This is a genomic window from Chryseobacterium proteolyticum (assembly GCF_046591535.1).
Classification (GTDB): Bacteria; Bacteroidota; Bacteroidia; order Flavobacteriales; family Weeksellaceae; genus Chryseobacterium; species Chryseobacterium proteolyticum.
This window is the reverse complement of the sequence record NZ_JBJLWK010000002.1, coordinates 115,184-230,526: the sequence shown is the minus strand read 5'-3', so window position 1 is coordinate 230,526 and position 115,343 is coordinate 115,184. Positions and strand designations below refer to the sequence as shown.

The window sequence follows — 115,343 nt, the reverse complement described above, 5'->3', positions numbered from 1 at the left end:
TGGCGCATCGGTATATTAAAATTGTTATGAAATAATAAACTAATTATTAAAAAGTTATATGCGAATTAAATTATTGTCAAATATCTCTAAATTTTATATTATGTGTATTAAAAAATGTTAAATTAGCGCGATTTTTATAATGTGAATTACTAGTAACTTTAAATTAAAAAATAAGTGAAAAAACTCTACTTCAGTGTACTTTCTATGTGCATTATTTCCGGGCTATCGGCCCAGGAAGTGGTTTGGCAAAAAGATATCAAATCTTCTACCCAGGATTTCCTAAGCCAGGTAACCACAACAATTGACCAGCAGTATTTGATAACAGGAAGTGCCATACAGGCTGGAAACCAAAAGAAAGATGCAGGAAGCACCCAGCAAAATAATGGTTACGACTTTCATTTGGTGAAGCTGAACCAGCAAGGAGATCAGGTTTGGGAGAAATATTTCGCAGGAGGCAATCATGATTATTTGTCTTCAACTGTAGCTACCCAGGAGGGAGGCTTTTTAATTTCAGGAACCTCATATTCCGGAAAGGGAATAGATAAAAAAGATGACTCCAAAGGAGGATCAGATATCTGGCTCATTAGAATTAATGAATTTGGAGATGAATTGTGGCAAAAGACCTTGGGAACAAGTGCTGATGAAGAAGCCAGATCGGTTATCCAAACCACAGATTTAGGATTTGTTGTAGCCGGAAATGTGCAGAATGCATCCAAAGGTTATGGTTCAAAAGATATCCTGGTTATCAGACTTGATAAAAACGGAAAAGAACTCTCACAACTTATTTTAGGAGGAAGAGGATTAGACGAAGTGGAAAAGATGATCCCCACAAGAGATGGAGGAGCACTTCTGGGAATCTATTCAAGAAGCTCCGAGTTTCGTGTTTCCGATTCCGGGAATCAAAACTCAGCCACAGGAACCTCAGATTCCGTATCCCGTTACGCAAAAAACACCACCAACGAAGGAGAGGGTGACTACTGGATTGTAAAACTAAACAAAGAAGGAAAGGTAGAATGGGAAAAGAACCTGGGAGGAAAAGGAGATGATCATCTAAGAACACTGGCTTTAACGTCAAACGGTTATATCATCGGAGGAGAATCCAGAAGTGAAAGATCAGGTAATAAAACAGTAGGAATAGAAGAAGGAACAGATTTGTGGTTGGTTTCTTTAAATGAAAGAGGAGATGAGCAGTGGCAGAAATCCTACAACTTCAAAAACAGAGATGTTTTGATGGGTATGACTGCCCTAAATCAGCTATCAACTGACAACTCTCAACCCTCAACTAAAGGAATTTTATTGGGTGGCTATACTCAGGCAGAAGGAAGAATAGAAACAGATGATGAAACATTCTGGATGCTGTATCTGGACCCTAATGGAAATGAACAGTGGAGAAAGCATGTGAAGGGAGAATCCAGAAAGAGAGAGGAGAGATTATCGGATATTAAGCTGAACAGAGATGGTTCCATCATTTTAGCGGGAACCAGTGCAGAGGAATTAGGAAAGGAGAACTGGAAGATCGTGAAGCTGGGAGATAAACAACTGGATCAGTTGATCGAAAAACAGGATATCAAGATCTACCCGAATCCGGTATCAGATTATGCTTATGTGGAAATAGGCTTTGATTTCAGGGCAGCAGATATTACTTTGTATGACATGGGAGGAAGGCAGCTTCAGAATCTAAAAACCAAGAATAAGGTAACAAAGATTAATACACAGCCGTTGATACAAGGTGCTTACCTGGTGGTTATCAAGACGGATACGAATAAAACGGCTAATGCCAAGCTGATTAAAAAAATAAACTGATATTTCATGAGAAAAAATACTTCAGCCGTTATACTTTTAGCGGCGTTATGGGGAAATATGCTTATTGCCCAGGTTTCACCATCGACACCAAGAAGTTTTGTTGGAAACATTAACGAAATGTTTGCTCCGGCACCGACAGCAAACAATCTGATGAAGTTTGAGGAAGTACCGGTGAGCTATTATACAGGAATCCCTGATATTAGTATCCCATTGGTGAGCATTCCAACAAACAGTCCAAATGTTAAGGTGAATCTTCAACTTAAATACCATCCACTAAATGCAAAACCTGAAGACAGAGCAGGGGAAACAGGTTTAGGGTGGAGTCTTATAGCTGGGGGTACAATATCAAGAACTGTAAGAGGAGGGAACCCGGATGAAAAAGATAGGAGTGTCTTATTTTCCACTCCCCCAAAGACGAAATATGGAATCTATAATGGAGTTTACAATTCCACTGCAAAAATGATAAAGGATCAGTCTCTTAATCTGGATGAATATCGGTTTGAAGCAGCTATGGGAAGATTCGATACAGAATATGATCTTTATCAGTACAACTTTTCAGGACATTCAGGGAGATTTTATGTGATTAAGGATGACGCTGGAAATTATCAGGTTGAAAAACTAGATAAAAATAATCTTCAGATCATCACAAGTAAAGATGCACAAGGAATCATTAATTCATTTACAATAGTAGATGATAAAGGAATCAGATATACTTTTGATGCAATGGAAAAATCTCAAAGATCTATCACCGCAGTGAAAATTGGTCTTATTGAAGGTATTGGAGATATTAGCCCTAATGTTGATGTAGGAGATTACTGGACTTCTTTTCACTTGGCTAAAATACAAGACCAGAATAGTCAGATTTTGGTATCTTTTAATTATTCACTTACTTCACAAGTGAAATTTGAAGAAGCCCCTACAACAACAAAGAGGCTTGCAAAAAATATATACTATTATAATAATTCCCAGACAGAAACAGGAACTCAACAAAGTCCAGACCCAAGTATGCCCGGGGCTATTGAAACTCAAATTGTTTATAGTGATAACCAGACAAAACTTCTTACTAGTATTGACGTTAGAGGTAGAGGGACAGTAATTCTGACCTATGAAAAAGGAAGGCAAGATTCTAATTATACTCAGCCTTCGGAACTTTACAAACTAAAATCGGTACAAAGTAATTATCTTGGTCAGAGTATAACACAGTTCACAGAAAAATATGTTTTTGATTATGGATATACAAATACATATTATCAAACTCCTTCCGGTCAACAGAAAAATCTAAAAAAATTGATGTTGACAAAAGTTACCAAAACACCGAATACACAAGATGTTCAGAACCAAGAATATGTATTAACTTATAATGCAACTAGTGGAATTCTTGAAAAAGATAAATGGGGTTATTACAAAGGTAATCTTGGAGGATTCAAAACAGATGTTCTTAATTCAATAACTTATCCAACAAAAGGAAAGAGTGTTTTTGATTTTGGTCCTAATGACTATAGTAATTATTATAGTGGAACAGGAAATGATCCAGTGACGGGACATTGGACAACAAATATCAATACTTGGAGCATTAATTTTGGTCAATTAAATAATAATTTTAAGCAACAATTTTTTACTGTTGTGACACCGCAGGATGTTAATTTGCATCATATGTTGGGCTCTTTAATTAATTTCAACTGGAATTTTAAGATATTTAAGAAAAATACAGACGGTACTTTCCCATCTTTACCTATATATCAAATAAGTCCTGGAAACCAAACCTGTAATAAACCTCAACCTCCTGCCTGTTCTATATCATGGATAGGAAATGAAGGAGAGATCGTATCAGATATGTATGCCACTATACATTTGGAAGCCGGCGAATATTGGGCATCTTTGGGTGGGTCTTATTTTCCTTCCAACATTACTGATACTGGAGATACATTTGAAGCTACTACGAAAGAGCAGGTGTTTGTTAATGAAAAGATTCGTTATGGAGGTGGTTTAAGGATTAATAATATAATTTATTATGCTAATCCTTCTTCAACTGTTCCTTCTAAGATGTTCAACTATGATTATAAGAATATTAGTGATTCTACTCTAAGTAGTGGGACATTGGTATATCCTGAACCAGTAATGAATTTTACTGATTCTTATGCATATAAGAACAAAACGAACCCCAGTATTATATATAGTGCTGATTTTGACGTTACTACGGATTATAATATTATTCCTACTGAAAAAACACAAGGGTCAGACGTTGGATATCAGTATGTTACTGTTAAACAGCTTGATAAAAATGGAAATAGTAAAGGAAAGACGGTGTATACATTCCGCTCACCATTAGATTATCCTAATGAAGGAGGGCTTGTCCCGATTATGCCAGTAGTACCGATTCCTAATCTGGATTATAAAAGAGGTCAGCCTTTGTCAGAGAAGGTTTATAATGAATTAGGACAGATTCTTTCAGAAACCAATAATGAGTATGTGACAACCGAGTTTCAAAAAAATGATGGCATCAAAATTATAGGCAACTATGATAAAAATATGGTTGCTGAATACTTCTCTTATGATAATTATCAAGCCTTGGCCAACCACTATCCTGGAATTATTTTGACAATACCCTATAAAAGTTTTGAAAAGTTTGGAATTACATTAGCTTCCAAAAAGAAAGAAACTTCTTATTTTTATAAAAACGGAGTACAAAGCTCTGTAATGACTACCACAGACTATATTTATAATTCTGAAGATTATCCATTATCTGTTACTAAAAGCATAACTGGTGGAGATACATACGTTAGCTCTTATAAATATGCTAAAGAAAAAAGTAATCAAAGATTGATTACTGCCAATATGCTTGGTATTCCTTTAGAAACCGAAACCAAAAAAAAATGGGCAGACAAAAGAGAAAACTGAAACACTATATGCAGATCTTTCAAATCTTTTTCCAAGTTCAATCGAATCTTATAACCTTCAAAGTGGTACGTCAACTACAGAATTAACCTATGAGAAATATGATTCATTTGGAAATCTTCAGCAATACAGAACTAAAGATGGTATTCCAGTGTCTATTATCTGGGGATATAACAGTACCCAACCCATTGCTAAGATAGAAGGGATAACCTATGATCAGGTTAGTCAGATTGCTGGTTCGCAGCTTACCGCATTTATTTCAGCCTCCAATACAGATGCTTCAGCTTTTCCTGGAGATGCTGAAACAGCATTACTATCTGCAATGGAAACTTTCAGAGCAGCGGTTGGTGTTCAAAGTAGTGGGATTACCACCTATACTTATGACGCTTTGGTAGGTGTAAGGAGTATTACATCTCCTTTAGGAGTAAGAGAACTTTATTATTATGATTCTGCCAATAGACTTAAGGAAATTAAACAGGTTCAGACAGATACATCTGGAGTAACTTCTCTTAAGATGGTAAAAGAATTCAAATACAACTATAAAAACTAATGATTGTGAGAAAAATAATAATATTAGGTGTTCTATTGTTATCTGGTGTAAACATCATACATGCGCAAACTGATACGGTAAATTATGTACAGACCAAAACTTACCTTGATTACCCTGTGGGGCAAACTGCAAAAATGGCTGTAGAAGTACAGTATTTTGACGGATTGGGAAGAGCTAAACAAACCGTTAAGGTAAAAGCTACCCCTTTAGGAAAAGATGTTGTATCCCATGTAGAATATGATGCTTTTGGAAGGCAGGCCAACGAATACCTTCCGGTTCCTCAAACTACTACTCAAAATGGGAATATATATGGGACTCCATTAAGTAACGCATCTAATCCCATGATCTATGGTACTGAGAAGATTTATGGAGAAAAGATACTTGAAAGTTCTCCCTTAGATAGAGTTCTTCAACAAAAGCAGCCTGGGACAGCCTGGAATACCAAACCCTCTACATTTGAATATGGAAGTAATTCAGCCACTGAGGTTAAAAAATATATGGTGACCAATACAAACTGGGTCAGCGGGGCAGCTGTTTCTACCATAACACTTTCTGGAAATTATGCAGCAGGGGTTTTGTATAAAACCGTTGTAACAGATGAAGATGGTAATGCTACGACCGAGTACAAGAATATTCAGGGGCAGCTTATTTTGGCTAGAAAAGCAGTAAATGCTTCATTAAATGCAGATACTTACTATGTGTATAATCAATTTGATCAATTGGTTCTTGTTGTTCCACCAAATGCTGTAGTAGCTTCTACTATTGCTTCTGTATTGGATACGCTTTGTTATCAGTACCAATATGATGGAAGGAATCGGCTTGTAGCTAAGAAACTTCCCGGAAAAGGTTGGGAATATATGGTATATGATAAACAGGACCGATTGGTAATGACTCAGGACGCAAATATGGGAGCGAGTAAACAATGGCTGTTTAGTAAATATGATGAATTGGGAAGAGTAGTTTATACAGGTATTTATACCAGTACAGCTGCTTATGGGCTGGCAGGAAGATTAGCCGAGCAAACAAATGTGGAGGCAAAAGGAAGTAATAATGAACTTAGAGGAAGTTCTACTATTCCCGATAGTGGAGCTGATGCGCTTAATTATTCCAATACTGCTTATCCTACTTCTTCTATAAAAATCATGATGATCAATTATTATGATGCTTTCCCGCGGGATTCATGGTTTCCCAATGATCTTCCTGATATAATATTGAACCAGAAAGTTATTCTTAACACTCAGAATGGTTTTGCTAAGGGATTATTATTAGCCTCTTATATCAGGAATATTGAAAATGAAGCTTGGACAAGAGACTTTATGTTGTATGACACTAAAGGGCGTCTTATCTCAAACCGTTCATACAATCATTTGGGAGGTTATACAAAAACAGAATCCGAACTCAATTTTTCAGGTTTACCAAATCAGACTATAACCAAACATAAAAGGCTTTCTACCGATAATGAAAGGATGATTACTGAGACATTTATTTATGATGATCAAAATCGATTGAAGATTCATAAACATAAAGTTGATAGTGGAGTAGAGGAAATCCTAGTTCAGAATGATTACAATGAGCTTTCTCAGCTAAGAAATAAAAAAGTAGGTGGAACAAGTATAGCTTCACCTCTTCAAAGTATTGATTATACTTACAATATCCAAGGTTGGATGACTAAAATTAATGATCCCTCCAATTTGAACGGAAAACTATTTGGTTATGAAATCCGATATAATAACCCTGTTTATTCAAGCACTACTGTAGGTAAGTTCAATGGAAATATTGCAGAGATTGACTGGAAAAATTCTTCAGAAGATATTCTAAAAAGATATAATTATGCTTATGATGGAGTTAACAGATTAACAGATGGTTTTTATGCAGAACCAGAAGCAATAATTCCTCATAATAGTAATTTTGATGAGTATCTTACGTATGATTTGAATGGTAATATTCAAACCCTTAAAAGGAAGGCGTTGCCTCTTGGTGGAACTACTTCAACTATCATTGACAATTTGGAATACCAATATACTGGAAATCGATTAGATAAGGTTATTGAAAATCAATTGAATAGTACAGGTTATGAGGGTGGAAATAACTCAATTGATTATGATCTTAACGGAAATATGATCAATATGAAAGATAAGGGGATTAATGCAATCAGTTACAATTACCTGAGCTTACCTGATTCTTATTCAATTACTCAAAGCGATCCATTTGGGGGAGTTAGCAGTTTTGGATTGGATTATTTATATAGAGCAGATGGTGTAAAAGTGCGTAAAACCAATACCAGTGGAGGGAATAGAGGGAATCCTACCATAACAAAAAATATAATTGATTATTTAGATGGCTTTCAATATAAATATTCAGAAATTACTCAATGTACATGGTGTCGTACAAGTGTGGCATTTGAGCAGGAAGCTTTTAAGGATGGAGGTCTTGATGCTACAAAGCCGATAACTCCACAGTGGATACTAGACTTTGTTTCAACAGCAGAGGGCTTTTACAGTTTTACAGAAAATCGTTATATTTACCAGTATAGAGACCACTTAGGAAATGCAAGAGTTAGTTATGCAAAAAATAATGCTGGTGCTTTGGAAACAATCGATACGAATAATTATTATCCATTTGGGATGAACCATATAGGAGGGCTTAAAGGTTTGTTAGGAGGATATTTAAATTATAAGTATAATGGTAAGGAGTTGCAAGAGACAGGTATGTATGATTATGGAGCAAGGATGTATATGCCTGATTTAGGAAGATGGGGTGTTATAGATCCTTTAGCAGAAAAATATATTAGTCAATCATTATATCATTTTTCAGGCAATAATCCTATATTATTTGTAGACTCTAATGGAATGAATTATGACGACTACGGAATAGATCAAAATGGAAGTATAAGCCTGATTGAAAAAACGAATGATAGTTTTGATAGGCTCTATGTTGCTAAGAGTGATTCTAAAGGAAATGCTATAAAGGACTCTAATGGATTGGCTCAAAAAGCAATAAAAGGAGAAGGAAAAGAAGGTCAGGATTTTGTTAAAGTAAATAAAAACAACTCTTCTGCCGGAACAATTATTAGTGATTTATCAAAAAATAGAAGTAAAGAATTTGGATTTAGTGAATCTGATCTTCGTATTGCAGTGACTACTAACAGAAAAGATGCATTGGACGTATTTCAGTTTTCTGCTCTTCATAGTACAAACGAGTGGTCAATTGCCAGTAATACTATTAATGGAAAAAATGAATATGCATTAGGAACCCAGCTAAATCCTACATTGTCACCTAATTATTTAAGTTTTGATAAGTTAGGGTATTCTTCGAGTACGTTAAATTGGGATATGCATTCACATGGAAGCAAATGGGGAACGAATGGACCATCATCTGGTGATTTAGAACATGCCTTATCTAAGAAAGTTATAAGGTTTTTGTTTAGAACTAATGGCAATGAAATGGGTAAAGTCTATCCTTATGGAAAACCCTTTGATAACAGTTCATTATTTAAACAAAGAAATTTTGGAGATATGAATAATAAATTTTCAAATAATAGTGACTTTAAATAAAATGAAAACAGTTTATTTTATATTAATTCTAATATGTACAGGAATTAATGCACAGAATAAAGATGCAAGCGATTTTTTTAAAAGCCGTTCTGTGTATAGAAAAGTAAATAATGTATTGACATTTACTAATAAATCTAGTACAATTGTTTTAAATGATTATGAGAAATCTACTATTTATGCTTTGGTAACACCGATTCATGAAAGATATTTCACTGTCAGTTTAAAGAACCAATTACCAAACTCTAGCATAGATCAAAATCAATGTAAATGCTTTAAAGTTACGGATAACAGGTTTATCGTATTTTTTGATAGATCTGATGAAAATTTTGGAAAAACAGAACAATACAAAAATAATTTTGAAATTAATTCGAAAGAGGAAACTCCTTGTAATGACTTATTTAAGCAATTGAAAAATAATAAACAGCCTGCAATACCTGTGAATGTTTTTGCGTACTCAATTTTTGAAGAAACATTTGTCTATCTGGAAGATTTGGCAACCTTTGATGCGCTTCAATACTTAGAAATTGAGTATGACCTGAATAAGCAATCGAAATAGCTAAAAAAGAAAATCCACTATAGATATTGAAATAGGGTATATTTGGTCTTAATAAATATCAATCCAGGAAAGCAATTCCTGGATTTTTGCTTTTATATTTCTTTACAATACCAATTTCAAATAATTTTATATAAAAAGAAAACCTCCCTTTCGGGAGTCAAAAAACACAAATGATGAAAAAAAAAAATTATCTACTTTAGAGTGAATTTCACTTTAGTTTTAATGGCATCTGAAGAATTTCCAATCAAGGCTTCAAAATCTCCCGGTTCAGCTACCCAGTCATGTTTATCGGCATCGAAATAGCTTAGTGCTGTTTTGTCAATGCTAATGCTTACTTCTTTCTGCTCTCCGGGATTTAAAAATACTTTTTCAAAACCTTTGAGTTCTTTTGCCGGACGGGGAACAGAGGATTTAAGGTCACTGATGTACAATTGAACGACCTCAGCACCTGCTTTCTTTCCTGTATTTTTTACCGGTACGGTAAATGTAATTTTATCATCCTGGGATATCGTTGTTTTATCCGCCTTAGCTTTTCCAAACTCGAAAGTCGTGTAGCTTAGTCCGTGTCCGAAGCTGAATAAAGGTTTGATGTTTTTTGTATCATGCCAACGGTATCCTACGAAAATTCCTTCATTGTAAGTAATGTTGATCGGATTTTTTTGATCTTTTCCTTTTCCTGCTGCCAGTTGATCTTTTTGGCCCGGGTATTCCCCTAATTGGTGCGCGGAATTGTCTTCCAGCTTAACCGGAAAAGTAAATGGCAATTTTCCTGAAGGGTTTGCGTCGCCTGCTAAGATAGAAGCAATCGAATTTCCTGCTTCAGAACCCAGATACCAGGATTGAACAATGGTAGGTACTTCTTTAATCCAAGGCATTGCTACTGCATTTCCGGAAACTAAAACAACAGCAAGATTTTTATTGGCTTTTGCCAACGCAGAGATCAGATGATCCTGGTTGTATGGAAGTCCATAGCTTTTACGGTCATTTCCTTCGCTGTCCTGGAAATCGCTTTTATTTAATCCTCCAATGAAAATAACAACATCAGATTTTTTAGCCAGCTCTACAGCTTCATTGATTAGTTCGGTTTCAGAGCGTGTATCTTTCAGGTCCTGTCCGGATTTTACCCCGTTGTATTCTCCGCCGATATCTCCAACATATCCTCTTGCATACTGCACATCAACCTGCTTTCCGAATCTTTTTTTTGATTCCGTCTAAGGGTAATGTTTCATATTTTACTTTTAATGATGAAGAACCACCACCAACAGTCATGATCTTAATCGCATTTTCGCCGATCACTGCTATTTTTTTTAGTTTTGGTGAGATCGATTGGTAATACGTTCCCCTGGTTTTTTAATAAAACAATTCCTTCTTCACCGATTTCCTTGGCTACAGCCTGATGTTCAGCGGAAGCAATATTTCCGAAAGGTTTGTTTCGGTTCATTGTTGTTTTATAAGCCAGGTTTAAAAGTCTGCTCACTTTGTCATCCAGTTCTTTAGTTCCTACTTTTCCGGATTTAATAAGGTCCAGATAAGGTTTTGCTAAATAATAGTTATCGTATGCATTTTTTGTTCCTGCCGATAAACCGTTGGTCCAGCTTCCGAATTCAAGATCCAGTCCGTTATGAATAGCCTGTTCAGTATTGTTTACCGCACCCCAGTCTGAAACGACCACTCCTTTATACTTCCATTCTCCTTTCAGGATATCATTTAAAAGGTATTGGTTCTGGCTGGCATACTGGTTTTTATACATATCATAAGCGCCCATGATCGTCCATGAATCCCCTTCGGTTACTGCTGCTTTAAAAGCCGGTAAATAAATTTCATACAGGGCTCTGTCGTCCACGCTAACATTGCTGGTATGGCGGAACATTTCCTGGTTATTTAAGGCAAAATGTTTTACACTCGTTGCCACTCCGTTCGATTGCACTCCCTGGATATAAGGAACTACCATCTTGGAAGTCAGGTAAGGGTCTTCCCCCATGTATTCAAAGTTTCTTCCGTTGAGTGGAGTTCTGTAAATATTAACTCCGGGTCCGAGAAGGATATCTTTTTTTCTGTATCGGGCTTCTTCTCCTAATGCTTTACCGTAGTTCCATGACATTTTTTTTATTCCATGTAGCGGATAAAGCAGTTAATGCCGGATAAGCAATAATTGAATCATTGGTCCAGCCTGCCTGATTCCATTCATCCCACATAACTTCCGGACGTACCCCATGAGGTCCGTCTGTTGTCCAGAATTCAGGAATTCCCAATCTTGGAACACCTGGTGAACTGAATTTTGATTGTGCGTGAAGCATGGCTACTTTTTCCTCCAGTGTCATTCTGGAAAGAGCATCCTTAACACGTTGTTCAACCGGTTTCGATTCATCTAAATAGATCGGGAGGGTAGTATTCTGAGCCATTGAAGAAATTGAAATAAGAGTGAATAAACTTACTATGGCAGTTTTCTTAAACATAAAACCTTTTTTTGATTCGTAACAAAAATAGGAAATTTATTTATTATCTCAAATTGAGATAATGAAAATTTTTAAGAAATAATCAATTATATCAGGTTCTTATCCAAACGAACAAATCACAAAGGTCCCTGTTGTAAGGGTTTTTGCTACTGAAAAAAAATGCATGATTTTTTTTCACCCGGAAAGGATAAAAGCTAAAAATTGTAATGCCATAGTAGCAATTGAAAAATTAGGATGTTATATCATCGTTGCATTGTTCAATTGCTATACTATTAAATCAAAATTACCATCCTTTCACAGCACCCCCTTTAAAGATCTCTGCTGCTTTTTTCACCACTTCATCAGACTGGTAAGCTTTTAAAAAGTTTTTTACCTTTTCCTCATCTTTATTGTCATGTCTTGCAACCACTACATTTACATAAGGTGAATCTTTATCTTCTTTAAAAATCCCGGATTTTGTTTCGTCCAATCCTGCCTGTGCCGCAAAATTATTGTTGATGATTGCGATCACCACTTCTTTATCATCCAGCACTCTTGGTAATTGTGGTGCTTCAATTTCCAGGATTTTCAGCTGCTTTGGATTTTCTGTAATATCAGTGACTTTAGGAAGAAGTCCCACCCCTTCTTTTAGTTTTAATAAACCATTTTTCTGTAGTAACAGCAATGAACGCCCTCCGTTCGTCGGGTCATTGGGAATTACAACAGTACTTCCATTCTGTAGCTGACTGATATTTCTAATCTTTTTTGAATAGGCAACTATAGGATAGACAAATGTATTTCCTACAACGGCCAGTTTATAGCCTCTTTGTTTGGACTGTTCATTCAGGTATGGAACATGCTGAAAGGCATTGGCATCAATATCACCATTGTTCAAAGCTTCATTTGGAACTACATAGTCATTAAAAGCAACCAGCTCAACTTCAAGGTTGTATTTTTCTTTAGCTACTTTTTTCGCTGTTTCAGCGATCAGTTGCTCTGGTCCTGAGGTAATTCCTACTTTGATGTAATTAGGATCATCTTTTTTAGCTGAATTACATGCATTAAATACCAGCAAACCTGCTGTAAGAAGTCCTAAGATTTTTAATTTCTTCATTATATACTATTTTTTATTTAAAGGCAGAATCGCGAATTGCGGAACTGCAAAATTGTTTAATTGTGGGAGTGGAGTTGTTGATCGCATTGAATTCCAACACAAACACGCTCCAACTCTTTACCGGTTATCAAATCTCTTTGCCAGCTTATCTCCAGAAAACTGAATGATAAAAACCAAAGTGACCAAAAGCCCCAAAACAAGGTTCATGATCACAGCATCATAGCCGATGTATCCATACTGATAACCAATTTGTCCCAATCCACCGGCACCAACAGCTCCTCCCATGGCAGAATAGCCTACTAAAGTGATCAGCGTGATGGTTGCATTGTTGATCAGTGAAGGAAGCGCTTCCGGCAGCAGTACTTTTTTGATGATCTGAAGTGGAGTAGCTCCTAAAGCTCTTGCGGTTTCAATAAGTCCGTAAGGGATTTCGAGAAGACTGTTTTCAACCAATCTGGCAATAAACGGTGCCGCTCCTATGCTCAACGGAACCAAGGCAGCATTAACTCCAATAGAGGTTCCCACCAAAGCTCTTGTGAAAGGAATCATCCATACGATCAAAATTATGAATGGAATGGATCTGAAAATATTGACCAAGATGGATAAAATTCTATTATAGATCTTATTTTCAAGGAGCTGTCCTTTCCTCGTAAGAAACAAAAGAATCCCTACCGGAAGACCTAAAACAAAACCAAAAAAACCGGAAACAAATGTCATATATACTGTTTCCCAAATGCCCTTTGATAAAAGGGAAATTACCGAATCACTAAGCATAGCCCTTTACTGTATTTTGAATTTTATTTTGATTAAAATAATAGATCGCCTTTTGATTTTCTTCGGATTCTCCCTGAAGCTGCAGAAGAAGCTTCCCAAAATTGGAATCTCCCAAATATTCTACATCAGCCTTTAGCAGCTTATAAGGAATTTTATATTCGTCATAGATCTTTGAAAGTAGTTTTTCTACTGTAATATGTTCATTAAGCTCTATTTCCACAAGCGGAAACAGACCGTCTTTTGGCTCTTTTTGCAGCTTTTTGTTAAGCTCCTGAGGTATAGTCATGATGCCTGGGTTTATAAATTGTTTAATAACCGGATGTTCTTTATCCGAAATAATTTCCTGCAGGGTTCCTTTGGTAAGGAGTTTTCCTTTATCAATAACAGCGACGTGGTTACAAATCGACTTGATTACATCCATTTCGTGAGTGATCAATAAAATAGTAATTCCTAATCGTTGATTGATATCGCGTAATAATTGTAAGATCGACTGGGTTGTAGCGGGATCTAATGCACTTGTTGCCTCATCACAAAGCAGAAGGTACGGATCATTAGCTAATGCCCTCGCAATGGCTACTCTTTGTTTTTGTCCTCCGGAAAGACTTTTAGGATACTCACTGGCTTTTTCTTCAAGCCCTACAATTTTCAAAAGTTCGTTGACCTTACTTTGAATTTCTGACCGGTTCACATGATCCAGTTCCAGTGGCAATGCTACATTTTCAAAAACAGTCCTTGAAGAAAGCAGATTGAAATGCTGAAATATCATTCCTATTTTCTTCCGCTCTTTAGCCAGTTCTTTAGATTTTAGCTGAACGAAATCTTTTCCATTGATAATAATCTGTCCCTGGTCGGGCCTTTCCAACAGATTAACAGTTCGTATTAATGTACTTTTTCCGGCTCCTGAAAATCCGATGATTCCGACAATGTCCCCCTGCTCAATACTGAGACTGACATCATCGAGTGCCTTAAAGGCCTGTTTCTTCTTGTGAAAGGTTTTTGAAATGTTCTTGATCTCTATCATTATAGTTTAATTACGTTGAAATTTTATATGGGCTGATAAGGCCTGTTGTTCCTTTTTGTAAACCGTAACACCTTTCTGATCTTTACTTTTGATCGTTTTGAAAGCTTGAAATACTTGGTGATATTGGTAAGTAGGACGCCGGCTAATATAATGGTCAGTCCAAACAACTGGTTTCCATTGATGGTCTGATTAGCGATAATCCATCCGGCCAATACCGTTACAATTGGGTTAATATAAGTATGCGTACTTACCAGAGCCGCAGGTTTTACGGATAATAACCAGATATACGAAAGATAAGCGATGATTGATCCGAAGAAAATCAGAAATAAAACTCCCAACCAAGCTGATAACGGAATTGTTGTTAAGGAAAAATTATTCCATTCATTTCTGAAAAATGCAATAACAAAAGAAGCCACTCCTGCAATAATAAGCTGCTGGGCAATATTCATAAAAGTAGACTGACTGGCAGGATTCTTTTTTGAATATAACGATCCTAGAACCCATGCAACCGAACTTAATGCAAGTACAACAAATGCCGTAACCCGAACAGAATCACTGACGGCAGCATGATGAACATTAGCGCTAACGCTTCCTTTTAAAAATAAAATCAATCCTATGAAGCCTATAATAAGTCCAATAGGTATAAACTTATCTGAGAAATAATATTTCCAGTTCTTTTTATCAATAGCAATAAACCAAAACGGTCCCGTTGCTATCGTGATGGCTGCTTCAGAAGCCGTCACATATTGTTCGCCCCAGGCCACAAGCCCTGTTCCACCGGTAAGGATGAGAATTCCGGTAATACCGTTTTTTTTTCCAGTTACCCAAAGAATTGGCTTTTTCTCCTTTGGCCGACAAATAGCCCAGCATAAGTATTCCGGCAACCAAAAATCTGAAACCTGAAAGGATAAAGGGAGGAAACCCCTGTAATCCGAAAGAAATAGCCAAAAATGTAATCCCCCAGATTACATAAATATTGGTAAATGCTATTGGGATCAACCAATTATTTTTAGAGCTAGTTGTACTCATTGTATGTTTTTTTAATGTTGTTCATGTAAATAAAAAAGGCCTTACAATGTGGTAAGGCCTTATAAAATATGTCATAATAAAAGTAAGGTCAACCACGGCAATGTCGGAACATAGGCATACTGCACTGCATCATCATAGAAGTGATGGCTTGTTTATTTAGCGAATAGGTATGTTTAAATTCCGGTTTCATTTTTTTTATTTCCTGAATACGTTTGCAAATATAGAACATAAATTTTTAAAAGTCTACTAAAAAAGTAGACTTTTTGTGAAATTAATTTATCTTGATGTATATGTGTTTGGTTTTTAATTGTTTATATGTGTATTTTAAATCGGGTATACCTGAAATTATTGTAAAACTACCTCAAATCACTTACGAATAGTTAAACAAAATTTTAATACGTCGAGTTTTGGCGTCCTCGGTGAATAGCTTTGCTTTAGAATCAAAGAATAATAAAAATTAAAAGCTATTATTGATTTTTAATGAAAACTTTTAAGAATAAAAAATAATAAAAAACACGTCAGTTTTTGTCGTTACAGCCTGATAGATTTGTAAAAGTTTAAACATTATAAAATCAATAATCAATTGCTGATTGAAATTGATCTGCAGATCTTTTATTCACCTTCAACAAAGCAATACATCCACTAATCACTAAAATTATTATTAATCATGAATACTCTAATGACTTTCCATATTTTTTTGCCCTCATCTTAGAACTGAATAATTGACCGGCTTATAGATCACTTCATTGTAAATGGCGCCTTACAATAAGGATTTAACGGTATTTAGCGTTCAATGAATTCTTGTGATTCAACTTTTGAGAAGTTGTTTCAAACTTAACCTATAAAATAATATCTAATTAAAAACTTATAATATGCCATCATTAGCCTATTTTACATCCCCAGCTCCTGTCCAGACACCTGGACAGTCGTATGGTGCCTCTGGTCCGGATAAGTTTAAAGTCAGCAGTCCCTTTACAGCTACCGGAGATCAGAATGTGTATGCCGTATTGAAGGGAACGATTTTATTACAACAACAAACCGATATCAATAAGGTTAACCTTATATTGCGTCCCCACGATCAAAAAGATACCAAGCTGCCTGTTAAATATATTATTTACAGGGGTTTAAAAACTTCAGAATTTTTAGACAGTACAAATATTTCTGATACTGCTAATAAAGTAAAAACATCTGGTAGTGAATTGCTAACAAAAATGCAGGCCATCCAGGCTCAAAGAGCTGCAGGCACCGCAATCCCGGTAGAAGCATTATTTGGAAATGAGCTCGCTCCAGCATCGACAAAGAATATTGATGAATTCTTCTTTAAAAATCTGGCCCCTTCTTCTCAGCTTTTTACTATTGATTGCGGAACAGACCTCGGTAAATTTACAGACAACGTGAGTATAGAAATTGTTCTTGAGAATCCTGAATTTTTTGTAACAGTAGAACTTGCAAAAAGAGGAAATCACGAATTAGACGTAACCTCTATTTCTGATCCGGTACAAAAAAAATGGATCAAGGATCTGGCGAGGCATTTTGTTGATCCTGCCGCTTTTTACGGATTCCATCACAATATTGATGGCGGAATAGAATATAGATCAAATACTAATGCAAAGTTAGTAGCCAATACGCCAGCTTTAGTTTTTCAAAATATTGTACAGAAATTCTCTACTAAAAATAAAGTATATCTCGATATAAGAAATGAAAACGGATATTCTTATAATTACTACAATAATTATAAAGGAACTGGAACCGATGTTTTTAAGAATATTAAGATTGGACAGTCTGCTGCTTCCATGACCAATAAGGAATATTATACGGATGGTTGGGCGGTCCATATGGTAGCTGTCACTCCCGGAACAACAGCTGAAAATGATGTTTTTCTGGCTTTAAGAGTTAATGATAATGAAAAACCGTTGCTTGCGGGTTGGAATATTCCTCTTACTCCTAATGTGGTAGTAAACCCACCTTTAGGTAATACGACTACTAATAGGGTTTATTTTGCGGACGAAACCAACTTACTGGCTGCTTCTGCTTCCGAATTTACCAATACTGTGTCTTTTAAGATCCCTAATGTGCCTGGTTCTACCGCTGAGCAGATGGCAACGATCATAAAACTAGACTACATTAAACAGATAAGGATAAACGACGGAGTGGATGCTTTTCCTCAACAAAATTCCACCGATTATTTGTTTGGTCCTATCAATATAAGTATTCCCTGGAATAGCCAGGATGGGGTACAATGGATAGGAAGCGATCACTATAAGTATTTTGATGGGTTGAACCAAGGGTTTGTTTCTGGAACAATGGAAGAGGCAATCAGTAACCTCGACAATTCCCAGAAGACAATCACTATCAACAAAAAAATAGATGCTCAGATTACCAATAAAGTAAAGATTGTAAATACTGCCAATACGCAGAATGTTGGTGAATATAATGTTTCTAAGGTAGAGAATCCAACTTCTACAAGTACTAAGATCACAGTTCTTGAAAATTTCCCATCATCTCTGCAAGCTGGAGATACATTAGCATTGACTATTGAAGCCGCAGTAACTTTTGATTATCAAAATAAGAAAGTTATTGCAAAAAATATAGACCTTTCTAATGTCGCCGCTTTTGGAGTCGGAAAAAAAGTGAAATTGATTGTTAAAAAATCAGCAGAAACAATCCAAACTGTTGTAAGCTCTTCTTTAATTAGCGGAAATACAGAAATTGTATTAAATACTATCGATAAAAATGGTTTTGGGGGTATTATGCTGACAGGCATGGTTGCAGAAACCGATCTTGCTACGGGACCTAATCCTCCAGATAATGATAATGTATTGTTTTATGCAGTTCCGCAATATTATTTTAAAAATATGGGGGGCAAAAATAATAATGCATTCAATTTCAAGGGGGCAACCAGCAAAAATGAATCTTTTATTAAAAGTATTCAGAAGTTTTCTGCGGACTTTCAGATTGAAAAATATAGCCTGCAACCAACTGCTGGAAATTTTATTGCGACTTTGGCTTACAATCCAGTAAAAAATGTGCAGGAGAATATTCTCATTTTGGGTCTGAAAAAATCAGAATTTGAAGATCTGAAAACTGCGGCAGCTACACAATTATCTCCCTACCATATTCAGACTTTAAAATTGAAACCTCAGGGAAACCGGCTGAGAGATCAGGATTATGAAGCTTATTATAAATATAATGTTGTAGTAGCGGGTCTTAATAATGCTGGAAGTTATACTGAAACTACAGTATATAAAGAAATCTATTCAAGGGATGGTATGATTTTTACTTCTCCGGGATATGCTGGTAATACAGTAATTGAATTAGGTTCAAAGTTGAATGAAGAGGAGATATTTCATTTAAATTCTGTAACGGATTCTCCACCAGGCGAATGGAATAAAAAGCAAAATGGATCAGATCCAAATTCAACCTTCAGTTATTTGTATGAGACTATGGGCTCTTCTTTGAAAACAATTGTAGATCAATTTAAAACGGACTTAGATGCACTGACGACCGCAAATTTTAAAGTTCAGATAGAAAATAAGATTAAGCAAAGAGGAAAGGAGTTACTGGATACTGCTCGTTCTCAAATTAGAACTGTAACAAGTGGAATGTACAATAAAGATGGAGCATTATATCTTGCGAGATTAAAAATGCGGAAAATCATTAAGCAGCATCCATTGGTCTTATCATCTTTCATTTCATACAATGATGCAGAAAAATATCTGGATCTATTAGAAAGAATATCAAGAGGAGTACACGATTCAAATTTACCAAATTTCTCTACACATCCGGGGCATATTCCAATTCTCATTTCAGGGTATGATCCTTTCCGCGCAGCATTTCCGGGTGGTTATTCCGGTCTGGATAATGATTTTAATCTTTCCAATCCGTCTGGTAATATTGCCTTAGCTTTAAACGATGAGGTTATTATTAATGGTAGTAAGAAAGCAATTATAAAATCAGCTATCTTTCCGGTAAGATTTAAGGAATTCAATGAAGGTTGGATTGAAGACTTTTTTAGTCAATATATAAATCCTGGTCACAGTAGCTATAAACCGGTTAAAATGGTTATCACGTTTAGTTATGGAGGTGCCAATTATTTTAATATTGATGGTTTTTCTTCAAGATTCAGAGAACCTGGAAATCCTGATAATAACAAAAAGAATGGTGGAGTGTCAGGTTATTTACTGCAAAGTGATAAGGATAATTATGAATTTATAAGTACTACTTTACCTTTCCAAAGTTTTAAAAATGCGAATCCAAGTAAAATCGCCTTACATCAAAAAGCGGTAGTAAAATATTATAAAAATGGAAATTTTCTTAGCAGTCAGGAATTATTTGATAATTTAAATTTAAATTCGTTAGTTCCTTTTCCTGATATTACTAATTATCCATTTGGTACCGCAGATCAACTTAAAGCACTGGAAGGTACGGGAGGAGATTATTTATCTAATGAAATTTATTATAGAGTAGCCTATTTAAGAACAAAGTATAATCCAAGTCTTAAAACAGGGCATATTCATGTTGGTTTTAATAAGACTGACGTAAGCAGAAGTGAAAGGAATCAAATGACCATTATATTAAAAGATGTTTTAAAACAGGTAATTACAAATTTATAAGACTATGAAAAACTACATTACAGCATTAGTACTTTTTATAACAAGTTGCATTCATGCACAATTTGTACCTCAAAGATTTGCGATAAAAATTTCTGATTTGAGTTCGGATTTATCGTCTGTTATTCAAGACTACTCATTTTATTCTTATTCGCATAAATATTCGGATGATATGAAAACGAAGCAGGCAGTTAATAATTATAAAAATCATAATTCAGGCGAGACAGAATATATTTATATTCCTTTATATCCTAATTATAATAATCTTAATGATGTAAGTATTTTAAAAATAGTCTATAATGAAAAATTAATGACCATTTATTTTTCTTTTAAACGGAATTTATCTGAAGGAGAAGTTGTTTATCTGGATCATTTTCATTTTGTACCCGGTACTTATTTTCTCAGCGTGGAAGAAAAGCCTGATTATTTAGATAAAGAGATGGGAAAAAAGGTGGTAACGCTTCAATTTTCAAATGCGAAAAAAATTACCCAAAAAAAAGTAGAGGAAATTTTCCGGAGGCTCAATTAATAATATGGTAGTTCTTATATGGATTATTGAAGTTGTGATATAGTTTCAAAAATTCAAATACTTTATCGTAGTATAGAATAACACCTGTTTATTTTATTTCTCTAGCTATAGGACTAAAGAACATTCATAGGACCTCTATGAACAATATTATAATGTCATCAAATAAGAAAAAACAGAGAAATTTCAATATAGCAAACATCTTTTATCAGAGAAGGTTCTAATCACTTTTACTTTCCAAGATCCCTGTTCATCTTTCTGAAATTCGAAATGCTATTACTGATTCATTTCAGTAGTACATTATTCTCAGTGCCTTATTTCTCAGGCAAAAACCAATTACCTATTTAAATGTTTCATTCAATAACAAACAAAAAAAACAATGCAATAGTTCTAACAGAGTTCATCAAAAACTAAGTAACAAACTAATAAAATAAGCATGTCGCTTAAACTTACAAATACCAAAACACCATGGCAACAAAATCCTTTTACCCCAATATAGGTACATTGGTTACGATTGACAATTTTCCGGAAGAACTACAATTTCTGGAAAACGGACTACAAAATGTATTAGACAAAATTTATTACAAAGAACTGCAATATGTTCAAAGCAATGACGCTTCCCAGGGCTATTATAACATTGTCCTGGTTACCGGAGAGCAATTGAAATTAGATCTTTTCGGATCAGGTTTTTCTATTGTGATCAATCCCGGAAGCGCAGGTGAAACCCTGATTCCGCTTACTTTAAATTATAACTGGCCTGTATTGGCTTTGATCAGTAACTTTAATCTCGAAACTTTTTCCTATGTACCGGCCGAATTACAAAATATCCTTAATCAAACCCTGAATCTGAGTGATTCTGATTTAGTGCAGACTGCAGTAGGAGTTTTTGAAGGAAATCAGGATCTTCAGGCTTATAAAAATCTTGTTGATAAAATCAACCTGCATTATGGACTTTCAGGAAGTAATTTAATTCCTTATCCCGTTGAAGATGATTCTTTAAACATGGCTGAGGATATACGCTTGGCAGTAGAGGCTAATGTTTCCATTACAGATGATATTCAGGAGGTGATCAATCAGGCTTATATCTTATCCGGTAATAACTCCACCTACACTGATAACTTAAATACCCTGGCTCAGAGCGTAACAGGAGAAAGTATTCAGGATTACATCAAAAAAATTATTGTTCCAAAAATTGAAGCCTCTTTAGGTTTATCAGTTGGTCTTGCTTTCCCGAGAAATATCTTACTTCCTGTGGATAATTCCGGAAATGCTATCCCAGAACCGGAACAAAGTATTTTGGTATTTGATGTAGGAAACCTGGATTTTAGTACTCAGGGAGGAATTAATTTTCAGGAAGAAATGGCTGTTAGCTTAAATCATCCCTCACAGATAGGAAGCACAGGATTGGGAATAGATATCGTTAAAGCAAAGCTGGATCTGAGTAAAAATAAAAATATTCTGGAAGCGGATTTAGATGGAAGACCTCAGAATTTCATGGGAGTTTATGCACAGTATGCAGCCATCACACTTCCTTCTAAGTGGTTTAATAATGTTAATAATACAACATTACGTATTGCAGGATATAATATGCTGGTTGGAACAGGAGGTATTTCCGGGACAATTGGCCTGGAAGCTGTAAACGGTACTCCTACTACAAGTGATGATTATCTGTATGCAGATATGGGAAGCTGGAGAATTGGTTTTAATTCTTTTGATATTACTTTCAAACAAAATGATGTGATTTCTTCCAATATCAGGGCCCAACTGGATATTCCAAGATTCACGGATTCTAATGGGAATGGGGCTAAAATAGATGTTCTGGGGCATATTGATGCAAACGGAGACTTTCTTTTAACTGCTGCGGCAGTACCACCATTTGATCCTACTTTAACTTTACCCAATGTTTTCAAACTTCACTTAAAATCTGTAGAACTTGGTAAAGAAGATGGGAAACTTTTCATTGGCGCTTCTGCAGATGTGGAGTTTTTAGGTTTCCTTGGTGACTTATTAAAAGGTCAAACCCTAAGTATATCTACCCTAAGAATCTATAGTGATGGTCATATTGATTTCCGTGTAAATGGTGGAAATCTGACATTACCTAAACCTATTAAGATCCCGATTGGTCCTGTTGATGTATCTGTTACGGCGATTCACTTTGGGTCGCATGAAAGAGAGAAAGAGGGAGTGATCCGTAAATATAACTATTTTGGCTTCGATGGCGGCGTAAGTATAGGTATAGCCGGTGTTGATGCCCGTGGAGATGGGATTAAGTATTATTATACAATAGATGATGGTCCGGGAAAATCGCATGATGCTTATCTTCATATTCAGACGATCTACGTGGATATGGTTATTCCTGCAAATTCCAGTGATCCGAATGTAGCCATTAAAGGCTGGTTATCTATTCCTGAACCGGGAGAGTTCCAGGAATATAAAGGGGGAGTGAGCTTAAAAGTGAAAAATCCACGTATTGCCGGAGGGGTAGATATGCGGTTAGCTCCTAAATATCCTGGATTTCTTATTGATGCTAATATTGAACTTCCTAATCCGATTCCATTGGGTCCCGTTTCTATTTTCGGATTCAGAGGGTTATTAGGATACCGTTATGTAGCTGAAAAAGAAGCAATAGGAATGACTTCTCAAAATACCTGGTATCAATATTATACGGCACCACAAAGAGGTGTAAACGTAAATAAATTCAGCAGACCTGACCAGACGGAACATTACAGTTTTCCGTTTTCTCTTGGAGTTGGCGCATTACTGGGAGATACCGTAGCGAACGGAAGTATTATTTCAGCAAATGCTATGCTTTTATTATCCTTACCTTCCATGGTGATGGTAGATGCAAGAATGAAGCTTTTATCAAAAAGGGTAACCTTCACAGATGATCCACCGTTCTTTGCCTTCTTTATTTTTGGGGATAATTCTTTGGAATTCGGTTTTGGGGCTGATTATAAGTTCCCGGAAAGTTCAGGAGATATCATTAAAATCTACGCGGAGATTCAAGCTGGTTTCTTCTTTAACAATCCTTCTGCATGGTATATTAATTTTGGAACACAACAGGCACCGATTTCTGCGAAATTATTAAAAGATCTGTTTACATTGAAAGCGTTTTTGATGATTTCGGGAAAAGGAATCCAGGCCGGAGCAAGAGGAGAGTTCAGGTTTGACAGAAAGTTCGGACCTGTAAGTATTTTCGTATTGGCTTACCTTGAACTGGGAGGAAAGATCAGTTTCCAAAAGCCTCAAATGGGAGCTTATTTTGAAGCAGGACTGGCCATTGATATCAATGTGAAGATCATTCGTATTTACGCAGCAGTAACTATCTTGCTCGCTGTAGAGTCTCCACGGCCATTTATGATTTATGGTGCATTTACAGTAGAATTTAAAGTGAAGATTTTATTCTTTAAACTTAAATTCAAAGCTAAGATCGAGTTAAAATGGGAATTTAATAAGGATGTAGACAGAACGCCTGTCAATCCATTTACGGAAGTACCAGAACAGGTGGAAGGACTTGTAAAAGGAATCAGTATGCTAACAAATGAAACTTTTGATTTGTTGCAAGTGAATGCCGCCAGTGCAGATAATCTTAATCCTAATACGATTCATAATGTAGTTCCGCTGGATACCTACATTGATATCAAAACCACAAAAGGCTTATTGCCGGCTGCGGCTACAAATGCAGTGATTGGTGGATTTACAAACCCTGCAGACTATTATGTAGATCTTGTTCCACCCGATAAGGTAATGAAGGGGCTGGAATTAAGACAGGTAAAACATCAGTATACTCTGGAAAATATTGAAATAAAAGCCCATAACGGATCCGGATGGATCAACTATAATCCTTTCAAGGCAATAGAACCTGCTAACTCTCTTTTGGATAATCTTAAAGCCGGACAGTGGCAGAAAAAAGATAATCAATATAATGCAATCAGATTGTTGGCAACCACTCCTTTCACTTATACGGAGCAAGGAAATCCTGGATGGTTTATACCTGAGCAATACGGAGTAAATGCATCTACGTTATTCTGCGAGGGACAGCATGTAGAAAACTCTGTTTCAGATTTTTTAGATCAACCATTGAATACCCTGTATTATGCATCTACAAATAATTTCTTTCAAAGTAAAGGAGCATCATATCAGATTTCAGGAGATGTACAGTACACGGTAAATCCTGATGGGAGTATTACGATGCAGGGAGATTCTGCAAAAGTATCTGATGCTATCAATAGTTATGGTTTCATACAATCACTAGAGTTTAAAAACCATTCTAAGCTGACAATCATGTTGCCGGCACCTTCTACTGATATTGAACTTAAATTAAGTACGTACAGCTCCGGAGTAACTGTTGCATTCTATAGTCCGATAATCGATGATAGCCAGTCCTTTGTACAATATGATATTACAGAAAAATATTATTACAGAGATGAACTTATCAATCCTGTAACAGCACCGGGTGGTTTACAAAACGGGATTACTAAAATTGTAATTACTCCTGATGTAGCAGATAGTGTTGCAATTAATCTGATATTAGAACAGATGGCACAGCTTATGGATCAGGGATATCAGGATGCCTTAGCTCACGGAGGGATTATTGATGATGTGAAACCGAGTAACCCGGATTTATATAATGAGTTGGTGAAACAGCTTCAGGAATTACAATCTCAGGGATGTGGTGGTAAAAGCAGACAAGAAAAATATGAAATTGTGTGTAAAATATTTCCTGATCTGGTAAGGTATTACAATAACAATTTCTTCCTGCCTTTCAATACCAAAGGGGTATCGCCGGGAGTAGAACAATACAATTATGTACAGCTTATCAGGGAAAATATAGAAGCGGGAATTTTTGAAGAGGTTTTCAACATTCTGGCATCAGCAGGTATTCCGTCAAGTTTATTTGAACTTTATGTAAAGCAGTATTACGACTATTTAAAGAATTTAAAGGAGTATCTTGATCAGAATCCTGATAATTTAGAAGAGATTGTTGGACGTTTTAATAATTTGAGAACGAAATTCAAACAGATTAATAACCTGTTGAAAAATATGAATCCTTGTGAAGATGGAAAGCTTTGTAATTTAAGTGATTCCCTTTCCTATCAGGAATTTGGAGAGTTCAGTCCAAAACCTCCAGTAAGCCGTTCTCCACTATTAGAGACTTTATACAAGTTTATAGAGGAAAATCCTGAGTATAACTATTTATATGAAATTTTACATAGGCAGATAGCTACTCTTGAAACTATTATCAAAGAAGGCTGGGGTACTTATAATCACTTTAAAGTAATTTTCGATAATGCTTGTAAAGAAATTATTTCAACTCTTGCGGATCTCGGAAACTGTTCCGCAAATAAAAGCTGTTTTACCTTATTTCATGAAATAAAATGGTTATCTGTAGAAGATTATGCTTATAATATCAGTATCCCTTCACAAGGAGCTATCACACAGGATACCCAAGCGGCAGTTGATGCGATTACCAAATCGATTCAGCCTATCTGGAGGCCCGATACATCTTATTTTGTAAGATTTAAACTAAAAGATACAGTAGATAACGGGCAAGGACAGCAGACTTTTGATTATGCTTATGCATTCCGTACAGGAGGTCCACTTGGATTTTTCCATTTGGATAAAGATTCTACCTATGGAGATATTCCGGTAGCCAACTCTAGTCATATTCTTGAAGATACCGTAGGGATCATTCGAGACACTAACGGCAATGTCGTTCAAAACGATCTTACACCACACCCTGATTTATATCCGCATACGTCATTGAGGGCTTATATTGATTATCAGCGATCGTATCCTAACGCGGATGGAAATATTGTGAATGCCAAACCATTGTTTTACGACGATGTAACGACTAAAATTTCTATGTATTTTACTTCCAGCTATGTATCTAAGTTACTTGACGGTTGGGAAGATTATCAGGGATTAGGAAAGCTTGGAGGAACCATGAAGATTATCATTAAAGATCCTGTAGAAGGGGTGTCTATTGTTAATCCGCCTAGATTAGATACAACAGAACAAAATATTCAGCTTTCGCAGGTAGATATACCACAAACTATCGAAGAATGGTCACAAGATGATAATCCGGCCATACCACCGGTATTGAATCAGTATTTTAATATGCTGAATAGTGGAGAGAATTGTACAGGAATTGTAACATTGGTAAAGCCAAAGTCTTTCTATCGTATAGTAACTCCTAAGAGACTTAAGCCTCAGAAATTATATACTGCACAGGTACTCAATTTCTATTGGGGGAAAGATCAACAGGTAAATATTTCTCAAATTACGGAAGATCTTAAGCTTAGATATGCTAAAGAAGTTCACAAGTTTGTATTCCAGACTTCCCGTTACAAAGATTTTAATGAGCAGGTACAAAGCTGCTTTATACCATATTTTGATGAAAATGGAGATGAGGCAACCAAACAGGCAGTTTATAAAATCGAAAAATCGATTACAGCAGACGAACTTGAAGCAGCATGGAATGTTATTCAGGGAGTTTCTAATCCTTTGAGTGAGGCTATTGCTCTTCAATACCAGCATCCTTTTGACAGGATACTTCAGGGATTATTTGGAATTTCCCCATTAGAAGATGCTCCTACTACGGAATTTAATAAAATTGTGGATCCTGTTACAGGCAATGTAGTTGCTCTACTGATCAGAAATCCTGAACCGTTTAATCATCCTAAAATTCCTTTAGAATATATCAATAGGAGTATAAATAATAAATATGGGATGATAGATGTAATGAAAATTGCAGCAGGAGGAGGAAAACCAGCTGTAGATCAAAATTATAAGGTGATCTATTCCAAAGATTATGCCCAGGCAATAGTTATGAATGCAGGTAAATCAATTACTGCAGAAGAATTGAACTTCCAATTTGTTTACAGGGTGTGGAACGGAACCATCTATGAAATATCGGATTCAAGAATAGTATATAATATCAAAATAAATTAATAATGTCATCAACTAAAAATAATACAAGCATGATTGCTGCATCTCCTATCAATGATTCATTTTTACAATCAGATTGTCTTTATATTCAGTCTGCAGGTTCTTTAGGAAATGACAGTACAGCAGGAATTCACCTCAGATGGGCCTTAAAAGGCCCAGCTGCTGAACACCTTCCAAAAGGAGATCATTTTCAAAATGCTCCTGAAGGTTTTAATAAACCAGACGATTTTATCTCCATTTTCAGAGCACCATATTATCCGGTAGTAACATCTCTTTTTCTGAAAGAACAGCCCAATACGGTAATTGACAATGAGGCCTTATGGTTATATGGAAATAAAGAAGGAAGAAAGTTTTATGTATATTTCAGAAACACCAGCAAGTATCAACAAGTACGCGCTAATATTGATCCTTTTTCAGATCCTGCTGCTTTTTTCGAGTACTACGGTAGTAATGTTATAGAGGTTGAATGTAAAGAAATGTTGTTTTTTGCATCACAGTTATATCCATCTTCCAATGGTTCTTCAAAAACAGAAGTTCTTTCTGTAGAAACCAATAAACTGAATCTTCCTAAGAATGTAACATTCAGAAAAAACATTGTTGATTTTTCAGAAAAAATATTTGCTGAAAATGGACGTAGTATCCGTTTCGTACCTGCCAATTGTATAATAGAACGAATTGATTTTGAATTTTATGATCAGGTTTCCCTGAGAACAAAATGGGAGGAAATAGGAAAGTACAGTCTTTCGTTGGATGATAGTGAGGTAATAGACCGAAGGCTGGAGCCGGATCCTGGCAACCGTCCTGTCCATGCAACATGGTCCAGGTATAATGACGGCGAGTATGTGAACATAAGAAACTATCATGAGAAGTGGAGTAATTTACCCGATCCTAGGAATACAATCAAAGATTCTGTAAAACAATATTTACAATTAAGTGATGATCCTGCAAACCCTCAGGCACTGGAGTCCTATTATCTGAATGATGATTCAAGCGACCCAAACACCCCTTTGGAGGTTTCACATTTAGCCATTCTACAGATGGCGTCATTGGATTATCATGTGGCAAGGATGTTGGGATTGGGCTGTCTCGATCTTAATGATCAGGTGTATAAAGGAGAGAAATTCATATATGCTGCTCAATATACTACTATTGCAGATCTTAAGGACGGACAAGGCATAAAAGAAGTACATCATGCCTATATCACATTACCAACTTCCATTGAGGATGAACGACCTAGCTTACCAGTTGATCTAAAGGAACCTGTTCCTGGGATTTTTTCTGCAGATCCTACAGTAGGAGGTTCAGCTTCAGGTATTATTGATGCTGAAGGCTATACTCATGATGGTACAGGAAGGTATATTAGCTTATTAGCTGAAGAACTCAATCCTGATGAGCCGGAAGACAGTCCGTTTTATTTTTCGAATGCAGAATTTGATATGTCTAAATTTACGTATCCGGTATATGTGGGTATTGAATACAGGGATAGTGACGAAAGCCAATGGAGAGTTCCTGAACTTCCTCATGACCCTGGATTCGTTAATGTAGACAATAATGGAAACGATTCTAAAAATGAAACGGTTGCTATCGGTATTCCTGACTTTGGTGTGCCTGCCTATTTGCACAAAGAAACAAAATCAGGAAAACATGTATATGGGTCCTATGGAGTCAATTGGTTCTCCAGATCTCAAGTTTCATCCATAACCTGGGAAATAGAATCAGATATTAAGCCTGCTAATACACTTTTGCCTCCTTCAAGTGTTAATGCATTCCTTATTCAGAAAGAACAACCTTTGTTACTGACCTCTCAGAATGAGCAGGAATTGCTTGCCCAGATCACAGGAAACGATAAAACCCTTGTACGACTGACTTTTGAATATGATGCTGCCCAGGATATGGTCTCTTATCAAAAAGCAATCAATGGTGAGCAGCTGGTTGATTTTAATCCGCTTCCTGATAACGAGGAATTATTTGCAGATGAAGTAGAAGTTTTCTTCAGGCCAGAAATGCCGAAACAGGTGTTCGGGATGATTGATACGATCTCAGATCTGTCCGGAAACCCTTTGGTTTCGGTTATTCAATCAAAAGATCTTCCCCTAACCAGTGCTAATCAGTCCCTTTCCCCGACCATTCCTCCCGGGCAATTTCAGAATTACATAGGAGGAGTATTTAAAGTAGGAAATGATGAATATTTTATTCATGATATTGTTTCAGGATCCAATCCTACTTATCCTGTGTTTCATATTCTGAAAAAGCAGGTAGGAAATGCTTTTGGTCAGAGCGCAACAGCTCCTTTTGATCCTTTGAATTTTGTAACCCCATCTGTAGATGAAGCTTTTATGATTGTAGAAAACATGCAAAATACAAGTACATGGGGATCTGTTAATCCACATCAGGTGAAAGTGAAAATAGGAAATAACTGGCCTATTTATACAGAAGAAATAAACATTACTTCGGGGCAAGTTCCGGATATAACTGAAAATACATATTTCAGAAAATTCAGAGGCATCAACAGAAGCGCATCTGTTAAGCAATATACGGATCAATTTACACCATCTTTTTCTGGAGTGTATGAGATTACATTTCCTGGATTCACATTAAATAATCACTTGCAGTACTCCAATGTTCCAGGTGCTGATAGTATACAATGGTATAGAGGAAGTGTTCGTATTGCTAGAGATAATGATCCGGGAGGGGAAAGAAAGACGCTGAAGGTTCTTAGGATTGATAATATTGGAACGGGAGAATTAAAAGTATATGCACAGGATGAAACTTTTGCAACAGATCCGTTGCAGGCTTTAGTGAGCAGAACTGTAGATGTTAATTTTTATCCGGGTTACAGAGCTTACCTGTACTATAATGCTCCGTGCCGACTTACTGAGGGTCATCTTCTTCCACAAGATGCGGATACGCTTGAAAAATATTCCATTTTTGGATTGCGAAGCTCTGATCTGCAATATGCCTATCAGTCAAGGATATCCACACCGTCATTGTTATTTGGAAGAAAAATAGAAGCCCCAATGGTTCCTCAGTTGCCACTAGGTGCCCAATATGCAACAAGGCCGGATTATTTTGGAAGATCAAGCTATGCATTTACTACAGAATATGCCCATAGGCCGTTCAGTGTAACATTTTTAAGAAGTAATGATGATATTCTGTTAACATCTTTATATAAAAATACTGAAGATTATGGGGTAGTACCTGAGCTTAACTCTGTAGAAGATATCAGGATGAAGAACGGAGATGAATTTTTTAATTCAAGATTATCGGATTTAGCCAATGCGACAATAGATTTAGGAACTGGTCAGTTTAAAACGTATAATGGATACAGTTTGCCAATACCTAATAATCCGAGGCTTTTTGATGGAATCAATGAGTTTATCAGCCAACATAATCAGCATTATCAGGAAAACTTACCAGATGTTTCTTCTTCACAGGTCAATTCTATGGATCATATTATTATTCCAGCCGATCCTAATGGAAGATATGGTCAGCTGAAATTCTATGATTTCGTAAAGCAGACCATTCAGAATACTTACGTTCCATTAACGGAAATACCTGTTATTTACCAACATATCAAAGGTGGAAGCTATCAGCCGATTCCTAAAGCACAAGTCATTAGAGACAGAAATGGTACGCTACTGAACCCTACATCTCCAGAGTTTGATATGGCACCAATGATGAAAGTATTAACAACAACTCCTAGTCATAAGACTCTTTTTGTGGATTATACCCTGGATGGAGCTTCGACAAGTGTTTATTTTTATTCGGTAAGAGAAACCAATGCACAAATGGTTCAGAGTGAGCCGAGTCCGGCAATCGGACCGATAAAGATGGTAAAGTCATTCCCACTAAGAACTCCGGAAATTAAAAGTGTTATTCCGGTGCTGGAAAACGCTATTTTAAGCAGTTCAGCGAAAATGCAGGTGAATATTAATTCGTATGACAAAATTCATAATGTTAAGAAAGCAAAACTTTATCGTGCTCTTAATATGGCCGATGCAACCTCCATACGTACGATGACTCTTGTAAAGGAACTTGATCTTGAAGCTGAGGGAGTATTAAATAGCGAAATCTGGACAATGGAAGATGACTTTTCCGATCTGCAGGAGGTACCTTTTGGTGATCCGTTATATTATAAAGTTACTGTGGAAGCTGAAGTAGAGTATGCTAATGCAAATTACGATGGATCTGCTGATGTGATTGTGACGGAATATGCGCCTTCGGAAGCATCTAAGCTTATGATAACAACAATAACTGAAAATATACTGCCTTCATCTCCTGAGTTAAAATTCGAGTCTGATGCGGTAACCGGGAATGAGGTTACTTCTGCAATACTTAACTGGAAAGAGCAATGTTATAAAGGAAAATACCATCTTTATAAATTAAATAATCAAGGGAATTGGAAAGAAATTGCCAGAATGAATATTCTTTCGGATAATGTTTCTAAAGTTCAGCTTTATCTTTTTGAAAATGATCCTGTCACCAACACACCAATGTGGATACCTAAAGAAGTTTTTGATGTTAATGATCATACTTTATTCCTAAGATTAGAAAAACTTGGTCTAGATCCTCTTTCAATTGCTGATCCGGATGGAAATCCAATTTATCATCATTTTAAAATGATCACTGAAAATACGGCAGGTATGTTAAGTAAGGAAGACAAGGTTTTAACTGTTTATGATGCTGGAAGTTGGACGGATATTGGAGGGATTTCTTCAGATGGAACAGATGGAATGATCATAGAGCAAACTTTTATCGTTAGTCCAAATTAACCCTTAATTATAATTAATAAAAATGAATCAGTTCCTCCCTACTTTTTGGGAGGAGGAACTGATCATGAAAAAATAAAAATTATGATAAAAAAAAACAATAGCAGCTTTAAAAGAATATTTTAAAGCTGGAAAGCGGTCGACAGAAAGCCAGCTTGGAGATTTCAAATTACTTCAGAAAATAGAAAAATTAACATTATACATCATTTCTCTAAAAAAAAGAAATTGGTGTTTTACAACGAAACTAATTATGGCAAAAAGAGATATACAAGAGTTAAAGGATTATTTTAAAACGGGCAAGAGGCCAACTGAAAGTCAATTTAGTGATTTCATTGATAGTTATTTACATTTGGACGATCCGAGATTATCTTCTGAAAGTTACAAATACAAGGATTTCTTCATTTTTTTTTCCTCATCAGCAGAATGACCTTGCCGTTGATATCTTACTGGGAAATGGTTATGTCAATGGTGAATTTGAAGTTCAGATTGTAGGCTCGTACAGTAATGAAAATACGATTGGAATAATCCGAAAACAGATTATTTTCGGGGGAAATCCTGATAACAATATTTGGTATCCATCGGTTTCCAGGGTTATGGAAGCTTCAGGACCCATTGTTGACAATATTTATATAGGAGATATTATCTGGGATGCTACCTTAAATCAATATAAATTAAGTATCTATCATACTAGAGCGACAGGGAATCCTTACAGTATCAGGATCGTGCAGCAATCCCAAGGAACAGCAGTTGTAGATAATGCAAAAGTTTCAGGAATATATGCCAATCCTGTTGCAGGTCAGAACAAACACTATGTTTATTATAGCAATAATTTTGGAATAGGAACCGCGAATCCTCAATCCAGATTACAGGTTATCAGTTCCTTTAGTGAACCGCAAGATCCAGGCGCAGTTATCATTGGAGATACCGCATTACCTAACTTAAGAATGGGATATAATACACAGAACACTTGGATTCAGAGTCATGCCGGATCTCCATTGCATATTAATCCCTTAGGAAATACCTTAGTGCTAAACAGAGATGCGGGTAATGTGGGAATTGGAACCCAAAATCCGGATCAAAAGCTAACTGTAAAAGGAAAAATACATGCAGAAGATGTAATTGTAGATACCAATGTTCCTGCCGACTATGTATTTCAAAAGTATTTTGATAATACTTCTTCCATCAGACCTGATTATCAATTACCAACTATCAGTGAACTGGAATCTTTTGTGAGAGAAAATAAACATCTTCCTGAAATTCCTTCAGCAAAAGAAATGACTGAAAATGGTATTGGTATGGGAGATTTTCAAATGAAACTACTTCAGAAAATAGAAGAACTTACCCTTTATCTGATTGATCAGAATAAAGAAATCAAACAATTAAAAACCTTAATCAATTAATCATCATGGCAAAAAGAATAATAACAGAATTAAAAGAATTCTTCAAAGCAGGGAGGAGGCCTACACAAGATCAGTTTGGAGATTTATTAGACAGTTATGTACACTTGGACAATCCAGAATTTACAAAACCAGAAGATGTGGGAAGTACGAGAGAGGGAATCGCTAAATTTTTCACAAGCTCAGCGGGTACTGATATTTTTCATTTAAAGCTACCTTATAAAGTAGATACAAATAGTGCAATGTTCCATATCAAAGCATTAGGATATGCTTATCATTCGGGTGACCTTATTGATATTACCTGGGTGGGATATTGTTATAAAGCATCAACATCACTAATCAACTATAAAACATTTGTTAATGGTTCTACTTCAATAACAGCAGGGCAATATGTAGGAACAGATAAGCATATTTATTTATGGTTTAAATTATCAAGTATCTATTTTTCCTCTTTTAAATTAGACTCAATGAGAGTAGGTAATGGAACTTTATTAAAACAAGGAGATGTGGAGATCATTTTAAGTCCACAATCGCAACTATAACTCTTATTTAGTTCTATTAGAAGATAAACCCAATCCCTTTTAAACTTCGGTTTAAAGGGATTTTGGTTTTGTAAATCTATTTGGAATACAATAAATATAAAATACAGAGAAGTTATCATAGGATATGACGTAGTACAAACAATCATTCTATCTTTACTTTATTAAATAGTAAAACAGATAAAAAATATAGAAATGGAAAGAACAGAAGTAATTATTAATACACACAACAGGGGAGAAGTTCAGTTATTTTCTGATGATCAGAAGATAGGAAAAATGGATATCTCAGTTATAGGACAAAAATTAACCGTTTATCATACAGAGGTAGATCCTGAACATGAAGGAAAAGGTTTTGCTAAAATACTATTGGAGAAACTTGTTTCTTATGCCAGGGAAAATAATTTGAAAATAGTTCCTCTTTGCCCTTATGTTTTTGCGCAGTTCAAAAGACATCCGGAAGAATATAATGATGTCTGGTTGAAAGAATAAATATAATAATTGATTAAGCTTCCTGTGGGAGCTTTTTTTGTACTTTATAATGATCAGTTACCAATGTTTAATCTTTTCCCGGTATTGATTAGCTATAAGTTTTTTAAAGTCAAAAAAAATCCCGATTTTTGCAACCCTTTCAATAATCCCGAACATTCATGAAACTTTGTATTGCCGAGAAACCCAGTGTTGCCAGAGATATCGCCAAAGTTTTAGGTGCTACTACACCTAAACAGGGCTATATGGAAGGAAACGGCTATTGTGTAACCTGGACATTCGGACATTTATGTACGCTGAAAGAACCGCATGATTATGGTCCGCAGTACAAATCCTGGAATCTATTTTTATTACCGATCATTCCCAATAATTTTGGAATAAAACTGATTCCGAATAAAGGAGTTGAAAATCAGTTTAAAGTAATTGAAAAACTGGTGGAAGAATGTGATGAGGTCATTAACTGCGGGGATGCCGGGCAGGAGGGAGAATTGATCCAGCGTTGGGTATTGCAGAAGGCAAAGTGCAATAAGCCGATTCAAAGATTATGGATTTCTTCCCTAACCGAAGATGCGATTAAAGAAGGATTTGCTAACCTCAAACCTGCAGAAGATTACAAAAATCTGTACCTGGCTGGAAATGCCAGAGCTATCGGAGACTGGTTGCTTGGTATTAATGCAACACGCTTATTTACGAAAAAATTCGGAGGGAATAAAGCCGTTCTTTCTATCGGCCGGGTACAAACTCCAACCCTGGCAATGTTGGTTCAGCGTCAGAAAGAAATTGACGCTTTTACCACAGAAGAGTATTGGGAACTTAAAACGAAATACCGCGATGTTATTTTCAATGCTGCGATTGATCGCTTAAAGACACTGGAGCGAGCTGAAAAAGGATTGGAATATCTTAAAGTAAATCCCTTTGAAATCGTTTCATTTGAGATCAAAGAAGGAAAAGAAAAGAACCTGAGGCTTTTTGACCTTACGGGACTTCAGGTGGAAGCGAATAAAAAATACGGATATTCAGCAGAAAATACGCTTAATTATATTCAAAGCCTTTATGAAAAAAAGCACGTGACTTATCCGCGTGTGGATACTACGTATCTATCTGAAAATTTATATCCTAAAATAGAAGGAATCCTTCGGAAAATGTACTTTTATCAGGATTTAATTGCTCCACTATTAGAAGCTCCTATACCGAAATCCAAAGCTGTTTTTGATGATTCGAAGGTAACGGATCACCATGCAATTATTCCCACTGAAGTTCCACCATCCCAGAACCTGAGCAGGGAGGAAAAGCTTATTTATGATCTGATCGCCAAGCGTTTCATTTCTGTTTTTTATCCCGAATGTAAAATTTCCAATACATTGGTAGAAGGAAAAGTGGGAACTATTCCTTTTAAAACAAGTGGAAGACAGGTTTTAGAGCCGGGATGGAGAGCTGTATATGCCAAAGAACCGAAAGAAGAGTCTTCAGATAAGGATAAAGAAAAAGAAGAAGAGCAAACCATTCCTGAATTTACAGTAGGAGAAACGGGGCCGCATGATCCAATGATCCATCAGGGAAAGACATCCCCTCCAAAACCATATACCGAAGCAACGTTGTTAAGGGCAATGGAAACTGCCGGAAAGCAGGTTGATGATGAAGAGCTGCGTGAAATGTTGAAAAACAACGGGATCGGAAGACCTTCTACCCGGGCCAATATCATAGAAACTCTTTTCAAACGAAAATATATTGAGAAGAAAAGAAAAAATCTTATTGCGACGCACACCGGAATTCAACTGATCGATACTATTGAAGATGAATTGTTGAAAAGCCCTGAACTTACGGGAGAGTGGGAGTTAAAGCTTAGGAAAATAGAAAGTGGTGAATATGAAGCCAATCAGTTTAAAGAAGAACTGATCCAGATGGTCTCTGAACTTACAAGAAAAGTAGTGGACGGAAAAGGAAAAGTGATCACTTTACAGGAAGAAGAGAAAGTGGTTGAAAAGAAAAAACGAGAACCTGCTCCTAAAAAGGAACTTCAGTCTTTTGAGGAAACAAAATGTCCGAAATGCAAAGAACACAATCTGATTAAGGGGAAAACCGCAGTTGGATGTTCAGATTTTAAAAATTGTGGTTTTAAAATACCGTTTGAGCTCTTTGGAAAAAAGTTATCAGAAAAACAACTTCTGGATCTTATTCTTAAAGCAAAAACATCTAAATTAAAAGGTTTCAGTACGCATCCGGATGCCCTTACGGAAGGTGTCTTGTCATTATCTGATGATTTTACGGTGCAACTAGGTTAACTCACATTATCATTGTGAACTGAAGTTTTTTTGATTAATCACAAGAGGACAAGATCTTTCTGATCTTTGATTTTTGTGATTTGATATTTTATATGCGTTTACCTTAAAAAGTGCTGCTGGGATTTTCAATCCTTTTATTACATTTGTAAGAATCATATTTCAATCCATGACACCTGAGAAAAAACAACTAATCATAGACAGTTTCAACCGCTCCGAAACCTTAAAATTCTACAAAGCTGAGCTTCTTGAAGTAGAAACCGATTTCATATCCATTAAAATCCCAAAGATGGAAATGATGACCCGTAAGGCAGGAATGTTTAACGGGGCAATGATCGCTTCTTTGGTTGATGTTTCTTCGGGATATGCTGCGGTAAGCAATTATAAAGATGATTGTTACGTAGTGACCATAGAACTTAAGGTTAATTATTTAAGGCCTGCAATGGGAGATGCTTTGATTTCAAAATCATACGTAGTAAAAGGAGGCGGAAAGATCAGCGTGATCAGAACTGAAATTTATACAGTGGATGAAAACGGATCATCCGAAACTCATGTTGCCACATCATTGGTGACGATGATGAGACTTAAATAAGATTTAAAAAGAATAAGCCTGAACAGAAAACTGCAGGTAAGCATTATTTCCTACAGGATTAAACATTCCCCAGATTCCAACCGGAAGCTGATAACCCGCAATGGAAAATGTTTTGGTAATGATCAGACTTATCTCATTAAAACCTGCTTCTTGAGCAAAAAAGTTTCCTTTTTCACCTGTGGGATTATGTAAGGCAAATGCATATCCGATCCTCCCTCGTACCGAGAGGTTTTCTTTTGTATAGAAAGGATATTCTGTTGAAACAAAAGAAGAATATTTATTGTGTGTATTGTCCCTATCCCGGTCCCGGCCAAAGACTACCGTATTCCAGCTTAAGACTAAGGGAAGTTTCTCACTTATTGTATAATATGACCTGAAATCCCAGAAGCGCCCTGTTTCACTTGCGTTGTAATTAAAAAATTCTTTGTTGTTATAAGTGGCACCAGGCGAAAAATTATAAATATCCCAGAGTTCCACCGTAAGGTGCTTATTTTTGTATCCAATATAATTGTCAAACTCTTTATAGGAGCCATCTGCATTTCCTCCGGCCCAGAATCCTCCGTAAAAATTCTTACCATCTAAATGAACATCACCGGTATAGATGAAACCTGAGGAAACTTCCTGACCTCGCCACAAATGACTATTTCTGAGCTGCAATGCAGAATGCAGTTTCTGACCATAAACCCATGAATTTCCAATGATGATGGAAGTAATCATCAACTTTTTAATTTTAATCATAATGCTGAGTGTCTTTTTAATTACAACATTCCCTGTCCGGTAAATGAATACCGGAAAAAAGGAATGTATAAAAGAAATGAATGGTTAGTTAATAATATCTTTCTCCCGGATCTTAGATCCGAAGAGTGCATAAGAAAGCATAAGCAGTTCACAGATGACCGTTAATATCCAGGTCCATCTCCATGAGCCGAAAAGATCAGCCATTCCTCCTTGAAGTAAAGTAAATACCGCACCGCCAAATACAGCAGAAATGAATACACCGGATGCTTTTGAGGTATATTTATTCAGACCCTTTATAGAAAGTGTATAAATGCAGCTCCACATAGAAGAGTGTAAAAGCCCGATGGCAACGAGGAACCAAAGGTTCTGGGTGATCATTGAAGTAATCGCCAGGATGGTAGCAAGAACTGTTGTCGTTGCAAGCTGTGTTCTCGCTGAGATCTTACTGAAAAAACTGGAAATAGATCTTCCAACAAGGAAACCTCCCCAATATAAAGTAGATAATAATGCATGAATTCCAAGGTCCATTCCGCCGATAATAATATCCGTTTTTCCGAAGAAAGTGATCGGCTTTCCCGATTCCATAAGCTCAAAAGCATTCAGGTTGATATTGGCTCCGATGGCAACTTCGGTTCCTACATAAAAGAAAATGGCAACCACACCCAAAGCAAAATGGCGGAATGACCAGATGCTTCTTTCCAGTTTTTCTCCTGCAACGGCTCTCGTATTTTCAATATCAGGAAGATGCAGTCTCTTGGTGATAGCCATCACCGTAACAATACAGATGATCAGTACAGAAAGAGGTAGTAGCAGCTGTTTTATTTCAATATTTTCAATGGAGATACCACTGAACATCACGATGGTCACAAAGAAAGGTGCTGAGGTCGTACCAATAGAATTGATGGCTGTTAAAATATTCAGTCGTTGTACGGGCTGTGTTCCCTTTAAAGGATAAGAGGCAGCATAAGGATTTACCACCACCTGAATAATTGCTGCAGAAGTTCCCATTAAATAAGATCCGGCTACAAAAATGATAAACCCAAAGGGAATAACGGCATCACCGATGCTGAAATCCACCGAAGGAAACTGATAACCCACCCACGAAGAACATAAATACATCATCAATCCGGAGATCATAAAAAACAAACCTCTTAGGATCGTATTTTTATATCCAAAGGCATTGACCCATTTGCTTCCTAAAGTGCCGTTTAACAAATATCCTAAAAAGAAAAAGAAAGAGATGAGCGTGGTGAAGGTATTTTTCAGACCTCCCGCATGAGCCAGAAAAGTAAATTTTAAAGGAGCCTGCAACTGTTCATTGACAGTTGTCAGAAAACCAACAATAAAATAAATGAAAGTAATAATAGCAAAAGGAAGGATACTGCTGTCAGACTTTATTTTCAAAGCTTTTATTTCGGAATTTGTTTGCATAATACTTTAGTTTATAATAGTTTCTAAAACAGGTGCGATCCCCTGATTTTTAATATCATCAACAAACTGTAAGTACAGACCGGTAAATGCATTTACCTCTCTCAAATCGATGCTTTTAAAGGCAGAAAGATTTAAAAAATCAATGGGGTTATCACTTTGGATTAAAATTTCATCTTCCGAAGTCAGCCATGGCTCGCCAATTTCATATGTAAAACCTTTATCGTCTGTTTTGTATTTCAAATAATGCCTGTAAGAAGCTATAAGAAATGCCGGACGCATAAGATCTTTTCCATCACTGATTATTTTTGCAAGATTGGGCATAATATATACCGGAAATTTAGAAACACCGTCAAAGCATAATCTGCTCACCTGGTCACTTACGCTATGATTGGAAAACCTTTCTATCAGTGTACGTTTGTAAAGATCTAAATCAGTATCGGCAGGTGCCGGAACATAAGGTGTAATATCTATATTCATAAAATCCCTGATTAGCTTTACAATACTTTGATCCTGCATGGCCTCATCTACCTTGCGGTAGCCTTTTAAGAAAGAAGGGTAGGATAATAGGGTGTGCGAAGCATTCAGGAGACTGAGTTTCATGTTTTCAAAAGCAGTGACGTCATTCGTGAATTCTACGCCGGCTTTTTCCCATTCGGGTCTTTCTGCGATAAATTGATCTTCTATCACCCATTGGATGAAATCTTCACAATAAACGGGGGCTTTATCATTCCAGCCGCTTTTTTCATTAAGCCTTTCAATATCTTTGGCTGTGGTAGCAGGTGTAATTCTGTCCACCATACTGTTCGGAAATGTAACGTGGGATTTGATCCAGTTTCCAAGATCTTTATCCTGAGCTTCTATAAAACTGGTGAATGCCCTTTTAGCGGTATTGCCATTATGCTGAAGATTATCACAAGAAAGGATCGTGATACTTCCGGCTCCATTTTTTTTTACGCAATCGCAGACCTTCTGCTATAAATCCAAAAACCGTTTCAGGAGTACCCGGATTCAGTAAATCGTTTTGTACGTGGCTGTCATTCAGATTAAACTCATTCGTTTCTTTATTGAGATTATATCCTCCTTCCGTAATGGTAAGACTGATGATCTTTATCGCCGGATCAGCGATTTTAGCAATTACTGCCTGGGGATCTTCCACTCCCCATATCAACTCTGTGAGTGAACCTATGGTATAGATTTCATCTTTTCCATCCCTTCCACAAACCGTAAGGGTATAGTCCAGATTTTGGGATCTTAAATCACGTACTATTTTTTCATCAGAAGGAAGTAAGGCAATCCCGCAGATTCCCCATTGCTGTTGACTTTTGTCTCCCAGCAGAAGGTGGGTGTAATACTGCTGATGAGCCCTGTGGAAATTTCCAACACCAATATGTACAATGCCAGTTTTAATATTTTCACGGTTATAGGGATAAGAATTGGGAGTCATATATTATAGTTTTTAATTGAATGTTAATCGTTTGCTAAACTTATATTAATAAATCTATTGCCCGGTATTTTTTGTTATGAAATTGATAATGGGAACGTTCCCAGAATTTGGGAACGTTCCCATTTGCTTATTTTTTTGTTATTTTTGATAAAAAAGAGTCCCTGATGAAGCGTGTAACCATTAAAGATTTGTCGAAATTTTTGTCATTATCTACCTCTACCATCTCAAGAGCACTGCTTAATGATAAAAATATCAACCCGGAAACTAAGAAGAGGGTATTGGAAGCAGCAACGAAATTGGGCTATAAACCCAATGCAACAGCTTTGAATTTAAAGTATGGGAAATCCAAAAATATTGGATTGGTGGTACCGGAAATGATCACACCATTTTCTTCAAAAGTTCTGAAGGGGATTCAGAATATTTTGGATCCGTTAGGGTATCGTGTTATCATAACACAATCGGATGAAAATCCATTGATAGAAAGAGAGAATCTTAAGCTTTTAGAAGAATTTAATGTGGACGGGATCATTATTAATCTTTGTCATGAAAGTCTTAATGAAGAAGTTTACAAAAAGCTGATCAATAATGATATTCCCATGGTATTTTTTGACAGGATACCCGGGAAATCACTACAGGCTTCGCGGGTGATCGTAGATGACCAGATCAAAGCATCATTAGTGGTGGAGCATCTGATTAATACGGGGCGAAAAAGGATCGCACACATTATGGGGCCTTTAACGATAAGGAACGTAACTGAAAGAGTGAACGGATACAAGCGTATTATGGAGAAATATAGTCTTACTGATCCTGATCTGATTGTTTCTACAGAGGGAATGACTTTTGAAGACGGCAGAAAGTCAGTACAGGAACTATTAAACAGAAACATCCATTTCGACAGTATTTTTGCCTTTTCCGATACATTAGCTATTGGTGCAATGAATTATCTTCATGAGCAGAATATAAAAATTCCTGAAGAGATAGCGATTGCAAGTTTTTCAGGAACAGAACTCGCAACTATTGTGCATCCGCAGCTGACAACTGTACAGCAGCCATTAGAAAAAATGGGAGAAACCGCTGCCCGTCTCGTGCTGGAAAAAATACAAAATCCCTCATCACCTGATCAGACGGTTATTATGGAAACCGAATTGATTTACAGGGCATCCACCGTTATTTAAATCTACTCGCTTTGGTCAAGCACAAGGATAAGAGATAAAATAAAAACCACGGAAAGAGCACTAATGACCAACAGATTGACCTGCACTATCATTGATATGATTAATAGTAGGATAGAAGCAAGCATAATATATCTGAAATAATGGGTGTATTCTTTTTTCATATAAGATTATTAGCTGTTATAAAATTAAAAAAAAAGACACGTAACTTTTACTTCAGCCGTCTTACTTGCCAAAAAAACAAATGCCTAAGGATACCTTAGGCATTTGTCCATTTAAAAAATTGATTAATCATAATTCTCTTCAATCCATCTAAGGCATTCCTGGTAATAGCGGTTTTGCTCATCAGATTGTAGATAAGGTGCATTAATAAATGCGTTGTCTGCAATTTTTTGCATAATTTTTTCAAGGCTCCGTCCATTAAAGTCCACTCTTGTTTTTTGAATATTGGAATACTTCAGGTGATCCTTGTGAATGTGCCAGGATGAATCTTTTCCTGCATCAACTCTGGTGAGATTGGTTGTGTGTGTTGCGTCCATGATCATAATTTTTAAGGGGTTTGCAGACTTAAAATTCAGGAATAAAAAGATCATAACGCAAAGGGAAAATACCCATTTTTGAAAAATCAGTGTTTTCCCTTATTGTATTGAAAATATAAACTTTAGCAATTCATGATGGATAAAGACTTTTATTAATCATTCAAACCGAGATCCGATGGAATGAGTTTTGATACTTGTATACAAACTATTAAAAATATTAACATATGAACTTAATTATCCGTTTACTGATTACTGCGCTTGTTGCGTTTCTTTTAACGAAAATTTTACCGGGAGTACATTTTGAAGGCTTTTCATCTGCGATTATTTTCGCGATTGTTTTGGGCCTTTTGAATTTAATTGTAAAACCTGTTTTAAGTCTTTTGGGACTTCCTTTAACGATCATCACCCTGGGATTATTTGCTTTAGTCATTAATGCATTGATCATCCTTTTGGCAGATTATTTCATAGACAGTATGGTTGTAGATGGATTCTGGTGGGCATTCATTTTTAGTATCGCCTTATCATTGATCACTTCACTGGCCAATTCTATGTTCTCAGATGGGGACTAAGCTTACAGAAGTATAGCATAACAATATAAATCCGTCAGTTGAGCTGGCGGATTTTTTATTTGGTCCATCAAAAAGGATATAAATAACATAAATAGCAACTGTACAAGCGTCTTATCATCAAATGTATCCCAGGTAAATCAATTCATCACTTTAACAAAAAACAAGATAATTGTTAATTCCTTCGCATATTTTTATTTTAAGTACTAAATTTGGCAATCTTTGAATTAAAAAGCAATTTATGAAACTTAAGTACAGCCTGCTGGCTTTAGCAGCCCCACTTTTAATGAATGCACAACAGTTAATGACGCCTGAAATTCTTTGGACTTTGAAAAAAGTGGGAGTACAGGCAGTTTCACCTGATCAGTCTTCACTTATTTATAAAGTAGGACAAGTAGATCTGAAAACAGAGAAAACAAAAAACGAAAACTATTTCCTTAATGTTATCAATAATCAGTCTTCGAAATTAGACTTGGGTAAAAAAGCTCTTATTCAGTGGGATAAGAATGGAATTTACGCACAGGAAGGAGATAAGATATTCCTTTCTAAAGATAACGGGAAAACCTGGACCGAGTTTTATACCATCGGTGAGGTTGATAATATTGTAATTTCCCCTGATGGAAAGAAAATTGCTTTCAGCAAGCAGGTTTTAGTGGAGAAAGTAATGGGGAAAGATAAATACAGCGATACTCCTAAAACAACAGCACAGGTGTATACTGACTTGAACCACAGACACTGGGATTATTTCAATGAAGGAAAATACAATCATGTTTTTGTAGTAAATACTTCAGATAAAGTGGAATCATCAAAAGACTTACTGGAAGGAAAGACATGGGATTCTCCGCAGAGGCCGTTCGGTGGAGCTGAGGATTTCATCTGGAGTCCTGATTCTTCTCAGCTTTTGTATGTTACCAAGCCTAAAAGCGGGAAAGAGTATGCTACAAGTACAAATACTGATATTTTCGCTTATGATCTGGCTTCCGGGGCTACAAAAAACCTTACAGAATCAAATAAAGGCTACGATGTCAATCCAAAATTCAGTCCGGATGGAAAATCACTGGTATGGCAGAGCATGGAAAGAGATGGCTATGAAGCGGATAAAAATGATGTGAAAATCATGGACTGGAAGTCCGGGAAAACAGAGAACCTTACAAAAGGCTGGGATGAAAGTGTTTCCGGTGATGTTTTCTGGAGTGGTGATTCCAAAACCATCTATTTTACGGCAGCATTCAGGGGAACAAAACAATTGTTTTCCTTAGATCCTAAAAATGCAAAGGTTCAACAGATCACAAAAGGAAATTTTGATGTTAATGAAATCTTTGCTGATAATAAAAACACCTTATTGGTAGGCAGAACCGATGTCAATCATGCTACAGATTTATTTTCTGTAAACATTAAAAACGGTGAAATGAAACAGGTTACGGAAGCCAATAAAGATACTTATTCTAAACTGGCTCAAGGGAAATCTGAACTAAAAATGGTGAAAACATCGGATGGAAAAGAAATGGGAGTATGGTTCCATTATCCGCCGAATTTTGATCCGAATAAAAAATATCCTACTTTGGTATATTGCCAGGGTGGTCCTCAATCTGCATTGACTCAGTTTTTCAGTGTACGATGGAATTTTGCTCTTATGACGGCTAACGGATACATTGTAGTTGCGCCGAACCGTAGAGGAATGCCGGGCTGGGGAACAAAGTGGAATGAAGAAATCTCTAAAGACTGGGGTGGACAACCTATGAGGGATTATCTTGCCGCTACAGATTATGCTAAGACATTACCTTATGTGGACGGACAAAGAGTAGCTGCAGTAGGAGCAAGTTATGGAGGATACAGTGTATTTATGCTTGCGGGGATTCACGATAACAGATTCAAGACCTTTATTGCTCACGACGGGCTATTTGATATGAAATCATGGTATCTGACCACTGAAGAGCTTTGGTTTGCCAACTGGGACTTAGGGTCTCCATGGGAGAAGCCGCTTCCAAAAGCTTATACAGAATTTAACCCTAGCAATTTTATTGAAAAATGGAATAAGCCGATCATGATTTTCCAGGGAGGAATAGATTACCGTGTGCCTTATGAGCAGGGACAGGAAGCTTTCCAGGCAGCAAAATTAAGAGGCCTTAAAACAAAATTAGTGTATTTCCCGAACGAAAACCACTGGGTGCTTCACCCGCAAAATGGTTTGGTATGGCAAAGAGAATTCTTTGACTGGTTAAAAGAAACTTTATAACAAACAATAAAAACGAAAACGGGCTTTTGGCCCGTTTTTTTATATTTGAATTATGCAAAACCGTATTTCTTCATTTCCACCCATTATTGATGTCCATTCCAGAATTTTAATTTTAGGTTCCATTCCCGGGGTTAAATCATTGGAAAAACAACAATATTATGCACATCCGCAAAATAAATTCTGGAAGATTATTTTTGAGCTGCTTCATGAAAAATTTACGGAAGATTATGCAGTAAGGATTGAAACATTGAAGAAACATCACATCGCACTTTGGGATGTGATTGATTCCTGTGAGCGAAAAGGAAGTCTTGATTCGGAGATCAGAAATGAAGAAGCCAATCAGATTGAAGAGCTTTTAGAACAATATCCGAATATCACTGCCATATTTTGTAATGGAGGAAAATCTTATAAAAACCTACAGAAAGTTTTAGGAAAAAATTATCGGCTTCCTGTGATTCTGCTGCCTTCGACAAGCCCGCTGCATACCATTTCGTTGGAAAAGAAATTAGAAGGATGGTCAAAGATCATGGAATTTCTAAAATAACCTCCTTCCTTATTTCCTATATACTCCAACAACATCATCATAAAATGGACACTTTAATCCACCTTTAAATAACTGCGTAAACCCCTGAGAAGCTCAAGCTGGTTCTTCGTACGGTCGAGATTATGCTCCGGATAGGTTGTAGAATAATAAGTGCTTCCATTTAAATAATCTGTAAGAAAACGAAGCCCCTGAATGTAGATAGCCACCTGTGCGGAATAATCAAGATTTTCAAACTCGTCAGGAGTCAATAGATCCTTAAGATGAAATAGAAAGCCCTCTTTTACCGATTCGAAAATTTCTGAATTGAAATTATTTTGAGCTGTTCCATCATCTTCATTAGTGGTATTGGTGTATGATTGGATCATGGTTCCAAAATCATAGAGAATAGTAGAAGTCATGATTGTGTCCAGGTCAATTATAGCCATTGGGTCATGGTTCTGATCAAAAAGAATATTACTGATTTTCGCATCTGCATGAACAATTCTTTTGGGGAGTTGGCCATTATTTTGCATTTTGATCCATTGATCAGGTAACCACAACAATTGGTTCATCATTTCTATTTCAGCTTTTGCATTTTCTTTTAAAGAAGATGATCCGCTTTCTAATGAAATTTTATAGTCGGTAAGTCTCTTTTCAAAATTGAGAAAATCGGGTAATGGATCTTCAATGATGGGAAGACTTTGCGTATTAATGATGCTAAGAAAATAACCCACAGCTCTTGCTGCCTTGGAAGCTGTTTCTGCTGAAGGAACAGTAAGAAAGGTAATGCTGTTATCAATGAAGCTGGTCATTCGCCATGAATCTCCATTTCCATCCCTGATTAAAAACTCCTCTGAAGACGAAGCAATCGGTTGTGTCATTTTGAAATGATATTGACCCTCTTTAAGAATCTTATTTATTTTCAAATGATTGTTGATAACCTGCTCCGGCCTTTTAAAGACTTGTGTATTAATCTTCTGTAAAATATACTTTTCCCGGTTTTGATTATTTTCTACACAATAGGTAGTATTGATCAAACCGTTATTGATCTGAGTAACTGTACAGTTGTCAGTGCCTATAAATTTTGAGATAATATTCTTCAGCTCCATAGATCTTCAGGGTATCGCTGGTTTTGGATTTCTTTTTCAAGGTAACTTTTTAGAATAATTTTATCATCGGGATAGGTCATTCCCAACCAATGAGATGGCGAGGTTCTGACTGCAATTTTGATTGTGTTCTCCTCGTTCATTTTCTGCAGAGCAGTAGGAATATAAAATTCTTCTTTGGGTTGTGGATTGGATGTAATAAAATCCTTAAAATAGATTTCTAATGAATCGAATATAATGGGATGGAAAATAAAATAATTCATAGAAACCAAAGTATCTGGTGCTACTTCTATGTCTTTCCCGTTTTCATCGGTATAGACAATAGTATTATTTTCTTTTCGGATGGAAGTCTGCTCTTCTACTTTTAGCAAAAAATGATCATCATCCACCGTGCAAATACCTCTGGCTACCGTACCATTGTTACTTAACGTGGTAGAAAGCGGATAGGCAATGAGTTCAAATTGGGAATCAGAAACATTTTGATTGTCGATTTCACTCGATGCTAACTGATAAACTTCTTTACCGTAAAAATCGTCTGCATTGATCATTACAAAAGGTTCACTAATATATTCTTTTGCACAAAGTACGGCATGGCCTGTTCCCCAAGGTTTTTCCCGGGACGAATAATCATACCCTGAAGGAATGTATTTATCCATATCCTGATAGACCCATTGCAACTCAAAGTTGTTGGTTTTGGAAATGTTTTCCAGCCTTTCTATATAGCTTTCAGGGATGAAACGATTAATAATAATCACAATTTTATTGAAGCCGACCATTAGAGCATCATAAATAGAATATTCCAGAATAGGAGAGCCATTGCCCAATATTCCATCTACTTGTTTAAGGCCTTTATAGCGGGTGCCTAAGCCTCCGGCTACTATGAGAAGTGTTTTTTTAGAATTCATCTGTCATTCCGAATATAGGTTTACGATTTTTCCATTGTCCTTTTGTGAAATCAGGGATCTCAACAACCTGTCCTCCTTTAGCAATTGATTTTTCGCTGAGCGGTGTGATTGCATACCAGGTGGCAAGATCATATACATCCATAGGGAATTCTATATTACGTTTTATACATTCAATAAAGGTGTTCATAACGAAAAAGTCCATTCCACCATGTCCTGCGCCAGTTGCTTTGCTTTCAAATTTCTTCCACATCGGATGGTCGTAATCTTTGATCCATTTCTCGGTATTATCCCATTTATGGGTGTGATTCATTATCTTTTCAAAATAAATATGTCCCTGATCTGCGCCTCCTGATCCGAAGTCCTGCCAGATTCCGTCAGTTCCCTGCACTCTGAATCCAAGATCATAAGGTCTCTGTAAGCTGGTATCGTGTGTCAGAAGAATAGTTTCTCCGTTAGCACAAGCTATTTGTGTCGTAACGATATCACCCTGGTTAAACTTCACTTTGGCATTAGGATGGTTGGCTCCACCTTTCGGATGTTCCACAATATACTGATGCAAGCCGAGGGATTTTGAAGAAAATGAAGATAAGCGTGTTAATCGGTTTCCACGATTAATATCCATCATAACGGAAACCGGACCAAGGCCGTGGGTAGGATAAAGTTCTCCATTTCTTTTTACATAATGTTCCGTTCTCCATTTTGCTTCGCTAAAACCCTTTTCCCCGAATTCGGCTCCGGAATTGTAAGGCGTAACACCGTCATTAAATAAAACCCCGCGAAGATCATGCTGATAACCTCCTCTTCCGTGGACCAATTCTCCAAACATTCCTTTACGGACCATATTCAGGATAGCCATGATATCTCTACGGTAACATACGTTCTCCATCATAAAAATGGGAACTTTTGTTTCCTCATAAGTTTTTACGAATTCCCAGCAGTCATCCAGTTTAATGGCACCGGATACTTCCATTCCAACAATTTTCTTAGCCTTCATCGCTTCAACTCCCTGTGTAAGGTGCCATTCCCACGGAGTAGCGATAACAACCGCATCGATGTTGCCAAGTTTCAGGAGATTTCTGTAATCATATTCTCCATTTGAAAATTCACGGGCTTCCGGTTTACCATTGCTTTTTAAGATTTTCTGGCTGGCAGATAACATAATTGGACTAGGGTCTGCAAAAGCAACGATCTCAACATCGTCCCTTTTAGCCAATAGCTTTACATGTTCCTGTCCCCGTAATCCGACTCCTATAAAACCAACTCTTACTTTTTTATCAGATACAAAACCTTTTGAATAGGCAAATAAAGAATGAGGTAAAACAAGTGCTCCGAATGAAGCTAATGCAGTTGTTTTGATGAAGTCTCTACGTGAATTATCCATAAATGATATTTTTGATTAAATATGTTATTTAAATTTAAAGATATTAAAATATCAATAACCAGTGAATCATTTTACTCTTAAAATTGATTTTATTTTTATTTATTGTCCGTAATATGCACTTATTAGCCTCTCTCTCATTTTGTTGAGGTAGTTGATGTTTTTGGTATTGGACAGAATAATCACCGTCAGGTTTTTTTCAGGTAAATGCACCCAGTTCGCACTATGTCCGTAACCTTCACCCTGACGTTCTACAAATAGGGTAGTCATATTTCCGAATTTTTTAGGATAAACCCAAAAGCTAAAAGCAGTATCCCCAAGCTCCTTATAAGGAGTAAGCATGGTGTCTACAGTTGATTTTTTTAATAAAACATGATTGAAAACGGCCTGGTCAAAGGTTAAAAGATCTTTGGGAGTGGAGTATATGCCCCCGGCCGTATAAAAATTGTCGATATAGGTGTTGGTTGGGATATGAAGAGCAAATGGGTCCGAATCTGTTTCCGAATATCCGTCATCTATATTCTGGATAATATCATTGTGGTGCAAAAGACCTGTATTATTCATTTTAAGAGGAACCAGGATCTGCTCTTTCAGAACTTCTTCAAAAGATTTACCATATATATTTTCAATAATTTTTCCAAGCAGGATATAATCACCATTGTTATAGCTGAATTTTGTTCCGGGTTTATCGATCAGTTTTTCAGAGAGAAAGGTTTTGATAAAATCATCCAGGTTCCAAATTGTATTGTCATATGCCTCGTGAATGAGTTCCGGAGAACTTATGTCCTTATTAAATCTCCCGCTGCTATAGGTTAGAAGGTTTCTTACGCTTGCTTTTTTAGCGGCTTCCCCTTTGTAATCCGGAAGATAAGTTGCAATGGGAGCGTCCAGGTTGATTTTACCTCTTTCATATAGCTGCATGATCAGGACTGCAGTAAATGACTTGGTGAGAGAAAATATATGAAATCTGGTTTCGTCTGAAAAGCTGATGTTATAATGTCTGTTGGATAATCCTTTATACGAAAGTAATTCGGTCCTGCCATTCTGGGCAATCAGAACTGCTCCGTTGAAATTATCATTTTTCACACTGGAATCAATTACTTTTTCCACATTTGAAATTTGAGAATAGACCACATTTATTGCTAATAAAAGAAATGTGGTAAAGGTTTTTTTCATAGTAAACAGTTTTAATAAAGAACAATTTTTGAAACTCAATATTTTTAATCCATGAGGAAAAGTATTTTCGGTGAGCTACCTACATATAACTTATTGGCCGATCCAGGCTTTTCTCAATGCGATTTGCTTCGGATCAGGATAAGCTAAGGCGGTAACCTTTCCCGTAGTGTCATCATAGGTAAAACCGGCTTTGGCAAGGTATTCTTTTAAAGGAAGCGGTTTTGTTCCTTCTACATAATCCCTGAAAAAATCCCGGATTTCCGGAAAAGTCATTTTTGTAATTTCATCAAATAAATCATTGTCATTGAAATAGCGATCCTCTCCATATTTTTGCATAAGGCGTTGCATCAGATCCTGGGTTCCCGTTTTTCCACCCGAAAGCTCACGCAATCTGATGTCCAGGCATAACCCGATTAATGGCCCTTTCTGATAAACGTTCATGTACTGGTCCTGTTTTTCCATAGCGTTTTTACTCAGATCGGTAAAGGACAAATGAGGATCAAACTCCTTCATACCGGCTATCTTTTCTTCCAGCTTTTTTTCGAATTCAGGAATACCCATCATCTTTTGCTTTATGGGCATGTGTATCGTTGCGTATTCCGTCATACCTTCATACAGCCAGAGATGTTTCGACATCGAAGGATTTAAGAAATCATAATGCTGGATTTCCCCTGAATGAATATGAAGCGGAGTGATAATGTGGAAAAACTCATGGGAGGCAACCCTGTCCAATGCATCCGGCAGATAGCCGATATTCCCGGAAAGATAAAGACATACGGTCGACCTGGAGTGTTCGAGGCCATCTCCCATAAACCCTTTTTTATCTGAAGATTCGTAATAAATCAGAAAAGCATACTTTTCGACAGGCAATTTTCCACCCAGGTAGGCCTGTTGATTTTCTAAAATCGTCTTTATATGATCTGCTATTTTTTTGGAATAATGCCGTTCCTTTTTATTGTAAAATGATACAAGCACCTCAGTGGTACCTATTTTTAACCAGGTCGTATCAGGAACGCAATACAGTACAGGAGAATCTACCAGGTTTCTGTAATCTTTTGCCCGGACGATGTCCGTACTGTCATTTTTTCTTTTGTAATCCAATGCAGAAGAAGCATAAAAATCTTTATTTTTCTTAATGCTGATTTCGTATGGTTTATCCTTTATTTCCTCAAAGTAACCTACCAATGAATTATAATTGATCACAAAAACACTGTCTTTTTTAAAAGTACTTCCTGCTGACTTTGCTCCTTCTGTATGCTCATTTAGGGAATCCCATCCATCGGCAACACGATAGGATATCTTTTTTACATGCCTGAGATCATGGATTAACCAGCTGTTGGTATCTAAGCGTTCCGTAACCACTTTTTTCCCTTTTTTATTGATTGCTGTAACATCGGAAACATATTGCCCGAAATTCAGGGGCTGATAAAATCCGGGAACGAGTTTGGGTATAATAAACTTACCTTTTTCCAGCTTATTTTTAGGTGGAGTAAAAGAAACCGTCACCTGGTCATTATCCGTATGAATAAGATCGATATTGTATTGATAGTTTTTCTTTGACGATTGGGCAGTTGCCAAATTGGGAAAAAGAATCAGTGCAAAAAATATTTTTAAAAGATTTTTCATTTTATTTTCGGCGTTAAAGCTTAATAAAAATATGAAGTTAATTTTGTTTATAGCCCATTATAGACATTATTATTTTTCTATTGCATATACTTCTTCATAGGGCTGGATTAGAACCCATCCGTTTCCTGAAAACTTCATCTGAAATTCTTCACCACTTCCTCTACCCATCAGGCTTTTAAAAGAAACATTCGTTTTAAGTTCAGGAGTTAAATTCCCGGACCATGCAACTGTGGCATTAGGATCTGTGAAAACAGGGTTTTCAGGAGTTACCATAAGCGTTAAAGGTTCTCCGTGGGTTGTAATAGCCACATGTCCCGTTCCGGAAAGTTTTACCTGAAATAATCCGCCCGACAGCATTCCTGCAATACTTTTAAGCATGGTAATATCACTTTTTATACTTTGTTCATGGGCCAGGACATCGTTGCCGTTCACACACAATGCTTCATTATTCAGATAAAGGATACGTACTTTTTTTCCTGAATCAGCTACATACAGTTTTCCTGTGCCTTCTGCCTTCATTAATCTCGTACCTTCACCACTGATTGCTTTTTTCAGAAGATTTCCGATACCTCCTGCAAGCATGCCTTGCCTTTCAAAATTTATATTTCCGATGTAGCCCACCATACTTCCCCTTTTAGTCCAAACCGATTGATTGGTAAGGTTTATCTCTAATAGCTGAGGTTTTTCAAGTTCAAAATAGTCCCGCTCTTCAGGATTTTCTTTGGTTTCTTTAATGAATGATTCTAACGAATATTTGCTCATAATTAATCAATTTTGTGCGACCAAATTACATCTTTTTCAGACCAAAATATATAGTAATTATTAACCATTTGACAGCTTTATCAAATAAAGCTTGACAAAGGGGTGTTCAATGTCGTATATTTGCACACCGAAAATTACACCAGTAATTTCAATAATTTTTAAACCGTAATTTAAAAAAATGAAAACATCCGATTTTAATTTTGACCTTCCTGATGAACTATTGGCAGAACACCCGTCCGAGCATAGAGATGATGCCAGACTTATGGTTCTTAACAGAAAAACCGAAACTATAGAACACAAGTTGTTTAAAGATGTAGTGGATTATTTCGATGAGAAGGACTTGTTTATTTTCAATAATACTAAAGTTTTCCCTGCGCGTCTTTATGGAAATAAAGAAAAGACAGGTGCTAAGATTGAGGTATTCCTTTTAAGAGAGCTTGATAAAGAAACACGTGTTTGGGACGTATTGGTAGATCCTGCAAGAAAAATCAGAATTGGAAACAAATTGTTCTTTACAGAAGATGAATCTTTGGTAGCTGAGGTTATCGATAATACCACTTCAAGAGGAAGAACTTTAAGATTCTTATTCGATGGTTCTTATGAAGAGTTCAGAACAAAATTAAAAGAATTAGGAGAAACTCCGCTTCCAAAATATATCAAAAGAGCTGTAGAGCCTGAAGATGCTGAAAGATACCAGACGATCTATGCAAAAGTAGAAGGAGCAGTAGCAGCACCGACTGCAGGATTACACTTCTCCAAACATCTGATGAAGAGATTGGAGATCAAAGGAATCGATTTTGCAGAAGTAACTCTTCACGTAGGTCTGGGAACATTTAACCCGATCGAGGTTGAAGATCTTTCCAAGCACAAAATGGAATCTGAAGAAATCATCATTGATGAGAAAAATGCTGCAATCATCAACAGGGCAGTAGAAGGACACAGAAGAGTATGTGCTGTAGGAACTACAACAATGAGAGCATTGGAAACTTCTGTTTCTTCCAACAAAAAAATCTCTGCGTTCAACGGTTGGACAAATAAATTCATCTATCCGCCTCATGAATTCGGAGTAGCCAACTCAATGATTACAAACTTCCACACTCCAAAATCTACATTAATTATGATGATTGCGGCATTTGCTGGAAGAGATTTTGTAATGCATGCATATGAAGAAGCCGTAAAAGAAAAGTATAAGTTCTATTCTTACGGGGATGCAATGCTTATTTTATAATAATTTTAAATGATAGATTATAAATTTTAGATTAAGCCCTAACTTCGTTTGGGGATTTTAATCTAAAATTTATAATTTAAATCTATATTCAACTCTATTTTGAAAGATATTCGAACTTTATCACTGGACCAGCTTAAAGACTACTTTTTGACTTTAGGAGAAAAACCATTTCGCGCGAAACAGGTTTATGACTGGTTGTGGAGTAAAAACCTCCATTCTATTGATGAGATGACCAATCTTTCAAAACAGCTTCGTGACAGAATTTCAGCAGAATATACCATCAATCCGGTATCTGTGGACCTGCTTCAGAAAAGTAAGGATGGAACCATTAAAAATGGGGTGAAACTTCACGATGGTCTTATGGTAGAATCTGTTCTGATTCCTACTGAAACAAGAACTACCGCTTGTGTTTCCTCACAGGTAGGATGTTCGTTAAACTGTGAATTCTGTGCTACCGCAAGACTAAAAAGAATGCGAAATCTTGAAGTCGCCGAGATCGTGGATCAGGTTGCACTTATTGACAGTCAAAGCAAAATGTATTTCGACCGCCCTCTTACCAATATCGTTTTTATGGGAATGGGAGAGCCAATGATGAATTACAAAAATGTGGTAGAAGCGATCCGGAAAATTACCCAGCCTGAAGGTCTGGGGATGTCTCCAAGGAGAATTACGGTTTCTACTTCCGGGATTCCAAAGATGATCAAGATGCTTGCCGATGATGACCTTAGGGTAAAACTGGCATTATCGCTTCACTCTGCAATAGAATCCAAGAGAAACGAAATCATGCCTTTTTCAGATAAGTTTCCTTTAACTGATATTATGGAGGCTCTTCAATACTGGTACAAAAAGACCGGCAACGTGATCACTTTTGAATATTGTGTGTGGAAAGGCATTAATGATGGTGATGAAGATATCAAAGCGCTGATCAAATATTGCAAGCAGGTTCCTTCCAAAGTTAATCTTATCCAGTACAATCCGATCGGTGATGGTAAATATGACCAGTGCAATAAACAGGCAGAAGAAAATTATGTTCGTCAGCTTGAAAATGCAGGTATCACAGTAATGATCAGAAAAAGCAGAGGTGGAGATATTGATGCCGCATGCGGACAATTGGCCAATAAGACGACCGATTAAAATTTCCTTAAAAAATTATCCAAAATGGGACTCTGATTTTCAGAATGTCCTACCTTTGTACAAAAATTAGTAACGATGAATTACTTTTTGGGCGAAGATGGACTAGAAAATGTCTATGCCTGGGCAATTCCCTTTCATGCCACCGTAATTTTAGCTGAAATGATTTATAGCCACGTTTCCGAGGCTAAACTATATAATAAAAAAGATGTAGCAACAAGCGTTTTTTTAGCTCTTCTGAATTTTGGTTTGGATCTGGTAATGAAGGTTTTTGCAATGGGAGTGATGTTTTTCTTTTACAATCACCGTCTTTTCTCTTGGGATTTCACCATCTGGTACTGGCTGATCTGCTTTGTTATCACGGATTTTGCATATTATGTGCTTCATTATGTAGACCATCATTCCAGGGCTTTCTGGGCAGTTCATATTACCCACCACAATTCCGAATACTTTAACCTGACAACGGGATTCAGGAGTCCTGTTTTACAACCGTTGTACCGGTACCTCTATTTTTCTCCGCTTGCCTTTTTAGGATTCAATCCATGGCATATTATGGTAGTGTACGCTATCGGACAGGTATATGGAACATGGGTTCATACGCAAACGGTAAAAAAGATGGGTTTCCTGGAACATATTCTGGTGACTCCATCCCATCACCGTGTACATCATGCATGCAACATCAAATATCTCGATAGAAATATGGGAATGTGCCTGATCATCTGGGATAAAATGTTCGGGACTTTTGAAAAAGAGGATCCGAATATTCCTGTGAAATACGGGATATACCCTAAAATGCCCGATGACAGACCTGATACGGTACTGTTCTATGAATGGCGAAAAATATGGAAAGATATCAAACAACCGGGATTGAAATTCTCAGACAGGATCAATTATATTTTCAATTCTCCCGGCTGGAGACATGACGGTACAGGAAAGACGGTAAGGCAATATCAGAAAGATTACTTTGCAAAGAAAATCCGCAAACAACATAAAAAGTCAGCATAAATTTTTTCAAACAACTTTTTTAATCAGTAAAACGGGCCCAAAAGCCCGTTTTATTTTAGCAATATGATAAGTGCATCGTTTACAGCATCAATTTTGCTATGCTAAACCGGTAAATTAGTATTTTTATTCAATGAAAAAGGTTATCTTCATCTTTGTATTTCTGTTTTTTCAGACTTCATTTTCCCAACAGACAGATTTTCTTAAAATAAAAAGGTACAGAACAGCCTTTTTAGAAGATGAGGTTAAAGAAACATCCGGATTGGATTTTTTTTAATGGTAAACTTTATACTTTTAATGATAGTGGTAATAGCCCGGAGCTTTTTGAAATAGACAAGGGCTCAGGAAAGGTGTTGAATATCCTGAAAATTAAAGCTAAAAATAAAGATTGGGAAGCGCTTACTCATGATGACTCTCATTTCTATATCGGAGATTTTGGAAATAATACAGGAACAAGAAAAGACCTTGAAATTTATAAAGTTCCTTTTTCTAATGGCAGGATGGAAAACGACTCTATTAGAACCCTTTCTTTTTATTATCCTGAACAAAAAGAATTTGTCCCCAAAAACACCAATAATGATTTCGATGCGGAAGCTATGATTTATTTGAATGGTAAACTGCATATTTTTACCAAAGAATGGTCCGCAAAAGCTACCTCACATTATACCATCGATCCAGAGGCGGGTGAACAGCAGAAAGCTGAAAAAATAGAAACTTATAAAACAGGTTTTGTAGTAACTGATGCTGCTTATTTTGATCATAAACTCTATTTGGTTGGATACACCAAAAAAACAGAAGTTTTCCTTGATATTTTTAATGAAACTGAACCGGGAATCTTTTTTAAAGAGAGATTAAAGCACTATTATCTGGGAAGTGCCACCTCAATCGGGCAGATCGAAGGAATTGCCGTAGATGAAAAAGGAGTCTATATTTCCGGGGAGAAATTCCGTTATCCACTTGGAACTGTAAAGCAGAGTCTGTATTTTATTCCAAAAGAAGAATTCAAAGATTGAATTTTCTACTAAAATTGCTTGAAAAAAATTATCTTTGTGAATATTAATTATTATTTACCCATCACTCACAGATTGTGGCAAACATCGTAGAAGAAATCAAGCAACCGATCAATGAAGAAATGAAACTTTTTGAACAAAAGTTTTATGAATCTATGCAAAGTAAAGTTCCTTTACTGGATAAAGTGACACGTTTCATTGTTACGACCAAGGGGAAGCAGATGCGTCCTATGTTTGTATTTCTTTGCGCAAAGTTGGTAGGTGAAGTTACAGAAAAGACCTATCGCGGAGCCTCGATGATAGAGTTGATCCATACCGCAACGTTGGTCCATGATGATGTAGTGGATGAAAGTTTTAAAAGAAGGAATTTTTTCTCTATTAATGCTTTATGGAAGAATAAAATTGCAGTATTGGTTGGGGATTATCTCTTATCGAAATCAGTTCTGTTGTCTACCGACCATAAAGATTATGATTTACTTTCTGTTATTTCAAGGACCATCAGGGAAATGTCTGAAGGAGAGCTTCTTCAATTGGAAAAAGCCAGAAAGCTTGATATTACTGAAGATGTTTATTATGAAATTATCCGTCAGAAAACAGCAACCCTGATTGCCGCCTGTTGCGAAATAGGTGTTTTGTCAAATAACGCTGATGAAAAGCTCGCAAAAAGAATGCAGGACTTTGGAACTTATACCGGAATGGCTTTTCAGATTAAAGATGACCTGTTCGATTATCTAAGTTCAAATGTTATCGGGAAACCGGTGGGGATTGATATTAAGGAACAGAAAATGACACTTCCTTTGATCCATACCCTTACAATAGCAAGTGAAAAAGACAGAAAATACTATCTCAATACGATCAAACGCTATAATAATGATCAGAAGCGTGTAAAAGAGCTCATCGCTTTTGTTAAAAGCTCGGGTGGGCTGGATTATGCTATCAGTGTAATGAAAGATTTCCAGCAAAAAGCGAAAGACCTGCTTAATGAATTCCCCGATTCAGATGCTAAAAGATCACTCCACAGCATGCTGGATTATGTGATCGAAAGAAAATTCTAAGAGGGTCGGTACTTTTTTATCTCCCGTAAATAATTAATCCTTAAAGCGGTTTCTTGTTATTGTTCTCTGTAATTGCCATCTATTGGGAAATTCTATAAATGCTTTTATAATCAGATTATCTTAAAATAAAGTGAATTTGATTATATGGCCTAAATATTCATTTATATTCAACTCTACTTAATGTTTATCTTTCAATTTGGGATAAATGATTACATTATTCTTATGGTTACGATGATAACTGCCAGGACTATGCAGAATAAAGCAATTAAAAATAAATAATCCGCAATGTTCTCAAACTTGGTTTCTCTTTTTTCATTCTTCGTTCTAATAGCCAGAAATGAAAAAAAACAACTGCAGGCAAAAAGTATACAAGCAACACCTGCAAATTCGTCCAGATACGTACTACCACTGATTTTAGTGATTTTCAATGAAGTGATTATAATCAGAGAAAATCCTAAAAGATTGCTGGATGCATTTAATATATGAGGTGATTTTTTTTCCATTTATACAAATTTATTTAAAATAAAACACAATTTGCCTTATTATCAAATTTTTAAAAAAGATTATTAAAAATTAAAATTAATTTAAAAAGTGTATATTAGCAAAATACTTCTAGAACTAAAAATTTTTATATTTGGCTATGCAAACAACCTATATTGAAACACAGAAGATTTCCTTTCAAGATTTTAAAAATCAAATACTTGAAGACTATAAATTAGGGAGAATCTCTCGTGAAATGTCTTACCTGGGGAGAAGAGAAGTTCTTACAGGAAAAGCTAAATTCGGGATCTTCGGTGACGGTAAAGAATTACCACAGCTGGCAATGGCGAAAGTTTTCAGAAATGGCGACTTCCGTTCAGGATATTACAGGGATCAGACCTTTGCTTTGTCCGTCAATGCGTTAACGGTTGAAAGCTTTTTTGCACAGCTATATGCAGATACCAGCGTAGAAAGAGAGCCGGCATCAGCAGGAAGACAGATGAACGGGCATTTTGCAACGAGAAGCTTACATGAAGACGGGAGCTGGAAAAACCTTATGGCTCAAAAGAATATTTCTTCTGATATTTCTCCTACAGCAGGACAAATGCCTAGATTGTTAGGGTTAGCTCAGGCTTCTAAAATATATAAATCAGTACAATTTGAAGGTTCTGAAAAGTTTTCAAACAATGGAAATGAAATAGCTTTCGGAACAATTGGCGATGCTTCCACAGCAGAAGGCCTTTTTTGGGAAACTCTGAATGCGGCTTGTGCGCTTCAGGTTCCGATGATCGTTTCAATCTGGGATGATGGGTACGGGATTTCTGTTCCTACTAAAAACCAGAGAGCAAAGGCGGATATCTCTGAAATGCTAAGTGGTTTCCAGAGAAAAGAAGGAGAAAACCAGGGATGCGAGATCATTCAGGTAAAAGCGTGGGATTATCCTGCATTATTGGATGCCTATGCAAGAGCTGAACATTTTGCAAGAACTGAAAGTGTTCCTGTAGTTGTTCACGTCATTGAAGTTACGCAACCACAAGGACACTCTACTTCAGGATCTCACGAAAGATATAAGAATGAAGAACGTCTTTCATGGGAAGCAGATTTTGACGGGTTGGTCAAGTTCAGAGAGTGGATTCTCAACTATTCCATTGAAATTGAAGGAAAAGAAGAGGTGATTGCAACTGCAGAAGAGCTGGATGCCATCGATGACGAGGCTAAAAAGACAGTAAAAGCCGGACAGAAACTGGCTTGGGAAAACTATCAGAAAACCATTTCAGACCTGTCAAAAGCAGTTTTACCTTTGGTGGAAAACCTTAAAGGTCAAAATGCAGAAATAGAAAATTACATCACTCATTTTAATAAATTAGTCTCAAAAGCTAAAAAAGATATTTTCCACTTGGTAAGAATGTCTTTACTGGCAACAAGAGGAACCAATACTCCTGAAAGAAACCAGTTAATACAGAAGTACAATGAGATCCTGGAAGTAGAAAAAGATAACTATTCTTCTCATCTGTATTCTCAGTCTCAGTGGAAGGCCGAAAACGTTAAAGAGATCAAGCCTGTATATTCAGACAGCTCAGAAGATGTGGACGGAAGAGTAGTGGTAAGAAACAACTTTGATAAAATTTTTGAAAAATATCCTGAAACCCTTGTATTTGGAGAAGATGCCGGAAACATCGGTGACGTAAACCAGGGACTTGAAGGCATGCAGGAGAAATATGGTGAAGTTCGTGTTGCAGATACGGGAATCCGTGAAGCGACTATTTTAGGTCAGGGAATCGGTATGGCGATGAGAGGTTTGAGACCAATTGCCGAGATCCAGTATTTAGACTATATCCTATACTGCCTGCAGGGAATGAGTGATGATCTGGCAACAGTTCAGTACAGAACAAAAGGAGGGCAGAAAGCACCTGTAATTATCAGAACAAGAGGGCACAGATTAGAAGGGGTATGGCATTCAGGTTCTCCGATGGCAGGAATTCTTAATCTTTCAAAAGGGATTCTGGTATTAGTGCCAAGAAACCTTACAAAAGCTGCAGGATTCTATAATACAATGCTTCAGAGTGATGATCCGGCAGTAATTGTTGAGTGTCTGAACGGATACCGTTTAAAAGAGAAGCAACCTGATAACCTGGGAGAGTTTACTGTTCCTGTCGGGAAGATTGAAGTAACGAAAGAAGGAAAGGATGTAACGTTAGTAACCTATGGGTCTACATGGAGAATTGTAATGGAGGCAGCAGAAGAGCTGGAGAAATTAGGAATTTCTTCAGAGGTTATTGATGTTCAGTCTTTAATTCCTTTTGATTTAACAAACGAAATTGCTGAGAGTGTGAAGAAAACCAACAGATTGGTGGTGATCGATGAAGATGTGGAAGGAGGAACTTCAGCATTTATTCTACAGCAGATTTTGGAGAAGCAAAAAGCTTTCAGATATCTTGATTCTGATCCTTTAACAATTGCCGCAAATGACCACCGTCCTGCTTATGCAAGTGATGGAGATTATTTCAGCAAACCTTCTGCAGATGATATGGTAGAAAAGATCTATGCGATGTTTAATGAAACCAATCCTCAAAAATATCCGGCGATATTTTAAGGACAAAAAAATATACAAAAAAGCTTCCGTGTTACACGGAAGCTTTTTTTGCATTATTGATCTCATTTAATTTTAATTCAGAATTTATTATACAAAAAATCCCCGGAAAATTTGGGGATTTTAGGTGTAGAATCAATTAATCTTCAGGACAACTGCTTGATCCTGCATTACATGTCCAGTAACCCGGAAATCCGTTTTTGGGACGATGATAACAAGCTATTCCTTCTGTGCAGTCCGGTGGATTTCCACCACTAATTCTTTTTAATTCGGATTTGGATAATTTTTTTGAATTTTTCATATTGCTTTAATTTGTTGATTAGATTACAAATATAACAGTTTTGGTTTCACTCTTATTGGATTTATGACTAATCAAATAGTTCTTATACATATTAAAAAACAGCTTCTGGTTTACAGAAGCTGTTTTTTAACCGATTAAATATTTAAAATTGTCATCAAATGACAAAGTGATTTTGTTAATTATAAACCGATATTTTTGGTAGGTTTTAATTGTCTTAAAATATTTTTTGGGATGGCATTCTTATGTACAAGAATAGCAGTCGACTTATATTCAACGTATGGTCTTGTTACATAGATATATCCTTCAAAATCATTGGTAACACCCCATGAGTTCTTTACCATATAATATTCTTTTCCGCTTTGATCTTTTGCTAAACCTACGATATGCATACCATGGTCATCCGTGGTTGAAAGGTTGTTAAGAGCTTTCTGACGCATATCTTCTGTGATCGCTTTGTCTTTTTTCGGTTCTGTAAACAATTCTTTTTTTACTTCAGGAGTGATCTGGTCAAGATCTACATCCGGAACATAAGCCACTCCGTTTTTATATGAAAAATAAGGTTCAGATACATCTGTTGCCCAACCTATAGAATATCCTTTTGAAATTGCATTGTCAACAATTGCAGTCATATCTGTCATCGGAATATTCCAGTCAGAATCATGGCTCCAGTTATCAGGAATCGGGTTTACAAATTTCTGGAAATAAGGATAATCTTTGTAAGAAGATAATTCTACATAATCTTCAGGATTGATTCCTACGACCTCCTTAGCAAATGTTTTCGGAGTGTAGGATTTCCCCTCATATGTAAAGTTAGTCGGAACTTTTCCAAGGTACTCATCCAGAATAACATCCACAGAAGACATCCAGTTGTCGGAAAGTTTTCCTTTAGATGAAGCCTGAACCAAACTATCTAATACAGTCTTTAATTTACCCTGCATTTCCTTGAAGTTGTTGGTGGTTTGTCCGGCTTTCAATCCTGTATACACTTCCTGAGGAACTGCACCGTACTTTTTGTACATATTGATTACATCGTGCAATTCACCTCCGTCTCCCCAACTGATAGCTCCGTTATTTAAAACATATAATTTTGCTTTGTCATGGTAAGAGTTTCTTGCGGTAAAGATTTCTGCCAGGTCTACAGGTTTTTTACCCATACGCTGCATTTCAGACTCAAGAAAAGAGTTCCCCGAGTAGCTCCAGCACGTTCCTGAAGATCCCTGGTTTTTTACTGAAGTAGCACCAACATCTTTAAGAGTCGTAAATTTAAAGTTAGCATTTTGGGATTGATTGTTTTTCAACTTGTTGATCAAGTCATCCTGTGCGAACATCATACTTCCTGCAGACAAAACAAAAAGTAATGAGGCAATTTTGTTATATTTCATTACTAAAAAGATTATTATTGAATAGTCGTTGTAATACAAGATTTGTTACAAAGGAAAAGGTTAAATTTTAAATTGGAGTTATTGGGGTGAAAAAGTAGGAATTCTATGTTACCATAATCAAGATAAAAACTTTAAATTTAATTTTCAAAAATTATTGAAAGTTCGAAAATTATTATTACATTTGTAATAGAAATTCAAGAAGAGATCAACATGCAACTATCAGAAGCGAAGGAAAAATATATTCAGACATGGGGAACATTTGCTACCAATTGGGGGATTAACCGTACAATGGCGCAGGTTCATGCATTGCTTTTGGCAAGTGGAAAGCCATTATCAACAGATGAGGTAATGGAGCAGCTTGAAATTTCAAGAGGAAATGCCAATATGAATTTACGGGCTTTGATGGACTGGGGAATTGTAAAAAAGGAATTTGTAAAAGGAGACCGGAAAGAGTATTTCATTGCTGAAAAAGATGTGTGGTTTCTGTTTAAGCAAATCACAAAAGAAAGAAGAAAAAGGGAAATCGAACCGGTAATTTCTTTTTTAGAAGAATTAAAGAATATTGAAGACCGTGATTCTGATGAAGCCAAAGAGTTTATTAAGTTGATGGAAGATTTTAGTTCGGTTACGGGAAAGATTAATAATATCATGGATCTCGCGATCAAAAGTGATGATCATTGGTTGGTAGGAAAGATCACGAATCTATTAAAATAAGGCTAAAAAGGACAGTATTCCTTTTTTATTTCAAATAAACTTTCAAAAATTATTGAAAATATAATAATTATGAAAAATTTAATCATTCATTTGTTTTTGATTTTGTACTTCTCGAAAAGAAAATCATTTTAAAATTAAGGATATGAAAACTCTAAAGAACCAGACCCTCATCTACGACAATGAATGTCCTATTTGTAATATTTACTCTAAAGGTTTTATACAATGTGGAATGCTTGATGAAAATGGGAGAGAGGCTTTTAGTGAATTGAGTGTTAAGAGCAGATCGGTTATTGATTATAAGCGGGCAAAAAATGAAATTGCGTTGATTGATCATAGCACAAATGAAGTGATATACGGTCTGGACAGCCTGCTTGCTATTATTGGAAACTCATTTCCGGTATTGGAGAAGATAGCGAGAATACAACCTTTTTACTGGTTTTTCAGAAAGTTATATTCTTTTGTGTCATATAACAGAAAGCAGATTATTCCATCATCTAAACCTTATACAGAAGAGTCATGTATTCCCGATTTTAACATGAAGTACAGGATCGGATACATCCTGTTTGTGGTGATTTTTTCCTCCTGTATTTTAAGTGTATTTGTTACAAAAACGGGATTTGGTTTTAACCGGAATTTTTTAAGGGAATTGGCCATTTGTTTAGGGCAGATCGCTTGGCAAACTGTTTTTTTAAAGGCCTACCTGAAAGATAAAATATGGGATTATATCGGAAATATGATGACTGTTTCCCTGATCGGGACCCTGCTTTTATTGCCTGTTCTCTTTACAGAATTCAATTCTCTATTTTATATTTTTTACTTTGGAATTGTGGTTTTCATGATGCTTCTAGAGCACATAAGACGTTGCAAAATATTGAAATTGAATTTTATTCCGTCCATAAGTTGGATTATTTACAGAACTATTGTCTTGATCACTTTATTGTATTACTATGTCTAGAATTTATTTAAAAACAATCATTAAGGCAGACATCTGTAAAGTTTTTGATCTATCAAGGGATATTGATCTGCATCAGCAATCAACATCCGGTACAGACGAGAAAGCTATTTCCGGACGTATGCACGGACTTATTGAACTGAATGAAACGGTAACATGGCGTGCAAAGCATCTGGGAATATATCAGACGCACACTTCAAAAATAATCAGTATGGAAAAGCCTCTGGAGTTTACTGATGTTATGCTGAAAGGAACTTTTAAATCATTAAAGCATCAGCACCTTTTCAAACAGGAAGGAAATTACACGATCATGACCGATATTTTCGAATTTGAATCTCCTTTGGGAATGATCGGTATGCTGTTCAATTATTTTTTTCTTAAAAATTACCTCAAAGATTTTTTAGTAAAAAGAAATGAAATCATCAAAAAAAAATGCAGAATTATGAACTTTTTAAAGGCTGAATGGCGCAAACTGGCAATCATCAATTATGAAATAGATCCTGAAATACTGATAAAATACCTTCCTGAAGGTACGGAACTTGATTTCTATAAAGGGAAATGCTATATAAGTCTTGTAGGATTTATGTTTTTAAATACCAGATTACTCGGTTTACGCATCCCTTTTCATCGCAACTTTGAGGAAGTTAACCTTAGGTTTTATGTAAAAAAAAAGAGAAAATAATGCATGGAAAAGAGGAGTGGTCTTTATTAAAGAGATTGTTCCGAAACCGGCCTTAAGCTTTATTGCAAATGCTATCTATAATGAAAATTATAAAACGCTGCCGATGAAAAACGCAATAGCAAAAAAGGAACACGAAATGTTGGTTACATATTCATGGAAAGATAAAACATGGCATTCTATGGAAATTACTGCAGATCTTCAGGTACTTCCTATGGAATCTGATTCTGAATTTGAGTTCATTACCGAACATTATTACGGATTTACAAAAAATGATAATAAGACTTCCGAGTATGAAGTTTGCCATCCTCAATGGAAATATTATCTGGTAAAAGATCATCAGTTGAAGATAGATTTTGAAAGACTCTACGGAAAAGATTTTAAATTTTTAAACATTCAGGATCCTCTGTCTGTAATGCTTGCAGAAGGTTCCGAGATTAAAGTGAAAATAAAAAAATATATTGTCTGAAACGGAGTTCAGAATAATTAACCCTCTAAAAACCTAAATTTATGAAAATCATTATTGCAGGCGGTACAGGATTTCTTGGTGAAAACCTGAAAGAGTATTTCCGTACGAAAGGAAATCAGGTCTATATTTTAACCAGAAAGCCTAAACATGAACACGAAATGTATTGGGATGCAACCCATATCGGCGAGTGGTCACATAAGCTTGAGAGCTGTGATGTCCTGATCAATCTTACAGGGAAATCTGTTGACTGCAGGTATAATGATAAAAACAAAAAAGAAATTTATTCCTCAAGAATTGAAAGTACAAGAGTTCTTCAAAAAGCGGTAGACCAATGCACTGACAAACCGAAAATATAGCTGAATGCAAGTTCGGCAACCATTTATGTGCACTCTGAAAAGAATCTGAATACAGAAGAAAACGGAGTTATAGGAGATGATTTTTCGATGAATATCTGTAAAAGCTGGGAAAAGGAATTTTTTGCGGTGCATCATGATGAGATAAGGCAAGTGGCGTTACGTACTTCTATAGTAATGGGGAAAAACGGAGGCGCTTTCCCAAAACTTTGCCAGGTTACAAAACTAGGGTTAGGAGGAATACAGGGAAGAGGGAATCAGCATGTTAGCTGGATTCATATTGAAGATTTTTGTCGTGCCATTGAATGGATTATACATCATGAATACATTTCAGGTTGTGTTAATGTGACCGCTCCTCAGCCTTTAACTAATGAAGAATTAATGAAAAAACTACGGAAACGTTTACGAATTCCGTTTGGAATTAATTCCCCTGTGTGGCAACTGGAACTGGCGTCTGTATTTCTCAATACAGAAACAGAATTATTACTTAAAAGCAGAAATGTATATCCGGAAATACTGATGAAAAATGGCTTTCAATTCCTCTACCCTGATATTGATTCTGCCTTACAGAAACTTATCTAGGTTAGAAAATCCATAGAGGACTAGTTTTAATAAGCTAAAAACAGAAATTTCATCCGTGGAGAGAAAATGTTTTTAAAACCCTGAATGTTTAAAAGCTCTGGAGTTACTCATCAGGACTCATACAGGGAAGTAATTTTTGCGAGTTTACAGCAGGATGATTACATTAGCAAAAAGTATTTTTTTATGCTGATTCCACAAAAAACTAAAACCTTTTTTCTTTCATCACTTTTCATATCGGCAACCTTTCTTTCACAGGCCCATAATGTTTCAAAAGGCTATGAGAAGCCAACGGACCCTTTGGTTGTGAAAAACCTGGAAGAATGGCAGGATCTTAAATTCGGACTGTTTATGCATTGGGGAACCTACAGCCAATGGGGAATTGTAGAAAGCTGGAGTCTATGCCCGGAAGACGAATCGTGGACTCAGCGTAAGCCCGAACACGGAGAAACATATAATGAATACGTGAAGAATTATGAAAATCTTCAGACAACATTCAATCCAACTCAGTTTAATCCCCGGAAGTGGGCTGATGCAGCTAAAAAAGCGGGAATGAAATATGTAGTTTTTACAACGAAGCACCATGATGGATTTTCCATGTTTGATACGAAAGAATCTGATTACAAAATAACGTCTGCTAAAACTCCTTTTTCTAAAACTCCCAAAGCAGATGTTGTACAAGAAATTTTTACCACATTCCGTAAAGAAGGATTTAAGATCGGAGCTTATTTTTCTAAACCCGACTGGCATTCCGATGATTATTGGTGGCCTTACTTTCCTCCAAAAGACCGGAATGTAAATTATGATCCTAAAAAATATCCGGAAAGATGGGAACGCTTTAAGATGTTTACCTGGAATCAGCTCAATGAGATTACTTCAAATTATGGTAAAATAGATATACTGTGGCTGGATGGTGGCTGGGTGCGTCCCTTTAAAACAATTGATCCTGCTGTAGAATGGCAAAGAACCATTAAGGTGGAACAGGATATCGATATGGATAAGATTGGTAATATGGCCCGGAAAAACCAGCCGGGAATCATTATCGTAGACCGTACGGTTCCCGGAAAATGGGAAAATTATGTAACTCCGGAACAGGCAGTGCCCGATCAACCTCTTTCAATTCCCTGGGAAAGCTGTATTACCATGGGAGATTCTTTTTCTTACATACCTGATGATCATTATAAGTCTTCCCAAAAGATCATTGAAACCCTCATTAAAATCATTTCAAGAGGAGGAAACTATCTGATGAATATTGCTCCCGGTCCTAATGGGGATTATGATGCTGTGGTATATGAAAGGCTGAAAGAAATATCCGGTTGGATGGATAAGAATGGGGCAGCTGTTTTTGCAACAAGAACCTTGGCTCCTTATCATGAAGGGGACTTTTACTATACCACGAGCAAAGACGGAAAAACGGTGAATGTATTCCATACCGATGAAAAAACAAGTTATGCAGCTCCTTCTGACCTGAGTTTTTCAGTCCCTGAAAACTTTACCCCTAAATCCCTGAAAATTCTGGGTATTGATTCAAAGGTACAATGGAAGCAGAAAGGAAACAGAATTGAGGTACACCTGCCTTCAGAACGCAAACAGCTTATGTATTCAACTGTAATTCAACTACAGAAATAATGAAGTTCCGTTTTCGATTTCCAGGAATCGCTTTGCTATTAAGTCTAAGCTTTGTTTCCGCTCAAAAACCACTGTATAAAGATTCAAAACAACCTGTTGAGCTAAGGGTTCAGGATCTGCTCAAAAGAATGACGCCTGAAGAAAAGTTCTGGCAGTGTTTTATGATTCCTGGAGACCTGGATCATGTTTCCAAAGATCAGTACCGGCATGGGATTTTTGGATTACAGGTGAGTGCCACCAATCAAGGGGATGGTGCGACCGGACAAATGCTAAAATATAATGCAGATGAAGATGCAGAGAGACTGGCGAGAAAAATCAATAGTATTCAGAAATATTTTATTGAAGAATCAAGATTGGGAATTCCGATTATTCCATTTGATGAAGCTTTACACGGTTTAATGAGAGAAGGCGCTACGGCCTTTCCACAGGCCATTGCTTTATCTTCATCTTTTAATCCAGGGCTGATGAAGGAAGTCTCCATGGCGATTGCAAAAGAATCGAAACTGAGGGGAATACGTCAGATCTTAACTCCTGTAGTTAATTTGGCCAGTGATGTGAGATGGGGCAGAACAGAGGAAACATATGGAGAGGACCCGTTTTTGACCTCCGTGATGGGAACCGGTTTTGTAAGCTCATTTGAAAATACAGGAATCATTACGACGCCTAAACATTTTCTTGCGAACGTGGGGGAGGGAGGAAGAGATTCTTATCCTATCCACTGGAGCAAAAGATATCTGGAAGAAACCCACCTTATTCCGTTTTTTAAAGCATTTACAGAGGGAAAAAGCAGATCTGTAATGACTTCTTATAATTTGCTGGATGGAAGACCTGCCACAGCAAACCACTGGTTGTTATCAGAAAAATTGAAAAAAGAATGGAATTTTAAAGGATTTGTAATCAGTGATGCAAGTGCAGTTGGTGGTGCTAATGTATTGCATTTTACGGCAAAAGATTATGAGGATGCCTCAGCTCAGGCAATTAATGCAGGTCTGGACGTAATTTTTCAGACGGATTACGAGCATTATCGATTATTTATTCCACCATTCCTGGACGGAAGAATATCTCAGGAGAGAATAGATGATGCTGTTTCGCGGGTACTGAGGGCTAAATTCGAACTCAGACTATTTGACGATCCATACATATCCGATAAAGATATTGAGGGCTTAAAAAAGCTTAATTATACAAGTCTTGCTGAAAAAGCTGCAATAGAGTCTTTTGTTTTGCTTCAGAACAAAAACAACACACTCCCTGTTTCCGGAAATGCAAAAAGAATCCTTTTAGTAGGGGCTGATGCGACGGAAGCCAGATTAGGCGGGTATTCAGGACCGGGAAATCATAAGGTGAGTATATTGGAAGGCATTAAGAACTTTTGCTCAAAGAAAGGGATTGAGGCAGTATATGCTAAAGGAATTGAGCGGAATGTGAAAGATGTACTGACTGTTCCCGCTGAATTTTTATCTTTTGGAAACCAAAAGGGCTTGAAAGGATTTTATTTTTCAAATAGTGAATTCAAAGGAAATCCTGCATTTGAAAGACAAGATGAACAGATTAATTTTAAATGGACTTTGTATTCTCCTGATGTGGAAAAGCTTCAGCCGGATAATTACAGTGTGCGTTGGACCGGGCAATTAAAAGCTCCGGATTCAGGCAAGTATCGATTGGGCCTTCGTGGAAATGATGGTTTCAGGTTATATCTGGACGGCAAACTGGTTGTAGATCAGTGGGAAAAGCTAAGCTATTCCACTCAAACCACAGAAGTAGATTTTGTTAAAAATAAAAGTTATGATCTTCAGATCGAATTTAAAGAAAACAGGGGCGAAGCTCATATAGAACTGATATGGAATTATGGTGTAGAAGATCAGAAAAAGAATTTTAATGAAGCCTTAGAACTGGCAAAAACGGCAGATCATATTATTGTCGCCGCAGGAATTCATGAAGGTGAGTTTCAGGATCGCTCATCTTTAGCCCTTCCCGGAAATCAGGAAGACTTTATTCATCAGGTGTCGAAGTTAAGTAAACCGACTACCGTGGTCTTAGTCGGAGGTTCAGCAATAAAAACAACAAAGTGGAAAGATGAGGTCGGAGCTATTTTAGATGTATGGTATCCTGGAGAGCAAGGGGGAAATGCAATCGCAAAAGTTCTTTTTGGGGACGAAAACCCATCCGGAAAACTGCCGGTTACGTTTCCACAGGAAGAAGGGCAGCTTCCGTTAACGTATAACCATCATCCTACCGGCAGGGGAAATGATTATTATGACCTGAGTGGCGAGCCATTGTATCCCTTTGGATATGGATTGAGCTATACGACTTTTGAGATTTCGGATTTACAATTGAACAAGACCCAATATCACACAAACGATACCATTACTGCAAAGGTTACTATTAAAAATACCGGAAAGGTGAGTGGAAGCGAAGTTATCCAACTCTATGTAAGAGATAAATTGGCTTCAGTTTCCAGACCTGTTCTTGAATTAAAAGGATTTCAGAAAGTATATCTGAAACCGGGAGAATTAAAGAAGGTATCTATAGAAGTTCCCGTAAAAGATCTGAAGTTTTTGGATGAGAAAATGAACTGGATCGTAGAAAAGGGGACTTACCGTATTATGATTGGGAACTCTTCCAAAAATCTGACTTTAAAGCAGGATGTTGAAGTTCAGTAATTTAAGATTGTGGTATGATATATGTAATATTTACTCCGAACTTGAATGAAGTTAATTAATTATATTTTTTTTATTAAAATCATTCACAAAAGTAAAGGTCATGAACAAGTTTTTTATAACAACAGTAGTATTAATAGGTTTATCGATGAATGTCCAGGCTCAGAAGCGCCCGGCACCTCCGCCACATCCTTCGAGAACCGAATTGATAGAAAAGAAATCGCAAGAGCTGGAAAGAAAATACAATCGGGAAAGGAAACTTATTTTGAACCATCCGCTGGCTACCAAAAAGATGAAAAGAGACCAGTTAAAGGCTTTGGATGAGAAGTACAGGATTGAAAAAAAAATTACTGAAAAAACTATAATACTCCGGAATTTATATACGACTCAAAAGAGCAGGTAATACCTGCTCTTTTTTATTATGTTTTTTTAAAACTAAGTATATCGGATCGTTATTAATTAAACCAATCGGCACGGAACTTCCAAATCTTTTGTAAGATAGTAATTAGTGCACGCATTTCTATTGCCTGTTTCTTATAACCTGTAATCACGAATTAGCTGAGACTATGAAAGTACCGGTGATTATTTAAAAGCTGAAATAACAGGGATTTTTTAGGATTATTAAAATTGAAATTGTTTTGGGAGAAGATTTTGTATTGTGAAATTTTTTGTATAATATAATATTTGTTATGAATATTTTGTTGTGTTATGTTTTTTATTAATTATAATCAAATGAAATTTTCTATATGATTCATTATTGGATGAATTTGCATAAACGTGAATCATCCCATATTTTTTCCTTAAATTCGCATAAAAATTTTAAGCTAATGAATTACGATATTATTGTCATCGGAAGTGGTCCTGGTGGATATGTTACAGCGATTAGAGCGGCACAGTTGGGTTTCAAAACTGCAATTATCGAAAAAGAGAATTTAGGTGGAATTTGCCTTAACTGGGGATGTATACCAACTAAAGCTTTATTGAAATCTGCTCAGGTTTTTCATTATATTAATCATGCTGAAGATTATGGTTTAAATAAAGTAGAGCCAAGTTTTGAATTTCCAAACGTAATTCAAAGAAGCCGTGGTGTTGCCAACAAAATGAGCAAAGGAATCGAGTTCTTAATGAAAAAAAATAAGATCGATGTTATCCTTGGTACGGCTAAAGTTTTAAAAGATAAAAAAGTATCTGTTACAGATAAAGACGGTAAAGTGACTGAATATGCAGGAAGTCATATTATCATTGCAACAGGTGCACGTTCAAGAGAATTACCAAATTTACCACAGGATGGTAAAAAAGTAATCGGATACAGACAGGCATTATCTCTTCCTGAGCAGCCAAAATCTATGATTGTTGTAGGTTCAGGTGCAATCGGAGTAGAGTTTGCCGATTTCTATAACACGATGGGAACAAAAGTGACTATTGTTGAGTTTATGCCGAACATTGTTCCTGTAGAAGATGAAGAGATCTCTAAACATCTTGAGAAATCTTTGAAAAAATCAGGAATCGAGATTATGACCAATGCTTCTGTAGAAAGCGTGGATACCAGCGGAGAAGGTGTAAAAGCAAATGTAAAAACTGCTAATGGAAACATTACCCTGGAAGCTGATATTTTACTTTCAGCGGTTGGTATTGCTGCCAATATCGAAAATATAGGATTGGAAGAAGTAGGAATCCAGACAGATAAAGGAAGAGTTTTGGTTAATGAGTGGTATGAAACTTCAGTTCCCGGATACTATGCCATCGGTGACCTTATCCCGACTCAGGCCTTAGCACACGTAGCTTCTGCAGAAGGAATTACATGTGTTGAAAAGATCAAAGGATTGCACGTAGAGAAAATTGATTATGGCAATATTCCTGGATGTACTTACTGTCACCCTGAAGTTGCTTCTGTAGGTCTTACAGAAAAGCAGGCTAAGGAAAAAGGATATGAAATCAAAGTAGGTAAATTCCCTCTTTCTGCAAGTGGTAAAGCAACTGCAAACGGAAATACAGATGGTTTCATCAAAGTTATTTTCGATGCTAAATATGGAGAGTGGTTAGGATGTCATATGATCGGTGACGGAGTAACTGATATGGTTGCCGAAGCTGTTGTTGCAAGAAAATTAGAGACAACAGGGCACGAGATCATTAAATCTATCCACCCGCACCCAACTGTTTCTGAAGCAATCATGGAAGCAGCTGCGGCAGCTTATGGAGAAGTGATCCACATTTAATCTATAATACAGAAATATTTAAAAGCCCAGATTATTCTGGGCTTTTTCAATATAGTTTATGCAGGAATATTTATTAAAATAATTTTAAAATTAGAATATTTCAAAAAAATAATCAGATTTTCTCGCCCTGTTTTCTTAATTTTATTCTATGAATCTTGAGAAAGTAGGGCTTGTTTTATCAGGTGGCGGTACCAAGGGTATTGCACATGCCGGAGTTTTAAAATTCCTGATTGAGAAGAATATTGATATTGATGTATTGTCTTGTTGCAGTGCAGGTTCTATCGTAGGATGCCTGTATGCAGTCGGTAAAACACCTGAAGAAATTCTGGAATTCTTCAATTCGGTTTATTTTTTCAACTGGAAGCATTTTACATTCAACCAGCCCGGGCTGGTATCCTCCATTATTTTTACCAACTATTTAAGACCCATTTTTCAGGATATGAAACTGAAAGATCTGGATAAAGAGGTTAAGATCGTAGCTACGGAACTGGTGTCCGGGACGCAGAAAATTTTTGATGAAAATTTTAAAGTTACAGATGCAATTATTGCCTCATGTTCTATTCCCGGGATTACAACGCCTTATATCATCGGCGAAGAGATGTATTGTGATGGAGGAGTATTAAATAACTTTCCTGCAGATATCATCAGGGAGGAATGTGATAAGCTGATCGGGGTTTTTGTATCTCCGCCCCATGAAATCGATATTAAAGATTTAAAATCCATTAAAGCTATTGTTTCACGCTCTTATGACCTTCTTTCGTACAGAATAGAGAAAGGAAAGTTCGATTATTGTGATTGGTTCATTACCTCACAGGATCTTTCCAATTACGGAACTTTTGAAAGGAAAAAGGATCGTCTTGAAGAGATTTTCAATATAGGCTATAATTCGGCAAAAGAAAGTTTTGCAGAGAGTAATTTTTATACCCAGATCAAACAATTAGGTACATAAAACAAAACTCCCGCATCCAATGCGGGAGTCTTTATTTTACTTTTTTACCACGATTCCATCCTGTTGTACCACAGTATTACCACTTTCATCACTTACAACGAGCGTATAGGGTGCTTTCGTTGCTGAATCGGTGAGGTAATTTCTCCAGACCTGGTAATGAAATCCTTTATTTACGAAATCATAATAATAATTACCTCCGGAACCATCTGGAACAAGCTCTCCGTCACTGATGATCATATTAGGTTTCGAGGTAAGTTTTGAATTGGCTCCCCATGCCTGATAAAGGTATTTTCCGTTAGGTTGAAGATCGATCCGTATTTTAAATTTCTTTGTTTTAATAATAACGGTTTTGGGAACCTGCTGGATATATTCTGAACTGTTTTCAGTTTTTATAACCGGATTTTCATTAGCAGCGTATGCATAAGCTGGAGAAGCTAATGCTATAATAAATGTGCCCATTAAGATTGTTCTGATCATGGCAATAGGTTTTAAAATTAGATTACCTGAATCTAATCAAATATAAAGCCATTAAAAAATCAATACAATTTAAATCTTAGCTGGTATGGCTTGCAAAAGCTTCTTCCAGGCTGCCGAATTTTCCTTTGAATTCTTCAATCGGACAATCCTGAAGGATATTTCCTTTATGGATAAGAATTACCCGTGAGCATAATGCTTCAACCTCCTGCATAATATGGGTTGACAGCAGAACGGTTTTTTCTTTACCGATCTCTTTTACCACATTTCTTATTTCAATAATCTGATTAGGATCCAGACCGTTGGTAGGTTCGTCAAGAATGAGAAGATCAGGCTGATGTAGAATAGCCTGTGCCAAACCAACCCTCTGCTTATATCCCTTGGAAAGCTGGCTGATTTTTTTCGATTTTTCAGGAGTGATCCCTACAAGCTCTATCACTTCATTAATCCGTGTTTCAGGGATTTTATGAATATTAGCCACAAACTGCAAATATTCTTTAACATACATTTCCAGATACAGAGGATTATTTTCGGGAAGAAACCCAATATTCTTCTTAGCTTCTATCTCATATTCCGAAATATCTTTATCATTAAAGATGATTTGCCCTTCATCTATTTTTAAAGCTCCGACAATGGATTTCATTAAAGTAGATTTTCCTGCGCCGTTAGGTCCCAGAAGACCAATGATTTCATTTTTATCAATGGAGATGTTAATCTGGTTAAGGGCGGTTTGGTCACCAAATTTTTTGGTTAAATTGATTATTTGAAGCGACATAGGGGTAATGATCTTTTGCAAAATAAAATAAAAAAACTCATTCTTAGGAATGAGCTCTGCTATATTGTAAAAATAATTATTATTTTTTCGTTTTCTTATTTTTATTGCCGGAATTATAAGATGATGCTGAAGTGTCCGGCTTATTGGAATGAACATTGTTCATCATGGCAGTCCTCTCATACAGAGATGATTTCCCATTTGTTTTTCCGAAGATTTTATCGACCTGCTTCTTATTTAAGAATTGAGATTTTCCAACATATTTTCGGTTTTTATTAATGAACTGGATAAACTGAACGGTTGGCTGGCCATAGTTTTTCTCGTAATGGAGTTCAATGATATCGTTTGGAAGCTCCAAAGCGATGTTTCCTTCAGGAAGGGAAATAAACCCGTCCGTAATCAGTTTATATAGATCAGAGACATCTCCGTTCAGGTTTTGAAAAGAAAAAGATCTGAAAGTATTGAGGTTGCTGGTATTGAGATCCTGGTAATTGATAGTGAATTTATCCTCCTTTTTATATAAGCCAACAGAGTTATCTTTACCAATTTCCACTAGAGTCTCATTTTTTAACACTTTAATTTGTGCAAAAATTGAAATACCGAACAGACAAGTAAATAGTAAAATTATTTTCCTCATTGGATTGATTTTTAACATTTTATAATATGGCGTCCTTGCAATTCCGGGATCAGATAGCATTAAAAACTTCGTCCCTAAAGCAAAAGTAACATTTTTTTTTTGATATTTATTTTTGAAATATGCGCTATGTTATGTACAACATCTAACTCTAACGCAAAGAGTTTATTCCGAATCACGCTGAATTACCCGGCTGTTCACGAAAATGTAAAAGAGTAATATGATTTTGGATAACAGAAAGTTGCGGGGAACAGATCACCCGGAATAGATATCCGGTAAGAAATGGGTAAAATAAATTTTTCATGTGTTTTAATTGTGTTACTAAGACAAATCTATGATATTAAATTTAATTAATTCAATTTATCCCAAAAGTTTGGAAAATTTTTGAACAGCGACCCTACAATGGCAGGTTTTTATGTTTTGAACAGATGAGTCTGATAAACACGGAATTTACTATTCAATTATTCTGAAGTGTTTGCTGGAAAAGGTTTATACAGGTATTTCCTTAGTTTATTAACGGGTAAATAGACGGAAAGTACAGACAGTATTCCTGCAAGTGCTCCTACCAGTATTGCCATTGCCATAGCATCGAGCTTGTAGTTTGTTGAAAATTTGTACTGAGCAAATACCAAAAGAGAAAGTACAAGAAGCCCGCTGATAACACCATGTAATATACTGAATTTCGTCATGAATTTTTTTGTATTCAGCTTGTTATCTACCATGAATTCTATTGTCCCCTCTTCTGCAGCGGCAGTCACTCTTTTGGTGATATCGATCGTGAGGATAACCGGCAGGAAAATGGCCATTGGCAAGGTTAGCCGGGCCAGATTCTGGGTACCCGAGAAGAAATGAGTATAACCCAGCTCGTGAAAACTTGCGTAGGCAATAATAAAATTAAGAAATGCATTCGGAAGAACATAGTAGATCGTCCGCGTTAATAAAAAGCGTTTGAGAGTGGTTTTCTTTTTTATTGTAGGGGATTTATCCGTTTTCATATTTAGTTCTGTAAAGATACAGTAAGTAGTTCAAGGGCTTTATCTTTAATTTCTGTGGCTTTCTGTCTAGACAGGAAATCTTCATTCGACATAAGCGTAAAATCCATTTCCTGCTTGTAGGTAGTGGTAACCAGGGTGTTCGAATTGAGCCAAGGAAAAGCGACGGTGGGACTCATAATCGTTTCGAGCTCAAAACGCTGATATTGATCCGGAATATTAATTTTTCCCATGTTGGATAGGGTAATATCATGTCCGCCATGGGTTGATTTAAGCATGCTGATCATGCGTTCGACAAGCGGGTGCATCTGTTCACCCATCCAAAGAAGTTCCCGTGCTTCTATTTTTTCTAATTTCTCAAGAAGGTCTTTTTTGATGTGTCCTGCCTGGTCAAATATCCCATGATTTCCTTTTTTCAATGATAGTTCTATGGTAGGAGCAAAAGCAAATACATGATCCTGCTTTATTTCCGGAATAAAATGGCGCACGTCCACGGGGCTGATCACTTTTCTTTTAGCCTCAGCTCCCCGGATTTCCTGAAACGCCTGCATGAATGAAGCGCACAACAGCGAGTGTACAGAAACACCATGCGCTTTACACTTGCTGGTGATCTGGTTCGTTATTTCCGGGTTCAGTTTCCAATGGATCACATAGTTTTTTCCAAGATTTCTTTTTTTACTTTTCTTTTGCATCAGAAAGAAGAGCCTGGCCATGAGCAGATATAATCTTGCTTTGCGTACTTTCTTTTTGGTATTAAAACCAGATGGCAGGAAGTCATCAACTGAGCTGAATGCCTGGTATGTATCCAGTTCCATAGTTGGATCATCCAGCAGGCAGAGAAGCTCCCGCATCAGGGTTACCTGGGAAGTTCCATCACAAATGCAGTGGGGAAGTACCCAGAGAATTTCGGAAACCTCATTTCCTTTAATCCATACCAGTTGAGCCAAAGGTTTCCGATGATCTTCAAACATGCGGAACCATTCTTTTTCAGACTCATGCAACCAATCTTCATCGGATTCCCGGTCTATGATCCGAAGGGGAATGGCTTCCATCTCTCTTTCTTCTATAAAAAAGGGATATTGTTCAGTATCGGTATCGATCCTGGATCTGAGCAAAGAATGTTTTTTCTGGATTTTTTCTAAAGCTGTTTTAAAATCTGCTTCATGAAGTGTTCCTTTGATCTTTGCTGTAAATACGCAATTGAGGGGTGTTCCGGAATCAACATACATGATTCTCTCCACCATCATTAGTTTTCTCTTGATCATGATACTGCTGAATATTCAAGTTTTAATTTTATAGTATCAAGGATGTCCTTACGAATGGCCTGTGCATCTGAGTAAGGTAGATATCCTTCACTACTGATAAAGCAAAAATCCATTTCTCCCTGAAAGGTTGAAACTACAAATCCGGTAGTCTGGCCCAGAGGGCCCAAAGCTGAAGGGCTGAAAACGGTATCTACAGTAAAGTTCCTATACTCATGGGGTACCTGAATAAGGCCAAGATTAGAAAGCATACAATCATTGGTTGCTTTTCCATTCCTCAGGATTCTTGTGAAATTATCCAGGGCATAATGCCATGATTCAATGATCATCATCTTGGTATATGGATCCAGTTTTGAGGTCTTACGCTTCACGTGCTTCTGCATCTTCCGTACATTATCCAGAAAATTTAATTTTTCATTAATCGAAACTTCAACCATCAGCCCGAAGGCAAAAATATGATCATGTTTGATTTGTGTTGTTAGACGTCTGATATCCACAGGGCAGCAAATTTTATTCAATGAAGCTTTCCCCCTTATTTTTTTAAATGCCTGAAGAACAATTGCACAAAGAAAAGTATTCACGGTAAAACCATTGGATTTACAATAGGAAATTACTTGTTGAGTCATTTCCTTGTCAAACTTCCAATGGATCATATAATCGTTTTGCCTCTCTATTGGTTTTTTGTTTACAGGAGCATATTTAATGATGGTAGATGCCACTCTGCCGAGTACTTTTGCTTTAAGCTTATGCCTTCGGCTGTTTAATATGTTTGCAGGAACAATATCCTGGATTCCAAGGATGGGATTTTCCACACCAATATCAGCGGAAGGGTTGTCCAATACCTGTAAAAACTCATACAATAGTGTCATTGCGGAACCTCCATCGCATAAACAATGGTGAAATGAGAAAAACATGTCTGAAACTTCTTCTCCTTTGATCCATACAAACCTTATCAGGGGGAACTTTTCATGATCGAAAGGCATATACCATTCTTTCATGGATTCTTTCTGCCAGTCGTCTTCTCCCTGCCGGATCACAATTCTTATAGGAATAGGTACAATTTTCTGGGGCACTTCAAACCATGGAAGGTTTTCTTCGTCATGGGTTACATGTGCTTTTAACCAGGGATGTTTATTTTGAAGCAAAGCCAGAGCCCGCTGAATTTCTTCCAATTTGAACGTACCCCTTAATCTGAACGGGATAATGCCATTAAAAGCCTCTGTTCCATCTCCTAATATCATTCGTTCTCCAAATAGTAGTTTTCTTTTCATAGGTTATATCAAATTAATGTTTTTCTTGTTTTTTTTATGCAAAAGCTTTCCGATCATTCCAACCTACATTCTTGCTGTCTGCTGCAAAGAGATCCAAAATGGATCTCTTTAGTTTTATATCATTCCGTTTACTTCATCTGCTTCCCGAATAATACCGGACAAGGAGTAACTTTATCAATCTTTTAGTTCATATCAATGATGTTTATCTGATCATAATACTTCGGCATATTCCAGTTTAAGTTGAATGGACTTAATCATCTCATCACGTATGGCTAAAGCTTCAGTGTATGGTAAATATCCCTCACTACCCATAAAAGAAAAATCCATTTCTCCCCTGTAGGTAGATGTTACCATGGTTGTTGTATTGCCCAGAGGACCGATTACAGAAGGACTGAATATGGTTTCAACGGAAAATTCTTTATAGTTCTCAGGAATCTGGATCCTTCCCAGATTGGAGAACATACAATCATTGGTAGACCTTCCTTGTTTCAGAAGCCTGGTGAAGTTTTTCAGGGCATCGTGTCCGGACTCCATTACCATCATTACCATGTACGGGTTAAGCTTGGATGTTTTACGTTCCACATCTTCCTGCATAAGCGTCAGATTGTCTTCAAAGCTCACTTTTTCATTGGATGACAGGGTAATCATCAGCCCGAAAGCAAAGATATGATCCTCTTTTATCTGTGAGGCAAAACGCCTGATATCTACAGGACAGGAAACTTTATTGAAAGCCGCCGGACCTTTTACTTTCTTAAAAGCCTTAAGCAATGAAGCGCTCAAAAAAGTATTCACGGTAACCTTCATGGCTTTACAGTAAGAGATCAGTTGACTGCTTGTCTCACGATCAAATTTCCAGTGGATGAAGTAGTCATTTTTCCGGTCAATGGCTTTTTTGTTCACGGGTATATATTTTATCGCTGTGGCAGCGACTCTCCCGATAAATTTTGCTTTCAGCCGCTGTCTCCGGTTCAATAAAATAGCTGATGGAACCACATCCTCAATTCCCAATATCGGATTCTCTGTTCCAATATCTGCCAATGGATTATCCAATACCTTTAGAAATTCATCTAAAAATGCCATTGCAGAACCACCGTCAGACAGACAATGATGGAAAACAAAAAGCATATCTGATACTCCTTCTCCCTTGATCCATACAAACCGGATAAGAGGAAATTGGTCATACTTAAAAACGGTTTGCCATTCCTTTATGGATTCTTCCTGCCAATCGTTTTCCCCTTTTCTGACCACAGTCCTTACAGGAATAGGAACAATAGGATCCGGTACTTCAAACCACGGTACTTTCTTTTCATCATGTGTGATGAGTGCTCTCAGCCAAGGGTGCTTGGCCTGGATCTGATATAAGGCATGCCGCACGTCTTCTTCCCTGAAATCTCCTTTTAACCGGAAGGGAATAATTGCATTGAAGGGTTCCGTTCCATCCCCCAGCAACATGCGCTCACCAAATAACAATCTTCTTTTCATGACTTAAACAGAAACTAATGTTGATTGTTCTTGTTGTACAAAATTCTCCAGTAGCTCTACAGCCTTATCATTGCCACCAGCAGTAAGGAATGTTGTCTGAACTTCTTTTGCTGCATTGCGGTAAGCAGGATCTTTCAGCAATTCAAAAACCGTTTCACGGAGTGAATCTATGCGTAATCTTTTATAGCGGATACTCTTGCCACAACTAGCCTGTTCGATGAGTTTTGCGATGTGGAAATGATCGTAGGCAATCGGTGTGATCAGCATTGGTAATCCATTACGGAATGTATCATTAACTGTATTAAAACCTCCGTGGCAAATTACCATATCCATATGAGGCATTAATGCCGATTGAGGTACAAAACTGTTTACAATGAAATTAGAAGGCCATTCTTCAAAAATATCCGGTGGCGTGGCCGCAACGATAGTTACCGGCTGATCCGCGAATGCCGCAATGATCTTTTCGAAAAAGGCTTTTCTGATGTCTACCAGCAGTGTTCCTAATGATACAAATATTTTGGGTGTAGTAGCCGCATGCAAACGATCCCAGTCAAAAGGAGCATCATTGGGACGTCCTTTCACAGGACCTACAAATTTCATATGGTCAGGTACTGTTTCAAAACCTGCGAAAGCCTGAGATGTAAATACAAGGTTTAATTTATGGGAATGGATGAAAATTCCATCATCATCAATCCCAACTTCTTTTTGGAGATCTTTGATGAGGTTTTGTTGCCATTCAAATATTTTCGGAGCACTTTTTTCTGTATCTCCCATAACATCTGGAGGTACAGGAGTAGTTGTTACACATGGAATATTGTGTTTATGAGCAAAAAGGGCACCTCCGAAAGTAATACAGTCATTAACGATAACATCAGGTTTCCAGTTTTCAGTAAGACGGCTTAATCCGGGCATCATCATTTTGGCAAAAGGAACATAAGTTTCCTCTAATGCCAGTTTCATAACTTCAGGCCCGGAACAGGCGGGTCCGTCATCCTGTCTTTTTAAAATACGTTTGATCTCATCCTGATAGGGAATAAGATCTTCTTCAGGATAGAAATACGATCCTCCTTCCGGAATATGTTCATCTCCTAGCGGGGTAATCCCGAACCATTTTACTTCGTGCCCTCTTGCGATAAGGCTTACACCGACGCTCAGAGTAGGACTGATATGTCCAAAAAAAGGAGGGATAACAAACAGGAATTTCGAACGGGATTTTATCTTTTGTGTTGCATCGGTAATAGCTTTTTCCAGTAAATTGGCAGCTGTTACCGTACCTCCGGCCTCAATGAAAGACTGACGGATGACTTCTGCTGCTTTACGATAATCAGGATTGTTAAGGATCTGCTGTACCGCCTCTTTTAAATGGTTTGATTTGAACCGGTTAAAATTAAGACGCTCACCAGCTCCTGTACGTACTACACGTCCTGCTACATGGGATTGGTCATAGGCAATCGGAATAACAACCAACGGCAGTCCGTTTGAAAGCGTTTCGGATACCGTATTATGTCCCCCATGGCAAACGACACCATCAAGATGCGGCAAGAGATCCAATTGAGGAACCTGCTGATATACCATGAAATTTTCCGGCCAGCTGTCGAAAAGTTGAGGATCTGAAACAACTACAACCGTTAGGTCTTCATCTTTAAATGCGTCAATTACTTTTTGGAAAAAAGCTTTTTTATGATCATGATCGAAAGTCGTACCGATACTTACAAGAATTTTCTTTTGAGTGCTGCTGTTAAACCTTTCCCAGTCGAACTCACAGGATATCCGGCGTTCCGTAAGAACAGGACCTGTAAACTGGTAATTAGAGGGTAGTTCCATTTCACCAAAGAAATATCTGGACGTTAAAACCATTGCTAAGAGGTCTGAGGAAGCCAAAGAATGGTCTTCCATTATTCCCAGTTCCTTTTGCAGTTCAATGATTTTATTTACTTCCCACTCATGAACCTTTGGTAATTCATCCATGATTTTGATGGCAGCGGGTGCAGTAACAGTAGTACTGTAAGGAAGGTTTAGCTTTTTTGCAGCAATAGCAGCTGCAAATAGCTGATGATCACCGATTACAAGGTCAGGTTTATAAGAATCGAGTAAATGGACAATACCATTATAGCAATGCCTGTTCAGTGGGATAAGTACATCATCGTAAAGAAATTTGATGCTGTCTATTCCGTATACTACTTTTTTGGAAATAATATCCAGGTACTGTTCGCTATCTCTTTTTTCTTCGTCAGTTTGATCGTATTGGATAAGCAGGAGCTCTCCTCCTGCCGGAAGTTTGGTATTAAGATTTTTGTCAAGACTGATCCATGCCACTTCATGTCCTCTGTTCAATAATTCAGCCCCGATACTCAGGGTAGGGTTGACATGGCCCGTCAACGGTGGAACAACAAATACAAATTTAGCCATGATTTTGTGTTAAGGTGTTAGATTTAGATAATGATTTGGATAAAAAATGCACAATAGCCTCAGCGATCTGAGCGGGTTCCTGTATCGGGATATTATGATCTCCAGGAATGAGTTCAAGTTTTGCCTGGCCGAGTTCTTTCTCTAGCCATTCTCCCGTAGGACGACAATTGGACTGATCCCCATATAAAAGCAATGCCGGAATATTTATCTTTGTAAGATCGGTTTCAGTAAAGAAATCTTTCTCTCTGATCATATCCGCTTTGATACTGGTCTCATAAAACAGGAATTCATACATTCTGTGATTTTTTTCCATTTGCCTTTTGCCCATCTGCACTTTTGTAGTGTCTGTAAAATTGGCTACATAATGTTCCAGGAATTCCTTACTGTACTGATCGATAATCCCCCGGGTTTCTTCATCCCTGGGATCAGGAGCTTCCATAATTACCAGCTGGTCTATACGGTCTGCATATTTCAATGCTGTTTTCAAAGCAATAAGTCCCCCGAAACTATAACCTACCAAATGAACTTTTTTCAGGTCAAGGAAATCAATAAGGCCAAGAAGATCGGAAGCCATATTTTCAAGATCGTATCCATCGAGTATACGTTCACTCATTCCATGGCTTTTTAAATCATACATTACTACGTGGTAATGCTGTGCCAGGATGGGTGCTATGTTAAAATAGTAAATGGACAGATTGCTGAACATCCCATGGATAAGCACAACCGTTTCCCGGACACCTTTATTAAGTTCCTGAATATGAATTTTCCTGTTATCAACTGTAATTATTGGCATTCGTAAATATAATTGATGATCATACGGAGATCCAGGTTGATCAGCTGGTCGAGGTCCATAGAAGACAACCACCCGGTAAAATCAATCTGATCGCCAAAATGTGCTTTTATTTTTTCAGAGAAAGAGACAATTTCTATACTGTCCATTTCAAGATCTTTAGTAAATGAACTCTCCGGAGTGATATCCATCTCTTCAACAAATTCCTCTCCTATAACTTCAGTGATAAAACCCTTCAAAAGAGTGAATAATTCCTCGTGATTCATTTTTAATGTGTTGTTCATAGTGTCCATCCGATAATATAATTTTGATGTTTTATGGTTTTTATTTCAGTTTGGTTGATCCACAAATGATCATCCTTTATTAGTTGTACTTCGTATGCTTTAGGATTGCCTTGCAGTCCTTTTCCCAGGAACTTTCCGTAGGCTTCTTTGGCAACCCAGAAGCGGGTCGTCCATTCCGCCTGATCCCTGCCCTTTAATAATTCCAGCTCAGAATCTGTGAATACCAGATCATAGAAACCGGAACTTCTTTCCTCGATCGTTTCCATATCAATTCCTACGGACTTTCCATGGCGTGCGATAGCTACAGCCTCTTTTCCCTTATGGGCAAGGGACACATGGATATCCTGTGTGAAATCGCTGATGAGGTAAGGCTTGCCCAGTTCATCTGAGCCTATTTCAAATGTAATAGGATAGCAGGCGTGATTCTTTTGTTCACGGAGTAAATTCCTTACGGCGTCTTTTACAGCAACCCGGCTCACCATCCAGTTTTTCTTCTTGTTGGGTAGTAATTTTTGGTGGTATTGTTTTTCCGTCTGGTTGAAATATCGCTTCAGGATAAAGTCCCAGGAAGCCACTCTGGTATAAGCCTGATGGAAGAAAAATACCTGAGGTGCTATTTCTTCTGAAAGACGGTTGTGAAGAGGAGACATGGAAACATTCCATAATGCTTCATCGATTTCAAGTCTTCTGTTCTGCCAGCCTGTAATGGCACACCACACCTTTTCATCTCTTTTCAGTATAATGTTGGCGGTGGCAAATTCCTCATTTAAATCGGTAAGAATACAGGTACATTCGAATAATCCGTCCTGGTCTTCCATGTTTCCGAAGAATTCAATATCCCTTATTTTTACCGGAAAAGCAATCCTGTCTTTAGTAAGGGTAAGCTGCAGCCACAAGCCAAATAGTTGTCCTGCATTATCCAACAGGGAACCTTTTCCGCCATTTCCTTTAATAGTTCCTATAATACCTTTACTTCCAACGGATAAAATTTCTGTAATTCCCTGATAAGCATCTCCATGGAACATATGTTTATCATAGATTTCCTCAGGAGTACGATGGATGGGTAGCAGATCTCCGATCGAAAGATCAAAAACCGGTACGACAGGAGGTGAAGATCTTAATATGACTTCAGCATTGGCGAAATTTTCTATATCAAGATAAGCGTGGGTTGAAGAACGCCATTCTCCATTCACTGTTTTTTCAAATGGTTTGGCTACGTTCATCCATTGGAATACGCTAATGTTCATTATTTTATGGACCTGCATTTCCGGGATCTCAGCCTGGGCTATTTCTGCCAGTAATTCGAAGATCATGGTCATGGGAATCACAGGTTCCATATCCGTTACATCAGGCCAGCCTGCAGGTTGTCTAAGCAGACTATGGTCGATGAGGTATGGATGGGTATCCAGATTCACATGCAGGGATTTTGAAAAATTCTTGCTTACAGGTGCTTTAGGTTGAGTAATTACCGGACTTTGAGTTGTAGTTTTTGGTCCGTGCTGGAATAGCGTTAAAACTTCTTCTTGCATACGGATCATATCCGCAATATTTTCCTGGAAAGCCTGCACAAGAGGATGCCCGCTTTTCGCTGCGATTGTAGCAATCCCGTTTTGTGCCGGTACATCAAAAGATTTAGCCAGTGTTTTGGCTTCTTTAAAATTACGGATGATAGGTGATCCCAATTCCAGTTTAATACCTTTACCTGATGATTTTTTAGAAGCGTGATGTATTTCTAAAAAGTCGAGTGAAATATCTTTACCCTCCACAAATAATGCGGCAACTACACGTTGTAGCTGGGCAAGAGAAGATCGGGTAGCGACACTTGATGCTAATGTACTGAATGGTCTCCCTTTCAAAGTATCATCTATAAAGCCGATCAGTCCTCCGGTACCTACCTGGATAAATAATCTGGCTCCCTCTTCATACAATTTCTCCGTCAGTTCCCTGAAGCGTACAGGCTGAACCAAATGTTCCGCACTTAGTTTTCTGATGGCCTCCTCGTCCGAAGGATAAGGCTCCAACGTCGTTGCAGACCATAACGGGATTTTCGTTTTCTGGAATTGTGCTTTTTCCATTCCCTGCAGGATTATATCCAGTTTATCTGCGATAAAAGGTGAATGGAATCCTGATTGGAAGGGAAGTATCTGATGAAATATCTGCTGGGCTTTTAATAAAGGGACCAGTTCTTCCAGTGCAGCATTACTGCCACAAAGGATTACCTGATTCGGGCAGTTATCATTGGAAATATAGATATTCGGAATTGTTTCAATAATGGGGGTGATGGTATCAATACCTGCCCCGATCGCAATAAACTTAGAATCTTTTAGTTCAAATGTTTCAGGATTCAGAACATCGATCAGTGCTTTTACAGAATTCACTTCTGCCAGCTCAGAGGAGTAGCCGGCCAGCCATTCTCCCAAACTGTGTCCCGCATTCATATCCGGTATTATGCCTAGTTTTTTCAATGAATTATCCAGGATACTACAGTTGTTGAATATGTTTAGTGCATCCGTAAGTAAGCCTTCGCCCTCTGTTTGTATTGGTTCTGTTAATCCGAAATAACGGCTTACGCTTTCTACTTCGCCTTTTGCCAGTCCATCCAGTCCAGGGAATACAAAAGCAACTTTTCCTCCATCATGAAGCAACGGAGTATTGGTGTACCAGATATCCTGTTTATTACGCCAAGGTTTGTCCTTGGATACAATTTTAATAAGTTTTTCTATTCTTTCAGGAGTAGGATCAAACATGGCCACCCTGTAGTTTCCTTCTCCGGTTGTACTTTCGTTATTCTGTAAAGCTGAAAGTAACTCCTGATGTGTTTTTCTGGCCAGTAGTAATACGCGGTCTTTTTTAGGCATATCGTATCCTTCAAGAACCACGTGGGCATTGATTCCTCCAAATCCAAATGCATTAACAGCGGCTACTTTCGGTAAGCCGGTTTTAGACCAGCTTGTAGGTTCCTGTACCGGTGCGAATCTGGTTTGCTGCATATCGGCAATAGGATTTTCGCAATATAATGTTGGGGGAAGGATATCATGATGCAGGGCCAGACACGTTTTTATTAAACCTGCAATACCGGCTGCCGGCATGGCATGTCCGATATTGGATTTAACGGATCCAATACCTGCCGTAAGAGCAGATTCTTCTTTTCCAAAAAACTGAGCGAGCGTTTGAAGTTCTATTTTATCTCCAAGCGGTGTCCCTGTGCCATGAGCTTCAAGATAACCGATTTTCTTTTCATCAAGGTCTGCATTGATCCATGCCTGTTGCAGTGCCTTCAGCTGGCCTTTTGCAGAAGGGCTCATAACACTGGTGCCACTACCGTCACTGCTTACACCAACTCCTTTGATCACGGAATAGATCTTATCCTGATCCCTGATGGCATCTTCCAGACGTTTCAGGACAATAAATCCGCAGCCTTCTCCAATCAATAATCCATCGGCATCCATGCTGAAAGGTTTGATCTGCTGTTGGCGTGACATGGCGCCCAATTGGGCGAAAATACTCCAAAAAGCTGCATTTTGTCCTGTGTGTACGCCTCCGGCAATAACCATATCACAACGGCCTCTGTTAAGCTCCTGAACAGCGTGGTCTACTGCGATCAGAGAACTGGCACAAGCGGCATCTACTGTGAACGCGGCTCCTCCCAGATTGAACCGGTTGGCCACTAAAGAAGCAACAAGGTTAGGGATCAGTCCCATTGCAGTATCTGCAGCAAAGCGTCCTTTTCTTTCCTGGAAAGCATGTTTTACTTTTTCAATTTCTGCAGGAGATATTTGTGGAAGCAACTCCTGAAGCAATGAAGATATTTGTTCCCCGGTCCTTACGATTTCGATAGCACGGGTAGCTCCCGGGCCTGTATAATTTCCTTTACCAATGATGATTCCTGTTTTTTCGAGCGAAACCTGTTTTTTGAATACACCAGCATCGTCTAATGCTTTTTGCACCAGATCAAGGGTTAGCAAATGATCAGGTTCGGTGCCTTCTACAGCTAACGGTAAAATACCATAGGCGGTGGGGTCAAATTCATAATCGGGAATGAATCCGCCACGCTGACAATAAAAACGGTCAACCGAACCTGGTGTATCGCTGAAATGGATCGGATCAATACGATCCGCAGGTGCAGTTTGGGTAGAATCTACCTTATTAATGATATTTTGCCAAAAGGTGTTGGCATCCTGTGCTCCGGGGAAGACACAGGATAGGCCAATTACAGCAATATCTGTTTTTTTCATAGTTATCTGATACAGCGATTTACCAATTATTTCCTGACATGATCAGCACCTGGCTTTCCGTTCCGTACTTGATCTCATTAAGGAAGATTTCTTTTCCCTGATCCAATGGAATGAGTGAGATTCCACGACGTTCATATTCTGTTTCCAGGGTTGAGGAAACCATACCGGCACCTTTCCATGGTCCCCAGTTGATGGAGATCACTTTTCCTGTTAATTTTTTATCCAGAGCTTTGGCGTAATCATCCAATACACTATTGGCTGCTGCGTAGTCCGTCTGCCCTTTATTTCCATATACGGAAGCAATGCTTGAGAAGAGAACTACAAACTGGCATTCCGGACGAAGCTGTTCTGCTAATACACGTAACGGTTTTACTTTGGTATCAAATACACGTCCGAACGAACTGGTTGTTTTCTGTTTAAATAGTTTGTCTTCCAGAAGGCCTGCACCGTGGATCACGCCATCCAGCTGCCCATATTTATCATAAATAGTATTGATAAGATCGCATAATCCGTCTTCGTCACAAAGATCCAGTGAATGGTAAACTACCGTACTTCCAAGTTGTTCCATATCTCTGATAGTCCGTAGGATCTGATTGTTCTTAAATACCCTAACCGTTTCTTTTTCTATTTCTGAAGGAGAAGTAAATTGTCCTGTTTTAATCAGGTAACTTCTGATTTCTTCTTTCGTTTTCAGGGTTTCCAATTCTTTAAGATCAGACGTTCCTTCTCGCGGATCTGCAGACCGGCCAACAAGGATATAGGTGCAAGGGTAGGCTTCGGACATGTGTTTAACAAGTTCAGCCGTGATGCCCTGTCCACCACCTAATACAAGCACTACAGATTCTTTGTTCAATTGGATGTGTGCTTCCTCCAGGCTGGTTGATAGAGGAGATGGTATAATATCTACCTTGTGACGTTGGTCATCTTTATAAATAACTTCGGATGGCTTGTCTGTCGTAAGTATTTCTTTTAAGGCAATATTTGCAATTTGATCAAGATCCTGAGGAGTACTCAGGTTGATCAGTCTGCATGAAGTTTGCTCATACTCCCTGGCAAGGCTTTTAAAGAAGCCTGGATATCCCTGATAATGGCGTAATACTTTAATATCGGTCAGTTCCTGAAGATGTGCAGGAATATCGGATATCAGGTATACCCATTTTACTTTATCGAAGTCCAGCTTCTTTATAAGGTTAACATATTCAATGATGCCGTTTTTTACTTCAGAAGAGAAGATGTCAAGAATGATAAGCCCGTCAAAATTTTTAAGGTCCGTTTCCATATCGATCACTTCACCGATGGCTCCGCATTTTTCAAGTATATTTTTAATGGCTAATGTTTCTATAATCGTAGCAGGAGTAATGGCGAAACGCTTTCCTTTTATTGTTTCTGTATTTTGTATTGCAGAAACATCACTTGGTGTAAGGTCAAACCTTAGACGTGATAACATGGCCTGTTCCTGAGCTTCTCCTGATATCTGTTCAGTAATTTTAGCTTCTGCTTCATGGCTGGCTTCACTGCTTTTTCCATTAAGCTCACTGATCCATGATGCCAGTCCCCGAAGGGTTTTAATCGCTGCCAGTTTCTCCATGATGTCATCTGCCTGCTCTAAATCCTGTCCGAATCCTATCTTGGTTTTCAGGTCTCCGATAATTTCCATTCTTTTGATGGAATCGATGCTTAAATCTGCTTCAAGATCCAAGTCCAGACCCAGCATTTCTTTCGGATATCCTGTTTTTTCACTTACAATATCCAGGATTGCATTTTGAAGATCTTCCAGGGAAAAAGAAGACTGATTTTTCGGTTCTGCAACTTCTACGGCCTCAGTTTTTGTATTCACTGCAGCAGGAGCTCCCATAAATTCCGTAAGCCAGGAAACCAGCCCGTTTAAAGTTTTGATCGAGGCAAGTTGCTCCATTACAGTGTCTTCATTAGAACTGTCCATAGATAAAGCACCCAGCTCACTTCGAAGAGTTCCTATGATCTCAACTCTTTTGATGGAATCGATACTAAGGTCCGCTTCAAGATCCATTTCCATACCCAGCATTTCATGCGGGTATCCGGTTTTTTCACTTACAACCTGTAGTAATAAAGTTTTAACGTCTTTTGTTGGGGCTTGTTTTGTCTGAGTAACAACTGCCGGTTTTTCTGTAACGATTTGCGAAGTTGGTATCGTAACCACGTTGTTAGCCCCGTTGGTTCCATTGGTTCCGTTTGTTACCGGTGCGTGATACACGGGAGCAGAAGTAATTTGAGGATTCTGACCCAGGAAGGAAAGCATTACATCCCTTTGAGCCTGTATCATCATCTTCATACTATTTAAATATTCCTGCAGCATACGCTCGGCGGCTGGTAAATTCTCGGTTGCAGGTGCTTGATTATTAGTAAAGTTGTTCATTTGGATAGGGTTTAAAATGGGTAGTGCACCATTGGCAGGCAAATTACCTGTAGTAGGGTGTGCTGTTTGTCCGTTAACACGCCAGATGGCCGTGTTTTTCTTATAAAGATCAGGTTGGTCAATCTGAATAAATCGGGTATTTCGGCCATCGAAAAGCTTGCTGATGTCAAAGTTTCGACCCGTACCTAAGTACTGGGCCAGCATACACAGAAGATGGCTGAATTTATTACGACTGTTGTCTTCTACATACAGTGTCAATTGATCTTTACCTAAGGAAGATTGCGTTAATCCGGTAAGTACTTTTCCTGGTCCTACTTCGATGAAGATTCTCGCTCCGTCTTCGTACATCGCCTGAATTTGCTCTACAAATCTCACCGGCTGTACAAGATGATCTGTTAGCCTTTCCTTTATTTCTGAAGATCCTGTCGGATATACTGTTGCGGTAGTATTCGACCAGACAGGAATCTGCATTTCCTCAAATGGAATATCGTTGAGTACCGTTGTATACAGATCTTTGGATTTGGCAACAACAGGACTATGGAATGCACAGGCAACCTCCAGCTTTTTAGCAGAAATTCCTTCCTGTTTAAGGATTGTCATCAGGTTATTGATTGCAGTGGTACTTCCTGCAACCACGCACTGGGAAGGTGCATTATAGTTTACGGGATAGCAGCCTTCAGTTTTTTCAAGGATCGGTAATAAACGTTCTTTTGTTATGCTTACAGCTACCATGGTACCCGGATCTCCGCCTTCCACAGAGTCCAGAATAGCATGCGCTCTGCGTCTGCTAAGGTCTACAAGTTTTTCTTCTTCAAAAACACCGGCAAAACATAATGCAGGCAGTTCTCCGTAGCTGTGACCTGCCAGCATATCCGGAACAATCCCCAGGGATTGAAGGAATTTAGCCAGTGCAAGATCCACAATTCCTAAAAGAGGTTGTGCCAGGCGGGTATCTTTAATGGTTTCTTTTTGTTGCTTTAAAGTTTCCGGATCGAAAGACGTAGAAGGGAAAACTACTTTTTCAAGCTCAGGGTACTGGTCCAGAAGTTTACGCATTGCAGGGAATACCACAAACAGATCACGCGCCATATTGATACGCTGGCTGCCTTGTCCCGGGAACAAAAAGGCTACCTTACCCGCTTTCTTATTAACGGTAAAAGTGTCTTTGGTTTCGATGCCGGACAGAATCAGCTCGATCTTCATCATCAGATCTTCAGCTGTGTCCGCTACAATACTCAACTGGACAGGCTTTTCAGAACCTACGCTTAAGCTGTATGCTATATCTTTCAATGAGATATCATCATTGATTTCCAGTAAAGAAGTGATCTGGCTTAGCTGGCTTTTTGCTTCTTCATAAGTATCTCCACGGAATACAAATAATTCCGATGGCCATGATTGCATGGTCACAGGCTCTTCCTGTTTCGAATGATTGGCAATCACAGTATGGAAATTGGTTCCGCCAAATCCAAAAGCACTGATTCCCGCATAACGGTTTTCATCGCCCCACAATCCGCTTTCTGCATAGAATGCAAAAGGACTGGTTTGTGCATTATAATAAGCATTAGGCTGCTGAAGGTGAAGGGTAGGTGGTTTTACACCATGATACACTGCTAATGATGCTTTGATCAGCCCTGCTAATCCTGCCGCGCATTTGGTATGTCCGATCTGGGTTTTTACAGATCCCAGGTGAGTCTGGCCCGGTATCGCTCCAGATCGGCTGAATAAATTGGTTAATGCATTAAGTTCGGTCTTATCTCCGACTACGGTTCCTGTACCGTGAGCTTCTATTAATCCTACAGCTGCAGGACTAATACCTGCTTGGGCATAAGCACGTTCCAGTGCTCTTACCTGGCCAATTTTTCGTGGAGCAGTAAGCCCTAAAGCCTTACCATCACTGGATCCTCCGACACCTTTGATCACCGAATAAATGCGGTCACCATCACGTAAGGCATCTTCATATCGTTTCAGGACAAGAATAGCAACCCCTTCTCCCAGGGCAATTCCGTCGGCTTCACTGTCAAAAGTTGCACATCTTCCTTTTCGGGAAAGTGCATGTGTGCTTGAAAACATAAGATAATCGTTGATCCCGTTATGCAAATCTGCTCCACCGGCCAGCACCATATCCGATTTGCCTAATACAAGCTCCTGGCATGCCAGTTCTATTGCGGCCAGAGATGATGCGCAAGCGGCATCCACCGTAAAGTTTCTTCCTCCAAGGTCCAGACGGTTGGTGATTCTTCCGGCGATTACATTGGCTAAAATACCCGGGAATGAATCTTCTGTAGTATGTGGGAATGCTTCTTTTACTTCATCATGAAGTTCCCCGAAAACCTGTTTGTAATACCCTCTGAAACTGTAGCTGTTCGCAAGGTCATTACCGCCTTCAGCTCCTATGATTACAGAGATATTTTCTCTGTTGATATGTTTCTCACCATAACCTGCATCTTCCATGGCACGTTTGGCCACCAGTAATGTTAATAATTGTGTAGGTTCAATAGCGGCGAGAGATTGAGGAGGTATTCCGAAGGCAAGCGGATCAAAATCAATTTTCGGAATGAATCCACCCCATTTGGAATGGGATACATCCGGTCCATCTGAATCCGGATGATAATAAAGCTCTTTATTCCATCGTTCATCGGGTACTTCTGTTACACTGTCTTTTCCTAAAATGATATTACGCCAGTATTCTTCCAGATTTTTTGCACCCGGAAATATACATTCCATACCTATGATTGCTATGTCAAGCGGTTTTTCATGAGAAGATGGTTCTTCCGGTAAAGCGGCATCCTGTATATATTTAAAATTATCTACAGCAACATCTTCATGAAGGTCCGAAATCGAAATAACTCGGTCGTGCATCGTAGCGATCTGACCAATCATGTACATCCCAAGATCCAGCTGTTGATTTTTAGGAATATTAACGAGTTGGTCCCCCTGACGATCTACTCCTTTTGCTGCAATCCTCAGACGGCCTACGTTGAGCTTTTCAAGCTGTTCCCAAACCTGTTTTTTATCCATTCCGGCTGCCAGAAGTTTTGTTTTTTCAGCACTGAAATGTTGAGCAAATGCAGTGTTCAGGCAACGCGTTTCATGTCCCGGTGCGGTTTCCAATAAAACGGTGTCTTTTGCCTGCATGGCTTGTATCTGGAATTCTTCCTGGATAGCACCCGTAAGTACGGCTTCCTGGGTATAAAGATATGCCGTACCCATCAATACTCCAACCTTTACACCTCTTGCTGCAAGAGGTGCTGCCATGATAGAAACAAATGCCGTTGAAAATGCATTATGGATCCCACCTGCAAAAAAGACGCTGATATTTTCAGGGTGTTCTTCTTTTAATATACGTTCAATTTGTTTTTCCCAAAGAACAGTGCTTGAAAGCGGTCCTACGTGTCCGCCACATTCGCGTCCTTCAAATATGAAATTTCGGGCTCCTTCTTTTAAGAAAATATCCAGCAAAGCCGGTGAGGGAACATGAAGAAAGGTCGTTATTCCCGCTTTTTCAAATATTTTTGCCTGAGCAGGTCTTCCTCCGGCAATTAAAACTACAGGAGGTTTTGCCTCCAATATATAAGAGGTTTGCTCATCTCGTAATTCCTGGGGAGCAAATCCTAAAATTCCTACACCCCAAGTTTTTTCTCCCGCAAGCTTTTTAGTATCCATAACCAAATCTTTAGCCTGGTTTCCTTTAAGTAAAGAAAGGGCAACGAAAGGCAAGGCGCCTGCATCAGCTACAGCGTTAGCGAACGAAGGAACATCACTGACACGGGTCATTGGACCCTGAGCAATAGGATAACGAAGGTTTAGCTCTTTCGCTAAAGCATTTTCCTCGTCAATTACCTGTAGGGCTTTTGCCTGTTTAAGATGGCCATACATGGCTTCTTTAAATCCAAAAACCATTTTCTTCAGGTTTTTGAAGTCTTCAAAGAGATCTGTTGCTAATGAAATATCTTGTCCCATTGGGATATAGCTGTTAGCCGGGTCAAGATCTGTGAAAAATTCTTTAAGGTCTTCTGCGGTGGTATTTTCCGGTAAAGAAGGTGAGTTGGGTCTTACCAAAACACGATGGTTAGCAATGATTTTTGTTTCGGTTCCGTTAAGCTTTGAGCAGAGATCTTTTAGATCCTGTGGAACAGAACTTTCCGGAAACAGCGAAAGCTGGCTGTCCAGTACAACACCGGTTGCTCCCAGTGCTTTTGCGGCGGCAGCGGTATGAAGTCCTACGCCTCCCTGGATCCATACCGGGATAGAGGTTACTTCTTTTATGATTCGCTGAAATAAAACGAATGTTGACTCATATCCTACAAGTCCACCGGCTTCATTTCCTTTAATAATAATACCTGCAGCTTCCATACGCTCAGCTTCTTTGGCTTCTTCCAGACTGCTTACCTGATAAACAATCGGTAAATTCGGGAAGAGATTGGCGGAAGTGCCAAATGGAAGGATCACAAATTCTACTTTTTCAGAGATTTGAAGGGATTCGAATTTATCATCGGAGGAATAAATACCGTAAGAAGGTATATCGGTCTGGTCTAATTGATGAAGTGCTGCCTGGGCGATTGCTGACTCATGTCCCAAGCTTAAAACAGCAAATGCACCTGCCTGGTGTAGTTTTAATATAAGATGGGCATCCGGCTTCTCGAAAGGAGTAAGCCCAATAATAGTTATGTTTTTCATGGCGTTTTTATATTGAGTGATCAGGATTCCTATAACCAATCGGTAAAACGTTTAATGTTATATCCGGTTGTTTTGTTATGGAGGAATAAAAATAGTAAAATTATATTATATATTCAATAATAAATAGTATTTGATGATTATTCTTTAATTTTAAAAGAATTGGTTTTGCAAAATGCTATTAAGCGGTGCTTATAAGGCATGCATTCTACATTGCTCTTTTCATGGGGCTTTAAGTCGATGGTGATTAGATTTTTCATTACATTTATAATTTTGAGATAAACGGCGGGAAATGTCATAGCAGGATGCTGAACGTCCGATATATAGAACGATCTTCTGTTATGATGGAATAAAAATAATTAATTCTGTGATATGTTTAATAATAAAGGCGATTTGGTAATAATTTTTTAACAATGCCTCTTTTTAGCCTTCAAATATCATTAAACACCTGAAACTTATATTTTTATTCTTATGAAAAAACTGGTACAATCTATGTGATAATAATTATAAATATTTATAATTATTTAGCAATATTAAGCAAATATATGAATAAAAATGTGATATTTCAATAGGTGGAGATTTGTTTTTTTAATATTACAAAAAGATAACATACAAATAGGGGTATATTTGGAAAAAATGAAAAGACTGAATTGGTAGAAAATTCAGTTGATTTTGTATAAAGATGGTCACATCCATATCATAAAATCCGTACTCCAAATAATGCTAATTATCTGTTTCTTAAATTTTTATTCCGGTCATTAAACGGGTACAATCTGTATCACTTCAATTGTAAAATGTTTACAATTATTCGGTAACGTCACGCAAATGTACAAATAAAAATTAAATATTTCAACGGGTAGGGATTTGTTTTTTGTATTACAAAAATATAATATTAAAAACCTTGTCTTTTTTACAAAACGAATAAGAATCAATTCGATGAATTGATTCAATAATTTTGTACCAAGCTGGTCAGTTTAAGTGCTGATAATTGAACAGGGTTGCAGCAACAATATGACAAGATTATTGATAATAGGGATGATCAGGGAAAATGGATTGATGGTAAGTGTTTAAAATTTTAAGTAATTTATATGTGTAGCGTTGCTGTATTTAATAAATTAGCGGACTAACTATTTAAATTATTAATGAAAAGTTTGGTAGTATGAAAAATTATAAAATTAAGTTTAAAAGATTTAGGAAAAACTTAGAAAGGGGAAAGTTGTTTCATAAGAATAAGATTTTCTGTCGAATTATGGTAACGACCTTCCTGTTCGTTTGTAGCTTTAGTTTTAGCCAGACCCATAATTCTGAATTTAATAGTTTGTATACGCAAATACAGAAAAAAAACTTCTTTAGTGCACGTGAAATTTTTACAACAGCCAGGAAAAAATTGCCGGTAGAATACCAATACTTTACGGAAGCGATTCTTAACAATGCATTCAATAAGCCCCGGGAGTCCGACCTGAAAATTTTGAAACTGGAAGAGTTGAAAACAATAACGTTACCAGATTCACTACTGTTGAAAATATCTCATCTCAAAGAGGATAACAGTATGAAGCAATATGATTATGCGGGAGCAAAAACTGCGGTACAGAATACCCTGAAAAAATATGATCAGATATTGACAGAAGAAGAGAGGAGTGATCTGAAGAATAACCTGAAAATCTGGACGGCACTTGAAAAGGAGCCTCGTCAGAAAGTTACGATGAAAGGGAGTACAAACATGAAAATGGAAAAAGATGTGGCTAATTTAAAAAATCTCAAAGTGCAGATTGGTGACGATTTTATGAATTTTATTTTCGATACGGGAGCTAATATATCTACTATTTCAGAATCTGCGGCTAAGCGTTTGAAAATGAGGATTATTCCCGCAGGCATAGATGTGGATGCAATTACCGGTATATCCGTAAAGGCTGACCTGGCGGTTTGTGAAAAGTTTAAGCTAGGGAATGTCATCATAGAAAATGCTGTTTTTTTGGTGTTTGCTGATACTGCGCTTAGCTTTCCGCAAATTAAATACCAGATCAATGGCATTCTTGGATTTCCTGTTATTGAAGCACTTCGTGAAGTGCAGCTGACACAGGATGACTATTTTATTGTACCGGAGGCTGAAACCAAAATAAGTAGTCCTTCCAATATGGCGATCGACGGTCTTTCACCTCTTATTTTTATAGATGGAAAACACTATAGTTTTGATACGGGAGCAGATCAGACGATGTTATATGCTCCCTTTTACCAGGAGAATAAAAAAGAAATCGATGAGCATTATAAAGTAAGTAAGATCGGCATGGGAGGAGCTGGTGGAAAAGCCGAATACGATGGATTTAAAATAAATCATACTTTCCATATCCTTGGAAAAGAAATCGAATTAAGGGATATCCGTTTATTAAAAGATAAGATCAATAAAGAAACCGTGTATGGAAATATAGGGCAGGATGTTATCCGAAAATTTAATAAAATGACGATGAATTTCGATCAGATGTTCATTAAGTTTGATTAATATAAATTAGAAAAAGATTTAGAAAATAATCCCTCCGGAAAACATCAGGAGGGATTATTTTTTTAGATCAATTATTTCGTAACATTTTGTTACAACGGGTAACAAATAGCTAAAATCTAAAGATTTGAAAAAGACAGATTTAGAATTAGAGTTTGAGCTCAGGCTAAAAGAATATAAACTTTTAATCTATAAGGTTTGCAGGATGTATAGCAATGATCCCAATACTATTCAGGAGATGTATCAGGATATTATTATTCAGTTGTGGAAATCTTATCCGAAATTCAGAGGTGAGTCAAAATTCAGTACCTGGCTCTACAGGATTGCTATTAATAGGGTTCTGATGAGTCTTTCCAAACCGAAACGTTCTATTCAGATCAGTGATATTGAACTGCAGTACGTTCAGGTCTCCTATGAAGAAGATACGGGATTGAAAGAAGAACAGCATCAACAGTTGTATGTAGCGATACAACAACTGAATGATGTGGAAAAATCGGTTGTAATGTTGTACCTGGAAGATAAATCTTACGATGAAATGGAAGAGATTCTGGGGATCAGCAATGCAACGTTGAGAGTAAAGATGAACAGGATTAAAGACAAATTAAGAACCTTAACAAACAACAAATAAGATGGAATTAGATGTATTGAAAAACAACTGGAAAACAATTTCAGTAAATGTAGATCAGAACGAATTTGATATTATTTCTGCTACTAGAAGAGGGATAGCCTCTCCACTTGATGCCCTCAAAAAAAGAACAAAAAAGCAGCTGATGATTTTACCCGCTCTTTTCGTTTTTTTTAATAATTGCAGGCATAAATGCAAATAAAACGGGAAACAGTTTTTTTATATGGGTGCGGCCGCCATTCTGCCTGTAATGATCATTTATCATTTTTTCAATTTAAAACTGATCAATGGTTTGGAAACGTTTAATGGCCCGGTAAAGAAAGATATTGAAATAAAGATCAGGAAACTTATCAAAAGCAATGGCCGTTATCTTATAGCAACAAGGTTCCTTTTTTTATTGCTGATCATTTCTTCGGAAGTTTTACTCAGATATAATAGGGTGGATTGGATTCAGGGACTTGACCTGCTGGCTAAAATTGATTTTCCTCTCAGATTATGTATATATGCGGCGATATTCGGATTCCATTATCTGATCAGTGAATACACATTTAATAAATATTTTGGACAATACCTTAAAAAACTGAAGGATGTATTAGCAGAAATGCAATAAAGGTAGCCCTTCTGAAATACAGAAGGGCTATTGTTTTCTTTAAGAGTGAGACTGTCCAATAATTATTAGCTGTAGCTATTGTTGTACACAAGATTCACAAATAACGGCTGGTGTATATCAAAAATCTTAATAGTTATTGTCCAGAATTCTTTGAAGAATCAATTGGGCTTGGTTGGTTTTTTTGTTCTTAATCGCTTTAAATAATTGTTCATGCAAATGATGATTCATTGCAAAACGGCTGATTCCTTGCTTTTCTCTTGCAAGAAAAAAATTACGCATGATTAAGGTGAAACTGTAATATAAATCAGATAATACTGGGTTTGAGGAAGCCTTGGCAATCGCTGTATGAAAAGCAATATCTGTATCTGCGCAAAGCTGAGCGTCTTCAGCATGAATAGCCAGTCTGCGATTTTCTAAATATTGTTCGATCTCCTGAAGTTGTTCCTCCGTACGATTTTGTGCGGCCAATTTTACAATTTCCTTCTCCAGAAGTCTCCTTACTGCATTGACGTCATCAAAATCTGCACGTCTTAAGCGCTGCTCAATGCTGACCTCCTGGAAGCTGTTATTAACAAAAGTCCCTGATCCCTGCTGTACTTTCAGAATCCCTGAAATGGCCATGGTTTTAATCGCTTCTCTGATCGTGGAACGACCTACACCATATAACTTCATCAGTTCAGGTTCGGAAGGTATCTTTTCCCCCGCTTTGTATTTCCCTTGAGAAATATCTTTCTTTATCAGACTAATTACCTTTTCATAAAGTTTCATGATTCGCTAACTCCTTTGCAGCAAACATACGACATTTCTGGTAAACATCATATAATTCCTTAGAATTCTGAGGTAGTTGGACTCGTTGAAAATGTTATTTTACCAGCAAACGCCTTTCAATACAGTTATATAAGTATAAAAATTAAACATATGATGTTTTTTAAAAACATATGATGTTTTGCTTTGAGATGTCATTTTTAAATTTTACATTTGTTTTAATATTAATATAAAAAGATATGGCAACAACAAGACGTGGATTTCTTTCCGCAGTATCTTTATCAAGCTTTGGTTTGGTAACAGCATCAACAGGCCTAGATTTATTAATTCCAAAAAAGGCCGAAACTTCAGTAAAAAATGGGTCAAACGATCCCAAGGTAGAAGAATTGGAAGATTTTGTATACGACATTGAAAATGGAAGTAAGGGCTGGGTAGGTCCCGGTGGTACAGCCAAAGAAGCGACTGTAGAAGAATTTCCGGTATCGCAAAGTATTGCAGGAGTAATTATGCGGTTAAACCCGGGTAGCTTCCGTGAATTACACTGGCATTCAATCGCAGCAGAATGGGCTTATGTGTTAGAAGGAAGTGTACGTACAACTGTTGTTGCTCCAGATGGAACTACGGCAACAGATGATTTCGAGAAAGGCGATATCTGGTATTTCCCGAAGGGCCACGGACATTGCCTGCAGTGTATTGGTGATCAATCATGCCTGTTTTTATTAGTCTTTGACAATGGTCACTTTTCTGAATTTGGAACTTTCAGTTCCACAGACTGGATCAACCATCTCTCTCCTGAGATACTGGCACGCAATTCCGGATTACCGGCAAATGCATTTGCATCCTCTCCTCATAAAGAGCTTTATATTGGTACGGGGAAAATAGCCACAGCCAAAAAACCACAAAACATAGATCCCAATATACCTCCAAGTTATGCGGCCCATAAATTTCGCATGGAGACCGATGGTGTTTATGAAAAATATCCTGGTGGTTCTACTATAAAAGTATCTGCTCAGGAATTCCCTATTCAAAAGACTTTAACTGCTTTACGGATGGATATCGAACCAGGAGCAATCCGTGAACTGCACTGGCATCCTAATGCCGACGAGTGGCAATACGTTATGAGCGGACAGGGAAATCTGAGTATTTTTGGTTCACATGGACGGGTAAAAACAATGCCTTATAAAAAAGGTATGGTTTCTTTTATCAAGCAAGGTTTCGGTCACTATATAGAAAACACCGGCACTGAAACCCTTAAATTGATTATTGTTTTCAATTCTGACGAATATCAGGATATATCCTTGAATGACTGGCTGGCCTCTAATCCAGCGCAACTTGTTGAAGATCATTTTGGAATTACCCCAGCCCTGACGGCTAAAATAGCAAATCACAAAAAAGGAATTTTTTAGTTTTGGAAAATATGGAAAAATAAGGCTTCTGAAGTATAATCTCAGAAGCCTTATTAATAAGATGCTGTTTGGGGTTCATTCAGGTTGAAATAATTTTGATGATCCTAAAAGAACAAAATATAAATCAGGAGTATCAAAAATAAAGTCGTTGAGACTCAGTTCTTACCGGCTGCATTCCTTTATTTTATCTGAGATTCTGCCAGGTTGAAGTTGTTTTACTCAAAAAATTAATTATATTTTTGATAATAATTAATTCTTAGGCATGCCGAATTATGCCATATAACCCTCGATATTATGATGAAAAAATATATTACTTATCTGTTATTTTTTGGATTTCCTTTATTTGGATGCCAAAGCAAAGTGGCTGAAAATTCTGCATATCAACAAAACTGGATGCAGCTGGAACAGCAGAATAAAGCAATTGCTTTCGATGCTGATGTAAAGTTATCTGATGCTGAAATTTCTTTGGATCAAAAACTATTTCAGATAAGAAAAGATTTCCTGGCCGGAGCAGAAAAGCAAAAAGTATCTTTATATAATAGCTCATTTAATGAATTAAAACCTCTGATTGAAAGCAGTAAATTATTTGAGATCTTCCAATCAATGCCTAAAGGAGGATTACTGCATACGCATAGTGGCGGGATCACGGATGCTAAATGGGTAATTGCTGCAGCAAGAAAATATAAAGAATGCTATATCTATGATCAGGCGGATACCAAAGATTTTATTTTCGGGCAGCTGGCGTTTTTTCAAGATGGGAAAGTCCCAAAAGGATTTGTCAGCCTTGATCAAAAATTGAGTTCCGAACCCGGCTTTGAAAAACAGTTGACAGAACTTCTTCTGCTGAAGAGGGAATCACTCTGTACGTACTCGGATTACTGGATTGAATTTGAAAAACGCTTTACAAGGATAAGCCTCCTGTTGCCTTACCGTCCTTTTTTCAAAGAGTATTATAAAAAAGGATTTGAAGATTTAGCGGCAAATAAAGTACAGCATGTAGAGATAAGATGTGTTTTTGATGAATTGTACGATTTTCAGCATGGAAAATACCCTCTGAAAACTTCAGTCACAGATTTGCAGGAAGTAGTGAAAGAGATACAGAAAAAGTACCCGGAATTCAGTCTGAAATTAATTTACTCAAGTTTTAAATTTTTAGATCCACAGGCTGTAGGAAAACAACTTGAAACAGCTTTTGAACTTAAAAAAGAATTTCCGGATGTTATTTCAGGTTTTGACCTTGTGGCCGATGAGGCTGCCGGGAATAGTATTTACTCTTTTCGGGAAGATTGGGCGAAACTGAATGAACTCAGTAAAAAGTATGGCGTAAAGATGCCTCTTTTCCTTCATGCAGGGGAAAGCGTTTCTGTCTTTAATAAAAATATGATCGACATTGCATCACTGGATAACCCAAGAATCGGACATGGTTTGAATCTGATCTATTTTCCCAAAACTATGGAACTGATCAAAAAACAAAATAAGCTTGTAGAGGTTAGCCCGATCAGTAACCAGGTTTTAGGATATGTGAGTGATCTGAGAAATCATCCTGCAAGAGTTTTGTTAAGTAACGGAATACAGTGTTCCATTAACAGTGATGATCCTAGTGTTTACGGATACGAAGGTCTTGGATATGATTTCTGGGTCGCGTATGTGTATTGGGAACTTGATGTAAAAGCCCTGAAGAAGCTTGTTTTTAATTCAATTAATTATTCGTCTCTGAATGAAAGTGAAAAGAAACAGTCATTGACGTATCTGAATAAGCAATGGGATGATTTTGTTAAGGAGATGAATGGCAGGCTTAAATAATCAGATATACTATAAATATAATAAAAGCATCATTATTTTAATGATGCTTTTTTTGTGAGCGGATCACAATATTCCATTACTAGTCCGGATCCGGATAGAGTGGTGGACAGCTGTTAAGACGGTCACACTTCATATCAAGCGTCTCGCATTGTCTTGGTGTACACATCGGATAAGATAGATCCGGACCATTTCCTCCTGTAATTTTTTTCAGTTCTCTTTTGGTGAGCTTTTGGGGTAAGTTTTTTAAGTTTTTCATAAAATTGGTATTTAGTTTTTATTTTTTTATAAAAAATACATATCCAATATACATAAATAAACTTTATTAAAATATGATGTGAGGAGCGAATGAGGATTCCGTAAATTCCTTTTCAAAGTATTTAATAATGGATACAGCAATATAGGATTAATATTCACTTTTATTATGTATGATCCGATGATTCTTATGCAGTTCTCACTTTACTAGTCTTCTTTTTCCATTCCTCATATTTTTCCTTCATACAGTTTCCGCAAGGCCTATAGTCATATGCAAGCGCTTCTTCTTCGTTTTTAAAGAAAACACGGTTTTCGGTCTTCATTCTTTTACCTGAAGAACACGAAAGTAAACCATAAATCTTTGCTTTTTTATAACCACCAAGTGTTATAACGCCATTACGGATCAGAGAGGTGAGCGCTTTTTTTCTTTCCTCGGAAGTCTGGCCGAGATCGGTATGCTTTATCATCTTATTGCTTGATATTGGTTTCCAGATTTATTTTTATCTCAAAAAGTCTTTTAAACCGTTTTGATGAAGGTAAGACTTAACTCAATCCGTCATGGAAAATAATGCCCAGGCTGTGCCTGTGTCCACTGTGAACAGGACTTACACCATGTTTCATATTAACCCGGTAATACCCTTTAGACCCTTTCACCGGACGGAAATTGGTTGTGAGTATCAGCATATCGCCCCGGTTGGGTTTTAATACATTAGCTTTGGATTGCGCACGGGGAATCTGCTCTGTTATAACAAATTCTCCACCTGTATAATCTTCCTCTGTCTGATCCAGCATAAAAACGATCTGCATCGGAAAATAAATTTCACCATACAGATCCTGATGCAAGGTGTTAAATCCACCTTCACTATATTTTAATATTAATACTGTTGGCTTTTCCTGGTTATGTTCCATACAGAGCTTTTTCATCTCTTTATGTGTGGAAGGGAATGTTTTTTCAATAGCAAGTTCCTGCATCCACTGATTGGCCACCGGTGCTATTTCAGCATATACCTGTTCCCTGATCGTGGTAATGAGTTCAGGGTAAAGGATATTGGAAATATTTATACTCTCCCCGGCCAAAACGATACCGTTCCATATTGATGGTTTTGCGGTACGTGTTGCCTGCATTGTATAAAGCAATTAAATTGTCACATTCCATTTTTGTTAATACATCCCGGACAATCACAAAACCCTTATCGTGCAATTCCCTTTTTACTGAATGCCAATCCTTCGCAGCAAGCCTCTTTTCTATATCTTTCATATCATGATCTTTATGAAGTAAAATTAGCTTTACACAGAGAAATAAGAAATCCGAAACTTGCGGTATTGTACTAAAATTGATGTGGATTTTCTTTAACGATGCTATTGTTGCAGCCATATGGATATCCGCATCTTACCTATTGCAGTATATGGTCAGTATCTATTTTATTTAAATTTCAGACCTATCATGAGTATCATTGTGGTATCCATAGCGACTTGCTCGTGTCCACGTTTTACATGTTCAAAACCATATGCCTGATTGAGAAGAGCTGTACGTTTTATAGCAACATCCTTTTTACTATAAGGATGAGCTTTGTCCTCCTCATTGTTTTTCTTCTTGGCATGATTATACATTAGCCCTTCAGATAATATACGATCGCTTATCAGGAACGATCTATTACTCTGTAAGCGCATGTCGGTAAGCCTTTGTCCTGTGCTTGTGTCGACTGGTGACATAAAAGCAGGTTCCGATAGTGCACACCTCGCACAGGTATATTTAAGTAAAAGTTTCCCTTCAGACAAATAACCTTCAAAAGGTACTGACAGGTAAATATCAGCCGGCCGGCTGTACATTTGGTAAATGGCCGTCATAATAGCTGGTTCAGCACAGTTACTTGGCATCCAGTTTTCAAGCATAGTGATCCTGTTTTGTCTATTTTTATTGTCCCTATATTCGGGAGTTTGCAGGAAATATAAGCTGGATTGCATTGAAGGTGGTTTTATGCCAAGGCGTTGCATAATATCCACGTGCTTAAGTAACCTTTCGACTGTTTTTTCATAAGAATTACCGGCTGCATCTATGGGATCGGGGACTCCCATGCTGATATAACTATTTCTTTCAATCTGTACTTCTTCTAAATTAAATTTTTCACCATAAGGCCTGATACCAGAGGCTCCAAAGACGGGTCTGAAAGTTGCTCCACTACGATCTTTCATATGTCCCTCTTTAATGTACATAATACAAATACATCCTTTCCTGCTACCAGGTAATATGCCTGTTTCTCCTGTAAACAAATTATGCTTCATTAAAAGTTTGCGCGCATACTGATGCATGATCTCATGTCTGTTAATTTTGTTGAAACTGTTGAATGTGAGCCACCGGTTTTTTGGGAAAATTGCTGCCAGGCGTGAATCACTAGGCAATAACATAACACCGGATTTTATAAGCGATATATAACGTTCATCAATTTTCAGAAACTGAGTAACTTCTTTGAACAGCTCTTTTTCTTCTTTTTTTATCCTGATAGCTGTTTCTTTTTTTCTCATCTTCGAGGTCTTTTTTTTGTTTTTTTTTATTTTTTGATCATATGATCGCTCAGACTTTCTGATTATTTTCCTCTTGTATCCTTCATGGGTACGTTGCCTGAAATGTATTGGTCTGGAACGTTCATATTCCAGCTGGCGAATTTGATCTGAGTATCTTTTTTCAAGTTTAGCCAATTCAATCTTAGGCTTATCCTCCATATCTTTCAGGTGAGACATAATAGTCAGATAATTGATCTTATAATTGTACATTTTTTTCATTCTGCTTAACTCAGCTTCTAAGATTTTTTGCTCTTCCGTATCGGGTGCAGATGAGATGTAATTTTGCCTTATACGGTTTATGTAATACAAATCCTCTTTCAGGTAAAAGCTGACATCTTTTTTTACAACCTTTAAGTCATATTCATAGTCCTGTATTGATCCTTCTGAACCCCATTGAAATCTTTCATCGTTGTCAATATCCAGGCTTTGTAAAATAGTTCGTATCTGAGATAGTTCTTCCTTTTGCTTTACAAGTTTTTCTTTCATAGTATTATTTCTTAAGCGATATGTAATATTTCCATCTCTCCATTTTTGTGGTTTGATTTTCCATCTTATGGGACATTATGATTCTGGAATTCTATTGAACTGAATCCCGAAACATCTCCATAAACCAGGTTTGTATTGCTAATTTCCTATGAAAATTGAATTTGTGGGTCAGGGCATACCCCTATTTTTTGTAAATCAGGTGTTGGGTTGGGGTATTGTTTTCTTTTTTCTTAATGAATTGAGCATATAGGTTTTAGACTACCGAGGTATTGGTTTTACAATGTTTTACCATAAGAAAGATTTACCCCTTGAGAAACATAAAAAAGATAAAAAGTGATTGATGAATATGATTCAGGTCATAAAGTATCCGGTTTTACTTTTCTAAATTCGATGTGAAACAGAAATGATCTTCTCCGGTGTAAGGGATGATTTTTTTTATTTTACTGACCAAACCAATTTAATTATATTATGAAAAATTCAATTTTAACCCTTCTTGCAGTTTCCACGATGTTGGCCTGTAAGAAAAGCGAAACAACGACAGTTAATCAACCGATGGACAGTACAGCAGTGGCTCCCTCCGTTGATTCACCAGCCGTGACGGCCGATTCTACCACTGTAACAGGCACTACCAATACCAAAGTCTCTCTTTCGGATCAGGATAAGAAATTTGCCGATGGGGCAGCTCAGGGAGGTTTGATGGAGGTAATGATGGGGAAGCTTGCCGCGACGAATGCTTCCGACAAAAATGTAAAAAACCTGGGTGAAATGATGGTAAAAGATCACAGTAAAGCGAATGAAGAACTAAAAAGCTGGGCGTCAACAGTTGGTTATACTTTACCAACAAGTTTAGATGCTGAAAAACAAAAGAAATACGATGAGCTGAAGTCTAAAAAAGGAGCAGAATTCGATCGTATGTATAGTGATCTTATGGTGAGTGACCACAAAGAAGATATTGCAGAGTTCAAAAAAGAAGCTGCTGATGGTCAGGAAGCTTCACTGAAATCATTTGCAAGCAAAACCTTGCCAACTTTGGATCACCATTTAATGGAAGCACAAAAAACAAAATCCGGAATAAAGTAAAAATAAAGCCACAAATTGTAAGAAACGTAAATCTTAGAATGATGTGTGAACCGTTTTTTTTTGATCCTGTGGCTTTATTTTATTAATCTTACGGATTAACAAATAATAAAAGATTCGAAAACGTGCAGTTTTCGAATCTTTTTATTTGGAGATAGATAAATACTATTTAAACACCCTGTTTTCATACAGAATATTGTCATCTTCATCAAAACTGATGATCAGTACCTTATATTGTTTTGCGGTGTCGTTATTGAAGAATTTAATTCTTGGAGGAACATAATCGCTGTCATACAGATTAGGATTCCAGTAAAGTGTTTCCCGGGTGTCATTTTCAATTTTCTTTGCAGGATCATCCGTATCCAGTGTTTCAATAGGAAATTCCGATGGTTTGTCGTATCCCTTTATAACCGATAGGTTATTCTTTTGAGGATCCTTCTCGTTACTTTTAGATTTCATATTGCCTCTCATTGTATAGATGAGTACTGCGTTACCGATTAGTCCGGAACCCTTAATAATTTTCACCATGGCAATATTGTTGACCGGAAGGCTGGTGATCATACTTGCATCGGTAGGAGTTTCATCCAGGTAAAGCTTGGCTTGCTGACCACGGATATAGGGCACATTGATCCCTGAGTTATTTCTCTGGAATGTTAAACCGGCAGCTCTTCCCTGCAGCCAGTCCAATATATTGGTTGATCCGGCGACATGTTGGTCCTCATTAACGAAATCGAATATAGTGGAATTCACGGAACTAAACATTCCCGAGGATAGTTGTTTGTTTAATTCTTCTTTGGGATCCTTCTTTTTTCCTGTTAATTGTACTTCTTCAATTTGGACATCAATATGTTCCAGTTTTTTAATATTTTTCTGAGTGTTGATGGCTTTTGAAATGGCCGGAGGAAGTTTTTTATTCTCAGTGGCTGTTACCAATGTGTATTTCGTAGTCGGCAAGCTTCCTTTAAAGGGTGTTGGGATAACCAAGGGTTCTACCGTCACGAATAAATGATCATTTTCTGATTCTTTACCCTTCTCAGAATTTGCAAATACTGAAACGTTCAGGGGTTCATCAAAACTAAGATTGTTCAAATAAATATATCCCATCTGATCGGTTCTGAACTGATTGATACTGGGTTCGTTTTCCCCTAATTTTAGAACTACGTTTACATTGGTATTTCTCATCAGGGCGTTGTCTTTAAGGGGTTTTATCCTGTAAGAAAGAAATTTTTGAGAATTGGCTTTAATGGCGGGAACCGTTCCGCTAAGTACTGAATTCCAGTCAAACCTTTTCCAGTTTTCAGAAATAAGCAGGGCATCCAAAGCTTCGGTATTGGCATTTTTAGAGAAGTATTGGGCTGGACTGTCTATTTTTGAAGAAAGATCTCCTGTTAACCAAAGGTTGCTCAGGATATTCTCTTCTTCAGTTGTGTTACTTCCGTCATCCTCACTTACCAGAACCGTATAATTTTTAAAATAAGATTCCGGTGAAAGGTCGATACTGTTGAAAGATCTTGGTGTCTCTTTTAAATTCTGGCCAACAATTTCTGCTTTCTCAATCTTTAAATTATTCGGTTTGATAAAGCAAAGTCTTTTTGCGACCAGATTGTCCTGTTCATCAAAAATAGCCAGCTGTAAAACACCATTGGCCCCATTGCTGATTTTTGTAGGGATGGTGCTTGAGACTTCACTGGTTGATTGGGTAATATTTGCCTTGTAAGCTAAGTGATTATTAATGGTCCCTACAATTTTATAATTCTGAAGCTGTTGTTTTAAATTAACTCCTTTTAAACTGTATTTTATCCCTTCATTTGAGCTGGAAACTTCTACATGGAGACCACTGTCTGCAACTTCGGGTAAATTGATGGTTTGTTTTTTTCCTGTATTATCCTCAATGATGAGCTGGTATTTTTTTCCTGATGCCGGCGTTATTTTAAAAGAAGCTACATTTTTATCAAGCGAGGTGAAAGTGGTTATAGGAACATTTGGATTTTGTACGTCTATTATTTTTCCACTCCATTTTTCCGGAAGAGAAACATTGCCATAAAGTCTTACAGCAAATTTTGTAGGTGTACCATTAATGAAGTTTCCACCTTCAGGAAATGCTTTGGCGGACCAATCTGAATTTTTAGCAACTTCTAATGCTTTAGTTGAGGTAGGATTGTAAACCGGAAGGGTTTTAACAATTTGGAAATCATCGCTGAAATTCGTCATGTACGGAGTATATGCCCTTACAAAATAAACCTGCTCCGGAAGGTCTGCTTTAAGCTTGAAATCTCCGCTGCCTTCGCCATTGGTAAGAAGTACTGTTTTCCAGTCTATTAATTTCTTATCGGAATCGTACAATTCCACAAACAGGGTGGTGGATAATGTCGAACGGTTGTAACCGTCAAATACAAAACCTTTAAACCAGATCTGGTCTCCCGCTGCATATTGAAGCTTATCGGTAAGGAGGTATACTTTTTCCTGTCCGTAATTATTTTCAAGATTAGTGATTGCTTTTTCCAGTTTGGTTTGTGATAATAAGGGTTGAACCGTTGAAATCAGCATTAAAAAGAAGATATTTTTCATAAAAATCTTAGTGCATTTGTCCAATGCTAAATTACTCAATTAAAGATTCCGAATTTGATATTTGTCTTTTAACTTAAAAAATTAATGAGATTCTAATTAATTATGAGATTTATATATAAAATTTTGGTTATAAGCTTGTTTATAGTTCATTAATATACATTTTTTTTTCCTCTCTTTTTATTCTGTTCCTTGGTGTTTTGAAATTATTTAATTAATTGTTTATCAGTATGTTATTGGATTTTATGATCACATGGTATTCTTTAATTTAAATGCTCTTACCGATTGACTTATACAACTTTGAACAAAAATAAAATACAATAAAAGTATATTTATATTCTTTTATAAGTATATTTGTGTACTAATTTATTCAATATGAATTATGATCTTATCAAAACAGTGGTAGAGCTTATTCAGCAATTTATGGAGCAAAATGAAGACAAAGCTCTATACAGTAACGACATCCAGGGTTTTGCGGAATGGTTAATTATTTCGCATCCTGAGGATTCTAAATCAGAACCTGGATGGCTGGGGATGGAATCAGGAAGGAGCACCGACAGTATTATCAATACTTTATTGACAAGGATGGGGAGATATGCAAAATCTTACTCGCGATCAGCAACCTACCACTCCGTTTTTTCAAGCCAGGATGATTTCATTTACCTTATAAGCCTGAAGTCTGTAGGACCTATGACCAAAATGGAATTGATAAGACGTAATGTGCATGAAAAATCTTCGGGCATCCTTATTATTAATCGCTTGATCAGGAATGGCTGGGTAAAACAGGAGATTTCTCAAAAAGATAAAAGAACAAAACATGTTCAGCTAACACAGGAAGGCCTTACTGTATTAAATGAGCATATGGATGAAATCCGTAAAGCCTCAAGGGCTGTAGTAGGAAACCTTACCCATTCTGAACAAATGCTGTTCATTGCCATACTCTCTAAATTGGATGAATTTCATCATTCCCTTTACCGTATGAATCTGGAAGCCCAGGAATTACTGGACGCTGTCTATAAAAAGCTGAACTGATGAAGTTTAAAAGTCTGTGTTAAAATGATTAAATAAATGATAACGAATACCAATAGCTTAAGAAAAAGAATTGCCGTGATAGGCTCGGGATTTTCCGGACTTTCTGCTGCTGCGTATGCTGCAAAATCAGGACATGAAGTACATGTATTTGAAAAGCATCACCAGCCTGGCGGACGGGCAAGACAATTTAAAACGGAAAACGGGTATGTTTTTGATATGGGACCAAGCTGGTATTGGATGCCTGATATCATTGAAGACTTTTTCAGTGATTTTGATTATAAAGCATCCGATTTTTTTCAATTGGTATCGTTAGATCCTCAGTTTGAAATGGTTTTTTCAAAAGAGAAAGTCTCAGTTCCCGAGAAAAACAGTGAAATCCGGGATTTATTTGAAAAAATAGAACCCGGAGCTGGCCGGCGTTATGATCAGTTTATGCAGTCTGCTCAATTCAAATATGAAACGGGGATGAAAGACTTTGTGACAAAACCATGTTACAGCTGGCTTGAATTCGCGTCTTTAAAAATAGCGGGCAGTGCTCTGAAACTTGATCTTGTAAGTAATTTCAGAAAATATGTTTCGGGCTACTTTTCGGATCCGAAGCTCAGATCACTGATGGAATTTCCCGTTATATTCCTCGGTGCTTCACCGCAACATATTCCCGCATTGTACAGCCTGATGAATTACGGAGGATATGTCCTGGGAACAAAATATCCTATGGGAGGATTTTATCAGCTTGTTCTTGCCATGAAGAAGGTGGCAGAAAAACAAGGCGCAACTTTCCATTTTAACCATAACGTACAGCAGTTCAATACGGAAAAAGGCAAAGTTACTTCCATCAGGATCAATGGGGAAGACCATGAATTTGATGCCGTCATTGCCTCATCAGACTATCATCATACCGAAACATTAATTCCTGAATCACTCAGAAACTATACCGATGCCTATTGGAAAACCAGAACCTTTGCTCCTTCATGTCTCATCTACTATCTCGGTGTTAAAGGGAAAATTCCTCATTTAAAGCATCACACCCTGTTTTTTGAAAATGAGCTTGATGATCATATAGATTGTATTTATAAAGATAAGAAGTGGCCGTCAAAACCCTTGTTTTATGTATGCTGTCCTTCAAAGACAGATCCGGATGTAGCACCTCAGGATGGCGAAAATCTTTTCTTGCTGTTGCCTCTTGCTCCGGGAATACATGACGAAGAGTCTCTAAGAGAGCAATATCTGATAAAAATGCTTGCAAGAATTGAAAAACATACAGGAGAAAACGGTCTCCTATCCAGAATTGAATACAAAAGAAGTTATTGTGTCAGCGATTTTATTTCAGATTATAATGCTTATGAAGGTAATGCCTACGGATTATCCAATACATTATCCCAGACGGCTGTTTTAAAACCTAAAATAAGAAACAAAAAGATTAAGAATCTTTTTTATACAGGACAATTAACTGTTCCGGGACCGGGTGTTCCTCCGTCAGTAATTTCCGGAAAAATTGTAGCGGCTGAAGTTAGTAAACTAAAAATAAATTAATATGAAAAAATTGTTTGATGAATTGTCTTACGAAGTCAGTAAGAGCACCACACAAAAATACAGTTCCAGTTTCTCACTAGGAATATTGGCATTGAAGCCATCCATCAGACCTGCTATTTATGCTATTTATGGTTATGTACGCCTGGCAGATGAAATTGTTGATAGTTTTCATTGCTATGATAAAGAGAGACTTTTGAAAAGATTAAGAGCTGAAACCTACCGGGCACTGGAAGAGGGTATATCGCTGAATCCCATTTTGCATTCCTTTCAGGAAACAGTTCGCAGGTATGATATCGATACAAGGCTGATCAGGCAGTTTTTACACAGCATGGAAATGGATCTTCATAAAATTGATTATAACTCGGAACTCTATGATGAATATATCTATGGCTCTGCTGAGGTGGTGGGTTTGATGTGTCTGCAGATTTTTACTGAAGGTGATAAACAGCAATTTGAAAAACTGAAACCGTTTGCCATGAAATTGGGCTCTGCTTTTCAGAAAGTTAATTTTTTAAGGGATTTGAAAGATGACTATCAGGTCCTTGGACGAACCTATTTCCCGTCTGTAAATATGTCTGTCTTTGATAACACCGTGAAAGGGCAGATCGAAAAAGAAATTGAAGGAGAATTTAAAGAAGCATTACAGGGAATTAAAAAATTACCAGGTTCCTCTATGTTCGGAGTATATCTCGCATACAGATACTATCTGTCATTGTTTGAAAAAATAAAGAAGACAAGCTCTCATCGTATTTTACAGCAAAGGGTGAGGATCGCTAATTCACAGAAACTTTTTGTTGCGTTCAAAAGCTATATAAGATACAAAGCTGCTTATTTCTAATTAATAAAAAGAATGTTACACAGATTATACAGGGAGCAACAATTAAATTGTACTATCGAATCGGTCTGGAATTTCTTCTCATCGCATGATCATTTTTCTGAAGCCACTCCTGAAGTAATGAATTTTCTGGTTGTTTCGGGTATTCTGGACCGGCCGGTCTTTAAAGGAATGGAAATAGAGTATAGGGCCTTTTCTTTTTTAGGAAGCCCGATCAAATGGGAAATGATGATCAGCCAGGTAGAAGATTATAAAAGCTTTACCGGCTTCCAGAAAAAAGGTCCGTATAAGTATTGGAATCATTTTCATGAATTCATTCCAAATGATAAAGGAGTATTGATGAAAGATACTGTAGATTATGAACTTCCCCTGGGGATCATAGGAAGAATAGCCCATCGGTTATTTATAAAGAAAAAGCTCGAAAGTATATTCGATTTAAGGTCCGGCGTTTTAAATGCTCTTTTTAACAATAATGATTATTAACATGAATTTTCTGATCGTCTTAGGTGTTTTTATTTCAATGGAAGGCGCAACATGGCTCATCCACAGGTATATTATGCACGGTTTTCTCTGGAGCCTGCATCGCGATCATCATGACCATAGTCATGATGGAAAACTGGAAAGAAATGACCTCTTCTTTTTCATTTTCGCAAGCCCGGCCATTGCTCTATTATACCTTGGAGTAAAACAGGAATTCAGTTATCTTTTTTTTTGTAGGCCTTGGAATAAGCCTTTATGGAATGGCCTATTTCTTTGTGCATGATAT

Annotated in this window: 83 protein-coding genes and 2 pseudogenes (1 of these 85 cut by a window edge); 47 read left to right on the top strand and 38 right to left on the bottom strand. The window is 37.3% G+C overall.

The features are described from left to right. The first annotated feature begins 174 nt into the window (after window positions 1–174). The 5 genes from ACJ5H0_RS06860 (at window position 175) to ACJ5H0_RS06840 (ending at window position 9,358) form a co-directional block, all read left to right on the top strand. Window positions 175–1,803: a T9SS type A sorting domain-containing protein gene (locus ACJ5H0_RS06860; RefSeq protein ID WP_411248350.1), complete on the top strand. Its 1,629-nt coding sequence runs from the start codon at window positions 175–177 to the stop codon at window positions 1,801–1,803. Window positions 1,804–1,809: 6 nt separating this feature from the next. Then, window positions 1,810–4,701 (top strand): hypothetical protein, encoded by a 2,892-nt coding sequence (locus ACJ5H0_RS06855; RefSeq protein ID WP_411248348.1) that lies wholly within the window; start codon window positions 1,810–1,812, stop codon window positions 4,699–4,701. 148 nt (window positions 4,702–4,849) lie between these two features. Continuing rightward, on the top strand, window positions 4,850–5,248 hold the full coding sequence (locus ACJ5H0_RS06850; protein ID WP_411248346.1) for a hypothetical protein: 399 nt from the start codon (window positions 4,850–4,852) through the stop codon (window positions 5,246–5,248). 5 nt (window positions 5,249–5,253) lie between these two features. Further along, window positions 5,254–8,802, top strand: a complete 3,549-nt coding sequence (locus ACJ5H0_RS06845; RefSeq protein ID WP_411248345.1) for a DUF6443 domain-containing protein — start codon at window positions 5,254–5,256, stop codon at window positions 8,800–8,802. Window position 8,803: 1 nt separating this feature from the next. Further along, window positions 8,804–9,358, top strand: coding sequence for a hypothetical protein (locus ACJ5H0_RS06840; RefSeq protein WP_411248343.1), 555 nt, complete (start codon window positions 8,804–8,806; stop codon window positions 9,356–9,358). Window positions 9,359–9,549: 191 nt separating this feature from the next. Here the strand turns inward: ACJ5H0_RS06840 and ACJ5H0_RS06835 are convergent. The 6 genes and pseudogenes from ACJ5H0_RS06835 to ACJ5H0_RS06810 form a co-directional block, all read right to left on the bottom strand. After that, a pseudogene (locus ACJ5H0_RS06835) lies at window positions 9,550–11,814 on the bottom strand (glycoside hydrolase family 3 C-terminal domain-containing protein). Window positions 11,815–12,097: 283 nt separating this feature from the next. Further along, entirely contained in the window at window positions 12,098–12,907 is an 810-nt protein-coding gene (metQ, locus tag ACJ5H0_RS06830) for a methionine ABC transporter substrate-binding lipoprotein MetQ (RefSeq protein ID WP_172279313.1), read from the bottom strand. A 117-nt stretch (window positions 12,908–13,024) separates the two neighbouring features. Then, window positions 13,025–13,681: a methionine ABC transporter permease MetI gene (gene metI, locus ACJ5H0_RS06825; protein ID WP_411248341.1), complete on the bottom strand. Its 657-nt coding sequence runs from the start codon at window positions 13,679–13,681 to the stop codon at window positions 13,025–13,027. Further along, window positions 13,674–14,702, bottom strand: coding sequence for a methionine ABC transporter ATP-binding protein (locus tag ACJ5H0_RS06820; protein WP_411248340.1), 1,029 nt, complete (start codon window positions 14,700–14,702; stop codon window positions 13,674–13,676). The genes metI and ACJ5H0_RS06820 overlap by 8 nt, the downstream gene beginning before the upstream one ends. A gap of 23 nt (window positions 14,703–14,725) precedes the next feature. After that, complete coding sequence (locus tag ACJ5H0_RS06815) at window positions 14,726–15,466, bottom strand: DMT family transporter (RefSeq protein WP_411248338.1); 741 nt, start codon at window positions 15,464–15,466, stop codon at window positions 14,726–14,728. Further along, complete coding sequence (locus tag ACJ5H0_RS06810) at window positions 15,432–15,731, bottom strand: EamA family transporter (protein WP_411248336.1); 300 nt, start codon at window positions 15,729–15,731, stop codon at window positions 15,432–15,434. Before ACJ5H0_RS06810 ends, ACJ5H0_RS06815 begins: the two co-directional genes overlap by 35 nt. 872 nt (window positions 15,732–16,603) lie before the next feature. On the opposite strand from ACJ5H0_RS06810, the gene ACJ5H0_RS06805 reads away from it, so the two are divergent. From ACJ5H0_RS06805 to ACJ5H0_RS06765, 9 genes are all read left to right on the top strand, one after another. Continuing rightward, complete coding sequence (locus ACJ5H0_RS06805; RefSeq protein WP_411248334.1) at window positions 16,604–20,344, top strand: hypothetical protein; 3,741 nt, start codon at window positions 16,604–16,606, stop codon at window positions 20,342–20,344. 4 nt (window positions 20,345–20,348) lie between these two features. After that, window positions 20,349–20,870: a hypothetical protein gene (locus ACJ5H0_RS06800; protein WP_411248333.1), complete on the top strand. Its 522-nt coding sequence runs from the start codon at window positions 20,349–20,351 to the stop codon at window positions 20,868–20,870. 465 nt (window positions 20,871–21,335) lie between these two features. Continuing rightward, window positions 21,336–27,821: a hypothetical protein gene (locus tag ACJ5H0_RS06795; protein WP_411248331.1), complete on the top strand. Its 6,486-nt coding sequence runs from the start codon at window positions 21,336–21,338 to the stop codon at window positions 27,819–27,821. A gap of 2 nt (window positions 27,822–27,823) precedes the next feature. Beyond that, complete coding sequence (locus ACJ5H0_RS06790) at window positions 27,824–32,590, top strand: hypothetical protein (RefSeq protein ID WP_411248329.1); 4,767 nt, start codon at window positions 27,824–27,826, stop codon at window positions 32,588–32,590. A gap of 320 nt (window positions 32,591–32,910) precedes the next feature. Continuing rightward, window positions 32,911–33,987, top strand: a complete 1,077-nt coding sequence (locus tag ACJ5H0_RS06785; protein WP_411248328.1) for a hypothetical protein — start codon at window positions 32,911–32,913, stop codon at window positions 33,985–33,987. Between the two features lie 5 nt (window positions 33,988–33,992). Beyond that, complete coding sequence (locus tag ACJ5H0_RS06780) at window positions 33,993–34,526, top strand: hypothetical protein (protein ID WP_411248326.1); 534 nt, start codon at window positions 33,993–33,995, stop codon at window positions 34,524–34,526. 192 nt (window positions 34,527–34,718) lie between these two features. Beyond that, complete coding sequence (locus tag ACJ5H0_RS06775; protein ID WP_172279285.1) at window positions 34,719–35,012, top strand: GNAT family N-acetyltransferase; 294 nt, start codon at window positions 34,719–34,721, stop codon at window positions 35,010–35,012. Between the two features lie 158 nt (window positions 35,013–35,170). Beyond that, window positions 35,171–37,291 (top strand): type IA DNA topoisomerase, encoded by a 2,121-nt coding sequence (locus ACJ5H0_RS06770; protein WP_411248325.1) that lies wholly within the window; start codon window positions 35,171–35,173, stop codon window positions 37,289–37,291. 166 nt (window positions 37,292–37,457) lie between these two features. After that, window positions 37,458–37,880, top strand: coding sequence for a PaaI family thioesterase (locus tag ACJ5H0_RS06765; protein WP_172279721.1), 423 nt, complete (start codon window positions 37,458–37,460; stop codon window positions 37,878–37,880). Between the two features lie 3 nt (window positions 37,881–37,883). Here ACJ5H0_RS06765 and ACJ5H0_RS06760 read toward each other — a convergent pair whose 3' ends face one another. The 4 genes from ACJ5H0_RS06760 to ACJ5H0_RS06745 all read right to left on the bottom strand — a co-directional run bounded on the left by ACJ5H0_RS06760 (window position 37,884) and on the right by ACJ5H0_RS06745 (window position 41,493). Further along, window positions 37,884–38,618 (bottom strand): hypothetical protein, encoded by a 735-nt coding sequence (locus ACJ5H0_RS06760; RefSeq protein ID WP_411248323.1) that lies wholly within the window; start codon window positions 38,616–38,618, stop codon window positions 37,884–37,886. A gap of 84 nt (window positions 38,619–38,702) precedes the next feature. Then, on the bottom strand, window positions 38,703–40,049 hold the full coding sequence (locus ACJ5H0_RS06755) for an MFS transporter (protein ID WP_411248321.1): 1,347 nt from the start codon (window positions 40,047–40,049) through the stop codon (window positions 38,703–38,705). Between the two features lie 6 nt (window positions 40,050–40,055). Then, entirely contained in the window at window positions 40,056–40,973 is a 918-nt protein-coding gene (locus tag ACJ5H0_RS06750; protein ID WP_411249491.1) for a mannitol dehydrogenase family protein, read from the bottom strand. Continuing rightward, window positions 40,960–41,493, bottom strand: a complete 534-nt coding sequence (locus tag ACJ5H0_RS06745; RefSeq protein WP_411248320.1) for a mannitol dehydrogenase family protein — start codon at window positions 41,491–41,493, stop codon at window positions 40,960–40,962. The genes ACJ5H0_RS06750 and ACJ5H0_RS06745 overlap by 14 nt, the downstream gene beginning before the upstream one ends. A 164-nt stretch (window positions 41,494–41,657) precedes the next feature. Between ACJ5H0_RS06745 and ACJ5H0_RS06740 the strand changes: the two genes are divergently transcribed. Then, window positions 41,658–42,668, top strand: a complete 1,011-nt coding sequence (locus ACJ5H0_RS06740) for a LacI family DNA-binding transcriptional regulator (protein WP_411248319.1) — start codon at window positions 41,658–41,660, stop codon at window positions 42,666–42,668. 284 nt (window positions 42,669–42,952) lie between these two features. Here the strand turns inward: ACJ5H0_RS06740 and ACJ5H0_RS06735 are convergent, their stop codons facing one another. After that, on the bottom strand, window positions 42,953–43,204 hold the full coding sequence (locus tag ACJ5H0_RS06735) for a hypothetical protein (protein WP_172279275.1): 252 nt from the start codon (window positions 43,202–43,204) through the stop codon (window positions 42,953–42,955). A gap of 224 nt (window positions 43,205–43,428) precedes the next feature. On the opposite strand from ACJ5H0_RS06735, the gene ACJ5H0_RS06730 reads away from it, so the two are divergent. The 3 genes from ACJ5H0_RS06730 to ACJ5H0_RS06720 all read left to right on the top strand — a co-directional run bounded on the left by ACJ5H0_RS06730 (window position 43,429) and on the right by ACJ5H0_RS06720 (window position 46,550). Then, a complete protein-coding gene (locus ACJ5H0_RS06730) occupies window positions 43,429–43,773 on the top strand; it encodes a phage holin family protein (protein WP_172279273.1) in 345 nt (114 codons plus the stop codon). A 238-nt stretch (window positions 43,774–44,011) separates the two neighbouring features. Further along, window positions 44,012–46,006, top strand: a complete 1,995-nt coding sequence (locus tag ACJ5H0_RS06725) for a S9 family peptidase (protein WP_411248316.1) — start codon at window positions 44,012–44,014, stop codon at window positions 46,004–46,006. 52 nt (window positions 46,007–46,058) lie between these two features. Next, window positions 46,059–46,550, top strand: coding sequence for a DNA-deoxyinosine glycosylase (locus ACJ5H0_RS06720; protein WP_411248314.1), 492 nt, complete (start codon window positions 46,059–46,061; stop codon window positions 46,548–46,550). Window positions 46,551–46,603: 53 nt separating this feature from the next. Here the strand turns inward: ACJ5H0_RS06720 and ACJ5H0_RS06715 are convergent, their stop codons facing one another. The 6 genes from ACJ5H0_RS06715 to ACJ5H0_RS06690 form a co-directional block, all read right to left on the bottom strand. Continuing rightward, a complete protein-coding gene (locus ACJ5H0_RS06715; protein WP_273648519.1) occupies window positions 46,604–47,638 on the bottom strand; it encodes a phosphotransferase enzyme family protein in 1,035 nt (344 codons plus the stop codon). Next, window positions 47,629–48,540: a nucleotidyltransferase family protein gene (locus ACJ5H0_RS06710; RefSeq protein WP_273648518.1), complete on the bottom strand. Its 912-nt coding sequence runs from the start codon at window positions 48,538–48,540 to the stop codon at window positions 47,629–47,631. Before ACJ5H0_RS06710 ends, ACJ5H0_RS06715 begins: the two co-directional genes overlap by 10 nt. Further along, on the bottom strand, window positions 48,530–49,921 hold the full coding sequence (locus ACJ5H0_RS06705; RefSeq protein WP_411248312.1) for a Gfo/Idh/MocA family protein: 1,392 nt from the start codon (window positions 49,919–49,921) through the stop codon (window positions 48,530–48,532). Before ACJ5H0_RS06705 ends, ACJ5H0_RS06710 begins: the two co-directional genes overlap by 11 nt. Before the next feature lie 99 nt (window positions 49,922–50,020). Then, complete coding sequence (locus ACJ5H0_RS06700) at window positions 50,021–51,094, bottom strand: serine hydrolase domain-containing protein (protein ID WP_273648516.1); 1,074 nt, start codon at window positions 51,092–51,094, stop codon at window positions 50,021–50,023. 90 nt (window positions 51,095–51,184) lie between these two features. Then, window positions 51,185–52,720, bottom strand: a complete 1,536-nt coding sequence (locus tag ACJ5H0_RS06695; RefSeq protein WP_411248310.1) for a M61 family metallopeptidase — start codon at window positions 52,718–52,720, stop codon at window positions 51,185–51,187. Window positions 52,721–52,789: 69 nt separating this feature from the next. After that, entirely contained in the window at window positions 52,790–53,482 is a 693-nt protein-coding gene (locus ACJ5H0_RS06690) for an AIM24 family protein (RefSeq protein ID WP_172279256.1), read from the bottom strand. 178 nt (window positions 53,483–53,660) lie between these two features. On the opposite strand from ACJ5H0_RS06690, the gene queA reads away from it, so the two are divergent. From queA to ACJ5H0_RS06665, 5 genes are all read left to right on the top strand, one after another. After that, the gene (gene queA / locus ACJ5H0_RS06685; RefSeq protein ID WP_172279254.1) at window positions 53,661–54,710 is read left to right on the top strand and encodes a tRNA preQ1(34) S-adenosylmethionine ribosyltransferase-isomerase QueA; all 1,050 of its coding nucleotides are present in this window, start codon (window positions 53,661–53,663) and stop codon (window positions 54,708–54,710) included. Window positions 54,711–54,809: 99 nt separating this feature from the next. Then, complete coding sequence (gene rlmN / locus ACJ5H0_RS06680; RefSeq protein ID WP_172279252.1) at window positions 54,810–55,844, top strand: 23S rRNA (adenine(2503)-C(2))-methyltransferase RlmN; 1,035 nt, start codon at window positions 54,810–54,812, stop codon at window positions 55,842–55,844. A 75-nt stretch (window positions 55,845–55,919) separates the two neighbouring features. After that, the gene (locus ACJ5H0_RS06675) at window positions 55,920–56,846 is read left to right on the top strand and encodes a sterol desaturase family protein (RefSeq protein WP_411248308.1); all 927 of its coding nucleotides are present in this window, start codon (window positions 55,920–55,922) and stop codon (window positions 56,844–56,846) included. A 236-nt stretch (window positions 56,847–57,082) separates the two neighbouring features. Then, window positions 57,083–57,856 (top strand): hypothetical protein, encoded by a 774-nt coding sequence (locus tag ACJ5H0_RS06670; RefSeq protein WP_411248307.1) that lies wholly within the window; start codon window positions 57,083–57,085, stop codon window positions 57,854–57,856. A gap of 74 nt (window positions 57,857–57,930) precedes the next feature. Then, window positions 57,931–58,908, top strand: coding sequence for a polyprenyl synthetase family protein (locus ACJ5H0_RS06665; protein ID WP_172279246.1), 978 nt, complete (start codon window positions 57,931–57,933; stop codon window positions 58,906–58,908). 209 nt (window positions 58,909–59,117) lie between these two features. On the opposite strand, the gene ACJ5H0_RS06660 is transcribed toward ACJ5H0_RS06665, so the two are convergent. Then, window positions 59,118–59,411: a hypothetical protein gene (locus tag ACJ5H0_RS06660; RefSeq protein WP_172279244.1), complete on the bottom strand. Its 294-nt coding sequence runs from the start codon at window positions 59,409–59,411 to the stop codon at window positions 59,118–59,120. A 137-nt stretch (window positions 59,412–59,548) separates the two neighbouring features. Between ACJ5H0_RS06660 and ACJ5H0_RS06655 the strand changes: the two genes are divergently transcribed. Beyond that, entirely contained in the window at window positions 59,549–61,981 is a 2,433-nt protein-coding gene (locus tag ACJ5H0_RS06655; RefSeq protein ID WP_411249489.1) for an alpha-ketoacid dehydrogenase subunit alpha/beta, read from the top strand. A gap of 136 nt (window positions 61,982–62,117) precedes the next feature. Here the strand turns inward: ACJ5H0_RS06655 and ACJ5H0_RS06650 are convergent, their stop codons facing one another. Together ACJ5H0_RS06650 and ACJ5H0_RS06645 are read right to left on the bottom strand one after the other, a co-directional pair. After that, on the bottom strand, window positions 62,118–62,279 hold the full coding sequence (locus tag ACJ5H0_RS06650; RefSeq protein ID WP_172279240.1) for a bacteriocin-like protein: 162 nt from the start codon (window positions 62,277–62,279) through the stop codon (window positions 62,118–62,120). Window positions 62,280–62,458: 179 nt separating this feature from the next. After that, a complete protein-coding gene (locus ACJ5H0_RS06645) occupies window positions 62,459–63,661 on the bottom strand; it encodes a C1 family peptidase (protein WP_411248303.1) in 1,203 nt (400 codons plus the stop codon). Window positions 63,662–63,871: 210 nt separating this feature from the next. On the opposite strand from ACJ5H0_RS06645, the gene ACJ5H0_RS06640 reads away from it, so the two are divergent. From ACJ5H0_RS06640 to ACJ5H0_RS06590, 11 genes are all read left to right on the top strand, one after another. After that, a complete protein-coding gene (locus tag ACJ5H0_RS06640; protein WP_172279236.1) occupies window positions 63,872–64,375 on the top strand; it encodes a GbsR/MarR family transcriptional regulator in 504 nt (167 codons plus the stop codon). Between the two features lie 142 nt (window positions 64,376–64,517). After that, window positions 64,518–65,330 (top strand): DCC1-like thiol-disulfide oxidoreductase family protein, encoded by an 813-nt coding sequence (locus tag ACJ5H0_RS06635; protein WP_411248300.1) that lies wholly within the window; start codon window positions 64,518–64,520, stop codon window positions 65,328–65,330. After that, window positions 65,323–66,009, top strand: a complete 687-nt coding sequence (locus tag ACJ5H0_RS06630; RefSeq protein WP_411248298.1) for a DUF2071 domain-containing protein — start codon at window positions 65,323–65,325, stop codon at window positions 66,007–66,009. Before ACJ5H0_RS06635 ends, ACJ5H0_RS06630 begins: the two co-directional genes overlap by 8 nt. A gap of 16 nt (window positions 66,010–66,025) precedes the next feature. Next, a complete protein-coding gene (locus ACJ5H0_RS06625) occupies window positions 66,026–66,475 on the top strand; it encodes a DUF2071 domain-containing protein (protein ID WP_411248296.1) in 450 nt (149 codons plus the stop codon). A 41-nt stretch (window positions 66,476–66,516) separates the two neighbouring features. Next, complete coding sequence (locus ACJ5H0_RS06620; protein WP_411248294.1) at window positions 66,517–66,831, top strand: NAD-dependent epimerase/dehydratase family protein; 315 nt, start codon at window positions 66,517–66,519, stop codon at window positions 66,829–66,831. Between the two features lie 27 nt (window positions 66,832–66,858). Further along, a complete protein-coding gene (locus ACJ5H0_RS06615) occupies window positions 66,859–67,410 on the top strand; it encodes a DUF1731 domain-containing protein (protein ID WP_411248292.1) in 552 nt (183 codons plus the stop codon). 84 nt (window positions 67,411–67,494) lie between these two features. Continuing rightward, entirely contained in the window at window positions 67,495–69,036 is a 1,542-nt protein-coding gene (locus ACJ5H0_RS06610; protein ID WP_411248290.1) for an alpha-L-fucosidase, read from the top strand. Then, the gene (locus ACJ5H0_RS06605; RefSeq protein WP_411248288.1) at window positions 69,036–71,696 is read left to right on the top strand and encodes a glycoside hydrolase family 3 N-terminal domain-containing protein; all 2,661 of its coding nucleotides are present in this window, start codon (window positions 69,036–69,038) and stop codon (window positions 71,694–71,696) included. The genes ACJ5H0_RS06610 and ACJ5H0_RS06605 overlap by 1 nt, the downstream gene beginning before the upstream one ends. A gap of 100 nt (window positions 71,697–71,796) precedes the next feature. After that, window positions 71,797–72,096 carry a hypothetical protein gene (locus ACJ5H0_RS06600; protein ID WP_411248287.1) on the top strand — a complete coding sequence of 100 codons (300 nt, stop codon included), beginning with the start codon at window positions 71,797–71,799 and terminating at the stop codon, window positions 72,094–72,096. Between the two features lie 424 nt (window positions 72,097–72,520). Next, entirely contained in the window at window positions 72,521–73,909 is a 1,389-nt protein-coding gene (gene lpdA / locus ACJ5H0_RS06595; RefSeq protein WP_172279222.1) for a dihydrolipoyl dehydrogenase, read from the top strand. Between the two features lie 148 nt (window positions 73,910–74,057). After that, window positions 74,058–74,858: a patatin-like phospholipase family protein gene (locus ACJ5H0_RS06590; protein ID WP_172279220.1), complete on the top strand. Its 801-nt coding sequence runs from the start codon at window positions 74,058–74,060 to the stop codon at window positions 74,856–74,858. Between the two features lie 36 nt (window positions 74,859–74,894). Here ACJ5H0_RS06590 and ACJ5H0_RS06585 read toward each other — a convergent pair whose 3' ends face one another. The 12 genes from ACJ5H0_RS06585 to ACJ5H0_RS06530 all read right to left on the bottom strand — a co-directional run bounded on the left by ACJ5H0_RS06585 (window position 74,895) and on the right by ACJ5H0_RS06530 (window position 96,535). Beyond that, on the bottom strand, window positions 74,895–75,335 hold the full coding sequence (locus tag ACJ5H0_RS06585; protein WP_273648505.1) for a hypothetical protein: 441 nt from the start codon (window positions 75,333–75,335) through the stop codon (window positions 74,895–74,897). Between the two features lie 76 nt (window positions 75,336–75,411). Further along, entirely contained in the window at window positions 75,412–76,107 is a 696-nt protein-coding gene (locus ACJ5H0_RS06580; RefSeq protein ID WP_345987597.1) for an ABC transporter ATP-binding protein, read from the bottom strand. A 79-nt stretch (window positions 76,108–76,186) separates the two neighbouring features. Next, on the bottom strand, window positions 76,187–76,657 hold the full coding sequence (locus ACJ5H0_RS06575) for a hypothetical protein (RefSeq protein WP_411248285.1): 471 nt from the start codon (window positions 76,655–76,657) through the stop codon (window positions 76,187–76,189). A 542-nt stretch (window positions 76,658–77,199) separates the two neighbouring features. Then, window positions 77,200–77,733 (bottom strand): hypothetical protein, encoded by a 534-nt coding sequence (locus ACJ5H0_RS06570; RefSeq protein WP_411248283.1) that lies wholly within the window; start codon window positions 77,731–77,733, stop codon window positions 77,200–77,202. 2 nt (window positions 77,734–77,735) lie between these two features. Beyond that, window positions 77,736–78,995: a condensation domain-containing protein gene (locus ACJ5H0_RS06565; RefSeq protein WP_411248281.1), complete on the bottom strand. Its 1,260-nt coding sequence runs from the start codon at window positions 78,993–78,995 to the stop codon at window positions 77,736–77,738. Then, complete coding sequence (locus tag ACJ5H0_RS06560) at window positions 78,992–80,263, bottom strand: condensation domain-containing protein (RefSeq protein ID WP_411248279.1); 1,272 nt, start codon at window positions 80,261–80,263, stop codon at window positions 78,992–78,994. The genes ACJ5H0_RS06565 and ACJ5H0_RS06560 overlap by 4 nt, the downstream gene beginning before the upstream one ends. Window positions 80,264–80,473: 210 nt before the next feature. Beyond that, window positions 80,474–81,745 carry a condensation domain-containing protein gene (locus tag ACJ5H0_RS06555; RefSeq protein WP_411248277.1) on the bottom strand — a complete coding sequence of 424 codons (1,272 nt, stop codon included), beginning with the start codon at window positions 81,743–81,745 and terminating at the stop codon, window positions 80,474–80,476. 3 nt (window positions 81,746–81,748) lie between these two features. Further along, window positions 81,749–84,154 carry a glycosyltransferase gene (locus tag ACJ5H0_RS06550; protein WP_411248275.1) on the bottom strand — a complete coding sequence of 802 codons (2,406 nt, stop codon included), beginning with the start codon at window positions 84,152–84,154 and terminating at the stop codon, window positions 81,749–81,751. Further along, the gene (locus tag ACJ5H0_RS06545; RefSeq protein WP_411248273.1) at window positions 84,147–84,947 is read right to left on the bottom strand and encodes an alpha/beta fold hydrolase; all 801 of its coding nucleotides are present in this window, start codon (window positions 84,945–84,947) and stop codon (window positions 84,147–84,149) included. The genes ACJ5H0_RS06550 and ACJ5H0_RS06545 overlap by 8 nt, the downstream gene beginning before the upstream one ends. Further along, a complete protein-coding gene (locus ACJ5H0_RS06540; protein ID WP_228456966.1) occupies window positions 84,938–85,210 on the bottom strand; it encodes an acyl carrier protein in 273 nt (90 codons plus the stop codon). The genes ACJ5H0_RS06545 and ACJ5H0_RS06540 overlap by 10 nt, the downstream gene beginning before the upstream one ends. 14 nt (window positions 85,211–85,224) lie before the next feature. Then, window positions 85,225–89,463 (bottom strand): type I polyketide synthase, encoded by a 4,239-nt coding sequence (locus ACJ5H0_RS06535; protein WP_411248271.1) that lies wholly within the window; start codon window positions 89,461–89,463, stop codon window positions 85,225–85,227. 19 nt (window positions 89,464–89,482) lie between these two features. Then, a complete protein-coding gene (locus ACJ5H0_RS06530) occupies window positions 89,483–96,535 on the bottom strand; it encodes an SDR family NAD(P)-dependent oxidoreductase (protein ID WP_411248270.1) in 7,053 nt (2,350 codons plus the stop codon). Between the two features lie 1,156 nt (window positions 96,536–97,691). Here ACJ5H0_RS06530 and ACJ5H0_RS06525 point away from each other — a divergent pair. The 4 genes from ACJ5H0_RS06525 (at window position 97,692) to ACJ5H0_RS06510 (ending at window position 100,261) form a co-directional block, all read left to right on the top strand. Continuing rightward, complete coding sequence (locus tag ACJ5H0_RS06525; RefSeq protein ID WP_411248268.1) at window positions 97,692–99,029, top strand: retropepsin-like aspartic protease; 1,338 nt, start codon at window positions 97,692–97,694, stop codon at window positions 99,027–99,029. Window positions 99,030–99,153: 124 nt separating this feature from the next. Continuing rightward, a complete protein-coding gene (locus tag ACJ5H0_RS06520; RefSeq protein WP_411248265.1) occupies window positions 99,154–99,654 on the top strand; it encodes an RNA polymerase sigma factor in 501 nt (166 codons plus the stop codon). 1 nt (window position 99,655) lies between these two features. Next, the gene (locus ACJ5H0_RS06515; protein ID WP_411248264.1) at window positions 99,656–99,853 is read left to right on the top strand and encodes a hypothetical protein; all 198 of its coding nucleotides are present in this window, start codon (window positions 99,656–99,658) and stop codon (window positions 99,851–99,853) included. Window positions 99,854–99,874: 21 nt separating this feature from the next. Continuing rightward, window positions 99,875–100,261 (top strand): hypothetical protein, encoded by a 387-nt coding sequence (locus ACJ5H0_RS06510; RefSeq protein WP_411248262.1) that lies wholly within the window; start codon window positions 99,875–99,877, stop codon window positions 100,259–100,261. 126 nt (window positions 100,262–100,387) lie between these two features. Here ACJ5H0_RS06510 and ACJ5H0_RS06505 read toward each other — a convergent pair whose 3' ends face one another. After that, on the bottom strand, window positions 100,388–101,029 hold the full coding sequence (locus ACJ5H0_RS06505) for a FadR/GntR family transcriptional regulator (protein ID WP_411248261.1): 642 nt from the start codon (window positions 101,027–101,029) through the stop codon (window positions 100,388–100,390). A 236-nt stretch (window positions 101,030–101,265) separates the two neighbouring features. Here ACJ5H0_RS06505 and ACJ5H0_RS06500 point away from each other — a divergent pair, with 236 nt between their 5' ends. Together ACJ5H0_RS06500 and ACJ5H0_RS06495 are read left to right on the top strand one after the other, a co-directional pair. Next, window positions 101,266–102,432 (top strand): cupin domain-containing protein, encoded by a 1,167-nt coding sequence (locus tag ACJ5H0_RS06500; protein WP_345987623.1) that lies wholly within the window; start codon window positions 101,266–101,268, stop codon window positions 102,430–102,432. 294 nt (window positions 102,433–102,726) lie between these two features. After that, entirely contained in the window at window positions 102,727–104,235 is a 1,509-nt protein-coding gene (locus tag ACJ5H0_RS06495; RefSeq protein ID WP_411248259.1) for an amidohydrolase family protein, read from the top strand. A 79-nt stretch (window positions 104,236–104,314) separates the two neighbouring features. Here ACJ5H0_RS06495 and ACJ5H0_RS06490 read toward each other — a convergent pair whose 3' ends face one another. From ACJ5H0_RS06490 to ACJ5H0_RS06475, 4 genes are all read right to left on the bottom strand, one after another. Continuing rightward, window positions 104,315–104,491, bottom strand: a complete 177-nt coding sequence (locus tag ACJ5H0_RS06490) for a hypothetical protein (RefSeq protein WP_411248257.1) — start codon at window positions 104,489–104,491, stop codon at window positions 104,315–104,317. 184 nt (window positions 104,492–104,675) lie between these two features. Next, entirely contained in the window at window positions 104,676–104,954 is a 279-nt protein-coding gene (locus ACJ5H0_RS06485) for an Ada metal-binding domain-containing protein (protein ID WP_411248254.1), read from the bottom strand. A 76-nt stretch (window positions 104,955–105,030) separates the two neighbouring features. Next, complete coding sequence (locus ACJ5H0_RS06480) at window positions 105,031–105,612, bottom strand: 2OG-Fe(II) oxygenase (protein ID WP_411248252.1); 582 nt, start codon at window positions 105,610–105,612, stop codon at window positions 105,031–105,033. A gap of 297 nt (window positions 105,613–105,909) precedes the next feature. Further along, on the bottom strand, window positions 105,910–107,535 hold the full coding sequence (locus tag ACJ5H0_RS06475; RefSeq protein ID WP_411248250.1) for a hypothetical protein: 1,626 nt from the start codon (window positions 107,533–107,535) through the stop codon (window positions 105,910–105,912). Window positions 107,536–108,003: 468 nt separating this feature from the next. On the opposite strand from ACJ5H0_RS06475, the gene ACJ5H0_RS06470 reads away from it, so the two are divergent. Then, window positions 108,004–108,615, top strand: a complete 612-nt coding sequence (locus ACJ5H0_RS06470) for a DUF4142 domain-containing protein (protein WP_345987633.1) — start codon at window positions 108,004–108,006, stop codon at window positions 108,613–108,615. 162 nt (window positions 108,616–108,777) lie between these two features. Here the strand turns inward: ACJ5H0_RS06470 and ACJ5H0_RS06465 are convergent, their stop codons facing one another. Continuing rightward, window positions 108,778–111,180: a hypothetical protein gene (locus ACJ5H0_RS06465; RefSeq protein ID WP_411248249.1), complete on the bottom strand. Its 2,403-nt coding sequence runs from the start codon at window positions 111,178–111,180 to the stop codon at window positions 108,778–108,780. A 372-nt stretch (window positions 111,181–111,552) separates the two neighbouring features. Between ACJ5H0_RS06465 and ACJ5H0_RS06460 the strand changes: the two genes are divergently transcribed. The 5 genes and pseudogenes from ACJ5H0_RS06460 to ACJ5H0_RS06440 form a co-directional block, all read left to right on the top strand. Continuing rightward, a complete protein-coding gene (locus ACJ5H0_RS06460) occupies window positions 111,553–112,209 on the top strand; it encodes a MarR family winged helix-turn-helix transcriptional regulator (protein WP_411248248.1) in 657 nt (218 codons plus the stop codon). Between the two features lie 36 nt (window positions 112,210–112,245). Then, on the top strand, window positions 112,246–113,742 hold the full coding sequence (locus ACJ5H0_RS06455; RefSeq protein ID WP_411248246.1) for a phytoene desaturase family protein: 1,497 nt from the start codon (window positions 112,246–112,248) through the stop codon (window positions 113,740–113,742). A gap of 1 nt (window position 113,743) precedes the next feature. Continuing rightward, a complete protein-coding gene (locus ACJ5H0_RS06450; RefSeq protein ID WP_273648485.1) occupies window positions 113,744–114,580 on the top strand; it encodes a phytoene/squalene synthase family protein in 837 nt (278 codons plus the stop codon). 12 nt (window positions 114,581–114,592) lie between these two features. Continuing rightward, a complete protein-coding gene (locus ACJ5H0_RS06445; protein ID WP_172279167.1) occupies window positions 114,593–115,060 on the top strand; it encodes an SRPBCC family protein in 468 nt (155 codons plus the stop codon). Between the two features lies 1 nt (window position 115,061). After that, a pseudogene (locus ACJ5H0_RS06440) lies at window positions 115,062–115,343 on the top strand (sterol desaturase family protein) (it continues 172 nt past the right edge of the window).

Excerpts from the sequence above, each read along its gene's own strand:
- ACJ5H0_RS06660 (WP_172279244.1), bottom strand. The coding sequence starts at position 59,411 with ATGGAAAAAAAATCACCTCATATATTAAATGCATCCAGCAATCTTTTA.
- queA (WP_172279254.1), top strand. The coding sequence starts at position 53,661 with ATGAAAACATCCGATTTTAATTTTGACCTTCCTGATGAACTATTGGCA.
- ACJ5H0_RS06585 (WP_273648505.1), bottom strand. The coding sequence starts at position 75,335 with ATGATCAGAACAATCTTAATGGGCACATTTATTATAGCATTAGCTTCT.
- ACJ5H0_RS06590 (WP_172279220.1), top strand. The coding sequence starts at position 74,058 with ATGAATCTTGAGAAAGTAGGGCTTGTTTTATCAGGTGGCGGTACCAAG.
- ACJ5H0_RS06460 (WP_411248248.1), top strand. The coding sequence starts at position 111,553 with ATGAATTATGATCTTATCAAAACAGTGGTAGAGCTTATTCAGCAATTT.
- ACJ5H0_RS06720 (WP_411248314.1), top strand. The coding sequence starts at position 46,059 with ATGCAAAACCGTATTTCTTCATTTCCACCCATTATTGATGTCCATTCC.
- ACJ5H0_RS06450 (WP_273648485.1), top strand. The coding sequence starts at position 113,744 with ATGAAAAAATTGTTTGATGAATTGTCTTACGAAGTCAGTAAGAGCACC.
- ACJ5H0_RS06790 (WP_411248329.1), top strand. The coding sequence starts at position 27,824 with ATGTCATCAACTAAAAATAATACAAGCATGATTGCTGCATCTCCTATC.
- ACJ5H0_RS06555 (WP_411248277.1), bottom strand. The coding sequence starts at position 81,745 with ATGAAAAGAAGATTGTTATTTGGTGAGCGCATGTTGCTGGGGGATGGA.
- ACJ5H0_RS06600 (WP_411248287.1), top strand. The coding sequence starts at position 71,797 with ATGAACAAGTTTTTTATAACAACAGTAGTATTAATAGGTTTATCGATG.
- ACJ5H0_RS06655 (WP_411249489.1), top strand. The coding sequence starts at position 59,549 with ATGCAAACAACCTATATTGAAACACAGAAGATTTCCTTTCAAGATTTT.
- ACJ5H0_RS06725 (WP_411248316.1), top strand. The coding sequence starts at position 44,012 with ATGAAACTTAAGTACAGCCTGCTGGCTTTAGCAGCCCCACTTTTAATG.
- ACJ5H0_RS06535 (WP_411248271.1), bottom strand. The coding sequence starts at position 89,463 with ATGAAAAAAACAGATATTGCTGTAATTGGCCTATCCTGTGTCTTCCCC.
- ACJ5H0_RS06670 (WP_411248307.1), top strand. The coding sequence starts at position 57,083 with ATGAGGTTAAAGAAACATCCGGATTGGATTTTTTTTAATGGTAAACTT.
- ACJ5H0_RS06475 (WP_411248250.1), bottom strand. The coding sequence starts at position 107,535 with ATGAAAGAAAAACTTGTAAAGCAAAAGGAAGAACTATCTCAGATACGA.
- ACJ5H0_RS06630 (WP_411248298.1), top strand. The coding sequence starts at position 65,323 with ATGTCTAGAATTTATTTAAAAACAATCATTAAGGCAGACATCTGTAAA.
- ACJ5H0_RS06800 (WP_411248333.1), top strand. The coding sequence starts at position 20,349 with ATGAAAAACTACATTACAGCATTAGTACTTTTTATAACAAGTTGCATT.
- lpdA (WP_172279222.1), top strand. The coding sequence starts at position 72,521 with ATGAATTACGATATTATTGTCATCGGAAGTGGTCCTGGTGGATATGTT.
- ACJ5H0_RS06695 (WP_411248310.1), bottom strand. The coding sequence starts at position 52,720 with ATGAAAAATCTTTTAAAAATATTTTTTGCACTGATTCTTTTTCCCAAT.
- ACJ5H0_RS06470 (WP_345987633.1), top strand. The coding sequence starts at position 108,004 with ATGAAAAATTCAATTTTAACCCTTCTTGCAGTTTCCACGATGTTGGCC.
- ACJ5H0_RS06775 (WP_172279285.1), top strand. The coding sequence starts at position 34,719 with ATGGAAAGAACAGAAGTAATTATTAATACACACAACAGGGGAGAAGTT.
- ACJ5H0_RS06700 (WP_273648516.1), bottom strand. The coding sequence starts at position 51,094 with ATGAAAAAAACCTTTACCACATTTCTTTTATTAGCAATAAATGTGGTC.
- ACJ5H0_RS06545 (WP_411248273.1), bottom strand. The coding sequence starts at position 84,947 with ATGCCAATAATTACAGTTGATAACAGGAAAATTCATATTCAGGAACTT.
- metQ (WP_172279313.1), bottom strand. The coding sequence starts at position 12,907 with ATGAAGAAATTAAAAATCTTAGGACTTCTTACAGCAGGTTTGCTGGTA.
- ACJ5H0_RS06485 (WP_411248254.1), bottom strand. The coding sequence starts at position 104,954 with ATGATAAAGCATACCGATCTCGGCCAGACTTCCGAGGAAAGAAAAAAA.
- ACJ5H0_RS06710 (WP_273648518.1), bottom strand. The coding sequence starts at position 48,540 with ATGAATTCTAAAAAAACACTTCTCATAGTAGCCGGAGGCTTAGGCACC.
- ACJ5H0_RS06755 (WP_411248321.1), bottom strand. The coding sequence starts at position 40,049 with ATGCAAACAAATTCCGAAATAAAAGCTTTGAAAATAAAGTCTGACAGC.
- ACJ5H0_RS06465 (WP_411248249.1), bottom strand. The coding sequence starts at position 111,180 with ATGAAAAATATCTTCTTTTTAATGCTGATTTCAACGGTTCAACCCTTA.
- metI (WP_411248341.1), bottom strand. The coding sequence starts at position 13,681 with ATGCTTAGTGATTCGGTAATTTCCCTTTTATCAAAGGGCATTTGGGAA.
- ACJ5H0_RS06610 (WP_411248290.1), top strand. The coding sequence starts at position 67,495 with ATGTTTAAAAGCTCTGGAGTTACTCATCAGGACTCATACAGGGAAGTA.
- ACJ5H0_RS06515 (WP_411248264.1), top strand. The coding sequence starts at position 99,656 with ATGGAATTAGATGTATTGAAAAACAACTGGAAAACAATTTCAGTAAAT.
- ACJ5H0_RS06715 (WP_273648519.1), bottom strand. The coding sequence starts at position 47,638 with ATGGAGCTGAAGAATATTATCTCAAAATTTATAGGCACTGACAACTGT.
- ACJ5H0_RS06650 (WP_172279240.1), bottom strand. The coding sequence starts at position 62,279 with ATGAAAAATTCAAAAAAATTATCCAAATCCGAATTAAAAAGAATTAGT.
- ACJ5H0_RS06560 (WP_411248279.1), bottom strand. The coding sequence starts at position 80,263 with ATGAAAAGAAAACTACTATTTGGAGAACGAATGATATTAGGAGATGGA.
- ACJ5H0_RS06760 (WP_411248323.1), bottom strand. The coding sequence starts at position 38,618 with ATGATTAAAATTAAAAAGTTGATGATTACTTCCATCATCATTGGAAAT.
- ACJ5H0_RS06645 (WP_411248303.1), bottom strand. The coding sequence starts at position 63,661 with ATGAAATATAACAAAATTGCCTCATTACTTTTTGTTTTGTCTGCAGGA.
- ACJ5H0_RS06530 (WP_411248270.1), bottom strand. The coding sequence starts at position 96,535 with ATGAAAAACATAACTATTATTGGGCTTACTCCTTTCGAGAAGCCGGAT.
- ACJ5H0_RS06620 (WP_411248294.1), top strand. The coding sequence starts at position 66,517 with ATGAAAATCATTATTGCAGGCGGTACAGGATTTCTTGGTGAAAACCTG.
- ACJ5H0_RS06690 (WP_172279256.1), bottom strand. The coding sequence starts at position 53,482 with ATGAGCAAATATTCGTTAGAATCATTCATTAAAGAAACCAAAGAAAAT.
- ACJ5H0_RS06855 (WP_411248348.1), top strand. The coding sequence starts at position 1,810 with ATGAGAAAAAATACTTCAGCCGTTATACTTTTAGCGGCGTTATGGGGA.
- ACJ5H0_RS06495 (WP_411248259.1), top strand. The coding sequence starts at position 102,727 with ATGATGAAAAAATATATTACTTATCTGTTATTTTTTGGATTTCCTTTA.
- ACJ5H0_RS06740 (WP_411248319.1), top strand. The coding sequence starts at position 41,658 with ATGAAGCGTGTAACCATTAAAGATTTGTCGAAATTTTTGTCATTATCT.
- ACJ5H0_RS06635 (WP_411248300.1), top strand. The coding sequence starts at position 64,518 with ATGAAAACTCTAAAGAACCAGACCCTCATCTACGACAATGAATGTCCT.
- ACJ5H0_RS06480 (WP_411248252.1), bottom strand. The coding sequence starts at position 105,612 with ATGCAGGCAACACGTACCGCAAAACCATCAATATGGAACGGTATCGTT.
- ACJ5H0_RS06770 (WP_411248325.1), top strand. The coding sequence starts at position 35,171 with ATGAAACTTTGTATTGCCGAGAAACCCAGTGTTGCCAGAGATATCGCC.
- ACJ5H0_RS06510 (WP_411248262.1), top strand. The coding sequence starts at position 99,875 with ATGGGTGCGGCCGCCATTCTGCCTGTAATGATCATTTATCATTTTTTC.
- ACJ5H0_RS06565 (WP_411248281.1), bottom strand. The coding sequence starts at position 78,995 with ATGATCAAGAGAAAACTAATGATGGTGGAGAGAATCATGTATGTTGAT.
- ACJ5H0_RS06455 (WP_411248246.1), top strand. The coding sequence starts at position 112,246 with ATGATAACGAATACCAATAGCTTAAGAAAAAGAATTGCCGTGATAGGC.
- ACJ5H0_RS06820 (WP_411248340.1), bottom strand. The coding sequence starts at position 14,702 with ATGATAGAGATCAAGAACATTTCAAAAACCTTTCACAAGAAGAAACAG.
- ACJ5H0_RS06780 (WP_411248326.1), top strand. The coding sequence starts at position 33,993 with ATGGCAAAAAGAATAATAACAGAATTAAAAGAATTCTTCAAAGCAGGG.
- ACJ5H0_RS06675 (WP_411248308.1), top strand. The coding sequence starts at position 55,920 with ATGAATTACTTTTTGGGCGAAGATGGACTAGAAAATGTCTATGCCTGG.
- ACJ5H0_RS06500 (WP_345987623.1), top strand. The coding sequence starts at position 101,266 with ATGGCAACAACAAGACGTGGATTTCTTTCCGCAGTATCTTTATCAAGC.
- ACJ5H0_RS06795 (WP_411248331.1), top strand. The coding sequence starts at position 21,336 with ATGGCAACAAAATCCTTTTACCCCAATATAGGTACATTGGTTACGATT.
- ACJ5H0_RS06540 (WP_228456966.1), bottom strand. The coding sequence starts at position 85,210 with ATGAATCACGAGGAATTATTCACTCTTTTGAAGGGTTTTATCACTGAA.
- ACJ5H0_RS06705 (WP_411248312.1), bottom strand. The coding sequence starts at position 49,921 with ATGGATAATTCACGTAGAGACTTCATCAAAACAACTGCATTAGCTTCA.
- ACJ5H0_RS06810 (WP_411248336.1), bottom strand. The coding sequence starts at position 15,731 with ATGAGTACAACTAGCTCTAAAAATAATTGGTTGATCCCAATAGCATTT.
- ACJ5H0_RS06445 (WP_172279167.1), top strand. The coding sequence starts at position 114,593 with ATGTTACACAGATTATACAGGGAGCAACAATTAAATTGTACTATCGAA.
- ACJ5H0_RS06735 (WP_172279275.1), bottom strand. The coding sequence starts at position 43,204 with ATGGACGCAACACACACAACCAATCTCACCAGAGTTGATGCAGGAAAA.
- ACJ5H0_RS06805 (WP_411248334.1), top strand. The coding sequence starts at position 16,604 with ATGCCATCATTAGCCTATTTTACATCCCCAGCTCCTGTCCAGACACCT.
- ACJ5H0_RS06745 (WP_411248320.1), bottom strand. The coding sequence starts at position 41,493 with ATGACTCCCAATTCTTATCCCTATAACCGTGAAAATATTAAAACTGGC.
- ACJ5H0_RS06580 (WP_345987597.1), bottom strand. The coding sequence starts at position 76,107 with ATGTCGCTTCAAATAATCAATTTAACCAAAAAATTTGGTGACCAAACC.
- ACJ5H0_RS06840 (WP_411248343.1), top strand. The coding sequence starts at position 8,804 with ATGAAAACAGTTTATTTTATATTAATTCTAATATGTACAGGAATTAAT.
- ACJ5H0_RS06640 (WP_172279236.1), top strand. The coding sequence starts at position 63,872 with ATGCAACTATCAGAAGCGAAGGAAAAATATATTCAGACATGGGGAACA.
- ACJ5H0_RS06605 (WP_411248288.1), top strand. The coding sequence starts at position 69,036 with ATGAAGTTCCGTTTTCGATTTCCAGGAATCGCTTTGCTATTAAGTCTA.
- ACJ5H0_RS06730 (WP_172279273.1), top strand. The coding sequence starts at position 43,429 with ATGAACTTAATTATCCGTTTACTGATTACTGCGCTTGTTGCGTTTCTT.
- ACJ5H0_RS06550 (WP_411248275.1), bottom strand. The coding sequence starts at position 84,154 with ATGGCTAAATTTGTATTTGTTGTTCCACCGTTGACGGGCCATGTCAAC.
- ACJ5H0_RS06525 (WP_411248268.1), top strand. The coding sequence starts at position 97,692 with ATGAAAAATTATAAAATTAAGTTTAAAAGATTTAGGAAAAACTTAGAA.
- ACJ5H0_RS06570 (WP_411248283.1), bottom strand. The coding sequence starts at position 77,733 with ATGAAAACGGATAAATCCCCTACAATAAAAAAGAAAACCACTCTCAAA.
- ACJ5H0_RS06505 (WP_411248261.1), bottom strand. The coding sequence starts at position 101,029 with ATGAAACTTTATGAAAAGGTAATTAGTCTGATAAAGAAAGATATTTCT.
- ACJ5H0_RS06490 (WP_411248257.1), bottom strand. The coding sequence starts at position 104,491 with ATGAAAAACTTAAAAAACTTACCCCAAAAGCTCACCAAAAGAGAACTG.
- ACJ5H0_RS06765 (WP_172279721.1), top strand. The coding sequence starts at position 37,458 with ATGACACCTGAGAAAAAACAACTAATCATAGACAGTTTCAACCGCTCC.